We start from the raw sequence: 115,343 nt of genomic DNA on the forward strand, positions 1-115,343 counted from the left end.
CAGGCCCAGGGGGGCGGTGAGTTGGTGCTCGCCGTGCGGGGTGGTGACCGTGATCCGGCCCAGGGCGGCGTAGAGGAACTGGTGGAAGTCGTGTACGTGGGTGGAGTGCCCCGTCGCCGTGATGGCGCCCTCGTCCGTCACCCGTCTCGTGCCGTCGGCCATGAAGGCCACCCCCGTGGTCCCGGGCCGGGTGGACCCCGGCCCCTCGATGTGATCGGTCGGCCTCCGGGTTGGATCACCGAAGGTTAGGCAAGGGTAACCTAACTTGCCGTACGAGCCGTGAGAACAAGGACAACAGATGACACAACCGCCCCCGTCGGTGGTGAAACCCCCGGTGCCGGAACGGAAACCGGGTGTTCCCCCGGTCCGCACCCGGGCCTCCCGGGGCACGGCCGTCGCCGTACTCGCCGTCGCGGCGGTGGTGGTGACCCTCGTCGCGGGCATCGGGCTCGGCGCCCGGGACATCTCGCCCACGGAGGTCGTCCGGATCCTGCTCAACCCCGGTGACCAGGCGTTCGACACCCACGTCCTGTGGACCGAGCGCATCCCCCGGACCTTCCTCGGCCTCGCGGTGGGCGCCGCGCTCGGCGCCGCCGGTCTCGTCATGCAGGCACTCACCGCCAACCCCCTCGCGGACCCGGGCGTCCTCGGCGTCGAGCAGGGCGCCTCGATGTTCGTCGTCCTCGGCATCATGTTCCTCGGCGTCACCGACGCCGGCGGCTACTTCTGGCTCGCCCTCCTCGGCTCCTCCGTGGCCGCCACCCTTGTCCACCTCATCGGGACCCGTACCGACGCCGGGAGTTCGGCCGTCGGACTCGTCCTCGCCGGCGTCGCCATGGCCGCCGTGATGTCCTCCCTCGTCACCCTCCTCGTCGTCCGCGACAAGGAGGCCTTCGCCCACCTCCGCTTCTGGTCGGTCGGCCAGCTCACCGGCCGAGCCGAGGTCCTCGGCCAGGTCATGCCCTTCGTGATCGTCGGTCTGCTCCTCGCCCTGCCGCTGGGCCGCACCCTCGACATCCTCGGCCTCGGCGACGAGACCGCCCGCGCCCTCGGCGTCCGGGTCGAACGCGCCCGCCTCACCGCCGCGGCCGTCGCCGTCCTGCTCTGCGCCGCCGCCACCGCCGCCGTCGGCCCCGTCGCCTTCGTCGGCCTGGTCGCCGCGCACTGCGCACGGCTCCTCGTCGGACCGGACCACCGCTGGTCCCTGCCGGTCTCCATGGCCGTCGGCGCCGTCCTCCTCACCGGAGCCGACACGGCCGGCCGGCTGGTCCTCGACCACGGCGAGGTCCAGGTGGGCCTCATGACGGCCGTCGTCGGCACCCCCTTCTTCGTCTGGCTGGCCCGCCGCCGCGACCTGGTGCGGATGTGATGACCGCACGCGACACCCGGTCCCCGCGGCCGGACTCCCCGACCACGCCCGCCGTCGTCGCGCACCTGCGCTCCGACCGCCGCGTCCGCAACCGCCGCGCCGCCGTGACCGCCGCCGTGCTCACCGTCGCGCTGCTCGGACTCACCGCCGCCTCCGTGCTCCTCGGCGGCACCGGCCGGCTCGACCCCGCCGACGTCCTGCCCGCCGCCTTCGGCCTCCGGGACGGCCTCGCCGACTACATGATCTTCCAGCTCCGGATGCCGAGGGCGCTCTCCGCGCTCCTCGCCGGAGCCCTCTTCGGCCTGGCCGGCTCGCTCTACCAGCGGCTGATCCGCAACCCGCTCGCCACCCCCGACATCGTCGGCATCTCCGCCGGCGCGGGCGCCGGTGCCGCGACCGCCCTGCTCCACGCGCCCGCCGCCTTCACCCTCGGCGTCCCGGTCGCCGCCGTCACCGGCTCCTTCGTCCTCGTCGCCGCCGTCCAGGCGCTGAGCTGGCGCGGCGGGGTCGACACGTACCGCCTCGTCCTCGTCGGCATCGGGCTCAGCGCGGTCTGCACCGCCTACACCAACTACCTGTTCACCGTGGCGGACCAGCAGAGCATCGCCATCGCCATGCGCTGGACGGTCGGCAGCACCAGCGCCGCCGACTGGGACGGCGTCACCACCCTCGCCGTCGGCTTCGGCGCCTGCGCGCTCGCCGCGCTCCTCCTCGCCCGGCCCCTCGCCACCCTCACCCTGGGCGACGACTTCGCCTCCGGCCTCGGCACCCGGGTGACCGCCTCCCGCGTCGGCGTCCTGCTCCTCGGCGCCGCCGCCGCGGCCCTCGCCACCAGCGTCGTCGGCCCCATCGGCTTCGTCTCCCTCATCAGCGGCCCCATCGCCGTGCGCCTGGTGGGCACCGAACGCTCCACCCTCCTCGCCCCGCTCATCGGCGCCGTCGTCGTCATCGGCGCCGACGTCCTCGCCCAGCACGCACCCCTGATCAGCCCGGTGCCCACCGGCGTCCTCACCGCGCTGCTCGGCGCCCCCTACTTCGTCTGGCTGATCCTTCGACGCAGGCAGGGAGCCTCGTGACACACACCGTGACCCCGCAGACCGAGAGCCCCGGGACCACCGCGGCCCACCAGCTCGAAGCCCGCGGCATCAGCGCCGGGTACGGCAGGACGCCCGTCATCGAGGACCTGTCCCTGCGGATCGAGAAGGGCCGGATCACCGCCCTCGTCGGCCCCAACGCCTGCGGCAAGTCCACCCTCCTCAAGTCCATCGCCCGGCTGCTGCCCCTCGCCGCCGGATCGGTCCTGCTCGAAGGCGCCGACATCCACCGCCTGCCCACCCGCGAGGTGGCGCGCAGACTCGGCGTCCTGCCGCAGTCCCCGGTCGCCCCCGAGAGCATCACCGTCGGCGACCTGGTCTGGCGCGGCCGCCACCCGCACCGCCAGTTCGGCCGCCGCCGCGACGAGCGCGAGGACGTGATCATCGCCGAGGCGCTCCGGGCCACCGGCACCGCCGGACTCGTCGACCGCCCCGTCGACCAGCTCTCCGGCGGCCAGCGCCAGCGCGTGTGGATCGCCCTCGCCCTCGCCCAGGACACCCCCACCCTGCTGCTCGACGAACCCACCACCTACCTGGACGTCGCGCACCAGATCGAGGTCATGGACCTCCTCGCGGACCTCAACGAACAGACGGGCAAGACCATCGTGCTCGTCTCCCACGACCTCAACCAGGCGGCCCTGTACGCCTCGACGATCGTCGCCATGCGCGACGGACGCGTCATCCGGCAGGGCCCGCCCGACGAGGTCCTCGACGAACGGACCGTGGCCGAGGTCTTCGGCCTCAAGTGCGTCGTCGTACCCCACCCCCACAACGCCAGGCCGCAGATCTTCCCCCTCGGCCGCCGTCACCACTCGCAGGAGAACTGACCATGAACCGCCCCGCCAGACCGTTCGCACGGCGCTCCACCGCCCGCACCCTCCTCGCCGCCGTCGCGTGCGCCGCCCTCCTCGCCGGCTGCGGCGGCAAGGACGACGAGGGAGCGGAGACGGATGGCGGGAAGCCGTCCGCCGGCGCGAGCACCGGCGCCGCCGAGGCCGCCTTCCCGGTCACCCTCCCCAACGCCTGGGGCAAGACGGAGGTCGCGAAGAAGCCGCTCAAGGTCGCCACCGTCTCCGACGGCGACACCGACATCGCCCTCGCCCTCGGCATCGTCCCGGTCATCACCCCGGACGCCGAGGACGGCGGCCCCGTCCCCGAGTACAAGCAGCGCGCCCTCACCAAGCTCGGCGCCGGCGAGCTCAAGAAGTACGACGACACCGACGGCACCGACTACGAGGCCATCGCCGCCGAGGCGCCGGACGTCATCCTCGGCATGAACACCTGGTCGATGGACACCGACTACGCCAAGCTCGCGCCGATCGCCCCGGTCGTCACCTTCACCGACAAGGCGCACTCCGACACCCTCACCTGGCAGGAGCGCCTGAAGACCGCCGCCAAGGCGCTCGGCCTGAGCGCCGAAGCCGAGAAGGTCGTCGCCGCCAACGAGAAGGCCACCGCCGACGCGGCCGCCGCGCACCCCGGGTTCAAGGGCAAGACGTACACCTACGCGGTCGTCCACCCCGAGCAGATCACCTTCATGTCCTACGCCGACCAGGACCCGGGCGTCTTCGAGCAGCTCGGCTTCAAGAAGACGGACAAGGCCAAGAACCACAAGGCCGACAAGAACGCCGTCAGCCTGGAGAACCTGGACGAGCTGGAGGCCGACGTCCTCCTCATGACGTACCCCTTCGGCGACAACGGCCTGCTCAGCGCCAAGGAGCTGGAGAGCAACAAGCTGTTCCAGTCCCTCCAGGTCGTCAAGGGCAAGCACTACGCGGTCATCCCCTCGGAGAACACCCTCTCCTCCGCCGTCGCCTACCCGGACGCCCTCAGCGCCCCCTGGATCGTCGAGAAGCTGACGCCGATCCTCGCCGGGGCCGTCGCCGGCAAGTGACCCCCGCTCCCGCAGGGGAGCACCTCACCACCCGCACGGGCCGGTGGGCCGGGCGCACCGCGCCACCGGCCCGCCCGGCCCACCGGTCCGTCCCGCGGCGCCCGCCCGGCGCCGCGCACGAAGGAGCAGCACCCATGCCCACCCGCAGCCCCCGCTCGGTCGTCACCTTCCCCATCGTGCTGCGCGAGCTGACCGTGCTGCGCGCCGAGAACCTCACCCCCGGGATGCGCCGCCTCACCCTCGGCGGACCCCAGCTCGACGCCTTCGTCAAGGACGGCCTGGAACTCCCCGCCCTGCGCACCGAGGGCTTCGACGACCACGTGAAGTTCTTCTTCGCCGACGAGACCGGGCGCCTCGTCCTGCCCCGGCAGCAGGTGAGCAGCCTCGACTGGTCGGACGGACGGCCCGTCGCCAAGGACTACACCCCGGTCAGCCACGACCCCGACAAGGGCGAGATCGTCTTCGACTTCGTCCGCCACGACGGCGGCGTCGCCTCCACCTGGGCCGAGAGCGCCGCCCCGGGCGACAGCGCCTGGATCGCCGGACCGAAGATGTCCCACAGCCACCCCGAGGGCGCCGACTGGATCCTCGTCGTCGGCGACGAGACCGCCCTGCCGGCCATCGGCCGCTGGCTCGCCGAGATGCCCGGGGGCACCAAGGCCCGCGTCTTCGTCGAGGTCGGCGAGGACAGCCACCGCCAGGAGCTGCCCACCGAGGCCGACGCCGAGATCGTCTGGCTCTCCCGGAACGGCGCCCCGGCCGGCACCACCGACCTCCTGGAGCAGGCCGTCCGCGCCGCCGACTGGCTGCCCGGCACCGTCTTCGCCTGGGTCGCCGGCGAGGCCGTCACTCTGAAGGGCATCCGCCGCCACCTGGCGACGGAGCGTCGGGTCCCGCGCGAGCAGACGCACATCACGGGGTACTGGCGCCGGACCGCACCCGCCGTCCCCGCCCCGGCCGGGGAACTGCCCGAATCGGCCGTGGTGACGGAGGAGGACGAGGACGACGCGCACGAGCGCCTCCACGAACTCACCGACCTGGCGCCGCCCTACGCCATCCGCACCGCCGTCACCCTCGGCGTCTTCGACCTCGTCGACCGGGGCGTGCGCGGCGCCGCCGAGATCGCCCGGAGCGCCGGGGCCCACCCGGCCACCCTCGGGGCACTCCTCGACTACCTCGTGGGGATCGAGCTGCTCGCCACCGACGGCGAGGGCGACTACAGCCTCACCCCGATCAGCGAGGAGCTGGTCGAGGACGACCACTCGGCGGAGGAGTACCACCTGGAGGGCGCCGAGGCCGCGTTCGACGCCTCCCTCTCCGGCCTGCTGCACACCGTCCGCACCGGGAAGGCGGGCTACCGCACCCTCGCCGGGCGCACCCTGACCGAGGAGATGGCCCGGGAGTCGCGGATCGCCGACACCGCCCGCGCCGCCGTCGAGGACGAGGCCCGCTGGATCGCCCCCGGCGTGCTGCGCGCCCACGACTGGTCGGCCGTCACCGAGCTGACCGCCACCGGCCACGGCGTCGCGACCGTCGTCGAGACCCTGGTCAAGGAGTTCCCGGAGCTGCGCGCGCGGATCGTCGCCATGCCCTCGGTGCTCCGGGTGCTGCGCGAGGCGATCATCGACGAGGACCTGCTGCCCCGGATCGACCTGGTCGCCGGCTCCGGCGCCGGACCGGCCGGCGCGCGCACCCTGCTGATGTCGCGCCAGCTGGAGTGGCAGGACGACGAGGACGCGGTGCACACCCTGTCCGGGGCCGCCGCCTCGCTCGCGGAGGACGGCACCCTGCTCCTGGTCGAGCAGGTGGCGACCGGCGACCCCGAGGACATGGAGGCGGTCCTGCACCACCTGCGCCTCAAGTGCGCCTTCGGTTCCGGGGTGCGCGGCGCCGAGGAGGTCGCGGCGCTCGCCGAGCGGGCGGGCCTCGCCGTGCGCTCCCGCGCCGACGTCGGCTGGGACCACCGCCTCTGGACCCTGGAGCGCGCGGCCTCCTAGGAGGCCCGGCGGGTGGCGCCACCCGCTTCACGCGTCGCGCCGGTTCCTGCCGAGGAGCAGGCCGCGCAGCAGGTCGTCGGTCGTACGGACCACGCCGCCGCGCGCGGCCCGGCGCAGGGCCGTCTCGTGCTCCTCGGCGGAGTGGTCGGCCACGGCGTCGGCGACGACGAAGGGCTGTATGTCGTTCATGAAGGCGTCGGCGGCGGTCGGCAGCACCCCGAAGTGGGCGTAGACCCCGCAGATGACGAGCTGGTCGCGCCCCTCCTCGCGCAGCGGCCGGCCGAGGTGGCTGCGGAGGAAGGCGTTCTGCCGGGCGTCGGGGAGCAGGCGCTCGCCGGGACGCGGGGTGAGGGGTTCGATGATCGCGGCGTCCCCGGGGCCGTCGCCGATCGCCGGTCCCCGCACGTCGGCGGCGAGCCCGCGCTGCACGGTCGGCCCGGCGCTGAAGACCACGGGCAGGCCGAGGGCCCCGGCCGGTTCGCGCAGCGTCACGATGTTGCCGACGAGGTCCACGACGGGCGGCTGCCGGGCCGGGAAGCGCCCGACGAAGTGGTTCTGCACGTCGTGGACGAGCAGGGCGGCGCGCTCCGGGTCGACGCGCCAGGGGGCGCTGGAGCGGGGGAGGGCCGACCGGTCGGGCATGGCGTGGGAATCGATGGCGGCAGTCCCACGGCTGTTCCCCCCCCGCCGCGGCGGCCACGGGCCGGACGCGCGAAATTCAGTCAGCTAACCTAACTACCTGTTGTTCGGGGCGAGGGAGAAGAACTCGACTTCCTTCCGGGCCTCGCCTGTTACCCGCGGGTACGCGATGATGGCGGCCAACCAACCACACGCGGGGACTTGGGGCAGCGGTGACGACTTTCGACGAACGGACCACGGTGCACGCCTTCCGGGACGACGCCCTGGGGGAGCACGACGCGGTGGGTCTCGCGGCGGCGATCCGGCGGGGCGAGGTGAGCGCCGCCGAGGCGGCCCGGGACGCGGCCGAGCGCGTACGGGCCGTGGAGGGGCGGCTGCACGCCGTCCAGGCGCACGCCGAACACCCGCTGCCCGGACCGGGAGCGGGCCTCCTCGCCGGAGTGCCGACCTTCGTCAAGGACAACACCGACTACCGGGGACTGCCCACCGGCCACGGCAGCGCCGCCTTCACGCCGCGGCCCGCCCGCCGGCACGCGGCCTTCACCCGGCAGTTCCTCAGCAGCGGCGTCACCGTCCTCGGCAAGACCAGGCTCCCCGAGTTCGGCTTCAGCCCGTCCACGGAGTACGAGGACGCCGAGCCCGTCCGCAACCCCTGGAACACCGACCGCTCGGCGGGCGGCTCCTCGGGCGGCAGCGCGGCGCTCGTGGCCGCCGGAGCGGTGCCGATCGCGCACGCCAACGACGGCGGCGGCTCCATCCGGATCCCGGCCGCCTGCTGCGGCCTCGTCGGGCTCAAGCCGAGTCGGGGCCGGGTCGTGCCCAGCGCCCAGGGCCGCCAACTCCCGCTCGACATCGTCTCCGACGGGATCGTCAGCCGTTCCGTACGGGACTCCGCCGTCTTCCTCGCCGCCGCCGAGCGGCACTGGCGCAACCCGAAGATGCCGCCCCTCGGCCTGGTGGAGGGCCCCTCGGAGCGCCGGCTGCGCGTCGGCTTCCTCCTCGACTCGCCGACCGGCGTCACCTCCGACGACGCGACCCGGGCCGCCGTCGCGGAGACCGCGGCGCGGCTCGAACGGCTCGGCCACGCGGTGGAGCCGGTGGAGATCGCCGTCGACCCCCGCTTCACCGGCGACTTCCTCACCTACTGGGGCTTCCTGTCGTTCCTCCTCGGCACCACGGGCCGCACCCTCGGCGCCGACTTCGACCGGCACCGGATGGACGGCCTCAGCCGGGGCCTGCGCGCGGCCTACCTGGAGAGCTGGCGGAGCACCCCGGGCGTGCTGCGGCGGCTGAGGCGCACGAAGGAGGCGTACGCGGCGGCCTTCCGCGGCCTCGACCTGGTCCTCTCCCCGGTCCTCGCCCACCCCGCGCCCCGGCTCGGCCACCTCGCCCCGGGCGTCCCGTACCCGACGCTGATCGAGCGAATCCTCGCGTACGTCGCGTTCACCCCGATCGACAACGTCGTGGGCACGCCGTCGCTGTCCCTGCCCGTGGGCGCGACGGAGGACGGGCTGCCCGTCGGCGTCATGTTCGCGGGGCGGCCCGGCGCCGAACGGACCCTTCTGGAGCTCGCGTTCGAGCTGGAGGCGGACCGGCCGTTCCGGCGCGTCCAGGACCTCTGAGGCCGGTCACCCCGGCGCGGGGGGCTCCACCGGGAGGCCGGCCGCGCGGGCGGCCTCCGCGAGCACCTCGCGCAGCATCTCCCGCGTGAGCCGGCCGGTGAACACGTTGCGCTGGCTCACGTGGTAGCTGCCGAACACCGTGAGCGCGGGGTCCGCGGGGGAGGCCGGGGCCAGGACCGTCCGCACGCCGTGCCCGAACTTCGGGCGCGGCCGGGGCACGAGCCAGCCGGCCTCCGCCAGGGCGGGCAGCGCCGCCTGCCAGCCGAAGCCGCCCAGGACGACGACGGACCGCAGCGTCGGGCGCAGCAGCCGCACCTCGCGGGCCAGCCAGGGGCGGCAGGTGTCCCGCTCGCCGGGCGTGGGGCGGTTGTCGGGCGGGGCGCAGTGCACCGGCGCCGTGACCCTCACCCCGTACAGTTCGAGGCCGTCGTCGAGGCCCGTGACCGTCTCCCGCGAGGCCAGACCGAGTTCGTACAGCGTCGCGTACAGCAGGTCGCCGGCCCGGTCGCCGGTGAACATCCGGCCGGTCCGGTTCCCGCCGTGGGCGGCGGGCGCCAGGCCGCTGATCAGGAGGGCGGCGTCCGGCGGGCCGAAGCCGGGCACCGGCCGCCCCCAGTACTCCTGGCCCCGGAAGGCTGCGCGCCCGGTGCGGGCGACCTCCTCCCGCCAGGCCACCAGGCGCGGGCAGGCCCGGCACCGCACGAGCCGCGCGTCGAGGCCGACGGGGGTGTGCGCCCGGGCGGCGGCCCGTACGGGATGGTCCTCGGCAGTGCACACGGTCGGTTCGCTCCGTCCGGAAGGGGAAGTCCTCTCCGGCCCCTACCCGCCGTGCGCCGATGGCCGACGAATTGGCGGGTTTTCCTCTTGCTCGCACAGACGCAACCCCCGTTTCGCCTAACACTTAGGTTAGGCTAACCTACGGCTGTGCGAGCTGGAGAAGAGAGATCCGCGGTCGCTGGTCCCCGCGGCCACGAACTGGCGGCCACGGGAGTCACCGTGGCCTACGAGGGCGTCGACGTCGTCCACGACGCTGCGCTGACGCTGCGCCCCGGCGAGGTCACCGTCCTCGTCGGCCCGAACGGCAGCGGGAAGTCGACGCTCCTGCGGACGATCTCGCGGCTCCAGAAGCCGCGGACCGCCACGCTCGTCATCGACGACGCCACCGACGGCCTCGCCCTGTCCCCCCGCGACTTCTCGCGCCACGTCGCGCTGCTCACCCAGGGGCGCCCCACGCCCGGCGGCCTGACCGTGCGCGACGTGGTCGAGTTCGGCCGCTACCCCCACCGGGGCCGCTGGGGGAAGGCCGACCCGGACGGCCGCGCCGCCGTGGACCGCGCCCTCGCCCTGACGGGCGTCGCCGAGTTCGCCGACCGGGGCGTCGAGCACCTCTCCGGCGGACAGCTCCAGCGCGTCTGGCTCGCGAGCTGCCTCGCCCAGGAGACCGGCGTCCTGCTCCTGGACGAACCCACCACCTACCTCGACCTGCGCTACCAGGTCGAACTCCTCGACCTCGTCCGCGACCTGGCGGACGACCACGGCATCGCCGTCGGGGCCGTCCTGCACGACCTCGACCAGGCGGCCGCCGTCGCCGACCGGGTCGTGCTCCTCCACACGGGACGGGTCGTCGCCGACGGCTCCCCGCAGGACGTCCTGACGGCGGAACGGCTGACCGACACGTACGGCATCCGCATCGAAGTCGACACCGACCCCCTGACCGGCCGGCTGCGCACGCGCGCCGTCGGACGGCACCACACGCGAAGCGAAAGGCTCACCACCCCGTCATGAGACGCCTCCTCCTCACCACGGCCACCGCCACCGCCGCGGCCCTCGCCCTGACCGCCTGCGGCACCACCGAGCCCGCCGCGGACAAGAAGGCGGAGAAGACCGCCGAGAGCATCACCCTCACCGACTCCACCGGCGCGAAGGTCGTCCTCGACGGTCCCGCCGAGAAGGTCGTCGGCACCGAGTGGAACGTCGTCGAGAGCCTGATCTCCCTCGGCGTCGCCCCCGTCGGCGTCGCGGACGTCAAGGGCTACAAGGCGTGGGACACCGCCGTCCCGCTGAAGAACGACGCCAAGGACATCGGCACCCGCGGCGAGCCGAGCGTGGAGACCGTCGCCGCCCTCGCGCCCGACCTCATCGTCGCCACCAACGACCTGAAGCCGGCCGTCGTGAAGCAGCTCCGCAAGGTCGCGCCCGTCCTGGAGCTCAAGGCCGCCGACGGGGCCGACCCGATCGGGCAGATGACGAAGAACCTCGACCTCATCGCCCGGGCCACCGGCACCACCGCCGAGGCCGACCGGCTCAAGAAGGACTTCGACACCAAGATCGAGGACGGCAGGAAGAAGCTCGCCGCCGCCGGTCTCGTCGGCGCCCGGTACGCCTTCGCCGACGGCTACCTCGTCTCCAACCAGGTCTCCGTCCGGCCCTACACCGGCGGCTCGCTCATCGGCGCCGTCAACGAGCGGCTCGGCCTGAAGAACGCCTGGACCGTCGAGGGCGACCCGGCCTACGGCCTCGGCAGCACCGACGTCGAGGGCCTCACCAAGCTCGGCGACGTGCACTTCGCCTACATCGCCAACGAGCAGGACCCGAGCAGCACCCCGTTCAGCGGCGTCCTCACCAAGGACAAGGTCTGGACCTCCCTGCCGTTCGTCAAGAAGGGCAACGTCCACCGCCTGCCCGACGGCATCTGGATGTTCGGCGGACCCGGGTCGATGGGCAAGTACATCGACTCCGCCGTCGGGGAGCTGACGAAGTAACACCATGGCCGTCACCGCAACCACCCCCTCCACCCGTCCGACGACGGTCACGTCCCGGAGGAGCGCGGCCGCGGTGACGGCCGCACTGGCCCTCCTCGTGGCGGGCCTCGCCCTCGTCGACGTCACCCAGGGCACCGCCGCCGTCGGCGGCGCCGAGGTCTGGAAGGCCCTCACCGGCCGGGCCGACCCCACCGACGCGTCCGTCGTCGTCTCCTCCCGGCTGCCCCGGGCCGTCGCCGGACTCCTCGTCGGGGCCGCCCTCGGCATGGCGGGCTCCGCCCTCCAGGCCGTCAGCCGCAACGTCATCGCCTCGCCGGACACCCTCGCGGTCAACGCCGGCTCCTACCTGGCGCTCGGCCTCGCCGCCGTCACCGGCGTCTCGCTGCCGCTCTTCGCCACCTCCGGGGTCGCCTTCGCCGGCGGCCTGGCCGCGGCCGCCGTCGTCCTCGGCCTCTCCGGCCTCGGCGCGGGCACCGTCCGGCTCGTCCTCGCCGGAAGCGCCCTCACCCTCGGCCTCACCGCCGTCACCGAGGGCCTGCTCCTGCTCTTCCCCGAGGAGACCGAGGGCCTCTACCAGTGGAACCAGGGCAGCATCTCGCAGAACGGCTTCGACGCCGTCCTGCAGATGGCGCCCGTCGCCCTCGCCGCCCTCGCCGGACTGATCCTGCTCGCCCGCCGGGTCGACGCCCTGGCCCTCGGCGACGACGCGGCCCGCGGCCTCGGCGTCCCCGTCCGCTCCACCCGGGTCACGGCCGTCGTCCTCGCCGCGCTCCTCTCGGCCGCCGCGGTCACGCTCGCCGGACCGATCGGCTTCGTCGGCCTGTGCGCCCCCGCGCTCGTCCGCGGCCTGGCCCGCCGGGCCCAGCGGCTCCACCGCTCCCGCGCGGGCCTGCCGGTCGCGGGCCTCACCGGCGCCGCCCTCGTCCTCGGCTCGGACGTGCTGCTGCGGGCCGTCATCCCCGCGGACGTCGCCGTCGCCGTGCCGACCGGCATCGTCACCAGCCTCGTCGGCGCCGTCTTCCTGATCGCGATGGCCGTCAGGGTGAAGGACACCGCCGGAACCACGCCGGTGGAGAAGCTGCGCATCAGGAGCCGGACCGTCTTCCTCGTCACCACCGGCGCGCTCGTCGCGCTGGTCGTCGGCGTGCTCGTCGCGAGCGTGCTGCTCGGCGACTCCAAGCTGCTCCTGGGCGACGTCGTGAACTGGGCCCAGGGCCGGGCGGGCCGGACCGTCACCTTCGTGCTCGACACCCGGGTGCCCCGGGTCGTCGCGGCGCTCCTCGCGGGCGCGGCCCTCGCCCTGTCCGGCACGCTCGTCCAGGCCGTGACCCGCAACCCGCTCGCGGAGCCCGGCATCCTCGGCGTCTCCCACGGCGCCGCGCTCGGCGCCGTCCTCCTCGTCACCACGGTGCCGCTGGCCGGCTCGTGGAGCGTGGCCGGCGCCGCGTTCGCGGGCGCCGCCGTCAGCTCGGTCCTGGTCTTCGGCCTCGCCGCGCGCGGCGGGTTCCAGCAGAACCGGCTCGTGCTCGTCGGCTTCGGCGCGGCCACCGCGAGCGCCGCCCTCATCAGCCTGCTCATCGTCCTCACCGACCCGTTCAACGCGGCGAAGGCGCTCACCTGGCTGTCGGGCTCCACCTACGGGCGGACCTTCCCCGACTCGGTGCCCCTCGCCGTGGTCCTGACGGCGGGTCTGGTCGTCGCCGTCCTGCGGCGCGCGGAGCTCGACCTCGTCTCGCTCGACGAGGACACCCCCCGGCTCCTCGGGCTCGACCTCGGCCGCGGGCGCCTGGGCTTCCTCCTGCTGAGCGTCCTGCTCAGCGCCACCGCCGTGGCCGCCGCCGGCACGATCGGCTTCGTCGGGCTCGTCGCCCCGCACGCCGCCCGCGCCCTGGTGGGCCGCCGGCACGCGCGCGTGGTCCCGGTGGCGGTGCTCCTCGGCGCGGTGCTCGTCTGCACCGCGGACCTGGTGGGCCGGACGGTGATCGCACCGGCCCAGCTCGGCGCCGGCATGATGACGGCCGTCATCGGCACGCCGTACTTCCTCCACCTGCTCGTCCGCAGCCGCCGCTGAGGACCGCCGGATCCTTCCGGGTCTTCCGGGTCTTCCCGGGGCCTTCCGGGTGAGGACGGCCGCGCGCCCCGCGTCAGGGGCGGGCGGCCGTTCTCGCTCCCGCCTCCAGATGGGTGTGCACGCGGCGCAGCAGCGAGGAGAGGAGCCGGCGCTCCTCCGCGTCGAGGGGGGCGAGGACCTCGTCGTCCGCCGAGACGATGTCCGCGCCGAGCTGGGCCAGGGCGGACCCGCCCTCGGGGGTCAGCCGCACCACGACCCGGCGCCGGTCCTCCGGGTCCCGGGCGCAGTCCACGTACCCCGTCTTGACCAGGTCGTTGACGATCCGCACCAGGTCGCTGGCGTTCATGTCGAGCCGCGCCGCGAGGACGGTCTTCATCTGGGGGCCGAGGTCGGAGAGGAGGGCGAGCACGGTGAGGTGCCAGAGCCTTAACCCCCGTGCGGTCAGGCGGTCCTGGAGCCTGCGCCGCGCCGCCTTGCCGAGCGCGTACATCAGGTACGCGTTGAGGCCGAGCACGCTGGGCGGCGTCATGCTCATGGACGGGGGCCCGGCGGCCGGGCGGTCCGCGCCGGTCGCCGGGCCCGAGGCCCCGGCGACGGCGGCGCCGGCCACGGCGGTGGCGGGCGGGGAGCCGAGGAGCGCCAGGTCGGCGCCCGCCAGGCCCTTGAGCACCTGCGCCCAGTCGGTCGGCATGTTCGATACGCCGACGACGGCGAACCGCGCGCCGCTCGGGTCGTGTGCGGTGCCGGAGAAGACCCGTTGCTCCATCGCTGTTCCTCGCTGTCCACGTGCCGCATGCGACGGCCCGAACCACCGCACGGGCCACCCTGGTTAGGTGAGCCTAACCTAATTTTCACCCACGATGCCGGTCCGCCCCGGGACCGTCCGGGGCGGACCGGCGCTCTCGGTGACCGCCCGTCAGGGGCGGGCGGTCAGATAGCCGCCCATGGAGGTGAAGTACTCCGTGGCGGGCAGTTCCCGGCCGTCCGCGGTGCGGACGCGGGTGATCGCGAGCCCGTGGTTGCGGCCGGTGCGGGCGTCGGCGCCGGCGACGATCACCACGCCCTCGCCCTCCCGGTAGAAGATCCGCCCGGGGGTGCCGCCGTAGCGGCCCTCGGAGACGACGGCGGAGACGACTTCGAGGCGCTCGCCCCGGTGGAAGGTGAACGCGCTGGGATACGGCGCGGACTGGGCGCGGACCAGCCGCTCCAGGACCTCGGCGGGCCAGGTCCAGTCGATCCGGACGTCCTCCTCGGCCCGCTTGTGGAAGAAGGTGGCCTGCGACCGGTCCTGCGGGGTGAAGTCCGTGCGCCCCGAGGCGATCAGGTCGAGCGCGCCGACGGTGACCGGCCCGATGAGGTCGACGGTCTTGTGGAAGAGGTCGGTGGCCGTGTCCCCCGGCCCGACCGCGACCGCGCGCTGAAGGACGATGTCGCCGGCGTCGAGCACCTCGTCCATCAGGTGGGCGGTGACGCCCACCTCGGTCTCGCCGTTGATGAGCGCCCAGATCAGGGGCGAGAAGCCGGCGTACTTGGGCAGCAGCGAGTCGTGGACGTTCAGCGTGCCGTGCCGGGGCAGCGCGTAGACGCGCGGCGGGATCCAGGTGCGCCAGTTGTTGGCCACGATGATGTCCGGATCGGCCTCCTTGAGGAGCTGGAACAGCTCCTCGTCGTCGGGCCGATTGCGGATGACCACGGGGACGCCGTGCTCCTCGGCGAGATCGGCGACGGAGTCGCTCCAGATCTTCTCGTAGGCGTGCTCGCTCTTCGGATGGGTCACCACCGTCACCACGTCGTGCTCGGAGTCCAGGAGCGCCTGCAGGGTGCGATGGCCCCAGGTCTGATAACCGAACATGACGACCCGCATGGGCAAGTTCCTCCTCGGGAGAGCAGTAGATCAGCCGAAAGTAAAGCAAGGCTAACCTAAGGATGCAACAGGGCGTGTTTATCGGCCAGTTGACCGGCTCGACGTGGCTCATGTCCGATTCATCCCGTCGACAGCCCAGGCGGATCAGGTTAGCTTTACCTAAGTTCGAATCGGTGATGCCCTGTCACCGGTGCGCCCGGACCCCGCCCTTCCCCACGCCTGACAGTGCGCCTGACAGGCGGCTGTCCCGCACGATGGGAGTGACATGTCTCAGGCTCTTCCTGATGACGCACCGCTGATCCACGACCTCATAGGAATAGGCTTCGGGCCGTCCAACGTGGCCATGGCGATCGCGCTCAGCGAGCACAACGCGAGCGTCGGAAGAGAAAACACGGTCACCGCCCACTTCTTCGAGCGGCAGCCCCGCTTCGGCTGGCACCGCGGCATGCTCATCGACGACGCGACCATGCAGGTCTCCTTCCTCAAGGACCTGGTGACCCTGCGGAACCCGAGCAGCGAGTACACCTTCCTGCGCTACCTCCAGAGCAAGGGGCGGTTGATCGACTTCGTCAACCACAAGAACCTCTTCCCGCTGCGCGTCGAGTTCCACGACTACTTCGAGTGGGCGGCGGCCAAGGTCGACGACATGGTCTCCTACAGCCACGAGGTCGTCTCCGTGGAGCCCGTCGTCCGCGACGGCGTGATCGAGTACCTGGACGTGACCGCCCGCTCCGGCACCGAGACCGTGGTCCACCGGGCCCGCAACCTCGTCGTCGGCACCGGCCTGCGCCCGCTCATGCCCGAGGGCGTCGAGCGCGGCGAGCGCGTCTGGCACAACTCCGAACTCCTCGCCAGGGTCGACGGCCTCGAAGGCGCCGACCCCGCCCGCTTCGTCGTCGTCGGCGCCGGCCAGAGCGCCGCCGAGAACGTCGCCTACCTCCACCGCCGCTTCCCGGGCGCGGAGGTCTGCGCCGTCTTCTCGCGCTACGGCTACAGCCCCGCCGACGACAGCGGCTTCGCCAACCGGATCTTCGACCCCGCGGCGGTCGACGAGTACTACACGGCGCCCGACGACATCAAGCGCAAGCTGATGGAGTACCACGGCAACACCAACTACTCCGTGGTGGACATCGACCTCATCGACGACCTCTACCGCCAGGCGTACCAGGAGAAGGTCCTCGGCAACGAGCGGCTGCGCTTCATCAACGTGTCCCGCCTGACCGGGGTCGAGGAGGGGCCGGACGGCGTCCGCGCCACCGTCGCCAACCTCGTCACCGGCGAGGACAGCGTCATCGAGGCCGACGTCGTGGTCTTCGCCACCGGCTACCGGCAGGCCGACGGCCTCGGCCTCCTCGGCGAGGTCGCGGACCGCTGCCGCCGCGACGAACTCGGCCGCGTCCGCGTCGAACGCGACTACCGCGTCGCCGCCGACCCCGAACTGCGCTGCGGCATCTACCTCCAGGGCGGCACCGAGCACACCCACGGCATCACGTCGTCCCTGCTCTCCAACACCGCGATCAGGGTCGGCGAGATCCTTGAGTCGATCCTCGAACGGGGACCGGGAGACTCCTCCGACCCGGTCGGCCCGGTCGCCGGCGGCATCGGCACGCGCCGCTAGACCGCCGGACCGCACGGCCGCCGGGCCCCTCGCACGGACCAGGGGCGGCCTCCTCGCTCCACCCCCCACACCGCCGCGCACCACCGGCAGCTCCTCGTGCCGGGCGTGCGCGGCAGCACCGTGAAGTCCCCGTGAAAGGAACACACGTGTCCACTGGTACACGCCCCGCTCTGGCGCGGTTCGCCGGAAACGTCCCCCGCGCGGCCGTCGCCGCCGTCGCCGCGCTCGCTCTGGCCGCCTGTGGGAGCGGCACGGAGGAGACCGGGGGCGCCAAGCCGTCGGGCGAGCCGGGCGCGAGCACGTCGTCGGCCGGAGCCTTCCCGGTGACCGTCGAGCACAAGTACGGCAGCACGACGATCGACGCCGAACCGAAGAAGGTCGTCACGCTCGGCCTCTCCGACCAGGACGCGGTGCTCGCCCTGGGCGTCAAGCCGGTGGGCTCGGTGGACTGGTTCAAGGAGCAGCCGTACGGCAAGTGGCCGTGGACCAAGGACAAGTGGGGCTCGACCCCGCCCCGGATCGTCGGCGAGCGCGACGAGTACAACATCGAGAAGATCGCGGCGCTCGAGCCCGACCTGATCGTCGCGCAGTACTCGGGCATGAAGAAGGAGCAGTACGACACCCTCTCCAAGATCGCCAAGGTCGTCGCCCAGCCCAAGGAGCACCCCGACTACGGCGCCCCCTGGCAGGTCATGACCCGCCAGATCGGCAAGGCGCTCGGCAAGGGCCCCGAGACCGAGAAGCTGATCACCGACGTCGACGCCCGCTTCAGGGCCGTCCGCGAGAAGCACCCCGAGTGGGCCGGCAAGACCCTGACCGTCGCCGACAGCTTCGAGGCCGGCAAGTACTCGGCCTTCACCAGGACCGACCCCAAGGCGATCTTCTTCTCCGAGCTCGGCTTCACGCCGAAGCCCGAGATCGACACCCTCGCCAAGCCCGGCTGGAACGTCGCCGAGCTCAGCGCGGAGAAGCTGAACGTGCTCGACGCCGACCTCCTCGTCTGGGTCACCTCCAGCACCGAGGCCAACGACCGCATCAAGGCCGAGCCCCTCTACAAGAAGCTGAAGGTCAACCAGGAGAAGCGCGACCTGTTCGTGCCCTACCAGGACCCGGACATCGGCGCCGCCTTCTCCTTCAACACGGTCCTCTCGATCCCCTACGCGATCGACGAGATCGAGCCGCTCCTGACGGCCGTCAAGTAGCCGTCGACGGCCCCTCCGCGCCCCCCCGCCCGTCCGCCGCCGGCCCCACGGCCGGCCGGCGGACGGGCGGAGTGCGGACGGGCGGCCGCACCCCGCTCCACCCACCGACGCACCCCAGGGAAAGGCACCCTCGAACGATGTTTGACGTCGAGTCGGACCGGACGACCGCCGCCGGACTCCCCCTCACGGGCGGACAGTCCGGAATCTGGCTGGCCCAGCAGATCGAGCCGGACGGCTCGGCCTACAACATCGCCTTCGTCCTGAGACTCCGCGGAGACATCGACCCCGACCGCCTCGCGACCGCCGTCCGGCGGACCGTGGAGGAGGCGGAGAGCCTGCACGTCCGGATCACCGACGCCGACGGCGCCCCGCGCCAGGTCCCCACCCGCTTCCCCGTCGACGTGGCCCGCGTCGACCTGCGGGGCGAGGCCGACCCCGAAGGGGCCGCCCACCGCTGGATGGAGGCCGACCGCGACCGCCCCGCCGACCCGGCCGGCGGCCCGCTCTTCGCCCAGGCCCTCCTCCGGATCGCCGACGACCGGATCTGGTGGTACCAGCGCTACCACCACCTCCTCGTCGACGGCGCCGGCGCCGCCCTGATCACCCGCCGCGCCGGCGACCTCCACACCCTCGGCGACGCGGCCCCGGCCCCCGACTGGTCCCTCGCCCGGCTCGTCGCCGCCGACACCGCGTACACCTCCTCCGAGCAGCACGCGGCGGACCGCGCCTACTGGCGGGAGCGGACGGCCGACCGGCCCGAACCGGTCCGCCTCCTGCCGCGCGCCACCGCCCCCATGCGCCGCCGCGTCCGCGACACCACCCTCCTCGCCCCCGCGGCCGTCGCCCGGCTGCGCGCCAGCGCGGACGCCGCCGGCGTGCCGCTGTCCCGGCTCCTGCTCGCCGCCGTCGCCGCCCACCTGCACCGCGCCACCGGCGAACAGGACCTCGTCCTCGGCCTCCCCGTCACCGCCCGCCGCGACCCCGCCGTGCGGAACGTCCCCGGCATGGTCTCCAACATCCTGCCGCTGCGCGTCACCGTCCGCCCCGACACCACCGCCGCCCGGCTCCTGGACGACGTCGCCACGGGCGTCTCCGCCCTCCTCGCCCACAGCCGCTACCGCGCCGAGGACCTCGCCAGGGACCTCGGCCTGACCGACGGCGTGCGGGAACTCGTCGGCCCCACCGTCAACGTCCTGCCCCAGCCCGACGGGGTCCGCTTCGACGGGGCCGAGGCCGAGTTCGTCCCGCACTGGCTCGGCCCGATCGGCGACCTCACCCTCACCTTCGGGGACCCCGGCGCGAGCGGCGGCCTCCGGCTCCACCTCGACGCGGACGCCGACGTCTGCGACGAAGCGGCCCTCGCCGGGCACCGGCGGCACTTCCTCGCCGTCCTGGACGCCCTCGCCGGGGACCCCGGCCGGCCCGTCGGACACATCGAGCTGACCTCCGGCGAGGAACGCGCCCGGCTGCTCGGCGAGTTCGGCACGGCGCCCCGGCCCGCACCCGAGACCACCTGGCCCGCCGCCTTCGCGGAGCGGGTCCGCCTCGCCCCCGACGCCGTCGCCCTCGTCTGCGAGGACGAGGAGCTGACGTACGCCGGGCTGGACGCCGCCGCGAACCGCCTCGCCCGGCTCCTCGCCGCCCGGGGCGCGGGCCCCGAGGACGTCGTCGCCGTCGCCCTGCCCCGCTCCCCGGACCTGGTGATCGCGCTCCTCGCCGTCATGAAGGCCGGCGCCGCCTACCTGCCCCTGGACGCCGACCACCCCCAGGACCGCATCGCCTACATGCTGGAGGACGCCGACGCCCGCACGGTCGTCACCACCCGCGAACTGTCCGACGCGCTGCCCGACGCTCCCGGCGTCGCCCGCGTCCTGCTCGACGACCCGGCCACGGCCGCCGCACGCGACTCCCTCGACCCCTCGGACCCCGCCGTCCCCGTGACGCTCGACGGGGCCGCGTACGTCATCTACACCTCGGGCTCCACCGGCCGCCCCAAGGGCGTCGTGGTCTCCCACGACGGCGTCGGCAGCCTGATCGCCACCGCCACCGACCGCATCGGCGTCACCGCCGACAGCCGGATCGTGCAGTTCGCCTCCGCCGGCTTCGACGTCACCGTCTGGGACCTCGTCATGTCGCTGTGCGTCGGCGGCCGGGTGATCCTCGTCCCCGCCGAGCGCCGCGTCGCCGGACCGGCCCTCACGGACTACATCGCCCACCACCGCGCCACCCACATGATCCTGCCGCCCTCCCTCGTCTCCGCGCTGCCGCCGGAGTGCGACCTGCCCGACGGCTCCGTCCTCGTCGTCGGCACGGAGGCCGTGCCCGGCGAACTCATCGCCCGCTGGGCCGGGCGCGTCCGGGTCGTCGTCGCCTACGGCCTCACCGAGGCCACCGTCAACTCCACCCTCTGGCTCGCCGACGCCGACCGGCCCGGCCCCGCCCCCATCGGCCGCCCCGACCCCAACACCCGCGCCTACGTCCTCGACTCGGCCCTGCGGCCCGCCCCCGCCGGCGCCGAGGGCGAGCTGTACGTCGGCGGGCGCGGCCTCGCCCGCGGATACCTGGGCCAGCCCGGACTCACCTCGGAGCGCTTCGTCGCCGACCCGTACGCCGACGAGCCCGGCGCCCGCATGTACCGCACCGGCGACCGGGTCCGCTGGAGCGCCGACGGCAACCTGGAGTTCCTCGGCCGCGCCGACGGCCAGATCAAGATCCGCGGCCACCGCGTCGAACCCGGCGAGGTCGAGAGCGCCTTCATGGCCTGCCCCGGCATCGCCCAGGCCGCCGTCCTCGCCCGCGACGACCACCGCGGCGTCAAGCGCCTCGTCGGCTACCTCGTGGCCGGGACCGGCACGGACGCCGAAGCGGCCGACGCCGCCGTCGCCGCGGCCCGCGCCCGGATCGCCGCGACCCTCCCCGCCCCCATGGTCCCCTCCGCCCTCGTCCGCCTCGACGGGCCCCTGCCGCTCACCCCGAACGGCAAGCTCGACCGCCGCGCCCTGCCCGAGCCCCGCTGGACCGCGATGGCCGGCGACGACGCGCCCACCACCCCCGACGAGACCGCGCTCGCCGCGCTCTTCGCCGAGGTCCTCGGCCTGCCGTCGGTCGGCGTCCACGACAGCTTCTTCGAGCTGGGCGGCGACAGCATCGTCGCGATCCAGCTCGTCAACCGCGCCCGCGCCGCCGGCCTCGCGCTCACCCCGCGCGACGTCTTCCGGCTGCGCACGGTCGCGGCCCTCGCCGCGCACGCCGCCCCGGTCACCCCCGGACCCGCGCCGCTCCCGGCGAGCGCCCTCGACGAGGACGCCCTGCCCGTCTCGCCGCTCCAGGAGGGGTTCTTCTTCCACGCGGTGTACGACGAGGACGCCGACGACCTGTACGTGGTCCAGGAACTCCTCGACCTCGCGGACCCCGTCGACCCGGACCGGCTGCGCGCCGCCCTCCAACTGCTCCTCGACCGGCACCCGCTGCTGCGCGCCTCCTTCCGGCAGCTCCCCGGCGGCGAGGTCGTCCAGCGGCTCGCGGACCGCGCGGCCCTCCCGTGGCACGAGGCCGACACGGCCCGCACCGGCCTGGACGAGATCCTGCGGCAGGACCGCGCCCGGGGCTTCGACCCGGCCGAACCGCCGCTGCTGCGCGCCACCCTGGTCCGCGACGGACACCGCCACCGGCTCCTGCTCACCCTGCACCACATCGTCGCCGACGCCTGGTCCGTCACCGTCCTGCTGCGCGAACTGACCGCCGCGTACGCGGGGGAGGCCCTGCCCGGGCCCGCCGACCCGCGCCCCTACCTGGCCTGGCTGGCCACGCGCGACCGCGACGCCGCCCGTGACGCCTGGCGCGAAGCGCTGACCGGCCTGGAGGGCCCGACCCGGCTGCCCGACCTCTCCGGGACCCCCACCGGGGACGACAGGGCCGCCGGACACGGGACCGACGCCACCACCGGCGGCGCCGACGCGCCCCGCACCCGCACCGAGCGCGTCGACGTGCGCCTGCCCGAGGCGCTGACCGCCGAACTGACCGCCCGCGCCCGGCGCGAGGGCCTCACCCCGAGCACCGTCCTCAACGGCGCCTGGGCCCTCCTCCTCGGCGGCCTGACCGGCGCCCGGGACGTCGTCTTCGGCAGCACCGTCTCCGGCCGCACCACCGAGGTCGAGGGCCTGGACGCGGCCGTGGGCCTCTTCATCAACACCGTCCCCGTCCGGGTCCGGCTGCGCGCCGACGAACCCCTCGCCGCGCTGCTGCGGCGCGTCCAGGACGACCACGCGGCCCTCCTCGACCACCAGCACCTCGGCCTCGCCGACATCCAGCGGCTCGCGGGCGGCGGCGAACTCTTCGACACCCTCGTGGTGTTCGAGAACCACCCGGCAGGTCCGCCCGCCGCCACCCCGCTGGTCACCGGCACCGAGGTGCTCGACGCCGTCCACTACCCGCTCGCGCTCGTCGCCGAGCTCCGCGAGGGACACCTGTCGCTCCGCTTCACCCACGACCCGGACCGCCTCGACCGGCTGACCGTCGCCGTCGTCGCGCACCGCTTCGAGGCGCTGCTGCGCGCCTTCGCCACCGACCCCGGCCGCCCGACCGCCCGCGTCGCCCTCCTTTCCGACCGGGAGGAGGAGCGCCTCGCCGCGCTGAACGCCACCGACCACCCGCTCCCCGACCCGGACGCCACCCTCGCGTCCCTCTTCGCCGCGCGGGCCGCCCTGACCCCCGACGCGCCCGCCGTCGTGTACGGGGGCGCCACCCTCACGTACGCGGAACTCGACCGCCGCGCCGAGGCCCTCGCCCGGCGGCTGCGGGCCCGGGGCGCGGGCCCCGAGGAGTTCGTCGCCGTCGCGGTGCCCCGCTCGGCCGAGCTGATGGTCGCCCTCCTCGGCGTCCACAGGGCGGGCGCCGCCTACCTGCCCGTCGACCTCGACTACCCCGCCGACCGGGTCGCGTTCGTGCTCGCCGACTCCGGCGCGCGCACGGTCGTCACCACCGCCGAAGCCGCCGGCCGGCTGCCCGGCGTCCCGGGCCTCGACACCGTCCTCGTGGACCGGGAGGAGGAGGCCCCCGACGCGCCCCGCGCGGACGCGGGCCCCGACCACCCGGCCTACCTCATCTACACCTCCGGCTCCACCGGCCGCCCCAAGGGCGTCGCCGTCACCCACCGGGCGATCGTCAACCGCCTCGCCTGGATGCAGGGGGAGTACGGGCTGACCGCCGACGACCGGGTCCTCCAGAAGACCCCGGCCGGCTTCGACGTGTCCGTGTGGGAGTTCTTCTGGGCCCTGACCGAGGGCGCCGCCGTCGTCCTCGCCCGCCCCGACGGCCACCGCGACCCCGGCTACCTGGCCGAACTGATCCGCGCCGAGCGGATCACCACCCTGCACTTCGTCCCCTCGATGCTGGCCGCCTTCGTCCAGGCCCTGGAGGCCGCGCCCGCCGGCCCCGCCTGGGCGGCGCCCCTGCGCAGGGCGTTCTGCAGCGGCGAGGCGCTCAGCGGCCCCGACGCCCGCCGCTGGGCGGAGCTGACCTCCCGGCCCGGCCGGGGACCCGTACCGCTGCACAACCTGTACGGGCCCACCGAGGCCGCCGTCGACGTCACGCACTTCCCGTACGAGGGCGCCGACGAGCCCGCCGTCCCGATCGGCCGGCCCGTCTGGAACACCCGCCTGCACGTGCTCGACTCCTTCCTGCGGCCCGTCCCGGACGGCGTGCCCGGCGAGCTGTACCTCGCCGGGGTCCAGCTGGCGCGCGGCTACCACGGGCGGCACGCCCTGACCGCCGAGCGGTTCGTCGCCGACCCCTTCGGGGCGCCCGGCAGCCGCATGTACCGCACCGGCGACCTCGTCCGCCGCCGGGCCGACGGCGCCGTCGAGTACCTCGGCCGCACCGACCGGCAGGTCAAGATCCGGGGCAACCGCGTCGAACCCGGCGAGATCGAGACCGTCCTCGCCGGACTGCCCGGCGTGGCCCGCGCCGCCGTGGTCGTCCGCGACGGCGCCCTCGTCGGCTACGCGGTGCCCGCCCCCGGCGCGCCCGCGCCGGACGCCGACGCCCTGCGCGACGCCCTCGCCGAAGCCCTGCCCGCCCCCCTGGTGCCGAGCGCCGTCGTCGTCCTCGACGCGCTGCCCCTGACGCCCAGCGGCAAGCTCGACCAGAACGCCCTGCCCGCGCCGTCCACCGCCCCCCGGGCCGGCGGACGCGCGCCCCGCGACGCCCGCGAACGCGCCCTGTGCGAGGTCTTCACCACCGTCCTCGGCGTTCCCGGCATCGCCGCCGACGACGACTTCTTCGTCCTCGGCGGCGACAGCCTCACCTCGATCGCCGTCGCGACCGGGGCCCGCGAGAGGGGACTGACGATCAGCCCGCGCGACGTGTTCCGGCACCGCACGCCCGCCGCGCTCGCGGCGGCGGCACCGGCCGAGCCCGCGCCCGGACCCCGCGAGAGCACCGGGGCCCCCGCCGTCACGGTCTCCGCCACCGACGCCGGACAGGCCGCCGCCGCGCTCCAGGCCGTTCTGGCCCAGCAGGGACTGGCGGGCGCGGCCGTCGACCCCGCCCTCAAGGCCCTCCTCGACCAGCTCACCGCCGCCGCGCCCCCTGAGGAGCCGCAGGCACCGGCCGCCCCCCTCGGCGGCCTGGAGCTGACCGACGAGGAGACCGCCCGCGTCGCCGAGGCCGCAGCGGGACTGCCGGTCGCCGACGTCTGGCCGCTCTCCCCGCTCCAGGAGGGCATGTACTTCCACGCCACCTACGACGCCGGGGACGCCCTCGACGTCTACCTGTCGCAGGAGACCCTGGACCTCGACCACCGCCTCGACGCCGACCGGCTGCGCGCCGCCTGCCGGACGCTCCTCGACCGCAACGAGGGACTGCGCGCCGGGTTCACCGGCGACGGCCTGCCCCGGCCCGTCCAGTTCGTCGTCGACGGCGCCGAGATCCCGCTGACCGAGACCGACCTGAGCGCGCTGCCCGCCGACGAGCGGCACGCACGCGTGGAGGAGATCCTCGCGGCCGACCGCCGGCGGCGCTTCGGCCTGTCGGCCCCGCCGCTCTGCCGCCTCCACCTGATCCGCCTCCCCGAAGGCCGCGACCGGCTCGTCGTCACCCACCACCTCATCCTGTGGGACGGCTGGTCCGCCTGGCTCTTCCTGGAGGAGCTGTTCACCCTGTACGAGAACGGCGGCGACCCCACCGGGCTGCCCGCCCCCGGCTCGTACCGCGACTACCTCGCCTGGCTGGACGGCCAGGACACCGCCGAGGCCGTCGACGCCTGGCGCGACGCCCTCGCCGGCTTCGACGAACCGACCCTGGTCGCCCCGACCGGCCGCGACGCCGGCCCGGTCATCCCGGCCGACTTCGACGCGGTCCTGACGGAGCGCACGAGCGACCGGCTGCGCGCCGCCGCCCGCCGCCACGGCCTCACCCCGAACACGGTCCTCAACGCCGCCTGGGGCCTGGTCCTCTCCGCCGCCACCGGCCGCGGCGACGTCGCCTTCGGCACGGCGGTCGCCGGCCGCCCCGCCGACCTGCCGAACGCCGCCGGGATCATCGGCATGTTCCTCAACACCGTCCCGGCCCGGACCGCGTTCGCCCCCGACGAGCCGCTGCTCGACCTGCTGCGCCGCCTCCAGACCGAGCGGGCCGCCGTCATGCCGTACGAGCACGTCGGCCTCGGCGCCCTCCAGCGGGAGACCGGCCACCGCCGCCTCTTCGACACCCTCTTCGTGCTGCGCTCCGCCGACGGCGAGGACCGGGCCGCCGAACTCCGGCGCCGGCACGGCATCACCGGCGTGTCCAACGTCGACGGCACCCACTTCCCGCTGACCCTGATCGTCACCCCCGGCACCCGGATCCGGGTCACCCTCGCGGCCCGCCCCGACCTGTTCGACGCCGAGGCCGCCACCACGGTCCTCGACCGGTTCACGACCGTCCTGGAACGGCTCGCGGACCTCCTCGACGGACCCGGCGCCGCCACCGTCCGCACCGCCGCCGTCGACCTGCTGCTCCCGGCCGAGCGCGCCGCCCTGACGGCCGGGCACGCCGCCGGACGCGACCCCGTGCCCGACGAGACCGTCGCCGACCTGCTCGCGGCCCAGGTCGCCCGCACCCCCGACGACACCGCCCTGGTCTTCGGCGAGAGCTCCCTCACCTACGCCGAACTCGACGCCCGCGTCAACCGGACGGCCCGGCTGCTGCTGGCCGCCGGTGCCGGCCCGGAGCGCACGGTGGCCCTGGCGCTGCCCCGCTCCCTCGACATGGTCGTCGCCCTCTTCGCCGTCCTGCGCACCGGCGCCGCCTACCTGCCGCTCGACCTGGACCACCCGGCCGACCGGCTGCGCCTGATGGTCGAGGACACCGGGCCGCTGTGCCTGCTCACCACCCTCGCCGTGGCCCCGACGCTGCGCGGCGAGACGGGCCCGCTCGCCCCCGAGATCGCCTTGGACGACCCGGACGTCGCCTTCGAGCTGAGCGCCCTGTCCGGCGCAGGGATCACCGACGCCGAACGCCCCGCCTTCGCGCGCGGGACCCCCGGCCGCCTGGAGCACCCGGCGTACGTCATCTACACCTCCGGCTCCACCGGCCGCCCCAAGGGCGTCGTCACCCCCTACCGGGGCCTGACGAACATGCAGCTCAACCACCAGGAGGAGATCTTCGCCCCGGCCGTCGCCTCGGCCGGCGGACGGCGCCTGCGCATCGCGCACACCGTCTCCTTCGCCTTCGACATGTCCTGGGAGGAGCTGCTCTGGCTCGTCGAGGGCCACGAGGTCCACGTCTGCGACGAGGAGCTGCGCCGCGACGCCGAGGCCCTGGTCGCCTACTGCGACCGGCACCGGGTCGACGTCGTCAACGTGACCCCCACCTACGCCCAGCTCCTCGTCGAGGAGGGCCTGCTCGACCACGACGAGGCGGCCGGGAAGCACCGGCCCGCGCTGGTCCTGCTCGGCGGCGAGGCCGTCTCCGACACGGTGTGGAACCGGCTGCGGGACACCGACGGCTGCTACGGCTACAACCTGTACGGGCCGACCGAGTACACCATCAACACCCTCGGCGGCTCGACGGCCGACAGCGCGACCCCGACGGTCGGCCGGCCCATCCGCAACACCCGCGCCCACGTCCTCGACGCCATGCTCCGCCCCGTCCCGCCGGGCTGCCCCGGCGAGCTGTACATCGCGGGCACCGGACTGGCCCGCGGCTACCACGACCGCCCCGGCCTCACCGCCGAGCGCTTCGTCGCGGACCCCTTCGGGGAGCCCGGCGAGCGGATGTACCGCACCGGCGACCTCGTGCGGCAGCGGCCCGACGGCCTCCTCGACTTCCTCGGCCGCACCGACGACCAGGTCAAGATCCGCGGCTACCGCGTCGAACTCGGCGAGATCGCCACGGCCCTGTCCGAACACCCCGGGGTCGCCCACGCGGCGGTCGTCGTCAACACCGACACCGGCACGAAGCGCCTGGTCGGCTACTACGCGCCGGAGGAGGACGCCCCCGACCCGCAGGCGCTCCGCGCCCACCTTAAGACCGCCCTGCCCGACTACATGGTCCCAGCCGCGCTCGTCGCCGTGGACACCCTGCCGCTGACCGTCAACGGCAAGCTCGACGTCCGCGCCCTGCCCGCCCCCGACCTCGCCCGCGCCGGCGGAACCGGCCGCGCCCCGCGCACCCCGCGCGAGGAGACCCTCCGGGACCTCTTCGCGGACGCCCTCGGACTGCCCGGGGAGGCCGTCGGCATCGACGACGACTTCTTCGACCTCGGCGGCCACTCGCTCCTCGCCACCCGCCTGGTCAGCCGCGCCCGCACCGCGCTCGCCGCCGAACTCGCCATCCGCGACCTGTTCGAGGCCCCCACGGTCGCCGAGCTGATCGAGCGCGTCGACCGCGCCGAGGGCCCCGCCCGGCCCGCCCTCACTGCGGTCGAGCGCCCCGACGAGCTGCCGCTCTCCCACGCCCAGCAGCGCCTCTGGGTCGTCCAGCGGATCGATTCCGGCTCCGCCGCCTACAACTTCCCGCTGGTCCTGCGGCTGCGCGGCCCCCTCGACGCCGACGCCTGGGAGGCCGCCCTGGCCGACGTCACGGCCCGGCACGAGGCCCTGCGCACCGTGTTCGCGGAGCGCGACGGCCGGGTGTTCCAGCGGGTGCTGCCCGCCGGGGAGGCGCGGCCCGCCGTCGAGCGGCTCACCGCCACCGAGGACGCGCTGCCCGGCCTGGTCGACACGGCCGTCAACCGGCCCTTCGACCTCGCCGCCGAACTCCCGCTGCGCGCCGCGCTCGTGGAGCTCGGCCCCGAGGACCACGCCGCGATCCTGCTGCTCCACCACATCACCACCGACGAGTGGTCCGACCGCCCCTTCCTCCGCGACCTCGCCACCGCCTACGCGGCCCGGACCGCCGGCACGGCACCGGAGTGGGAGCCGCTGCCCGTCCAGTACGCCGACTACGCCCTGTGGCAGCAGCGCCTCCTCGGCGACCCCGCCGACCCGGACAGCCGGGCCGCCCGGCAGCTGGAGCACTGGCGCACTGCCCTGGACGGCGCCCCCGAGGAACTGGAACTGCCCACGGACCGGCCGCGCCCGGCCCGCCCCGCCTTCACCGGCGCCGAAGTCGACGTCGTCTTCGACGCCGACGTCCACGAGGGCCTGAGGCGGCTCGCCCGGGAGACCGGCGCCACCATGTTCATGGTGGTGCACGCCGCCGTGGCCGCCCTCCTCCACCGCTTGGGCGCCGGCACCGACATCCCCCTCGGCGCGCCCATCGCGGGCCGGGGCGACGAGGCCCTGGACGACCTCGTGGGCTTCTTCGTCAACACCCTGGTGCTCCGCACCGACCTGAGCGGCGACCCGAGCTTCACCGAGCTCCTCGCCCGGGTCAGGGAGACCGACCTCGCCGCGTTCTCGCACGCGGACGTGCCCTTCGAGGCGGTGGTGGAGAAGCTCAACCCGACCCGGTCGCTCTCCCGCAACCCCCTCTTCCAGGTGATGGTCGGCCACCACGCCCGCACCGGGGACGCCCTCGCACTGCCCGGCCTGACCGCCGCGTACCTGCCCTTCCGCATCCGCTCGGCCAAGTTCGACCTGGTGTTCTCCTTCACCGAGCACACCCCAGCCGACGGCGGCCCCGGCTCCCTCGGCTGCCGCCTGGAGTTCGCCGCGGAGCTCTTCGACCGGGAGACCGCCGAGCGGATCGGGGAGCGCCTGCGGACCCTCGTCGCGGCCCTGGTCGCCGCGCCCGAACGGCCCGTCTCCCGGGCCGAGATCCTGGACGGCGCCGAACGGCACCTGGTCCTGGAGGAGTTCAACGCCACGGCCCGCGCGGTCGACGAGGAGACCTTCCCGGCCCTCTTCGCCCGGCGGCGCGCCGAGCGTCCCGACGCGGTCGCCGTCGTGGAGCGCTCCCGCTCCGTGACGTACGCCGAACTCGACGCCCGCGCCGACCGCGTCGCCGCCCTCCTGGCCGCCCGGGGCGTCGGACCCGAGAGCGTCGTCGGCGTGGCCGTGCCCCGCTCGGTCGACACGGTCGCCACGGTCCTCGCCGCCATGAAGCTGGGCGCCGCGTTCCTGCCGCTCGACCCGGTCCACCCGGCCGACCGCCTCGCGTACATGATCGAGGACTCCCGCGCGGCCCTGATCGTCGGCACCGAACCGGTCGCGGGCAAGATCCCCGAGGTGCCCGGCGTACCGGTGCTGCTGCTCGACGGACCGTCGGCCGCCGCCCCGCGCGACCTGCCGGACGCCCCGCTCGGCAGCGGACCCGCCGTCCTGGACACGGCCGCGTACGTCATCTACACCTCCGGCTCCACCGGCCGCCCCAAGGGCGTCGTCGTCCCCCACGAGGGGATCGCCAGCCTGGTCGCCACCGCCGTCGACCGGATGGGCCTGGAACGCGACAGCCGCGTCCTGCAGTTCGCCTCCGTCGGCTTCGACGTCTTCGTCTTCGAACTGGCCATGGCCCTCTGCCACGGCGGCCGGCTCGTCCTGATCACCGACGAGGCCCGGGTCGCGGGCCCCGCCCTCACCGACTTCCTCGCCGACCAGCGGATCACCCACATGATCCTGCCGCCGTCCCTCGTCTCCGCGCTGCCGCCCGGCTGCGCCCTGCCCGAGGGGTCGACCGTCCTCGTCGGCACCGAGACCGTGCCGCCGGACCTCTTCGAGCGCTTCGGCACCACCGCCCACCTGATCTGCGCGTACGGGCTGACCGAGGCGACCGTCAACTCCACCCTGTGGCCCGCCCGCGAGCACCCGGGCCGCCCGTCCGGCCGGGTCCCCATCGGCCGGCCCGACCCCAACACCCGCTGCTACGTCCTCGACGAGCGCCTCGCGCCGGTCCCGCCCGGCGTCGCGGGCGAGCTGTACGTCTCCGGACGCGGCCTCGCGCGCGGCTACCTCGGCAAGCCCGGACTGACCTCGGAGCGGTTCGTGGCCGACCCGTACGGCCCGCCCGGCAGCCGCATGTACCGGACCGGAGACCGCGCCCGCTGGCGCGCCGACGGCAACGTCGACTTCCTCGGCCGCGTCGACACCCAGGTGAAGGTGCGGGGCTTCCGCATCGAACTCGGCGAGATCGAGGCGGCGCTCGCCTCCCACCCGTCGGTGTCCCAGGCCGCCGTGGTGCCCGACCGCGACGGCGACATCGTGCGCCTGGTCGGCTACGCCGTGCCGGAGGCGGGGGAGCGGGAGCCCGACCCGCAGGAGCTGCGCGCCCACACGGCCGGCCTCCTGCCGGAGTACATGGTCCCGGCGCTCGTCGTCGCGCTCGACGGACCGCTGCCCCTCACGCCCAACGGCAAGCTCGACCGGAAGGCGCTGCCCGCGCCGGACTGGGCCGCCATGACCGGCGACACCCGCCCGGCGAACGAGACGCAGGAGAGGCTCGCCGGACTGTTCCGCGAGATCCTCCGCCTCGACCGGGTCGGCGTCCACGACAACTTCTTCGCGCTCGGCGGCCACTCCATGGCCTCGATGCGGCTCCTGGGCCGCATCCGCGCCGAGTTCGGGGTGGAGCTCAGCATCCGCGACGTCTTCGACGCCCTCACGGTCGCCGGCCTGGAGGCCAAGCTGAAGGGCGCCGCCGCGGCCCGCCCGGCGCTCCTGCCCGCCGCGGCCCCCGGGAGGCCCCGGCCCGCCGCGCCCGTCCAGCGCCTCCAGTGGGACGCGTCCCGCCGCGTCCCCGCCTTCGACCACGCCCTGGTCCTCCGCTCGCCCGGCGGACTGGACGCGGACGCCCTGGCGGCCGCGCTCGCCGACGTGGCGGCCCGCCACGAGCCGCTGCGCACCGCCTTCGCCGAACGCGACGGCGTCCTGCACCTCGTCGACGCCGCACCGCCCGCCCTGGTGCGGGAGGAGAGCGCCGACCCGGAGGCCCGCCTGCGGGAACTGGCCGGGGGAGCCCCCGCGCCGGACCGCGGGGCACCGCTGCGGGCCCACCTCCTGACCGGCCCCGACGGACGGCAGTCGCTGCTCCTGACCCTGCACTACCTGGCCGTCGACGAATGGTCGGTCGTCCCGCTCTTCCGCGACCTGACGTCCGCCTACACGGCCCGCACGCAGGGCCGGGCGCCCGACTGGGAGCCGCTGCCCGTCTCGTACACGGACTACGCCCGCTGGGCCCGCGAGGTCCTCGGCGACCCCGGCGACCCGGACAGCAGGGCGGCCCGCCAGCTCGCGTACTGGCGGCAGGCCCTGAAGGACGCGCCGGCCGCGCTCGCCCTCCCCGCCGACGGCCCGCGCGCCTCCGGGCCCGGCGCGGACCACATCGGCTTCGTCCTGGACGAGAAGCTGCACGCGTCCGTCGACGAGCTGGCCCGGGCGACCGGCACCAGCATGTTCATGGTCCTGCACTCCGCCCTGGCCGCCCTGCTCACCGCCCACGGCGCGGGCACCGACCTGCCGCTCGGCACGATGGTCGCGGGGCGCACGGACGACCGGCTCGCGGACCTCGTGGGCTGCTTCTTCAACACGCTCGTCCTGCGCACCGACACGGCCGGGGACCCCACCTTCGCCGAACTGCTCTCCCGGGTCCGGGAGACCACCCTGAGCGCCCTCGACCGCCAGGAGGTCCCCTTCGAGGAGGTGGCCCGCGCGGCCGGGCTGCCCCCGGAGGGCCCGCAGGTCATGGTGATCCACCACGAACAGGCGGACCTCGACCGCCTGGAGGGCGGCGTCGGCTCCCTCGACGCCGTGCCGACCGGCTCCACGCGGGCCCGGCTGACCCTCAGCTTCTACGAGCCGCTGGGCGAGGGCCCGGTCCACTGCGGCCTCATCCACGCGACCGACCTGTTCGGCGCCGCCAAGGCGCGGCGGCTCGCCGACGAACTCCAGTGCCTGCTGCGCGCCGTGGTCACCGACCCGGAGCAGCCGCTCTCGGAGCTGTTCACCGCCATGTCCACGAGGAGTGACGACGCATGACCACCAACCCGTTCGAGGACCCGCCGGGCCGTTTCCTGGTCCTGGTCGACGAGGAGGGCCGGCACTCGCTGTGGCCGTCCTTCGCGGAGGCGCCGGCCTGCTGGCGCACCGTCTTCGGCGAGGACACCCGGGACGCCTGCGTGGAGTACGTGGAGACCCACTGGACCGACCTGCGCCCGGCGAGCCTGGCGGCCGGGCGGGGCTGAGCCCCGGAAACGGGTGAAGGGCCCCTCCCGTCCGGGAGGGGCCCTTCACCCTGTCGTACCGGTGAGGGGGTGTCCTGTCGATCAGGCCCGACCGGCAGGACACCCCCTAGCTAGTCGAGCACGGCGGCCGGTTCGCGACGGCTGTCGGACCACGCCGACCACAGCTCGGCGTAGTGCCCGCCCGCCGCGACCAGGTCCTCGTGGGTGCCGGTCTCGACGACCCGGCCCCCGTCGAGGACGACGATCCGGTCCGCGGCGGCGGCCTGCGGGAGCCGGTGGGCCACCATCAGGCCCGTGCGGCCCTCCAGGGCGCGCAGGGCGGCGGTCTCCAGGGTCCGGGCGCCCGCGCTGCCCGCGTCGGCGGTCGCCTCGTCGAGGATGGCGACGGGCGCGTCCGTGAGGACGAGCCGGGCCAGGGCCAGGTGCTGGGCCTGGGTCACCGTGAGCCGGTGGCCGCCCTCGCCCACGACCGTCGCCAGGCCCTCGGGGAGCGCGTCGGCCCACTCCAGGGCGCCGACGTGGTCCAGGGCCGCGCGCAGCTCCCCGTCCGTCGCCCCGGGCCGGGCGAGGCGCAGGTCCTCGGCGAGCGGGCCGGAGAAGACGTGGACCTCCTGGCTGATCAGGGTGACGGCCCGCCGGACCCCGGCGGGACCCAGCTCGCGGGTGTCCACGCCGCCCAGGGAGATCGCGCCGGCCGCCGGCTCGTGGACGCCCGCGATCAGCTTGGCGAGCGTGGTCTTGCCCGCGCCGCTGGCGCCGACCAGGGCCACGCGCTCGCCGCACCGCACGTCGAGGTCGACCTCGTGGAGCACCGGGTGCCCGTCCACGTAGGCGTGGCCGAGACCCGTCACCTTGACCGAGCCGTCCACCGGCGCGGCGGACCGCTCCTCGGGCTCCCGCTCCGCCGGGAGGCTCGACACGCCGACGAGGCGGGCGAGGCTCGCCCCGGCGGACTGGGCGTCGTCGATGAGGAAGAGCGCGGCGTTGATCGGGTTGAACAGGCCGTGGAAGTAGAGCGCCGCCGCCGTGGCCGTGCCGATGCTGACCGATCCGGCGTCGACCAGCAGGAAGCCGGTGACCAGGATCGAGGCCATGCCGAGGAACTCGGCGGCGTTCAGGCGGGAGAAGAAGCCGGAGACCAGGCGCATGCCGCTCGCCGCCAGGTCGACGGCCGCGCCCGACCGCCCTTCGAGCAGGTCCGCGTGACGGCCGGTGAGCCGGAACGCCCGTACGGTGCGGACGCCCCCGACGCTGTCGAGCAGCTGGTGCTGGAGGGCGCCGGTCGCGATCCGGTGCTCGGCGTAGATCCTCGCGGCGCGCGGGATGTACCAGCGCACGGTGAGGACGTGCACCGGGACGGCGACGAGGACGGCGAGCAGGAAGCGCCAGTCCAGGACGGTGAGGCCCACCAGGGTCAGGACGATGGTGAGGAAGGCGTTCGCGAACTCGGGCAGGGCCTGCCGGACCGCCCGCGCGATCAGCGTGACGTCGCCCGTCACCCGGGCGGTCAGGTCGCCCGAGCCGGCCTTCTCGACCCGTTCGAGCGGCAGCCGCAGCGCCCGGGCGATGAACCGCTCCCGCAGGTCCGCGAGGACCGTCTCGCCGAGCCGGGCGACCAGCGACTTGCCGACGGCGGTCGCCGCGCCCCGCGCCACGGCCACCACGAGGAGCAGCACCATCGGCACGGTCAGGGCGGCCGTGCCGCTGCGCTCCACGACCAGGTCCACGATCCGGCCGAGCAGCGGGGCGGTCAGCAGCCCGACGCCGGTGCCGGCGACCAGGACGGTCAGCGATCCGGCGGCGAGCAGCCGGTGGCGGCGCAGCAGCCCGCGCACGACGGCGAGGGTCTGCGCGCCGGTCGCGGTGGGCAGGAGGGCGCGCCCGGGCGTGCCGGTCGCGGTGGGCAGGGGCGCGCTCCCGGGCGTGCCGGATCCGCTCATCGTGCGTCCTTCGTCCTTCGCTCCGGTGTCCTGCGCGGTCGTGTCGCGGCCGGCCGTCACGCCAGGACCGCCGAGCGGTACGTCTCGTGGGAGGCGACGAGCTCCGGGTGGCTGCCCTCGGCGGCCACCGTCCCCTCGTCGAGCATCACCACGACGTCGGTCCCGGCGAGCAGGGCCGGGCTGGTGGTGACCAGGAGGGTGGTGCGGCCCCGCCGCAGCTCCCGCAGCCGGGCGGCGATGCGGGCCTCGGTGACGGTGTCGACGGCCGTGGTCGGGTCGTGGACGACCAGGACCGGCGGGTCGGCGGCCAGGGCGCGGGCGAGCGCGACCCGCTGGCGCTGGCCGCCGGAGAGGGAGCGGCCCCGCTCGGCGAGGACGGTGTGCACGCCGTCGGGCAGGGCGTCGGCGACGTCGTCCGCCGCGGCGGCGGCGAGCGCGGGACCGACGTCCGGCGCTCCGTCGCCCGCCCCGGCCCGTACGTTGGCGAGGAGACTGTCCTCGAACAGGTCGGCGTCGTGGTGGGCGACCAGGATCGCCCGGCGGGCGTCGCCGGGGTCGAGGTCGGCCAGCGGGACGCCGTCGAGCTCCACGGTCCCCCCGGCGGGCTCCCGTTCGCGGCCCAGGCAGAGCAGCAGGTCGTTCGCGGCGGCCGGGTCCCGGGAGACCACGCCGACGACGCTGCCGGGCGCCACGTCGAGGTCGAGGCCGCGCAGCGCGCCGTGGGTCAGGCCCCGCAGCCGCAGCCGCCCGGTGACGGGGGAGGGGAGCGGGACCGTCCCGGCGGCGACGGCCGGGGGCGAGGCGAGGACCTCGGCGATCCGGTCGGCCGAGGCGCGGGCCTGGGCGAACTCGCCGTTGACGTAGGTGAGGAGCTGGAAGGGCCCCAGGAGGTACTGGGCGAGGCCGACGGCCGCCACCAGGTCGCCCACGCTGATCGTGCCGCGCATCGCCAGATGGGCGCCGACCAGGCCGATCACCGCGATGAAGACGCCGGTCAGGGCGAGGATGGCGCCGTCGTGCCAGGCCCGGCTGCTGGCCGCCCGCAGCGCCGAGGCGAGCGAACCGCGGCTGGTCTCCCGGTAGCGGGAGACCGCCGCGCTCTCGGCGCCCATGCCCTTCAGGACGCGCAGCCCCGCCACCAGGTCGGCGGCGACGCCGGAGGCGTGGGCGGCGTGCTCCTGCTCGGCCTCGCTGCGCCGCTCCAGCGGCCGGCTGATGAGGTGGCCGATCCACAGCAGGGGCGGCACGCCGAGGAGGACGAGCAGACCGAGCGGGACGGAGACGCGGAGCAGGGCCACGGCGCTGACGGCGAGTCCGGTGAGCGCGGACAGCGCGTACGGCAGGGCGGAGGCGACCGAGCCGACCCGGCGGGCGTCGCCGGTCGCGACGGCGGTCAGCGCGCCCGGGAGCCGGCCGGTGTCGGCGCCGCCCCTCGGGTCGAGCACCCGGGCGGCGAGGTCCTGCCTGATCCGGTGCGCGGCGCTCTCGCCCGCGCCCTCGGCGAACCGGGCCGAGATCCGGTAGCAGGTGGAGAGGACGAGGAAGAGCCCGGCCAGGACGAGCAGCCAGCGCAGCAGCGCCCCGGCGGACCCGGTCCCCACCGCCTCGTCGATGGTCAGGCCGATGACGACCGGCACGAGCGCCTCGCACGCCTGGTGGGCCATGGCGAGGAGCGACGCCCCGCCGACCCGGCGGCGTTGGTCGCCGAGCGCTCTCCGGAGGACGTGGCCCCCCGTTGGTCCTCCAGCGGGCATGCGGAGCCTCCACGAAGAGAGAGATGGTTAGGTAAGGCTACCTTGAGGAGGGGTGTCGCCAAGAGGCGTCAACAAGACATCGCAGGGTACCGGGGGCGGGCGCGCGACCGGCGGTCCGGAGGCCGCGTTGACCCGCCGGGGGTATCCGGTTAGGCTCGCCTAAGTTGACCTGTTCGGCACGTCAAGTCGCGTGCGGCGCACCCGGCTTGGGCGCCACGGCCGGACGGGAGCGCGAACCGCCGTCAGGGGAGTGGCCGTTGTCCGTCGAAATCCAGACGGCGTCCGGGGGAAGGACCGGCGGCCCCGACGGGCCCGCCGCGCCCCCCGTGCGCCCGGCCACCGTCGCCCTGCGCGGCGCGGGGCTCCTCGTGACGCTCGGAGCGCTGCTCCTCGTCTCCCTGCTGAGCGTCTGGGTGGGGACCCGGGGCATCCCCCTCGCCTCCACCTGGGAACTGCTGTGGCACCCCGACGGGTCCGAGGCCTCCGTCATCGTCCACGACTACCGCGTCCCCCGCACCCTCCTCGGCCTCCTCGTCGGAGTGGCGCTCGGCCTCTCGGGCGCCCTCATGCAGGCCCTGACGCGCAATCCGCTCGCCGACCCCGGACTGCTCGGCGTGAACCTGGGCGCCTCCGCCGGCGTCGTCGTCGCCATCGCCTTCCTCGGCGTGGCCTCGCCCCTCGGCTACGTCTGGTTCGCCCTCGCCGGAGCCGCCGCCGCCTCGGTCGGCGTCTACCTCCTCGGCTCCTCCGGCCGCAAACTCGCCACCCCCGACCGGCTCGTCGTCGCCGGAGCGGCCGTCACCGCCGTCCTGTACGCCTTCAACTGGGGCGTGCTGCTGTTCGACCCGGAGGCCTTCGACCAGTTCCGCTTCTGGACCGTGGGCTCCCTCGCGGGCCGCTACCACGACATCGTCCTCCTGATCCTGCCGTTCGTCGCGATCGGCCTGGTCGTCGCGCTCCTCCTCGCCCCCTCCCTCAACGCCCTCGCCATGGGCGACCAGGTGGGCCGCGCCCTCGGCGTGAACGTCGGCCGCACCCGGCTCCTCGCCGCCCTCGCCGTGATGCTGCTGTGCGGGGCCGCCACCGCCGCCGCCGGACCGATCGGCTTCGTGGGCCTGGCCGTCCCGCACATCGCCCGCTTCGTCGTCGGCCCCGACCAGCGCTGGGTCCTCACGTACTCGATGCTCCTCGCACCCGTCCTGCTCGTCGGGTCGGACGTCCTCGGCCGCGTCCTCGGCGCCCCCGGCGAGGTGCAGGTCGGCATCGTCACCGCCTTCATCGGCGCCCCCCTGTTCATCGCGCTCTGCCGCCGACGGAAGCTGGTCATGCTGTGAGCGTCCTCGCACGAGAGGCCGGGGCACGAGAGGCCGGGGCCCCGGCGCCCCGCGTCGTCGGCGGCCGGGTCCTGCGCGTCGGCCGCGGCGCCGTCTCCCTGCGCGTGCGGGGCCGCACCGTCGCCGTCACCGTCCTGCTGCTCGCCGCCCTGGTGCTCGTCGTCGGCACCACCCTCACCACCGGGGACTTCCCGCTCACCGTCGGAGAGGTCCTCCGCGCCCTCACCGGCAACGACACCGGGGCCGCCGACTTCGTCGTCAACACCCTGCGCATGCCCCGCGTCCTGACCGCGGTGTTCGTCGGCGCCTCCCTCGCCGTGAGCGGGGCGATCCTGCAGAGCCTCACCCGCAACCCCCTCGGCAGCCCCGACATCATCGGCTTCACCAACGGCTCCGCCGTGGGCGCCCTCGTCGTCATCGTCCTCCTGCACGGCAGCATGACCCAGATCGCCCTCGGCGCCCTGGCCGGCGGCCTCGCCACCGCCCTCGCCGTCCACCTCCTGATGATCGGCCGCGGCCTCCAGGGCTTCCGCCTCGTCGTCATCGGCGTCGGCGTCAGCGCCCTGCTCCTCGCCGTCAACTCGTACCTGATCACCCGGGCCACCTTCCAGGAGGCCCTGGAGGCCCAGGCGTGGCTCATCGGCAGCCTCGGCAACCGGACGTGGATCCACGCCGACGCCGTCGGCCTCGCCCTCGCCGTCCTGCTCCCCCCGGCCCTCCTGCTCTCCCGCCGCCTCGCCATGGTGGAGATGGGCGACCTCACCGCCACCGCGCTCGGCGTGAACGTCCGCCGCACCCGCACGGCGCTCCTGATCATCGGCGTCGCCCTCGCCGCGTTCGCCACCGCCGTCACCGGCCCCATCTGGTTCATCGCCCTGGCCGCCCCCCAGGTGGTGCGCCGGCTCACCGGCTCGCCCGCCCCCGCCCTGCTGTCCTCCGCCCTCATGGGCGCCGTCCTGCTCGCCCTGAGCGACCTCGTCGTCCAGCGGGCCTTCGCGCCCGCGCTCCTCCCCGTCGGCACGGCGACCGGCGCCCTCGGCGGGACCTACCTCATCTGGCTGCTGATCACCGAGTCGCGAAAGAGCCGCGCATGACCGCCAAGAACCCCTCCGGGCCCCGGCTGCGCGCCGAGGACCTCACCCTCTCCTACGACCGCCGGACGGTCGCCACCTCCCTCAGCGTCGACATTCCCGACCACTCCTTCACGGTGATCATCGGGCCCAACGCCTGCGGCAAGTCCACCCTCCTCTCGGCGCTCGCCCGGATGCTCACGCCCAGGGCCGGGCAGGTCTACCTCGACGGCGCGGCCATCTCCTCGTACCGCTCCCGCGAGGTCGCCCGCCGCCTCGGCCTGCTCCCGCAGTCCTCCAGCGCGCCCGGCGGCATCACCGTCGGCGACCTCGTCGCCCGCGGCCGCTACCCGCACCAGCGGCTCCTGAAGCAGTGGTCCGCGGAGGACGAGACGGCCGTCGCCGAGGCCATGCGCCAGACCGGCGTCCTCGACCTCGCCGACCGGCCCGTCGACGACCTCAGCGGCGGCCAGCGCCAGCGCGTCTGGCTCTCCATGGTCCTGGCGCAGCAGACCTCCGTCCTGCTCCTCGACGAGCCGACCACCTTCCTCGACATCGCCCACCAGGTCGAGGTCCTCGACCTGTGCGCCGGACTCCACGCCCGCAAGGGTCACACCGTCGTGGCCGTCCTGCACGACCTCAACCAGGCCTGCCGCTACGCCACCCACCTCATCGTCATGCGCCCCGGCGGCGTCATCGCCGCCCAGGGCGATCCGGCCTCCGTCATGACCGCCGAACTGGTCGAGGACGTCTTCGGACTGCCCTGCCGGATCATCGACGACCCCGAGACCGGCACCCCGCTCATGGTGCCGGCGGCGCCCAGGCGGTACGACACGGCGGAGGGCACCGGCGGCACGACGCTCGCGAAGACCCCCTGAGGCCCCCCGCGGCTCCTCGGCCCTCGAACGGCCCCCCGAGTCCTCGGCGCCCTCGACGGCCTCCGAGCCCCCGGCGCCTTCCGGCCCTCGCACACCCCTGACGAGGCCCCCTCGACCCCCTAGGGACGGACCCGCCCATGATGCTGTGCACCAGGTTCACCAACGCGCGCGTCCTCACCATGGACCCCGACCACCCGGTCGCCCACGACATCGGCGTCTGGCACGGCCGGATCGCCGGCCTGGACGAGGCCGTGAGCGGCCTGCCCGCGCGCCAGGTCGTCGACCTCCAGGGCGCCACCGTGCTGCCCGGCTTCATCGACAGCCACGTCCACCTGGCGTGGACGGGCCTCAAGGCGAGCTCGCCGAGCCTCGCCGGCGTCGAGCGGACCGAGGACGCCCTCGCCGTCGTCGCGGACGCGGTCGCCCGCACGAACACGCCCGGCGCGTGGATCCACGTCGGGAGCTACGACCAGCGCGCCCTCGGCCGACACCTGACCGCCGCCGACCTCGACCGGGTCGCCGCGGGCCACCGGATCTTCCTCATGCACACCTCCGGCCACGCCTGCGTCGTCAACAGCGCCGTCCTCGACCTGCTCCCCGCCGACGTCCCCCACGACGACGGCCTCCTCGTGGAGAGCGCGATGGGCGCCGTGCGCCGGCTCCGCCTCCCGTACGCGCAGGAGGAACTCGCCGACGCCATCGAGCACGCCGGGCGCGTCTGCCTCGCCGAGGGCGTCACCGCCTGCGCCGAGGCCGGCATCGGCGGCGGCCTGCTCGGCCACAGCCCCGCCGAGCTCGGCGCCTACCAACTCCTGCGCGACCGGGGGCGGCTGCCCCTGCGCGTCCAGCTCATGCCGGGCGCCGACACCCTCAAGCCGCTCGGCGCCCACGAACGGGACGGCATCCCCCGCGGCCTCGACCTCGGCCTGCGCACCGGCTTCGGTGACGACTGGCTGTCCGTCGGCGCCCTCAAGATCTACACCGACGGCGGCATGATGGCCCGCACGGCCGCGCTCACCGAGCCGTACGAGGGCACGGACGGCACCGGCCGGCTCCAGGACGACCCCGAGCGCCTCGCCTCCCTCATCGTGGACGGGCACCTCGCCGGCTGGCAGCTCGCCGTCCACGCCATCGGGGACCGCGCCGCCGACCTCGCCCTGGACGCCCTGGAACGGGCCCAGGAGCTGCGGCCCCGCCCCGACGCCCGCCACCGCGTCGAACACGCCGGCCTGATCCGCCCCGACCAGCTCCCGCGCTTCGCCCGGCTCGGCCTCAGCGCCGTCGTCCAGCCCAACTTCCTGCGGTACTTCGGCGACGACTACGCCACGGTCATGGGCCCGCACCGGGCGCCCTGGATGTACCGGGGCCGCGGCTTCCTCGACCACGGCGTCACGCTGGTCGGCAGCTCCGACCGGCCCGTCGCCGACGGATCGCCGCTGCGGGCCGTCCAGTTCATGGTCGAGCGCACCTCCCTCTCCGGCCTCCCGATCGGCCCGGACGAAGCGGTCACCGTCGACGAGGCCCTGCGCGCGTACACGGTCGCCGGCGCCCACGCCTGCCGGTGGGACGACAGCGCGGGCACCCTGAGCCCGGGCAAGCGGGCCGACCTCGTCGTCCTCGGCGACGACCCGCACGCCGTCGACACCTCCCGGATCGGGGACATCGAGGTCGTGGCGACCTTCGTGGACGGCCGCGAGGCGACGGAGGGGAAGAAGCTGTGAGCGCGACCCCCGGGGGCGACGACGCCCCCTGACGCCGGTACGCCACGGCAGGAGGGCGGGCCCGGAGCAGCCGTTACGGCTCCGGGCCCGCCCTCCTGCCGTGCTCAGGCGTCGAGGATCCCCGGCAGCGCCTCCACCAGGGCGTCGATCTGCTCCTCCGTCACCGTCAGGGCGGGAGCGAGCCGCACGGTGGCCGGGCCCGCCGCGTTGACCAGGAAACCGGCGTCCTGGGCCGCCCGCCGGACCAGGGCGGCCCGCGGTTCGGTGAGCACGACCCCCAGGAGCAGGCCGGCGCCCCGCACCCCGGCGACGCCGGGGTGCTTCAGCTCCTCGATCCCCCGGCGCAGCCGCTCGCCCGACCGCACGGTCCGGGCGAGCAGCCCCTCGGCCTCGACGGTCCGCAGGACGGCGAGCCCGGCCGCGCACGCGATCGGGTTGCCGCCGAACGTGGAGCCGTGCTGACCGGGCCCGAGGAGCCCGGCCGCCGATCCGAAGGCCACCACGGCGCCGATCGGCAGCCCGCCGCCCAGGCCCTTGGCGAGGGCGACCACGTCGGGGTCCACGTCCCGGTCCGCCTGGTGGGCGAACCAGTGGCCGGTCCGGCCGATGCCGGTCTGCACCTCGTCCAGGACGAGCAGCGTTCCGGTCGCCCGGGTGATCTCCCGCGCGGCCCGCAGGTATCCCCCGGGCGCGGGCACGACCCCGCCCTCGCCCTGGACCGGTTCGAGGACGACCGCCGCGGTCTCCTCCGTGACGGCCGCGCGCAGCGCCCCGACGTCCCCGAACGGGACGTGCGTGACCTCTCCGGGCAGCGGCAGGAAGGGTTCGCGCTTCGCCGGCCGGCCGGTGAGCGCCAGGGCCCCCATGGTGCGCCCGTGGAACCCGCCCTCGGCGGCGACCACGCGCGGACGTCCCGTCCGGCGGGCGATCTTGAAGGCCGCTTCGAGCGCCTCCGCGCCCGAGTTCGCGAAGAAGACCCTGCCCCGCCGGCCGGAGAGCCGGAGCAGCTCCTCGGCCAGGGCGACGGGCGGCCCGGCGGCGAACAGGTTCGACACGTGGCCGAGCCGTTCGGCCTGCTCCCGGACGGCCGCGACGACGGCCGGGTGGGCGTGGCCCAGGGTGTTGACCGCGATCCCGCCGGTGAAGTCGGTGTACGTGCGGCCCGACTCGTCCTCCACGGTGCTGCCCTCGCCCCGGACCAGGGCCAGCGGGGGAGTGCCGTACGTGTCCATCATGACCGCGCGCCAGCGCTCCGTGAGGGTCCTCGTGCTGTCGGCGGCGGTCACGCGTCGTCCTCCTCGGACGGGGAAACGGACACGGGGGCGGGGGAGGCCTCCGGTTCGGGGTCCGGGACCACGGTGGTGCCCGGCCCGGCCTCGGCGAAGACGCCGCCGAGGAGCGCGTGCGGCACCCGGCCGTCGACGACCCGGGCCGCGCGGACTCCCGCCCGGACCGCCCGCAGGCAGCCCTCCATCTTCGGGAGCATGCCGCTCGCCAGGCCCGGGAGCAGCGCGTCCAGCTCACCGGCCGTCAGCCGGCTCACCACCTCGGTGCTGCGCGGCCAGTCCGCGTACAGCCCCTCGACGTCGGTCAGGACCACCAGGCGGTCCGCGCCGAGGGCCACGGCGAGCGCGGAGGCGGCGAGGTCGGCGTTGACGTTGTAGACCTCCCCGTCCCCGCCCCGCGCGACGGGCGAGACGACCGGGATGCGGCCCGCCTCCAGGAGGGCGCGCACGGCGGCGGTCTCCACGGCCACGACCTCGCCGACCAGACCGATGTCCACGGACCGGCCGTCCACCCACGCGGGGCGCCGCACGGCGGTCATGGTGTGCGCGTCCTCGCCCGACAGGCCCACGGCGAACGGACCGTGGGCGTTGAGGGCGCCGACCAGCTCCCGCTGCACCTGCCCGGTCAGCACCATGCGGACCACGTCCATGGTCTCGGGCGTGGTCACCCGCAGGCCCGCCTCGAAGCGGACCTCCAGGTCGAGGCGGTCGAGCATGGCGCTGATCTGCGGTCCGCCGCCGTGCACCACGACCGGCCGCAGGCCCGCGTGCCACAGCTCCACGACGTCCTGCGCGAAGGTCCGGTGCAGCGCCGGGTCCACCATGGCGTTGCCGCCGAACTTGACGACGACCGTCCGGCCCCGGAGCTCCTCGGCCCAGGGCAGGCCGGCGGCGGTGACCGCGTCGGCGGCCGGGGTGGCGGAGGCGGCCCTTCCGGCCGGGGCCCCGCCGGATCGCGCGTGGGGGAGCGTCCCCGTCCGTGTCGTCCCGGGGCCGCTCATGAGCTGTACGCGCTGTTCTCGTGGACGTACCCGGCCGTCAGGTCGTTCGTCCAGAGGACCGCCGACGCGTCGCCGGAGCGCAGGTCGGCGGTGATGGTGATCCGCCGGTCCGAGAGGTCGACCTCGTCCCGGGACTCGCCCGCCGCGCCGTCCCGGCACACCCAGACGCCGTTGATCGCCACGTCGAGCCGGTCCGGGTCGAAGACGGCCGCCGTGGTGCCGATGGCGGAGAGCACCCGGCCCCAGTTGGGGTCCTCGCCGTGCAGGGCGCACTTGAGGAGGTTGTTGCGCGCGATGGAGCGGCCCACCTCGACGGCGTCCTCCTCGGAGGCCGCGCCGACGACGTTCACCTCGATCTCCTTGGAGGCGCCCTCGGCGTCCGCCACGAGCTGCCCGGCCAGGTCCAGGCACACCGCGTGCACGGCCCCGGCGAACGCCGCCGGGTCGGGGACGGTCCCGGACGCGCCCGAGGCGAGCAGCAGGACCGTGTCGTTGGTGGACATGCAGCCGTCCGAGTCCACCCGGTCGAAGGTGGTGCGCACCGCCGCGCGGAGCGCCTCGTCGAGGGCCTCCGCGTCCACGTCGGCGTCGGTGGTGAGGACGACCAGCATGGTCGCGAGCCCGGGGGCGAGCATGCCCGCGCCCTTCGCCATGCCGCCGACCGTCCAGCCGTCCCGGGTCACCGAGGCGGTCTTGTGGACCGAGTCCGTCGTCCTGATCGCGACGGCCGCGTCCTCGCCGCCGTCCGGCGAGAGCAGTTTCCCGGCCGCGTCGACGCCCGCGAGGAGGCGGTCCATCGGCAGTCGCACGCCGATCAGGCCGGTGGAGCAGACCGCGACCTCGTGCGGGTCCACGCCCACCGCGTCCGCCGTCCGCTCGGCCGTCAGACGCGTGTCGACGGCTCCGGCCTGTCCCGTACAGGCGTTGGCGCCGCCGGAGTTGAGGACGACGGCGGATGTCCGGCCGTCGGCCAGGACGCGCCGGGACCAGCGCACCGGCGCGGCCTGGACGCGGTTGGAGGTGAAGACGCCGGCGGCGGCGCGCGACGGTCCCCGGTTCACCACCAGGGCCAGATCGCGGTCACCGGACTCCTTGATGCCGGCGGCGATGCCGCAGGCGAGGAATCCCTGTGCAGCGGTCACACTCACGGAGTGACTCCATTCGTGGGCAGGCCCAGCCGTTCCGGCAGGCCGAGGGCGACGTTCATGCTCTGCACCGCGCCACCCGCGGTGCCCTTCGTCAGGTTGTCGACGGCGCTCACGCAGACGAGCCGGCCGGCGTCCGGGTCCACGGCGATCTGCACCTGGACCGTGTTGGACCCGAGGACGGCGGCGGTCGAGGGCCACTGCCCGGGCGGCAGCAGCCGGACGAACGGCTCGTCGGCGTAGGCGGACGCGTAGGCCTCGCGCACCGCCCCGGGGCCCGCGGCCAGCGCCTCGGGGCGGAGCCGTGCCGAGCAGGTGGCGAGGATGCCCCGGGGCATCGGGGCGAGCGTCGGGGTGAAGGAGACGGTGACGTGCTCGCCGGCCGCCAGGGAGAGGTTCTGGACGAGTTCGGGGGTGTGCCGGTGGCCGCCGCCGACCCCGTACGGGCTCATGGAGCCCATCACCTCGGCGCCGAGGAGGTGCGGTGTGAGGGCCCGTCCGGCGCCCGAGGTCCCGCTGGCCGCGACGACCACGACCTCCGGCTCCACGAGCCGGGCCGCGTGCGCGGGGAACAGCGCGAGCGTGACCGCCGTGGGGTAGCAGCCCGGCACGGCGATTCGGGTGGCGCCCTTCAACTCCTCCCGGGCGCCGGGGAGTTCCGGGAGGCCGTACGGCCAGGTCCCGGCGTGTTCGGAGCCGTAGAAGCGTTCCCAGGCCGCCGGGTCGCGCAGGCGGAAGTCCGCCCCGCAGTCCACGATCAGCGTGCCGGGGCCCAACTCCCTGGCGTACGCGGCGGACTGGCCGTGCGGCAGGGCCAGGAAGACCACGTCGTGACCGCGCAGGGCGGTCGCCGAGGTCTCGCCGAGGACCCGGTCCGCGAGCTCCGCCAGCTGCGGCTGCACGGAGCCGAGGGTGCGGCCCGCGCTGCTGTGCGCGGTCACCGCGCCGATCTCCACGCCGGGATGCGACAGCAGCAGGCGGAGGAGTTCCCCGCCCGCGTAGCCGCTCGCACCGGCCACCGCGACCCTTACGGTCATGTTCTTCCGTCTCTCTCCGTACGTGTGGGGGCCGCCGCCCCGGGAGGGGGCCGCGGAACGCCGTTCCAGGGTGGGGGCGCGGGGTTGCCGGCACGGGCCCTCGGCGGTGCGTCCCGGCGAACGCCTCGCGGCGTCCCGCCGGGCGGGGGCCGCGCGACGGGACCCGGCCCCGCGCGCCTCCGGCCTCGTGGACGGGGTCCGTCGCGGGACCGTTCGCCGTGCGCGCCCTCGGCCGTGTCCCCGCCGGGGCCGCCGTTTCGTGCCGTCGTCCGTGGAATCGTTCGCGACCCTCCGGAAGGAACACGAAAAGCGGATGTGCCCGCACCCCCTCACCCTTCGATCGGGACTTAGCTGAGCCTAACCTAAGTTGGGCTTCCCTGGGGCTCGCCCGGCGCGGTCCACCGATGGGCCGGTCCTGTCGAGCGTTCCGGACGGGCCCGGCGTAGGGTCCGGATATGGGAGAGCCGGCGGACGCGGACGCCGATGACGTCTTCGGCGCGGGACGGTTGGAGGCCGTCCTCGCCGACGTGATGCGCGACACCGGGGCCTCGGTCGGCCTGATGTACCTCCGGGTGCCGGGCGAGGACATGCTGCGCCTGGCGCTGGTGTCGGGCGTCTCCCAGGAGATCGCGGCCCCCTGGGTCCGCATCCCGGCCGACGCCCCGATCCCGGTGGTCGACGCCATGCGCGACCGCGAACTCGTGTGGCTGGGGGGACAGCAGGAGATCGCCCGCCGCTACCCGCGCCTGGGCATCGTGCTGCCGTACGACTTCCTCCTCGCCGCCGCCCCGGTCGCCGACGACGATGCCGTGCGGGGCGGGATCGTCCTGCTGTGGCCGGTCTGGCATCCGCCCCACCTCGACGGGCACGAGCGCGCGGCGCTCGACGACTGCGGCCGCCGGGCGGCCCGCCTGCTGCGCCGGGCGGCCGAGCGGGAACCGGCGACCTACCCCTCCGAACCGCGCGTCGTGCACCCGGACCGGCCCCCGGAGGCCGACCCCGTCCTGTCCCGGTCCGCCCTCCGCTTCGCCGAACGGCTGCCCGTCGGCTGCTGCGCCATGGACCTCGACGGACGCCTCACCTTCCTCAACACCGCCGCCGCGGAGCTGCTCCAGGCGGGCGCGGCGGCGCTGCTCGGCAAGCGCCCGTGGGAGGCGCTGCTCTGGCTGAACGACCCCGTCTTCGAGGACCGCTACCGCGCGGCGGTGGTCAGCCGCCGGCCGATGTCCTTCACCGTCGTACGGAGGCCTGCGACGCGGCTGCTGTTCGAGCTGTACCCGGACGGCACCGGCATCAGCGTCCACGTCACCCGGGTGGCGGGACCCGGTGCGACGGGCGGGGAGGAAGGCGGAGAAGGGGGAGGGGGAGGGGAAGCTGCCGGAAGCGGGCCAGGAGCGGACGCGACAGCCCCGCCCGGAACCCCGGCCCCGCCCGGAACCCCCGCCCCGCACGGGACTTCGGCCCCGTCCGGAACCCCCGCCCCGCACGGCGTCTCCGCCGCGTACGGAACCCCGGCCTCGCCCGGAGCCTTCGGGGCGTCCGTCGCCCCCGGGGGACCGGCCCCGGCCCCCCGGCAGGCCGAGCCCGTGGGTGCCGGGGCCGTGTACCACCTCATGCACATGGCGGCGACCCTGGCGGAGGCGGCCGGGGTCCACGACGTCGTCGAGCTCGTCGCCGACCAGATCGTGCCCGCCTTCGGACCGCAGGGCCTCGTCCTGATGAGCGCGGACGAGGGGCGGCTGCGCATCATCGGCCACCGCGGCTACCGCCAGGAGTTCGTGGACCGGTACGACGGCACGCCCCTGACGGCCGAGGTCGCCGACGCCCAGGTCCTCGCCACCGGCGTCCCCGTCTTCTTCACCAGCCCCGAGGACCTGTACCGCGCCCACCCCCACGCCCCGCGCTACGAGGACCGCTCCGCCTGGGCGTTCCTGCCGCTGATCGCCTCGGGCCGCCCGGTGGGCTCCCTGATCCTCTCCTACGCCCGGCCGCGCCCCTTCCCGGCGGCCGAGCGGGCCATGCTCACCTCCCTGGCGGGCCTCATCGCCCAGGCGCTCGCCCGGGCCCGGCTCTACGACGCCAAGCACTCCCTCGCGCACAGCCTCCAGACCAGCCTGCTCCCGCACGGCCTGCTCCCGCTCCCGGGCGTCGGGGTCGCCGCCCGCTACCTGCCGGCGGGCCACGGCATGGACGTCGGCGGCGACTTCTACGACCTCATCCGCGCCGCGCCCGACACCGTCATCGCCGTCATCGGCGACGTCCAGGGGCACGATCCGAACGCCGCCGCGCTCATGGGGCAGGTGCGCACCGCCGTCCACGCGCACGCGACGGCCGGCGCGTCGCCCGGCGACATCCTCGCCCGCACCAACCGGCTCCTGAACGACCTGGACCCGGACCGCTTCACCAGCTGCCTGATCGTCGAACTCGACCTGGTCCGCCACCGCCTGAGGCTCGCCACGGCGGGTCACCCGCCGCCGCTCCTGCGCGCGCCCGACGGCCGGACCCGCCTCCTGGAGGCCCCGCCGGGCCTCCTCCTCGGGATCGCCCCGGACGTCGAGTACGCCACGGCGGAGGTGCCCTGGGAGGCCGGTTCCGTCCTCGTGCTCTACACCGACGGGCTCGTCGAGGCGCCCGGTGTCGACATCGGCACGGCCACGGCGGAGCTGTCCGGCCGCCTGGCGCGGTCCCGGCCCGGGGACCTGGACGCGCTCGCGGACGGCCTGATCCGGCACGTGAAGAACCCCGCGCACCGCACCGACGACGTCGCGCTCCTGCTCCTCCGCCGCGACCCCTGACTCCCGCCCCCTTCGCCCGCACGGGCCCCGTCTTGCCGTACCTATCGAATATCGATAGCTTGTTATCGGTTTTCGATCGAAGGGGATGTCATGGGAAAGCTGACGGTGCTCGCCCTGCGGGCCGTGCTCGCGGTACTGCTCGCGGGTTCGGTCTTCGTGGAAGCGGTGATGGTGCCGCTCCTGGCCGCCGACCTGGACGGGCTCAGGCCGGAGTACGCCCACCTCCGCACACCGCTGCTCGTGCTCGTCGTCCTGGGCGCGCTGACCGCGCAGACCGTGCTCGTCTGCGTGTGGCGGCTGGTGACGATGGTGCGGCGCGGCACGGTGTTCTCGCACGGCGCCTTCCGGTACGTGGACGTGATCACCGGCGCCTTCGCCGCGGGCGCCGGCCTGGTGTTCGCGTTCGCCGTCCTCCTGGCGCCCGGCGAGGCCGCCGCCCCGGGCGTGGTGCTCCTGGTCTGCGGAGCGAGCCTGGCGGTCCTGGGCGTGGCCCTGATCGTGCTCGTGCTGCGGACGCTCCTCGCCCAGGCCGTCGAGCGCGAGGCCGAGGCGAGGCGGATGCGGGCCGAACTCGCCGAGGTGATCTGATGCCGATCGTCGTGGACGTCGACGTGATGCTGGCCCGGCGCAAGATGTCCGCGGGCGAACTCGCGGAACGCGTGGGCATCACCCCGGCCAACCTCGCCGTGCTGAAGAACGGCCGCGCCAAGGCGGTGCGCTTCACCACCCTGGGCGCCCTCTGCGAGGTCCTCGACTGCCAGCCGGGCGACCTGCTCCGCTGGGAGCCGGAGCCGGAGCCCGGTGCGGCGGAGAGCGCGGCGGACCCCGTGACGGCGGCGGGGAAGCACGGCTGAGGGAGGGCGGGGCCCGGTCGGGCCCCGCCGGGCGGACGGCGCTACCTCCCGGACACGATCCGGTCGCGGTCCTCGGAGCCCTCGTGCTCCTCGCGGTCCTCGCGGTCCTCGGAGCCGAGCGGGGCCCGCAGCGCGCTCCGGCCCTCCTCCCAGGAGCCGAGGACGCGGGCGCCGAGCCGGTCCTCCAGGAAGCCGGTCGCCGCGATGCCGAGGGCCACGTCGGGCGCGAGGTCCGGCTCGTCCTCCAGGAGGCCGCCCACGACCTCCCGGCGCACGAGCTGCTCGTGGACGGCGTCGGCCTCCACGTGCTCGTCGTAGTACCGCTCCGCCGCCGGGCCCGCGCCCGTCCGCCGCATCGCCTCGACGAGCCGGGCGGCGGCCGGCGGCGAGGTCACCTCGACGACGGCGAAGTGCCCCACCAGCGCGCCGCGCAGCCGCCGGTGCAGGGCGAGGAAGGTCGACAGGTTCACCGCCGCCAGCGTCTCGGCCCCCACCGCGTCCACGTACCGCCCGTACGCGGGATCGAGCCCCAGGTCCACCATGAGGTCGGCGTAGAGCCGCTCGTGCATGCGCTCGGCGCGCCCGCAGCCGAACTCGTCGTACTCGATCGCCACCATCGCCGCCTTGGCCCGGCCGCGCAGCCGGGGGACCACCCAGAGGTACGGGTCGGCCTCCCGGAGCTGCGACACGGAGCGGAGCGCCGCGTACTCCCGCACCTGCCACCGCTCTCCCCGCGACGCGAGGAACGCGGAGACGCCGGTGGGCTCGGCGGGCTCCACGAGCAGGGCGCCCAGCTCCTCGTCCACGTCCCCGCGGCGCCGGCAGTCGTGGCGCAGCGCGCTCTCGAAGCGGTGCTCCAGGAGGGCGCGGGTCCTCAGCAGGTGCGGGTCCCATTCCAGGGTCTCGGGGACCCCGTCGTACCCCCGGTAGTGCAGGGCGTAGCAGAGGTGCAGGGCGAGCTGGAGGTCCTCCCCGTACGGGTCGCAGCGCGCGATCTCCGGGCCGTCGGGCAGCGCCCCGGGGTCGCCGAGCAGCCGTCGCCGGACCGCCCGCGACACCTCGCCGCGGGCCTCGGGGACCCCGGGCGCGACGGAGGCCGTAGGGAGGATCTGCGGGGCGGCGGTCATGAGGTCGGGTCCTCCGGGGAGTCGGCCGCCGGGCGGGGGCGCCGCTGCCGGTGGCGGTGGCTGGTGTCGCAGAACGGGGCCCGCCCGCTCCGCCGGCACGTGCACAGGGCGACCACGGGCCGCTCGCAGTGCCGCACCGATCCGTCGGGCATGACGACGTCCACCGGCCCCTCGACGAGCATCGGCCCGTCGTCCAGGGGCCGGACCAGGGTCGGCGCGCTCCGCGCGGGACCTTCCGTCCGCACCGGGGGCACGGCCCCGGGCCGTACGTCCGGGGAAGGGGACATCACACACCACCCATCGGCTGTCTCGTTTCCTCTGCTGCGCGGCTGCCCCGCCGGACCGCGCCCATGCGCGGGCGGCGCGGCGGGGGAGGGGCCGGGGTCACGCGCGGGACGCGCGGATCACGACCAGTTCCTCCGCGCGCGTCCCGGGCGGGACGAGCCCCCGGGCGGCGAACCACTCCTCGCGGGAGGCCATCACCGGGCCGTAGGGCTGGGCGCGGCGGTCGGCCACCCGGGCGCGCAGCCCGGCCCGGCGCAGACCGTCCAGGGTGGCGGTGACGCCGGAGAGCGACGACTGCACGACGAGCAGCGTCCCGGCGGAGGTGAGCAGACGGGGCACCCGGGCGCAGACCCGGTCGAGGAGGAGGCGCCCGTCCGTGCCCGCGTCCCAGGCCCGCCGGGGGCCGCGCGCGGGCAGCGCGGGGTCCTCGCAGGGCACGTACGGCGGGTTCACGGTGATCAGGTCGAAGCGCTCGTGCGCCACCGGGGCCTCCAGGTCGCCCCGGAACAGCCGCACCCGGCAGCGGTGCCGCAGCGCGTTGAGGCGGGCCGTGGTGACGGCCGCGCGCGAGATGTCCACGGCGGTGGCCCGCGTGCCCCGCAGGGCGGCGGCGACCGCGACGACACCGGTCCCGGTGCACAGGTCGAGCGACCGCGCGCCGTGCCGGAACTCCTCGCGCGCCAGGTTCGCGAGCAGCAGCGCGGTGTCCCCCTGGGGCGCGTACACCCCGGGGAGCCGGTAGACGCGCGGCACGCCCGCCCGCCCGTCCCCGGGCGGTGCGGCGAAGTCCTCGCCGACGGGAGGGGTCATCTGAGTCACAGTGACCGGCCTCCCGCCCGGGACGGGGCGCCCGGCGCCGGCGGCACGCGGTCCACCGGCGCGGACGTCTCCTCGGAGCTTCGTATCGGGATTCCCATGGCCCGCGCCTCAGCGCTCCTGGTTCCGCTCGGACTGCTCCGGCGGCTGCCAGGACTCCCGCCTCGCCTCCGCCGCCGGGGGCTGTGCCACCCCGGCGGTCTGCTTCCGCCGGGCCACCCGCCGGGAGCCCCACCAGAACGCGCCGAGCAGCAGGGCGGCCACCACCACCCCGACCGCGATCAGCAGGAGCGAGGAGGAGCCCCCGGCGGCCAGCGGGGAGGCCGGTGCGGCGGCGGAGAGAGGGGAGAGAAGCATGATCGCCCTTCCTGTCGGAGACGGGGCACTGTGGTTCGGACCGGCGGGTACCCCCGGCGGGGGGAAGCATTCGTCCGCGCCCGCCGCCCGCCGCCGAAGGAGTGATCCGCCCTCAGAGCCGGTCGCGCAGGGCCGGGAGCAGCTCCTTCTCCGCCCAGCGGAAGAACGGCTCCTGGTGCCCGCCGCCGATCTGGACGAGGGCCAGCTCGGTGAACCCGGCCTCGGCGTACGGGCGGGCGGCCTCCACGAACGCGTCGATGTCGTCGCCGCACGGGATGTTCTCTGCCACGTCCTCGGGCCGCACGGTCTCGGTGGCCTGGGCGAACCCGGAGGGCAGCGGAAGCTCGGAGTTGACGCCCCAGCCGTTCAGCGACCAGCGGAACTGGTCGTGGGCGCGCGCCACCGCCGCGTCCCGGTCGGGGTCGTAGCAGACCGGCATCTGGCCGACCCGCGGCTTGCCCGCGCCGCCGTGCTCGTCGAAGGCGTCGAGCAGCTCCCCCTTCGGCTCGGTGGCGATCACCAGGTCCGCCCGCTGCCCGGCGACCTTGCAGGAGTGCGGGCCCGACACGGCGATCCCGATGGGCGGGGGAGTGTCGGGGACGTCCCACAGCTTGGCGTTCTCGACCTGGAAGTGGGTCCCGCGGTGGGTCACGTACGCGCCGGAGAACAGGTCGCGGATGATCCCGGCGGCCTCGTCCAGCATCTCCAGGCGGACGCCGGCCGAGGGCCAGCCCTCGCCGACGACGTGCTCGTTCAGGATCTCGCCCGAGCCGAGGCCCAGCCGGAACCGGCCCTCCGACAGCAGCTGCACGGTCGCCGCCTTCTGCGCCACGACCGCCGGGTGGTAGCGGAAGGTCGGACAGGTCACGTACGTCATCAGCGGGATGCGGGAGGTGGCCTGCGCCGCCGCCCCCAGGACGCTCCACGCGTACGGGGCGTGGCCCTGGGAGTCCAGCCACGGGAAGGAGTGGTCGGAGATCACGGAGAAGTCGAACCCGACGCGCTCCGCCTCGACCACGTGCCCCACCAGCTCACGGGGCCCGGCCTGCTCGGTCATCATCGTGTAGCCGATCTGCATCATGCCGGGCGACTTGCCGCGAACGCGCCCCTTGAAACGGGCATGACGGACACTTCTGGCGACGGCGGCCGGAACCGCGTGCGGCGGGCGAAAATGGGTGCCGGCCCCGATGCGGACGGATGGTGCCCCGGGGGACGGTGGGGTGGAGGATCGCCCGGCGACCCGGTCGCCGCGCCGGTGCACGGGGCGGGACGCACGGAGTGCGGGCCCGGCCGGTGGCACCGGTCTTCCGGGCCGTGGCACGAACGGAGTCCGCGCCCATGACACGTCCCCCCCGGAGACCACGGAGCCCCCGCACCGCTCCGGAGAACCCGCCCGAACCCGGCCGCCGTCCCCACCGGGCGGGTCCGCCGTGAGCGTGACCACGTGGGCGACCGTCGCGGTGTTCGCCGCCGTCTACGTGCTGATCGCCACGGAACGGGTCCACCGGGTCGCCGCGGCCCTCGGCGGCGCGGTCGCGATGCTGCTCATCGGGGCGACCACCCCGGAGGACGCCTTCTTCTCCGAGCACACGGGCATCGACTGGAACGTCCTCCTCCTGCTCCTCGGCATGATGCTGATCGTCTCCGTGCTCAAACGCACCGGCGTGTTCGAGTTCGTCGCCATCCGGGCGGCGAAACGCTCGCGGGGACGCCCGTACCGCCTCATGGTGCTCCTCATCCTCACCACCGCCGTCCTGTCGGCGTGGCTGGACAACGTCACCACCGTCCTCCTGATCGCCCCGGTCACGATCGCGGTCTGCGGCAAGCTCGGCCTCCCGGTCGTGCCGTACCTGATCGCCGAGGTCATGGCCTGCAACATCGGGGGCGCCGCCACCCTGATCGGCGACCCGCCCAACATCATGATCGGCTCGCGGGCCGGCCTCTCCTTCAACGACTTCCTGCTCCACATGGCTCCCATCACCACCTTCCTGATCCTGGTGTTCGCGGTGATGGCCCGCTGGATGTTCCGGGGCTCCTTCCCGTACGACCCCGAACGGGCCGAACGGGTCATGGCGATGAACGAACGGGAGGCGATCACCGACAAGCGGCTCCTCGTCGTCAGCGGCGTCGTCATCGGCCTGGTGATGGTCTGCTTCGTCCTGCACACCGTCCTGCACCTGGAACCCTCCGTCGTGGCCATCGGCGGAGGACTGATCCTGCTCGCCGTCTCCCGGCTGAAGCCGGACGAGGTGGTGGCGGACGTGGAGTGGCAGACGCTGGCGTTCTTCGCCGGACTCTTCGTCATGGTCGGCGCCATGGTGCGGACCGGGGTCATCACCGACATCGGGGAGGCGGCGGCCCGGGCCGCCGAGGGGAAGCTGTTCGGCACCTCGATGGCCCTGCTCTTCGGCTCGGTGGTGCCCTCCGCCGTCATCGACAACATCCCGTTCGTCGCCTCGGTCGGCCCGATCGTCTCCGAGATCGTCGGGTCCTCCGGCGGGACCGAGCGGGCCGGCATGCTCTGGTGGTCCTTCGCCCTGGGCGCGGACCTCGCCGGCAACGCCACGATCATCGCCTCCTCCGCCAACGTCGTCACCGTCGGCATCGCCGAACGCGCGGGCCACCCCCTCTCCTTCTGGCAGTTCAGCAAGTACGGCCTGGTCGTCACCGCCGTCACCACCGCCATCGCGGGCCTGTACGTCTGGCTGCGCTACTTCGTCCTGGCCTGACCGACGCCCCGCCGGGCCACCGAGAGGAGTGAGGACACCATGGGCGACTCCGACGAGGAGAGGCTCGCCGACCTGGAGGCCGTCGTGTGGCGCGACGACCCCCGCTTCGCCCGCGGCCTGGACGAGGGCCGCCCCCGGCGCCCCCGTGAGTACCGGCGCGGCCGGGCCTGGCCGGCCATGGCCCTGGCCCTCGCGGCCGTCGTCGTCGGAGGGGTCGTCCCGCACGGGCTGCTCCTGGCGGCGGGCCTCGTCATGGCGGCCCTGGCGGTGAACCTCTTCGACGGCCGGGAGCGGCGGCACCGGCACCGGCGGGGACACGAAGGGGGCTCCGGCGGCCGGTGGTGACGCCGGGGCGAACCCTCCTGCCCGGCCCGGCCGTTGAAGCCGTCCGCGCCGCCCTCCGTACCGCCGTCCCACTCCGTGGAACGGCGGCCGGTGCGCCTTGACCCCGCCGACGGGCACCTGGTTCGATCATGTGCGTGAAGAGCAGCCGGACGACCCTCACGCGACGACGCCACGTCGACCTCGCGCGGACGTCCGGCGCCCTCTGTAGCGTGCGCTGACCCCGGCCGCGGCGCCGCGCGCCCGCTGACGCCGACCGCAGCCGCCGCCCCCGGAAACCCCGCTCGGCCGTAGCCCCGGTCGGCGGGTGCCCGTCCCGGTCGCCGCCCGTCGCCCCCGGCGCGCCTCCGGCCGCCGGAGCCGGACCCCGGTCGCGTGACGCCCGGCCGGCCCCGCGGGGCTCATCGGCCTCACCGAAGGCCCCCTGATCCCCTCGGCCCCATCAGCCCCGTCCATCCCACCGGCCCCACCGGTCCCTGCCCTCCCGGCGATCCCGGGAGCACCGGCCGAGGGGTCCGCCCGCCCGTGCCCGCCGCCCCGCCCGTACGCACCACTCCGCCCGTACGGGCCTCCTCTGCGCCCGCGTGCGCCCCCGCCCCGCACCCCCTTCCGGAAGGATCCCGTCCCCGTCATGCCCCTCCCGTCCGTACGCTCCCGTGCCCGCCGCAGGCCCCTGGTCGCCGCGCTGTTCTCCGCCCTCGCCCTCGCGGCCACCGCCGTCCCCGCCGGAGCCGCGCCCACGGCCGGCTTCGCCCCCGTACCGCCGCACAACCCGTACGCGGGTCCCGACGGGACCGCCACCATGCACGGGGACACCGGCTCCTCGGACACCACCCCGCTGGCGGGCCCCGGCGCGGGCCCCCTCGCGTCGAAGCGGGTGGCCCTCGCCTCCGCCTGCCCCACCGTCCTCGTCGGCTCCGACGGCCACCCGGTCGTCCTGTGCACCCCGATCTTCGGCCAGGTCCCGACCGTCCACCTCCTCGACCCGGCCGACGGCTCCTCCCTCACCACCCTCCGGCTCACCAAGGGCTCGCTCCTCGGCGGCGTCTACGCCTACCTGGACGACGAGGACCGGCTCGTCGTCGTGGACGGCAGCCGCCACCTCCTGCGGGTCGCCCACCGCAAGGACGCCTCGGGGAAGTGGCACCTCTCCCTCGACCGGAGCCTCTCCCTCGCCTCCGCCGTCCCCGCCGACGACGCGGTCACCGGCCTCTCGCCGGACTGGCAGGGGCGCGTCTGGTTCGCCACCGGCAACGGCGTGGTCGGCCTCGCCGACGACCGGACCGGACGGGTCACCACCCTGCGCCTGCCCGCCGGGGAACGCGTCGCCAACAGCATCTCCACCGCCCCCGAGGGCACCGCCGTCACCAGCACCCACGCCACTTACCTGCTCACCGCGGACGCCGACGGCACCCCGGCGATCGCCTGGCGGCAGGCGTACGACCGGGGCCGGGCCCGCAAGCCCGGCCTGCTGAGCTGGGGCAGCGGCTCCACCCCGACCTTCCTCGGCCCGAAGACCGGCACCGACTACGTCGCGATCGTCGACAACGCCGACACCACCGTCCGCCTCAAGGTGTACCGCACCGACGGCGGCGCGGAGATCTGCTCGATCCCCGTCCTCCAGGCCTCCGGCGGCCCCGGCAGCGAGAACTCGCCCGTCGGCGCGGGCAACAGCGTCTTCGTCGCCGGCACCTACGGCTACCCGTACCCGGCCCTCCCCGACGGCGCGGGCCCGTCCGTCCCCTCCTCGGCCGACTTCGCCGGCGGACTGACCCGGGTCGACATCCGCCCCGACGGCACCGGCTGCGCCACGGTCTGGGACAACACCCTGCGCTCGGCGGCCGTCCCGAAGCTGTCCACCGCCACGAACACCCTGCACACCGTCCTGCGCGACCCGCTCGTTCCCGGGACCGGGGGGACGGGCGTCCTCGACCCGTACCGCTACGTCCAGATCGACCCGGAGACCGGCCGCGTCACCCGCTCCCAGCAGGTCGGCGTCGGATCCCTGTACGACACGCTCCAGATGGCCGGCACCGTCGCCCAGGACGGCGCCTACCTCCAGGGCACGGTGACCGGCGTCCTGCGGATCACCGCGGGCTGAACCCCGGCCTCCGTCAGTACACGTCCCGGACGTACCGCCGGTCCGCCGCCATCCGCTCCACGTAGGCCGCCGCCTCCTCGTCGCCCATCCCGCCGTGGCGGGCGACGAGTTCGCGCAGGGTGTGGTCGACGTCCCTGGCCATGCGGGCGGCGTCGCCGCAGACGTGGAAGTGGGCGCCGTCCCGCAGCCAGGACCAGAGGACGGAGCCGTGCTCGCGCATCCGGTCCTGGACGTAGACCTTGTTGCGCCGGTCGCGGGAGAAGGCGGTGTCGAGCCGGTGGAGGTGGCCGGAGGCGAGGTGGGCCTCCAGCTCCTCGCGGTAGTAGAAGTCGGTGGCCTCGCGCTGTTCGCCGAAGAACAGCCAGTTGCGTCCGGTGTGGCCCCGGGCCAGGCGGTCCTCCAGGAAGCCGACGAAGGGGGCCACGCCCGTCCCGGGACCGACCATGATCAGGGGTGCGGCCGGGTCGGCCGGCGGCCGGAAGTGCGGGGAGCGCCGCACGAAGACCTGGACGGGGCCGTCGTCGGCGTGGTCGGCGAGGTACGCCGAGCACACGCCCGTGCGGTCCCGGCCGCGGCCGTTGGCGTAGCGCACCACGGAGACGGTGAGCCGGACCTCGCCCGGGTGGGCCAGCGGGCTGGAGGAGATCGAGTACAGGCGCGGCTGGAGGCGCTTGAGGACCCCGGTCCACTCGGCGGCGGAGGCGCGGACGGAGAAGCCCCCGATCACGTCGGCCGTCTGGAGCCCCCACCCCCACTTCGCCAGCTCGTCCTTGTTGCCGGGGCGCAGCAGCCGCCTGAGGTCGTGGCTCCCGGAGCGCTCGGCCACGAACCTCAGCAGGTCCGGGGTGACGCGCGTGATGTCGAGGCGGGTCTGCAGGGCCTCGGCCAGCGGGAGGGGCCCGGCACCGCCCGCATCGACCGGCTCGCCGGGGTCGAGGCCGGTGAGCGCCAGCCACTCGGCGACCGGACCGGCGCCGTTCACCGGCCACACGCCGAGCGCGTCGCCCGCCTCGTACGCGAGCTCGCCGCCCCGGGTGTCGAAGGCGAACCGCCGCACCTCCTTCTGTGAACCGGGCAGGCTCAGCAGCCGGTTGCCGACGAGGAGCGTGGCGAACGGGGAGGCCTTCGTGTACGCCGGGGGCCCGGCGACCCGCCCGGCGGGGGCGGGCGCATGGACCGGGGAGGGGGACGGCGCCGGGGCCGGCCCGGAGGCCGGGGCGGCGAGCAGCGGCAGGAGCGCCGCGAGCCACGCCCCGGACCCCTCCTCGTGGTCGGGTTCGCAGTCGGTACGGGGGTGGAGGCGGGTGGCGCCGAGCGCGGCGAGCCGCTCGTCGACGCGCCGGCCGTGGCCGCAGAAGTCGGCGTAGCCGGAGTCGCCGAAGGCCAGGACGGCGAAGCGGACGCCGTCGAGGCGCGGGGCGTCGGCGGAGGCCAGCGCCTGCCAGAAGGCCGTTCCGTTGTCCGGGGCGTCGCCGTCCCCGAACGTACTGGTCACCACCAGCAGGTCCGTGTCGGGACCGATCTCCCCGAGGTCCGCGCCCTCCATCGGGAGGAGGGCCGGGGCGTGCCCGGCCTCGGCCAGCCGGCCGGCGGCGGTGGCGGCGAACTCCTCGGCCGTCCCGGTCTGGGAGGCCCACAGGACCAGCAGGCGGCGCGCGGGGGCGGCCCGCCGCCCGTCGTCCGGCCCTCCCTCCCGCGCCGGGCCGCCGGACGGGGCCGGCGCGGCGGTGCGCGAGAACGCCCCGGCGAGCACCCCGTCGACCCAGAGGCCGTGCTCCGGCGCGAAGGGTGCGGACGCCGGGAGGACGGGCACGCGGCCGTCGACGGGCCCGGCGGGCCCGGAGATCCCGGGGGGTCCGGCGAGCCCGACGAGGAAGCCCGCGAGGTAGTGGCGCTCCGGCTCGGTGAACGGGGGAGGGGCGAGGTCCGCGACGCCGAACAGGGCGGCGAGCGCGGGCACGGCCCCTCCGCCCGGCTCCCGTCCCGCCTCCGTCTCCCGTTCCGCCCCCGCCTCCCGTGCCCGCTCCTCCTCCGGGCGGACGACGGGCACGGGAGCGGCCGTCTTCGCGAGGGTCACCGCGCACACCTTGAACTCGGGCTGGAAGGAGACCGGATCGACGGCGTCGTTGGTGACGGCGTTGATGCCGAGGTACTCCCCGGACAGGTCGTTCCAGTGGAACGGCGCGAAGCAGTTCCCGGGCAGGACCCGGTCGGTGACCACGGCGGGCAGGACGGCGCGCCCGCGCCGCGAGGCGATCTCCACGCCGTCGCCCTCGGCGATGCCGAGCGCCGCCGCGTCCTCGGGATGGACCTCGACGAAGGGGCCGGGGTTCAGCTTCGCGAGCCTGGCGACCTTGCCGGTCTTGGTCAGGGTGTGCCACTGGTGCTGGAGGCGCCCGGTGTTGAGGACGAACGGGTAGGAGTCGTCGGGTGGTTCCGCCGCCGGGAGGTGCGCGCGCGCGAAGAACCGGGCGCGCCCGCTCGGCGTCGGGAAGGCCAGCCGGGGGCGGGTGCCGTCCTCGCGCTCCAGGAGCGTCTGGCTGACGCCGTCGTTCAGGTACCGGACCGGGTTGCGGTCGGGGCCGTCGGGGGTCGGGGCCGGCCACTGGACGGGGGTGGCGCGCAGCCTCTCGTACGTCACGCCGCGCAGGTCCCAGCCGGTCTGCGGGTTCCACGCCCGCTTGAGCTCCTCGAACACCTCCTCGGCGGAGGCGTGCGCGAAGCCCTCGGCGAAGCCCATCGCGCGGGCGACCCGGGCGATGAGCAGCCAGTCGGGCAGCGCCTGCCCGGGCGGGTCGACGACCCCCTGGACGAGGGTGAGGTTCCGCTCGGAGTTGACCATGACGCCGTCGGACTCCGCCCACAGCGTGGCCGGCAGCACCACGTCCGCGTAGGCGTTGGTCTCGGTGTCGGCGAACACGTCCTGGGTGACGACGAGTTCGGCGGCCTCCAGCGCGTCGATGACGGTCCTGCGGTGGGCGACCGAGGCGACCGGGTTGGTGCAGATGATCCAGCAGGCCTTGATGTCGCCGGCCGCCATCCGCTCGAACATGTCGACCGTGCCGCGCCCCGCCTCGGCCCGCAGCGTTCCCTCGGGGACGTTCCACAGCTCCTCGACGAAGGCGCGGTCGGCGTCGACGAGCACCGACCGCTGGCCGGGCAGCCCCGGCCCCATGTAGCCCATCTCCCGGCCGCCCATGGCGTTGGGCTGACCGGTGAGCGAGAAGGGTCCGGCGCCCGGACGGCAGATCGCGCCGGTCGCGAGGTGCAGGTTGACGAGCGCGTTGGTGTTCCAGGTGCCGTGCGTGGACTGGTTGAGCCCCATGGTCCAGCAGCTGGTCCACGCCCCGGCCTCGCCGATCCACCGCGCGGCCCGCCGGATGTCGGCCTCGGGGAGGCCGGTGATCCCGGCGACCTCGGCGGGCGGGTAGTCGGCGAGCAGGGCGGGCATCTCCTCCCAGCCCTCCGTGAACTCCGCGACGAACTCCTCGTCGACGTGCCCGTTCTCGACGAGGAGGTGCAGCAGGCCGTTGAGCAGGGCGAGGTCGGTGCCCGGCCGGATGGGCAGGAAGAGGTCCGCCTTGTCGGCGGTGGCGTTGCGCCGGGGGTCGACGACGATCAGCTTCGCCCCGGCCGACTTCACCCGGTCCATCATCCGCAGGAAGAGGACCGGGTGGCAGTCCGCCATGTTGGAGCCGATCACGAGGAACACGTCCGCGTGGTCGAGGTCCCGGTACGAGCCGGGCGGCCCGTCCGCGCCGAGCGACAGCTTGTAGCCGGAGCAGGCCGAGGCCATGCACAGCCGGGAGTTCGACTCGATCCGGTGGGTGCGGACGAAGCCCTTGGCGAGCTTGTTCGCCAGGTACTGCGCCTCCAGGGACATCTGCCCGGAGACGTAGAAGGACAACGCGTCGGGCCCGTGCTCGTCCAGGATCGCGCGCAGCCGCCCCGCGACCGCTTCGACGGCGGCGTCCACGTCCGTCTCGACCGGCTCGCCGCCGCGCTCCGCCCGGACCAGCGCCTTCCCGAGCCGGCCCGGGGCCGCCGCCATGTCGGCGCTCGTGGCCCCCTTCGTGCACAGCCGCCCGGAGTTGGCCGGATGCGCCTTGTCGCCGGACGCCCGCACGACCCTCCGCAGCCCGGTCGCCGGGTCGCGCGCGACGTCGAGGACGATGCCGCAGCCGACCCCGCAGTACGAGCAGACCGTTCGCGAAGTCCCGCCCTCCGGCTCCATCGGCACCCCTCGTCGTCGTCCTCCCGGGTGGGAGGTCTCCCACCCCCACGACCGTAGGAAGCCCCGGTTTCCGGACGATCACGCCCCCCGGGCGCGGGACGTTACACCGGACGCACGACGGGAGGCGGAGCGCCGTGAGCACCCGCCGCCGGCCGGTGGAGGACGCCGGGGGCGCGGCCCCGATCCGCCGGACACCCCCTGGAGTGCGGGGATGCCGTCGTACAGCATGGGGCAGGCCGCGCGGCTGCTCGGAGTGAGGTCCGGAGACCGTCCGCCGGTGGGCGGACGGGGGCAGACCGGCCGTGGAGCGCGACGGGGCCGGCCGTCGGGTGATCGAGGGCGCGGCCCTGGCCGCCTTCGCCCGGGAGCGCGGGGCCGGGCTGCACGCCGTCCCGGAGGACGACGCGTCGACCTCCGTGCGGAACTCCTTCGTGGGGATCGTGACCGCGGTGCGGGTCGACGACGTGGCCGCCCAGGTGGAGGTGCAGTCGGGCCCGCACCGGCTGGTGTCCCTCGTGACCCGCGAGGCCGTCGAGGAGCCGGGCCTTGGGGTCGGGGTCACGGTCACCGCCCGGGTGAAGTCGACCGACGTCCACGTCGACCTGCGCTGAACGGCCGCGGACGGGCCCGCGGCTCGTCGTCCCGTCCGACCGCTGCGGAGCCCGCTGCGCCAGCGCCGTCACGGGCATCTGGACCGGCCCTCCGCGGCTCGCCGGAGGTCTTCCGTCCGAGGCGTGGGACCGGAGGGCGACCCCGCTCGTCGGTTCCTACCACCCTCCTCTCATCCGCGATGGAGAGTCCGACGACTTTCTTGCAGATGAGAGCGAGCACGGCCTACGGTGTCGCATATGCAGTCCTACACCATCGGACAGGCCGCGCGTCTGCTGGGCGTCAGCCCCGACACCGCGCGTCGCTGGGCGGACGCGGGCCGGGTCGCCACCCACCGCGACGAGAGCGGGCGGCGCGTCATCGACGGGAAGTCGCTCGCGGCGTTCTCCGTGGAGATCGCGCAGGACGACGAAGAGGACGCGTCGTACACGTCGGCGCGCAACGCCTTCCCGGGCATCGTCACGGCGATCGAGCTCGGCGACGTCGCGGCCCAGGTCGAGATCCAGGCCGGTCCGCACCGGCTCGTCTCCCTCCTGACCCGGGAGGCCGTGGAGGAACCGGGACTGGAAGTCGGCGTGCAGGCCACCGCCCGCGTGAAGTCGACCAGCGTGCACATCGACCGCACCTGACCACCCCTCACGCACCACCGCAGCACCTCGGCCGTCGGCGCGGCCGGCCTCTTCCCCGCACTTCCGATCCGTCTCCAAGGAGTCCAGACCCTCATGTCCCTCACCCTCACCGGGCGCCGTGCCGCCGCCTGCGCCCTCACCGCCGCCCTGCTCGTCCCGCTCGCGGCCTGTGCGAGCGACGACGGCAGGAAGGGCACCGGCGGCTCCACGGCCACCGCCTCCGGCTCGCCGAGCGGCGCCCCCGCGGCGAACCTCACCGTGCTCGCCGCCGCGTCCCTGACCGACGTGTTCAAGACGGCCGGCGCCGCGTACGAGAGGTCCCACCCCGGTACGAAGCTCACCTTCTCCTTCGCGGGGTCGCAGGAGCTCGTCGCCCAGGTCTCCCAGGGCTCGCCCGCCGACGTCCTGGTGACGGCCGACACCAAGAGCATGGACAAGGCGAGGGCCGACACCGGCGCCCCGGTGGTCATCGCCGAGAACCGCCTCGTCATCGCCACCGGCGAGGGCAACCCGCACGGGATCGACGACCTGAAGGACCTCGCGGACACCAAGCTCAAGGTCGTCCTCGCGGCCCCCGAGGTCCCGGCCGGCAAGTACAGCGAGCAGATCCTCGACAAGCAGAAGATCGCGGTGAAGCCGGTCTCCCAGGAGCCCAACGTGCGCGCCGTGCTCAGCAAGGTCGAGCTGGGCGAGGCCGACGCCGGCCTCGTCTACAGGACCGACGCCGAGAGCGCGAAGGACAAGGTCGACGCCGTCGAGATCCCCGACGGCCAGAACGCCGTCGCGCAGTACCCGGCGGCCACGCTGAAGGAGTCGAAGAACGCCGGGGCCGCCGCCGCGTTCGTCGCCTGGCTGTCCTCGCCCGAGGGACAGAAGATCCTCCAGGACGCCGGCTTCCAGAAGCCGTGACGCGCGGGATCGACCACGATCGGGAGGGGCTGCCCCGCACCGGGGGACCGGGCGGCCCCTCCGCTCCACCCCCACCTCTCCGGGACGGACGATGAAACGATCAGACATGCGCGTCTCCGCGAGGCGCCCCGGGAGCTCCCGGCCGCCCCTCGCCCTCGCGCTGCCCGCGCTGGCGGCCGTGGCCTTCCTGGCGCTCCCCCTGGTCGGCATCCTCGTACGGACCGAGTGGGGCGAGCTCGCCGGCCACCTGACCGCGCCGGGGACCGTCGAGGCGCTCAAGCTGTCGCTCCTCGTCTCCTTCTGGGCGCTCGGCCTCTCGCTGCTCCTCGGCGTCCCCCTCGCCTGGCTGCTCGCCCGGGTCTCCTTCCCCGGCAAGGCGCTCGTCCGCTCGCTCGTGCTGCTGCCGATGGTGCTGCCGCCGACCGTCGGCGGCGTCGCGCTGCTCCTGGCCTTCGGCCGGCGCGGACTGCTCGGACCGTGGCTGGAGGGCACCTTCGGCATCACCCTGCCGTTCCACACCTCCGGTGCGGTGGTCGCGGCGACCTTCGTCGCCATGCCGTTCCTCGTCATCAGCCTGGAGGGCGCGCTCGGCGGCCTCCGGCCCCGGTACGAGGAGACGGCGGCGTCCCTCGGGGCCCCGCCGGTCCGCGTCTTCTTCACCGTCACGCTCCCGATGGTGGCGCCCGGGGTCCTGGCGGGCGCGGCGCTCACCTGGGCGCGGGCCCTCGGCGAGTTCGGTGCCACGATCACCTTCGCCGGGAACCTGCCCGGGACGACCCAGACCCTCCCGCTCCAGGTCTACCTGCTGCTCCAGGAGGAGCCCGAGGCCGCCACCTCCGTCTCGCTCCTGCTCCTCGCCATCGCCATGGGCGTCCTGATCGCCCTGCGCGGGCGCTGGACCGGCACCCCGACGGACGGGAGGCGCCACCCCGCCCCCACGGAGGAACCGGCGCCGGGGGAGCGGACCACGGGGGAGCCGGCTGCGGCGTCACCGACCGCCGGACAGCCGGCCGCGGCGGGACCGGCCGCGGCGGTACCGACCGCCCCGGAAGGCGTCCCGCCCGGCGGGCGCTGGGCCCTGCACGCCGACGTCACCGGCTTCACCCGGCTCACCCTGGACGCCGGACCCGGCACCACCATCGCCGTCGTCGGCCCCAACGGCGCCGGCAAGACCACCCTGCTCCGCGCCCTCCTGGGCCTCACCCCGCGCGCCCGCGCGGACCTCCGGCTCGGCGACGAGGACGTCACCGCCCTGCCCCCGCACCGCCGCCACGTCGCGTGGGTGCCGCAGGACGGCGCGCTCTTCCCGCACATGTCGGCCCTCGCCAACACCGCCTACGGCCTGCGCGCCCAGGGCGTCGCCCGGTCCGAGGCCCGCCGCGAGGCGCAGGCCTGGCTCGACCGCCTCGGCGTCGGCCCCCTGGGGCACCGGAAGCCCGCGCAGCTCTCCGGCGGACAGGCCCAGCGGGTCGCCCTCGCCCGGGCGCTCGCCGCCCGCCCCCGGCTCCTCGTCCTCGACGAACCCCTCGCCGCCCTCGACCAGACCACCCGCGCCCACGTCCGGCACACCCTGCGCACCCACCTCGCCGGCTTCGGCGGCGTCTGCCTCGTCGTCACCCACGACCCCGTCGAGGCCGTCTCGCTCGCGGACCGCGTCCTCGTCCTCCAGGACGGCCGGGCCCTCCAGGACGACACCCCGGCGGAGGTCACCCGCCACCCCCGGTCGCCCTGGGTCGCCCGGATGCTCGGCCGCAACGCCTGGCCCGGCACCGCCACCCCCGACGGCCTCGCCCTCGACGGCGGCGGCACCCTGGTCGCCGCCGAGCCCCCGCCGCCCGGCACCCCGGCGCTGGCGATCGTCGGGCCCGAGGCGGTGTCCCTCCACCGCGAGAAGCCCGCCGGCAGCCCCCGCAACGTCTGGCCCGGCACCGTGCGCGAGATCACCGCCAGCGGCAGCCGCCTCCGCGTCCTCGTCACCTCCGAGGGGGCGCCCGACCTCGTCGCCGAGATCACCCCTCGGGCCGCCGCCGAACTCGGCCTCGCCGACGGCGTGTCAGTCTGGACCGGCATCAAGGCGACCGAGGCGACGATCGTCACCCTCTGACTGACTGACTGACCGCCCCGGGTCGACCGGAGCCCCCGCGCACCGCTCGCGGTGTTCGGTGGGCGGGGCCCGCACCGCCCCGGGCCGTCGCGCCGTCAGAAGCGTTCCCCCGGGGACGGCGCCGCGCCGGCCAGGCCGTCGCGGGCCAGGGCGCACTCGTGGGGGTGGTCGTCCGCCCCGGGCAGGGCGAGGGCGGCCTCGAACTCCCGGCGGGCCTCGGCGTGCCGGCCCGCGGCCGCGTAGGTGCCGCCGAGCCGGACGCGGACCTGCATCTCCAGCCACGTACTGGTGTGCCGGGTCAGCGCCGACAGGGCCTCGTGGTGGGTGTCGACGGCCGGACCCAGCCGGCCCCGGACGTGTTCGGCGGCGGCGAGCCGCGAGAGGGTCACGGCCCGCAGCGGCGGGTCCTCGACCTCGCGGGCCAGGCCGGCCGCCCGCCGCAGCAGCCCGACGGCCTCCGCGGTCCGGCCGAGGGCCAGCTGGGCCTCGGCGACGAAGCACAGGCTCCCGGCGATCGTCCGGGGCCGCCCACCCTTCTCGGCGAACGCCAGGGCGGTGACGTAGAACTCCAGGGCCTCCTCGTACCGCCCCTGCCGGTGGCGGATCGCGCCGAGGTTGCAGGTCACGATCCCGGCCAGCCAGTCGTCGCCGAGCCCGACCGCCCGCTCCACCGCCTCCTCCAGCCGGGCGGTGCCCTCCTCGACCCGGCCCAGCATCCACTCCGAGACCCCCATGCCGGCGACGGCCCGCACGCGGTCCCGGGGGTCGCCGTGACGGGTGCCGTGCCGCAGCGCCTCCTCGAACCAGGAGTACGCCTCCCGGAACCGCCCCCGGTGCACGTCCAGGAACCCCATGCAGTTGCGCAGCGCGGCGGGCATCCGCCGGTCGGAGGCCCGGTCCGCGCAGGAAAGGGCGAGCTCCAGGGCGGCCCGGCACTCGTGGTGGTGCCCCTGCCCGAGCAGGGGGTCGGCCAGGGCCTCGGCGATCCAGCAGGCGTGGTCGAACTCCCCGGCGGCGACCGCGTGGGCCACCACGTCCACCAGCTCCCCGCCCGCCGCGCCCAGCCACGCGGACGCCTCCCGCCAGTCGGCGAACGGAGCGCCGCCGACGCCCTCGGGCCCGGTGGGGAACGCGTCCGGGCCCCAGTCGGCGGCGAGCCGCCCGGCGGCCGTGTAGAGCCGCAGCACGGCGTCCCGGTCCGCGGCGGCCTCCTCGGGCGCCTCCGCGGCGAGCTGCCGCGCGTGCGCCCGTACGAGATCGTGCAGCCGGTAGCGGCCGGGATGCGGCTGCTGCACCAGGCTCGCGTCGACCAGGTCCTCCAGGACCCCTTCGGCGTACTCCCGGGAACGCCCGAGGGCGACGGCGAGCACGAGGCCGTCGAAGCGCGCCGTCGGGGCCAGGCCCACCGCCCGGAACCCGCGCCGCAGTCCGGGCGCCAGCTGGTCGTACGACATCCGGAAGGCGGCCTCCACGCTGCGGTCCTCGGCCCGCAGCTCGCCCAGGCCGCGCGCGTCGTCGGACAGCCGCCCGGCCAGGAAGGCCAGGGTCCACGACGGGCGGTTCTGCAGCCGGGCGCTCGCGATGCGCAGCGCCAGGGGAAGCCCGCCGCAGCGGCGGGCGAGTGCGCGGGCCGCCCCGGGCTCGCGGTCCGCCCGGTCCGTGCCGAGGAGCTCGCGGAGCAGTCCGACCGCGACCCCCGTGTCCAGCGGCTCCACGGTGAGCCGTGCGTCGGCGTCCAGGCCGGGCAGCCGCTGCCGTCCCGCGACGAGGACCCGGCTCCCGGGCCCGGCGGGCAGCAGCGGGCGCACCTGCTCGGCGCTGCGGGCGTCGTCCACGACGAGCAGCAGCCTCAGCCCGCTCGTGGCGGCCCGCCAGGCCGTGACCAGCTCCGTCAGGTCGTCCGGCTCGTTCCCGTCCTCGGCGCCGTGCCCCTGGTCGCGGACCGCCCGCAGCAGCCGGCGCAGGGCCCGCCGCGGGTCGACGGTCTCGTGGGCGGCGCCGTGCGCGTGCAGGTCCACGAACAGGCAGCCGTCGGGGTGGTCGTCGGCCAGCGCCCAGGCGGCCCGCACCACCAGGGCCGTCTTGCCGACCCCCGCCGTGCCGTCGACGGTCACCACGGACACCGCTCCCGGGGACACCGGAGCGGTGAGCAGGGCGAGTTCGGCCTCACGTCCGATCAGACAGGCCGTGTCGCCGGGGAGTTCGTTGCGGTGCCGCCGGGCACGGCGGGTCCGGTCGGACGCGCCGGTCCGGTCCGGGAGCCCGGGACGCTCGTCGTGCCGGGGCCGGGGGAGGCCCGGGGGAGCGGAGCCGTCGGCGAGGTGGTGCTCGACGTCGGCGCCGCCGGAGGGACGGGAAGCGCCGTCGCCGCCGGCGACGACCGCGACAGCGGGGAGGCGCCCGGCAACGGCCCCCGTGCCGCCACCGGAAGCAGGACCGGCCCCCGCACCGGCCCCCGCACCGGCCGTCGCCCGGCCGAGCAGCAGCCGGTCGTCCCGCCGCAGGACGGCCTGGTGCACCCGGCGCAGCTCCTCGCCGGGCTCCACGCCCAGGTCGTCGAGGAGCAGGCGCCGCGTCTCCCCGTAGACGGCGAGCGCCTCGGCCTGCCGGCCGCTGCCGTACAGCGCGCGCATCCGCAGGGCGGCGAGCGGCTCGTCGTGCGGCGGGGCCGGTGCCGCCGCCATCAGGCCGTCCAGGGCCTCCGTGTGACGCCCGAGCAGGACGAGGCACTCCGCCCGGTCCTGGAGCAGCGCGCGCCGCTGCCGGGCCAGGCGCTGCCGCTCGCTCCCGGCGAGGGGCCCCGGCAGCCCCGGCAGGGGCTCCCCGTGGAGCAGCTCCAGGGCCCGGCCGCCGTGGTCGAGCGCCGCCCCGAGATCGCCGGAGGCCTTCGCCCGCCGGGCGTGGGAGGCCCGTTCGGCCAGTTCGGCGAGATCGGTCCCGGTCCCCTCGGGCACGAAGCGGTAGCCGCCGCGCCCGCCGAGGATCACCGACCCGCCGGGACCGGCGTCCGGTCCGTCGAGCGCCTTGCGCAGCGCGTAGACGTAGCTCGGCAGGACCCGGTGGCCGGTGCCGGGGGGCTCGGCGCCCCAGACGTCGTCGAGGAGGCGCTCGTACGTCACGAAGGCCGGCGCGCGCAGGACCAGGGCGGCGAGGACCGCCTGTCTGCGCACCGGCCCGAGGGCGATCCGCCGGTCGCCGCGCCGGGCCCGGACGGACCCGAGCAGCTCGATCCGCAGGTGCTCCCCCGCACCGGCCGGAACTCCGCCCGGCCCCGCTGCCCGCTCGTCCACTTCGCCGTCCCCGTGTTCTCCGTGCGCCCCGTGCCCGCGCAGTTCTCCAAGAGCCTTTCTTCAACAGGATTTCATCGCCCTTGCAACGCGGGGCGGCAGGGTTGGCCGAGTTGTGTCGGGCACCCACGCATCGACGGGGGGCGGAGGTGCCGGGTGACGACGCACAGGGCGGGGCGGCAGTGTCGGCTGCCGCCCCGCGGCCGTCGGGGCGCCGGGCCGCCGTCTCGCCCGCCGGGCCCGATCCGGCCGGAACGGTCCGCGGGGCGCGCCCGTCCGCTCCCTCGCGCGTCCGGACCGCGGCCGCCGGACCGTCCGGCGAACGCGCCGCGCCCCGGGGGGCGTTCGGCGACCCCGGACCCGGTGAGCGCCGGCCCGGCCGGCGCGAAGAACGTGCAGCGCGAAGAACGCGAAGAAGGGTAAGGACCGATGGAGCGCCCGCCGCAGCCCTGGTACGGGCAACGCCCGCCGCAGCAGACGGTTCCCGGCAACCCGTACGCCCCGGAGGGGTACACCCCGGCACCGCCCCCGACGCCCCCGGCGCCCGCCCGCCGCCGGCGCCTCGGCGGGGGACCGGTGATCGCCGGGATCGTCGCCCTCCTGCTCCTGGCGGGCGTCGGCGCGTACGCCGTCCGGAGCGACCGGCAGGGCGGAGCGGACGCACCGCCCGTGGCGACGGGAACGGCGCCCCCCTCCGGGACGCCGACCGCCTCCCGTACCCCGGCCGTCCGCACCCCCGTGCCCGAGAGGATCCCCACGACCGGGGAGATCAACGCCGGGCGCGGGCCGGGGGACGCCACGGGGTGGATCGTCGACGACCGCACCGACCTGCCCCGCCGGAACGTCTGGCTCCACGACCTGTGGATCGTCGGCGACACCGTCGTCCAGGCCATGTACCGGAAGGTCGTCGCCCACCGCCTCTCCGACGGCGCCGAGGTGTGGAGCCTGCCGCTGCCCGCCCCCGTCTGCGAGACGCCGGTCCATCCGACCCCCGACGGCAAGGTCGTCGTGGTCTACAAGAGCAGCCGGGCCCGGAACGGCAACCGCTGCAACCAGCTCCGGATGATCGACCTGCGGACGGGGAAGGCCGGCTGGGACAAGGAGCTGACCGAGACGGGCTCGGGGGACGACACGATCATCGTCCACACCGCCATCAGCGGCGGCGTCCTCGCGATCGCCCGGAGCCTGAAGGCCACCGCGTACCGCGTGGCGGACGGGGCCGAGCTCTACGACATCCCCGTGGAGAACCCCGGCGGGTGCTATCCGGGCGACGTGGCGGGCGGCGCCCGGCTCCTGGTCGTCTCCGACTGCGCGGTCGGCGCGGACCGGAGCAGGACGTACGGGCAGATCAGGGAGATCGACCCGGGCACCGGCAAGGTGCTCTGGCGCCACCGGACCCAGCAGGGCTGGCGGGTCGGCAAGGTGCTCTCCACCGACCCGGCCGTCCTCACCACCTTCCACGCCGAGGAGCACACCAAGAACTGGCGTGTCGTCTCCCTCGGGCCCGGCGGAGCGCCGCGCACCACCATCGACGCCAGGGAGAAGGGCTTCGCGTACTGCGCCGACTCGGGGGACGCGGGCGAGGGCGTCCAGAACTGCCCGGGCACCCTGGTCGACCGGCGGGCCGTGTACCTGGGCGGGACCGACCGGGTCGGCGCCTACGACCTCGGCACCGGGAAGCTCCTCTGGGGCGTGAAGGCCGGCGAGGGCGACATCCTCCACCCGATCGCCGCGGAGGGGGGCACGCGGGCGCTCGTCTACGAGGTGCCCCGGTCGGGCAGCCCCGGCGGGATCACCCGCTTCGGCCCGGGCGGCGTGGACACCAGGGAGCAGGTGCTGCGCCATCCCGCCCCGGCCCGCTCCGCGGAGTCCGGCATGCTGGCGGGAAAGCTGGCCTACGCGCGCGGCCGCATCGTCATCACGCCGTCCCACGTCGACGGCGACGACGCCCGGCACGAGGCCCGCATGCTGTCCTTCGCCCCGGAGGGCTCGTGAGGGGCCCGGCCCGGGAACGCGCGGTCCCCCGGGCCGGGCGGAGCCCCGTCCGCTCAGCCCCGGAAGGCGGCGGGACGCTCGGGAGACGCCTCGGCGAGGGCCTTCGCCACGGCGTCGGCACCCGCGCGGAGCCCGTACACCGGGGTGTCGGGCTGCTGCCGCCAGGAGTCGTCGATGCCGCCGGCGTCGACCGTGTCGAAGCCGAGCTCGTCGACGAGGGCGCGGACGGCGTCCTTGGCGGCCTCGTCGTCACCGGCGATCGGCAGGGCGATCCGCTCGGGGTCGCCGGCCGGACGCGGACGGTCGAGGATGTCCTGGGCGTAGGTGCCGTTGAACGCCTTGACGACCGGGTGGCCCAACTGCCTCTCCGTCCACCGGCTCTCGGTCAGGCCCTCGTCCTCGATGGCGGCGATCCGCCCGTCGCGCTCCCGGGGGTAGTAGTTGTTGGTGTCGACGAGGACGAAGCCCTCGGCGGCACCGGCGAGCACGTCGTCGGGGAGGTCGGGGACGTTCTTCAAGGGGATGGTCACGACGACCAGTTCGGCGCCGCGGGCGGCCTCGGCGACGGGGACCGGGGTGGCCCCGGTCTCCTCGGCGAGCGCCGTGAGCGTCTCGGGGCCGCGGGAGTTGGCCACGGACACGGTGTGACCGAGGGCCGTGAGACGACGGGTGAGGTTGCCGCCGATGTTGCCGGCGCCGATGATACCGATCTTCATGGGACGTCCTTCGTGAGCGCGGTCGCGGGGCGGAACCGGTGCGGTCCGGGAGCGCGTCCCGGGTCCGTCCGGCGCGGCGCCGGTGGGCGCCGCGAACCCTCGTCGGTGAGGAAGAACGTCACGACCCGGAGGTTTCTTCCGTGGAACAGCTGATGCCCGAGGACCCGGTCGCCATCGGCCCGTACCCGTCGTCGCCCGGGACTTCGGGCCGCTGCCCGAGCACTCGGTCCGCACCCTCGCCAACCGCCTCGCGCTCGCCCTGCGGGCCGTGCACGGCGCGGGCCTGATCCACCGCGACCTCAAGCCGTCCAACGTCCTGATCACCGTGGACGGCCCCCGCGTCATCGACTCCGGCATCGCGCGGGCGATGGACAGCCTCACCGGGGACAGCCCGCACACCCGCACCGGGATGCTGATCGGCTCGCCGGGCCTCATGCCGCCGGAGCAGGTGCGCGGCCTCGAACTCACCCCGGCGTCCGACGTGTTCTGCCCGGGCGCGCTCCTCGTCTACGCCGCGACCGGTCGCCTGCTCTTCGGCGCGACGGACGCCGGTCTGAACGCCCACCTCCTCCGGGTCGCCGAGGAGGAGGCGGACCCGGCCGGCGTGCCGGACCCGCTCGCCGGCCTCGTACGCGCCTGCCCGGAGAAGCATCCGGCCGAGCGGCCCGCTCCCCAGGAGGTGGCCTCGCGCACGGAGCCCGACCGGGCCGGGGAGTGGCTGCCGGGATCGGTCCCGGCCCAACTCGGCCGCCGCGCCGCCCACCTCCTCGACCACGCCCCCCGCGCGCCTCGGGCCTCGGGGCCGTTCAGCCGCCCCTGCGGACCTTCGCCGCCCGCCGGGCCTCGGCGGTCTTCCGGGCCTCGGCGGCGCGTCGGGACTCGTTCTTGGCGCGGCCCGGACGGCCCGGGACCGTGCCGATGCCGCGGAAGGCCGCGCCGCCGCGCTTGGCGCCCTCCTGGGTCGGGGCGCTGCCGTCGACCGGGACGCCCGAGGGCTTCCGGGCGCCGGTGATGCGGGTCAGCTCGGCCTCGCCGGAGCGGACCCGGGCGACCCGGGGCCGGATGCCCGCGTCCGCCATGACGCGGGCCACGTCCCGGCGCTCCTCGGGAGTGACCAGGGTGACGACGACGCCGGACTCGCCGGCCCGCGCGGTGCGCCCGCCGCGGTGCAGGTAGTCCTTGCCGTCGGCCGGCGGATCGACGTTGACGACGAGGTCGAGCGCGTCGACGTGGATGCCGCGCGCCGCCACGTTGGTGGCGACCAGGACCGGCACCTCGCCGCTCCTGAAGCGCTCCAGGGTGCGGTTCCGCAGCGGCTGGGACTTGCCGCCGTGCAGCGCCGCGGCCCGCACGCCGCTGCCGAGGAGGTGCCTGGTGAAGCGGTCCACGGCGTGCTTGGTGTCCAGGAACATGATCACGCGCCCGTCGCGGGCCGCGATCTCGGTGGCGGTGGCGAACTTGTCGGGGCCGTGCACGTGGAGCACGTGGTGCTCCATGGTGGAGACGGCGGCGGCCGACGGGTCGACCGAGTGCACGACCGGGTCGGTGAGGTAGCGCTCGACGAGCAGGTCGACGTTCCGGTCGAGCGTGGCCGAGAACAGCATCCGCTGGCCCCCGGCGCGCACCTGGTCGAGGAGTTCGGTGACCTGCGGCATGAAGCCCAGGTCGGCCATCTGGTCGGCCTCGTCGAGGACGGTGACCGCCACCTGGTCGAGCCGGCAGTCCTTGCGCTCCACGAGGTCCATGAGACGGCCCGGCGTCGCGACCAGGACCTCGGCCCCGTCGCGCAGCGCGCCCGCCTGCCGGCCGATCGACACGCCGCCGACCACGGTCGCCAGGCGAAGGCCCAGCGCGGTGGCGTACGGGGCGAGCGCGTCGGCGACCTGCTGGGCCAGCTCCCGCGTGGGCACCAGGACCAGGGCGAGCGGCCTGCGCGCCTCGGCGCGGCGCCCGGCGGTCCGCGCGAGCAGCGGCAGCCCGAAGGCGAGCGTCTTGCCGGACCCGGTCCGCCCGCGCCCGAGGACGTCGCGGCCCGCGAGGGCGTCGGGCACGGTGGCGGCCTGGATCGGGAACGGTTCGTCGACGCCCAGACGGCCGAGCACCCGGAGCACCTCGGCGGGCAGGCCGAGTTCGGCGAAGCCGGTGGCCGGTATCGGGGCCGGCGCGCATTCGGCCTTCCGCGTGTCGTCCGTACGGGGCGTGTCGTTCATGTGACCTTCCTGGAAACGGTGCGTTCCGAGGAATTCACGACGGGCGGTTGACCCGTGAATTGCCGCGACGTACCGAAATGCCGTGCGATGTCGTGTGAGGGGTGATGCGTGCGGATCCGGACGTGCCGCGGGAGCGGGAGGAAACGGCCTCCGGGCCGTGGGGAATCCGGAAAACGCGACGGGCCGGTGTCCTCACCACACGGGTGAGGACACCGGCCGCGTCGGACGTGTCAACGTCAGGCGGGGAGGATGTTCTCCGCCTGCGGGCCCTTCTGGCCCTGCGTGACGTCGAAGGTCACCTTCTGGCCTTCCTGGAGCTCACGGAAGCCGGAGGTGGCGATGTTGGAGTAGTGGGCGAACACGTCCGGGCCGCCACCCTCCTGCTCGATGAAGCCGAAGCCCTTTTCCGAGTTGAACCACTTCACGGTGCCAGTAGCCATGTCATATCTCCTTTTCGGGGCGTAGCCCTGGGAGCCGCACTGTGCGGATCCCGGAGTCGCCGTGATGATTGCCCCGTCCGGAAACTGCACCGAAAACAAATCAAGTGCCTGACGATGTCGAATCGTCGAAGGCACTTGTAAGTATTTGGGAACCACAACTGCAACTGACATCGACTGTAGCACGTCGTCGGCGCCCGTGCGGGAAACCCGCGAATTTCTCACCCGGAGCCGCCGAGAACAAATTTCCGGCCACCGCCCCGATCGCCGCCTCGGCCGCCGCTCCCGCCGTCCTCCCGGCCGCCGCCCCGGCCGCCGGCGGCCACCAGGACGAAGGTGACGCTGATGAGCAGCGCCCACGCGCCGAACTTGGAGAGGGGCACGGGCTGCCAGCCGCCCAGCTGGTGCGGGTAGCTCCAGGCCCCGACGTACGTGGCCGCGTTCTCCGCCACCCACAGGAAGAAGCCGATCAGGACGAACGACAGGGCCAGCGGCATCCGGTGGTCCCGGGCCCCCACCCGGAACCGCACCCACGTGCCCGCCGTGGCGGCGAGCAGCAGGGCGGCCAGCGCCCAGCGGGCGTCGGGCAGCCAGTGGTGGCTGAAGAAGTTCACGTACACGGCGCCGGCGAGGACCGCCGTGACCCGGGGCCGGTAGCCCGTGAGCCGCAGGTCGAACAGGTGCCAGGCCCGGCACACGTAACTGCCCACGGCCGCGTACAGGAACCCGCCGTACAGGGGGACGCCGCCGAACTTCGTCAGCGCCTCCTCCGGGTAGCTCCACGACCCCATCCGCACCTTGACCAGCTCGAAGAGCAGGCCTATGGCGTGGCAGCCCGCGATCACGGCGACGTCCCGGCCGGTGTCCCAGCCGACCCGCCACGCCAGGAGCGTGAGCCCGGCGCCGTACAGGAGGAGCAGGTCGTAGCGGGCGACCGGCAGTTCCGGCAGCAGCGTCGAGGCGGCGATCCCGCCGACGAGCGCGACGGCGAAGGCGCAGCAGCGCACCTCCAGGACCGCGAAGCGCAGCAGCTGGCGTGTTCCGTGGACGAACGTCTCCATGGCGGGAGGGACGCCCGCGACCGCGCGTCCGGTTCGCCGCCCCGGGAACGGCGGCGCGCCGCGCCCTCCGGGAAGGGCGCGGCGCGGCGTCGGGCGTCGCGGGGGTCAGACCGCCGGCGACGGGAAGGTCGGGTACTCCACGCCGGAGACGTGCTGGACGACCCGGATGACCTGGCACGAGTAGCCGAACTCGTTGTCGTACCACAGGTACAGGATCGCGTTGTCGCCGTCGACCTTGGTCGCGCCGGCGTCGACGATCGACGCGTGGCGCGAGCCCACGAAGTCCATCGAGACGGCGTCGGGGGCCGTGGTGAAGTCGATCTGGCGCTTCAGCGGCGAGTGCAGCGAGACGTCGCGCAGGTACTCCAGGACCTCGTCGCGGGTGGTCTCGCGGCCCAGGCGCAGGCTCAGGATCGCGATCGAGACGTCCGGGACGGGGACGCGGATCGAGCTGCCGGTGATCGGGGCCTTCAGCTCCGGCAGCGCCTTGGCGACGGCCGAGGCGGCACCGGTCTCGGTGATCACCATGTTGAGCGGCGCGGAACGGCCGCGGCGGTCGGCCTTGTGGTAGTTGTCCAGGAGGTTCTGGTCGTTGGTGAACGAGTGGACGGTCTCCACGTGGCCGCGCAGCACGCCGTACTCGTCGTCCATCGCCTTCAGCGGCGGGACGATCGCGTTGGTGGTGCAGGAGGCGCAGGACAGGATCCGCTCGTCCGGCTTGACGGTGTCGTGGTTGACGCCGTGCACGATGTTCGGCACGTCGCCCTTGCCGGGCGCGGTCAGGACGACCTTGTCGATGCCGGGGCGCAGGTGCTTGGAGAGGCCCGCGCGGTCGCGCCACTTGCCCGTGTTGTCGATCAGGATGGCGTTCTCGATGCCGTACGCCGTGTAGTCGACCTCGGAGGGGTCGTTGGCGTAGATCACCTTGATGGTGTTGCCGTTGGCGACGATGGAGCTGTTCTCCTCGTCGACCGTGATCGTGCCCTGGAACTGGCCGTGGATGGAGTCGCGGCGCAGCAGCGAGGCGCGCTTCACGATGTCCTCGGCGGCCCGCTCGCCGCCGCCGCGCACCACGATCGCGCGCAGTCGCAGACCGTTGCCCGAACCGGCCTTCTCGATGAGGAGGCGGGCGACGAGGCGGCCGATGCGGCCGAAGCCGTAGAGGACGACGTCGCGTCCGTCGCGGCGCTCGATCTTGTTCTCGCCGAGGGCGCCGGCGACGGCCTCGGCGGTGAACTCCGCCACCGAGAGGCCGCGGTCGTCGGTCTTGTGGTCGGCGGCCAGCATGCCGATGTCGATCTGGGACGGGCCCAGGTCGAGGGTGGTGAGCGCCTGGAGGAAGGGGAGCGTCTCGGTGACCGACAGCTCCTCGCCGGCTATCTGCCGGGCGAAGCGGTGGGTCTTGAGGATGCTGACCACCGACTTGTTCACCAGGGAGCGGCTGTGGAGGAGGACGGTGACGTCCTGCTCCCGGTGCAGCTTCCCGATGATCGGGATCATCGACTCCGCGATTTCCTCGCGGTTCTTCCAGCTGGTGAACGAGTCGTCATTGACAGTCACAAGTTTATCTTTCGAGCTAGGCGGCGCTCATATGGTAACCCGCGGCCCGTTCGATCGATCAAGGGGTTCCGGGTGTGACGAGGGCCCCTTGCGGCCCCCTTGCGCCCCGGGGGCTCCGTCCCGTTCCGCGCGCCGGGCGGTCGGGGGGCGCGGACGGGGTGGACGGAGGGCGCGGACGGGGCGGTCGGAGGGGGCGGCCCCTCAGGCGAGGGCCAAGGCCCGGAAGGCGTCCCTGACCCGGGCCAGCGGGCCGGGATCGCGGGTGAGGTAGAGCCGGTTGGTCAGCAGCACGGCCCAGCGGCCCCGCGCGGGCGAGACCCAGAGGGCCGTGCCGGTGAAGCCGAAGTGCGCCCAGACGTCGTCCGCCGGGCCCGTGCCCGGCGCCGGGTGCCAGAAGAGCCCGCGCGGCGGGTCGAGGCGGCCGGTGCGCACGCGCAGCGAGGCGGCGGTCCACGCGGCGGAGAAGGTGCCGGGCACCGGGTCGAGGAGGTGGCGCAGGAAGCGGCCGGTGTCGGCGGCGGTGGTGAAGACGCCCGCGATGCCGCAGGCGCCGCCGAGGAGCCGGGTCGAGAAGTCGTGGACGGTGCCCCTGAGTCGGACGCCGCTCTCCTCGTCGTGCTCCGTCGGCGCGCACCGCTCCCTCAGGGCGGCGGGCAGCGGTCCGTACCGGGTCTCCGCCATGCCGAGGGGCGTCCAGACCCGCTCCCCGGCGAGCCGGGGGAGGGGCAGCCCGGTGAGGTGCTCGGCGAGGTAGCCGAGGACCAGGGCCGCCCGGTCGGTGTACGCGACGGCCTCCCCGGGCCGGTGCCGCAGCGGCTCGGACAGGACCCCGTCCCGCACGTCCCGCGGGTCGGAGCCGTACAGGTGCCGCAGGTTGGCGCGCAGCGGCAGGCCCGCCGTGTGGGTGAGGAGGTGGTGGGCCGTGGCCCCGGCGAGCGGCCGGCCGGCCGCCTCCGGCCAGTACGAGCCGAGCGGGGCGGCCGGGTCGAGCTCGCCGGCGTCGACGAGCGTGCCGGTCACGGCCCAGACGGCGAGGACCTTGGTGAGGCTCGCGACGTCGAAGAGCGTGTCGGGGCGCGTCGGCCCGGCGGGGTCCGCCGGGTCGAGGAGGCCGACGGCCCCGGCCGACAGGGTGGTGCGGGCGTCGCCCGCGGCCCAGGCGGCGCCGGGGACGACGCCCGCGCGCACCGCGTCGCCGAGCAGCCGCTCGCAGGGGTCGGTGCGCTGTGCCAAGGCGGGCCTCCGACGGATCGGGCGGCCCGTCGGGGATCGGGCGCCCGTCCGGAAGGCCGCGCCCGGCCCGCGGTGCTCCGGGGCGCTTCCGGCGGGCCCCTGCGGGCCGCGCTCCGAAGTGATGCCCCGGCCGGACGGGAAGACACCCTTCCGGAGGCGCGCGTCAGCGCCCGTCGGCGATCTCCTGCGGAGTCTTCGCCGGGGCCTTCTCGGGGGCCTCCCCGCCGTCCACCGTGCAGGTCACCTCGTCGCGCGGGGTGTAGTGGGTCTTGAAGGTCTCCCGCTTGACCTCGGCGCCGCCGTTCTTGAACACCCGGTCCACCGAGATGTCGAAGCCCTCGAGGGGAGGCTGCGGCACACAGGCCTTGCCCGTGCCCTCGCGCTTCGCGGGCTGCGTGAGGTTGGTGCGCGGACCGGCGACCGCCTCCACCGAGTCGTACTTCTTCGTCCCGAGGAAGCTCACGGTGACCGAGGAGTCCGTCGCGCTCGCCTTGATGTAGATCGGCTTGCCCGTGTCGTTGCGGAACTTCAGGTCCAGGCTGCCCCAGGCGACGGTCGCCTCGCGGCCGGCCGGGTAGCGCTCGATGTAGAAGGAGTGGGCGCCGTACTCGACGGGCTTCACCCCGGCGAAGAACATGGCGTTGAAGACGGTGGTGGCCATGGCGGACACGCCGCCGCCGGGCGCGGACCGGTACTGGCCGTCGAGGATCATCGTGCCGTCGACGAAGCCGTTGTCCGGGGTGCGCTCGCCGACCGTCTTGTTGAAGCTCCACACCGCGCCGGGCTGCACGAGCGAGCCGTTGATCAGCTCGGCGGCCCGGCCGATGTTCGTCGTCCGGTACGGGGCCGAGGGGAAGTTCACCGTGAACGACGACATCTGCTCGGTGATGCCGAGGCGGGCCAGCGAGTCGGAGGTCAGGTCGGGCTGCGTGACCTCGGTGGCCACCGGGGCCGTGCGGGCCGCGTCGCCGGTCTTGGTGAGCAGCGGGCGGACGGCGTCGCCGAGGGCCTTCGCGGTCACCTCGTGGCCCGGCCGCCCCTCCGACTCCACGACGACCTTGCCGTTCCGCACGCCGAGGGTGGACTGCGTCGGCGCGTTCGTCAGGGAGGCGAGCGGCCGCGCCACGTCCGGGTCGCGCAGCAGCGCGTTCGCGTCGAGGACCCCGCTGAGGTGCCCGTCGTCGTTCTTCACGGTGAGGTGGTCGCTCAGCGTGGCCGGGGAGATCCGCAGGCGCTCGCTCCCCGCCGTGAGCGTCACGGGGCCGGAGAGGGCGGGCTTCGCGTACGTGTCGAGGAAGCGGTTCACCTCGGCGGCGGGCAGCTTCGGTTGGGTCAGGGCGACGGGGAGGGCGACCGGCGACGCGCCCGTGGCGGCCGGGTAGGCCGAGCGGAGGGACTCGACGGACCGGTCGGTGTCCAGCTTCCGGCCGGTGACCGGCTGGGTCGCGACGGCCTTCCCGCCGCGGAAGGCGACGGAGCCCTCGCGGACCGCGCGGTCGTTCCGCTTCGCCAGGTCGGCCACGGTGGCCTTCGCCTTGGCCTCGTCGTACGCGAAGACGGGCCGGATGTCGCGCTCGCCGGACGAGAAGAGGCGCCGGACGACGGTGACGGGGTCGCGGGAGGGGTCGGCCGCCAGCTCGGCGGTCTTCGCCACGTCCACGCTCAGCCCGGCGGCGGCCGGGTCCACGGTCGACGCGAGGTCGCCGACCCGCACGGGGATCGGCGCCTTCCACTCGGCCGGGGCCTCGGCGGCGAGTCTCGCCTCGGCCTGGGAGCGGCTCATGCCGCCGATGTCTATGCCGGAGACCCGGGTGCCGGTGGATATGTCGTCCCCGGTGGCGAGCAGGCCCGCACCGTACAGGCCGCCGGCGGCCACCGCGACCACGCCTGTCGCGATCGCGGCCGTCCGGAGACGCGGACGGCGCCCCTCGCGGGGCGTCGGGGCATGGTCGGTCCTGGAGCGGGGCACGCGCTCTCCCGGGGCGTCGAGGAGGAAGGGGAACCCCACGACGGTACGCCGAAAGAGTGTCTTATGCACATAAGGTCGGTTTGACCTGCGGCAATACGCGGGGTCGCCGAGGCGGTGCGGAGAGTGTCGTCCGGGCCGTCCCGGACTCCGTGCGAGGAGCCGGGGCTCCGTCGTGCCCCGGGAACGTCCCGCCCCGCCTGATAGGTTCGCGGGCGACGCGGGCGGGGCGGCGCCCCGGCGGGGAGGAGCGGCACATGGCGGTGAGCGGGCGGCAGACCGGCAGACCCACCCTGGAGGAGGTCGCCGCGCGGGCCGGAGTCGGCCGCGGCACGGTCTCCCGGGTCATCAACGGCTCCCCGAAGGTCAGCGAACAGGCCAAGGCCGCCGTCGAACGGGCCGTCGCCGAACTCGGCTACGTCCCCAACCGGGCCGCCCGCGCCCTCGCCGGCAGCCGCACCGACGCCGTCGCCCTGGTCGTCCCCGAGACCGAGGCGCGGCTCTTCGCCGAGCCGTACTTCCTCGACATCATCCGCGGCGTCAGTGCCGAACTCGCCGATGCCGACAAGCAGTTGCTCCTCACCCTGATCCGCAGCGAACAGGAGCGGCAGCGCTTCGAGCAGTACCTCGCCGCCCAGCGCGTCGACGGCGTCCTCCTCGTCTCCGTGCACGGGGACGACCCGCTGCCCGACCAGGTCCGCGCCCTCGGCCTGCCCGCCGTCCTCAACGGCCGCCGCTCGCAGGACGAGGCCGTCGCCTTCGTCGACTCCGACAACACCGGCGCCGGCCGGGCCGCCGTCGCCCACCTCGCCGCGCGCGGCCGGCGCGCCGTCGCCACCGTCACCGGCCCCCTCGACATGTACGTCGCCCGCTGCCGTCTCGACGGCTACCGCGAGGGCCTCGCCGAGGCGGGGCTCGCGGCCGACGAAAGCCTCGTCGCGAACGGCGACTTCACCGAGGAGGGGGGCCGCCGGGCCATGCGGGAGCTCCTGGACCGGCGGCCCGACCTGGACGCCGTCTTCGCCGCCTCCGACGTGATGGCGGCGGGCGCGCGGGCCGTCCTGCGCGAGGCGGGCCGCCGGGTCCCCGAGGACGTCGCCCTCGTCGGCGTCGACGACTCCGCCGTCGCCCGGCACATGGACCCGCCGCTCACCAGCGTGCGCCAGCCCATCGAGGAGATGGGCCGCGCCATGGCCCGTCTGCTCCTCCAGGAGATCGCCTCGCCCAGCGCCCCCGGCGACCAGCCCCGCCGGATGCTCCCCACCGAACTGGTGGTCCGCGCCTCCTCCTGACCGGCCGCGCACCCCCTGTGGCATGATCGCGCCGACCCCGGCACGGTGCCGGAACCACAGGGGGCGGACCGTGTCCCGGCATTCCGCGTACCTCGCGCTTCCCCCCTCGGGATCCTCGCCCTGCTGCTCGCCGCCGGCGGCACGGCCGCCCTCCGCACCGGCCGGCCGCTTCCGACGCGGCGCCGGCACGTCCACCGGGTCGGCCCCTTCGGCCGGGCCCGGCCGGTGAGGGCGGGCGCGTTCGCGGCCCTGGCGTCCTCGGCGTTCCCCGACGACCCCGCCCCGCGGAACGGGATCGGCGTCCTCGCCGTCCCCGGCTTCCTCTGCGCCCTGGTCCTCGTGGTCCTCTCCCGGCGCCCGCACCGGGAGCGCCGAGACGGTCCCCCCGCCCGTCAGGAGCGGGGACCCCTGTCCTCGTCGTGGACGATCCAGCGGCCGTCCCCGCCCCGGCCGGGCCGGAACCGGCGTCCGTCGGGGCGGTGGGAGCGGTGCGACTCGCTCATCGCCTCGAAGGCCACGAACCCCGCGATCACCAGGGCGACCACGACCGCGCCCAGGACGTACCAGCCGTTCGGCGCCAGGAACCCGAACGCGATCAGGACCAGCAGCCCGATTCCGATTCTGCGCGGCATCGACATGTGAGACGTCCCCCCGGAGCGTACGTACGGTCTCCGGGGCAGACGCGAGGGCCGCCCGCCCGGTTCCCGCTCCCGGCGCACCGTCCGGCGTGTCGTTCGGACGAGCCCAGCGGGCGGGGCGGCCGGGCGTGGGTTCGAATCGGGGCATGGCTTCCTACGACAGGCCCCGCACCGGCGGCTCCCCGAGGCCGCTCAGGGCCGGCGACACCTGGTGGTACGCCGCCGTGGCGGGCGAGGCCGCCGGCTCGTTCACCACCCGCGTCCGCACCCGGGCCCGGCGCGGCTGCCTCGGGGCCGTCCTCCTGCTCACGGTCGTCTACGCGGGGCTCGTCCTCACCGCGACCGGCCGCCGCTGGGGCGACGCCGCCACGACCGGCCGGCGCGCCGACACCGCCGCCGTCACCCTGCTCCGCGACCACCCCTCCCTCGCCGGGCTCACCACCCTCTCCCTCGTCCTCGGCTGCGTCCTCCTCCTCGCCGTCGGGCTCATAGGCAGGCGGTACGTCCTCACCGGCCTCGCGGCCGGCGGAGTCGTCACCGCCCTCGCCCTCACCGGACTGCTCCGGCTCCACGCCCCGCGCCCCCGCGCCACCGGCGCCGCCGCCCTCCTGCCCAGCGGCTTCCCCAGCGCCCAGACCGCCCTCGCCCTGGGCGTCGCCCTCGGCCTGGCCCTCGTCGTCCCCCGCAGGCTGCGCGCCCCCGCCGTCGGCGCCGCCACCCTCTGGGCCGCCGCCGTCGGCGCGTACACCGTCGCCGACGGCCGGCACCGGCCCGGCGACGTCATCGCCGCCGCCCTCCTCGTCCTCGCCGTCTTCTGCGGGATCCTCGCCCTCCGCGCCCGCAAGGGTGAGGTGCGCCCCGCGCCCCGGCGGCTGCCCGCCCCGGCGGCCCTCCTGGTGCTCGTCCCGCTCGTCCTCGTCGCGGCCGGCGGCCTCGCCGCCGGGATCTGGCTCCTCGGCGACACCCTCGCCCTGCCCGCCACCGCCCCCTACGACCCGGCCGACCTCCGGCTCGCCCACCGCTGCGGACAGGCCCTCGCCGCCGGCGCGACCGCCGCCGCCGGAGTCGTCCTGCTCCTCCTGCTCCGCCACGTCGACGTGGACGGCCCCCCGCCCCCGTACCGGCTCGGCGGTCCCTTCGCCGAGGCCGCCGGGGCCCCGGAGGACGAGGAGCTCGTGGGGCCCTTTACCGAGGACCGCGATCACGAGATATCTTGATGTCGAGCAATCTCGCATACGCAGACGTGGAGCGGAGCACCCTGGTGACTGACTCGACCATCATCTACACCCACACCGACGAGGCGCCTGCCCTGGCGACGTACTCGTTCCTGCCCGTGGTCCAGGCGTACGCCTCGCAGGCCGGAGTCACGGTCGAGACGCGGGACATCTCCCTCGCGGGCCGCATCATCGCCGTCTTCCCGGAGTACCTGGAGGAGGGCCAGCGCATCGCCGACGCCCTCTCGGAGCTGGGCGAGCTGGCCAAGACGCCCGGGGCCAACATCATCAAGCTGCCGAACGTCTCGGCGTCCATCCCGCAGCTCAAGGCGGCCGTCGCCGAGCTCCAGGCCCAGGGCTACGCCCTCCCGGCCTACCCGGACGACCCGAAGACCGACGAGGAGCGCGAGATCCGCGCCCGCTACGACAAGATCAAGGGCTCGGCCGTCAACCCGGTCCTGCGCGAGGGCAACTCCGACCGCCGCGCGCCGGCCTCGGTGAAGAACTACGCCAAGGCCCACCCGCACCGCATGGGCGCCTGGACCCCCGAGTCCAGGACCAACGTCGCCACCATGGGCGAGAACGACTTCGCCTCCACGGAGAAGTCCGTCGTCATCGCCGCGGACGACACCCTCCGCTTCGAGTTCACCGCCGCCGACGGCACCGTCAGCGAGCTCCGCGAGCCGCTGAAGGTCGTCGCCGGCGAGGTCGTCGACGCCGCCGTCATGCGCGCCGCCGCCCTGCGCACCTTCCTGAGCGAGCAGGTCGCCCGCGCCAAGGCCGAGGGCGTGCTCTTCTCCGTGCACCTCAAGGCCACCATGATGAAGGTCTCCGACCCCATCGTCTTCGGCCACGTCGTGCGCGCCTTCTTCCCGGCCACCTTCGCCAAGTACGGCGAGGCCCTCGCCGCCGCCGGCCTCTCCCCGAACGACGGCCTCGGCACCATCCTCAACGGCCTGGACGGCGTCCCGCACCTGGGCGCCGAGATCAAGGCCTCCTTCGAGGCCGAGCTCGCCGAGGGCCCCGCCCTCGCGATGGTCGACTCCGACAAGGGCATCACCAACCTGCACGTGCCGTCCGACGTCATCGTCGACGCCTCGATGCCGGCCATGATCCGCACCTCCGGCCACATGTGGGGCCCGGACGGCCAGGAGGCCGACACCCTCGCCGTCCTGCCGGACCACAGCTACTCCGGCGTCTACCAGGCCGTCATCGAGGACTGCCGCGCCCACGGCGCCTTCGACCCGTCGACCATGGGCTCCGTACCGAACGTCGGCCTCATGGCGCAGAAGGCCGAGGAGTACGGCTCCCACGACAAGACCTTCGAGATCGCCGGGGCCGGCACCGTCCGCCTGGTGAACTCCGCGGGCGACACCGTCCTGGAGCAGGAGGTCGCCGAGGGCGACATCTTCCGCGCCTGCCAGACCAAGGACCTGCCCATCCAGGACTGGGTCAAGCTCGCCGTCACCCGCGCCCGCGCCACCGGCGACCCGGCCGTCTTCTGGCTGGACGCCGAGCGCGCCCACGACGCGCGGCTCATCGCCAAGGTCGAGGAGTACCTGCCGCAGCACGACACCGAGGGCCTGGACATCCGCGTCCTGTCCCCGGTCGAGGCCACGAAGTTCTCCCTGGAGCGCATCCGCCGCGGCGAGAACACCATCTCGGTCACTGGCAACGTCCTGCGCGACTACCTGACCGACCTCTTCCCCATCCTGGAGCTGGGCACCAGCGCCAAGATGCTGTCGGTCGTCCCGCTGATGGCGGGCGGCGGCCTCTTCGAGACCGGCGCCGGCGGCTCCGCCCCGAAGCACGTCCAGCAGCTCGTCAAGGAGAACTACCTCCGCTGGGACAGCCTCGGCGAGTTCTTCGCCCTGGCCGCCTCCTTCGAGCACCTCGCGTCCACCACGGGCAACACCCGCGCCCAGGTCCTCGCCGACACCCTCGACCGCGCCACCGGCACCTTCCTCAACGAGGACAAGTCGCCGACCCGTCGCCTCGGCGGCATCGACAACCGCGGCAGCCACTTCTACCTGGCCCTGTACTGGGCCCAGGAGCTGGCCGCCCAGACCGAGGACGCGGAGCTCGCCAAGGTCTTCGCCCCGTTCGCCGAGAAGCTCGCGGCCGACGAGGGGAAGATCGTCGACGAGCTGATCGCCGTCCAGGGCTCCCCGGCCGAGATCGGCGGCTACTACCAGCCCGACCCGGCCAAGGCCGCGGCCGTGATGCGCCCGTCCGCCACCCTCAACGAGGCCCTCGCGTCCCTCGCCTGATCCGGCGCGCGGCCCCGTACCGCCCCGGCCGGAGGAGTTTCCGGCCGGGGCGGTCCCGTCGGTGGCGCATACGGCATCCGGGTGTGAACCTGGATGGATGAGTTGGGCATCTTGGACGACCACCGGTGTCTACACCGGGCGAGGTGGGGTGCTGACCGACGAGGCCGGGAACGTCACGGGCGATCTGACCGTGCACACCACCTGGACCGAGCGCGAAGCACGTGTGGCCGTGCAGTACAGCGGCGCGTCCGACTGGTTCACCATGTCGGGCAGTCCCGTCCCCTGCGCAACGGAGGAGGAGAGCCGGGATCTCCACGACGCCGTCGTGGAGGCCGTCCGGGAGGGAAACGGGGCCACGGTCCCGAGACTGCCCGGGCCCCTGGTGTAGGACCGGCCGCCCGGGCACCGGCCCCCGAGCACCACCGGCACCCGAGCACCGTCCGCACCCGGACGAACGCCACCCGTGTCCGAGCACCACGAACGACCCGAGCACCACGAACACCCGATCACGACACGCGTCCGTCACCGCGAGAAGTGTTATCCCTCCCGCGCCCACGGGTCTCCGAAAGACGGGGAACACGGACCCGGGACGAGGGAGCACACCCATGCACAGCGACGAGCGCCGCACCACCGCCCTCGTGGAGGCGGCCAGGGCCGGTGACGTCCACGCCAGGGACGAACTGGTCCGCGCCTACCTGCCGCTCGTCCACAACGTCGTCGGCCGCGCCCTCGACGGCCACGCCGACACGGACGACATCGTCCAGGAGACGATGGTCCGCGCCCTCGACGGCCTGCCCGGCCTCCGCGACCCCGCCAGGTTCCGGTCCTGGATCGTCGCCATAGCGATGAACGGGATACGCCGCCGCTGGCACGAACGCCGGCGGGCCCCCGTCCCGGGCCTCGACCAAGCCGCCGACCTCGCCGACCCGGCCGGGGACTTCACCGAGCTGACCATCCTCCGCCTCGGCCTCTCCGGGCAGCGCCGCGACGTCGCCCGCGCCACCCGCTGGCTCGACGGCGACGACCGCGACCTCCTCTCCCTGTGGTGGCTGGAGGCCGCCGGCGAGCTGACCCGCGCCGAACTCGCCGAGGGCCTCGGCGTCCCCCCGCAGCACGCCGCCGTGCGGGTCCAGCGCATGAAGGAGCGACTGGAGACCGGCCGGGCGGTGGTCCGCGCCCTGGACGCCCTGCCGCCGTGCCCGGAGCTGACGGAGATCCTCGGCCCCTGGGACGGCCGGCCGTCCCCGCTCTGGCGCAAGCGGATCGCCCGCCACCTGCGCGCCTGCGACGCCTGTACGCGCCGGGTGACGGGCCGCCGGGGCCTCGCCCCCGTCGAGGGCCTGCTCGTCGGGATCGGGCTCGTGCCCCCGCTCGGCCTCGCCGCGACGACGGCGGACGGGTGGCCGGACGCGGAACTCGCGGGGCACGGGGAGCCCGTCGCTTCCGGACGCGGCCCGGACGCGGAGGCCGCCGCGCCCGGTCCCGCCCCGGACGGAGGGCCCGCCGCGCCCGTGGACGGTTCCGCCGTACGGCCCGGTGGCGGGGCAGAGCCCGCCGGCCGGTGGGCACCCGGGCGCGGGACGGTCGTCGCCGGGGTCGCCGCCGTCGCCGTCCTCGGCGCCGTCGCCCTCCTCGTACCCTCCGAGCCGGAGGCGCGCGTACGGCCCGCGCGGCCCCTCGCCGCGCCCCCGGCGGCACCCGCCCCGACCACCACGGCCCCGGCGCCGGCTCCGACGACCACCACGCCCGCCCCCGTACCGACGACGACCACCCCGGCGCCCCGCCGCACCACCCCGCCCCCGCCGCCGCCCACCACCGGGGAGCGGGTGACCGGTCTCGTCAACCGGCTGCGGGCGGAGGCGGGTTGCGCCCCGCTGCGCACCGACCCCCGGCTCGTCGCGGCGGCCCGCGCCTACGCCCGCGACATGGTCGCGCGGGGCTACTACGGGCACAGCAGCCCGGAGGGCGACTTCGCGGACGCGCGGATCAGCGCCGCGGGCTACTCCTGGAGCGCCTGGGCCGAGAACCTGGCCAGGGGCGCGACCGGCCCGGAGGAGGTCGTCGAGGACTGGCGCGACGGCTCGATGCACGAGGAGAACATGCTCGACTGCCGCTACCGGGACACCGGAGTGGCGTCGGTGCCCGGCCCCCGGGGCACGATCTGGGTGCAGAAGCTGGCCGCGCCCGCCCCCGGAGGGGAGTGACGGCGGGACGTCCGGCAGCCGGACGTCACGGCGCCCGACCGTACGCCCGACCGGACGGCCGGACGGCCGGGCAGCGCGACACCCGACCGTACGCCCGACCGGACGGCCGGATCAGCGCCTGGCGCCGAAGTTCTGCACCCACCAGGGGCCGTCGGCGCCGAGGGACACCCCGACGCCGATGTCCTTGAAGGCGCAGTTCAGGATGTTCGCCCGGTGGCCGGGGCTCTCCATCCACTCCGCCACGGTCCGCGCCGGGGTCGCCGGCCCGCGGTGGATGTTCTCCGCCCAGGTCGACCAGGCGTAGCCCGCGCTCCTCATCCGGTCGCCCCCGTCCCGGCCCTCCGGGCTGCTGTGCGCGTAGTAGGCGCGGGCCGCCATGTCGTCGGCGTGCCCCTGGGCCGCCGCCCGCAGCCGCCTCTCGGAGCGGAGCGACCGGCAACCGGCCTCCGCGCGCTCGGCGTTGACGAGGGCGACGACCTCCCCGGCGTACCGCTCGGCCCTCCCGGTGCCCGCCGCGCCGCCCCCGGGGACCAGGAGGGGCAGCCGCTCCCGCAACTGCGCCCGCGCCTGCCCGGGCCCGGCCTCCGGGCCGGTCCGTACGGGAACGGGGACGGCGGCGGGCGTGGACGCGGGTGCCGGGGAGGCCGCGGCCGCCGGACCGCCGGGCGCCGTCGAGGCCAGGTACGTCCCCGTCGCCACCGTGAGCGCGACGGCCGCCGCCCCCGCGACGGCGACGACCGTGCGGAGACCCGGGCGCCGCCGCGCTCCGCCTCTCCCGCGGTGCCGGCCGTCCGCCCGCGCGGACCGGTCGGAGGGTCGGGGACGGACGTGGTACCGCATGGTGCTCCGCTCTCTCGCCGGGGTCGCCGGACGGCCGGCCCCGGCGAGAGCCGCCGGGGCGACGGTGACGACCCTTTCCGGCCCCGGCCGTCCCGACACCCCTCGTCAACCCGGCGCGTCAGCTCACGTCGAAGCCTTTCAGCCCTGCGGAACGACCGCCACCGGGCAGGGCGCCAGATGGAGTGCCGCGTGCGCCACGGAGCCGATCCGCGGCCCGACGGCCCCGCGCTTGGCCCGCCGCCCGACCACGAGGAGCTGCGCGGCCCCCGACCGGGAGAGCAGCACCTGTCCCGCGCTGCCCAGTTCGACGTGCTCCTCGACCCGTACCTCCGGGTACTTCTCCCGCCAGGGGTCGAGCGCCTCGCGCAGCGCCTTCTCCTCGTACGGCACGAGCCCGCCGGCCTCGTCGGCGAGCCGCATCGAGGCCGGGCTGTACGCGTAGAGGGCCGGCAGGCTCCACGCACGTACGGCCCGCACGGACGCCCCGCGCGCGGCGGCGGTCGCGAAGGCGAAGCCGAGCGCGGCGGCGCTGTCCTCCGGGCCGCCGAGCTGGCCGACCAGCACGGGCCCGGCGGGCGGCTCGGCCCCTTCGCCGCCGCGGGACCGGACGGCCACCACGGGGCGGGTGGCGGCGGCGATGATCTGCTGTCCGTACGAGCCGAGCAGGAACCCGGCGACGGGGCCGTGGCCGCGCGAGCCGATGACGAGCATCTCGGCCCGCTCCTCGGTGCCGAGCAGCGCGGCGACCGGGGTGTCGGGCAGCACCTCGGCCGAGAGCTCCAGGTCCGGGTGGCGGCGGGCGATCTCCGCCTCGGCCTCGCGCAGGACCGCGTGCGCGGCCCGTCCCTGGGCCTCGGGGTCCTGGACCAGGGGGAGATCGAGGGGCTCCCAGCGCCAGGCGTGCGCGAGCCGTAGCGGGAGGCCCCGGTGCAGGGCCTCGCGGGCGGCCCAGTCCGCCGCGGCGAGACTCTCCGGGGAACCGTCCACTCCTGCGACGATCTCACGACTCATCCGGCTGCCTCCGTCTGTTGCGGTGCGGGGCCCGCCCGGCCGGCGGACCCTCTCCCCCCCCAGCTTGGGCCCAACGGCCGCCCGACGGCAGGGCCGTACGTCCCGACATGCTGTTTTCCGTCGTGACGGGGGCTCAGGAGCGGTCCGGATCAGGCCAGCAGGGTGAGCCGCGCGTGGGTGCCGTTGAGGTAGTGGTCCCCGATGTCCCGGAGCCGGTGGTCCGCCCGCGTCGGGGCGGTGAGCGCCCGGGCGTTGCGCCAGAAGCGGTCGAACCCCGGTCCGCCGCCCCGCGAGTCGGCGCCCGCCGTGCCGTCGACGAGTTCCAGGATCCGGGTGGTGATGTGGACGGCCGCCCGGCCCGTGACGGTCTCGGCCGCCGCGACGAGGACGGAGATGTCGGCGCGCTCCTCCAGGGTCAGCGACCACTCGGCGTGCAGGCCCCGGGCGAGGGCGTCCGTGGCCCGCTCCGCCACGGCGGCGGCGGCGTGCGCGGCGGTCGCCAGCTCCCCGTAGGCGAGGAGGAGGTACGGGTCGTCCCCGGACCCGGCCGGGGCGGTGCTGTCCGCCGCCACCGGGCCGCCCGCGCCGCCGGCCGGGACCGGACCGGCCTGGTCGGCGCGGCTGATGTCCCGGGCCTCGGCCAGCGCCCCCTCGGCGACGCCCAGTCCGACCTGGGTGAGGAGCAGCCGCAGGGCGAGCGGGGCGAGGGCGGTGAACGGGGCGACGGCGTGCTCGTCGTGCGGGAGGACGCCGAGGACGTGCTCGGGCGGTACGGGGACGTGGTCGAAGGTGACGGTGCCCGCGCCGGCCAGGCGCTGCCCGACCCGGTCCGTGCCCGCGTCGGTGAACACCCCCGGGTGCGCCGGGTCCACCAGGACGACCAGGAGGTCGCCGGTGCCGCCGGGGCGGGCGCCGACGACGAGCCGGTCGGCCACCGTGACGCCGGACGCGAAGGCGCGGCGCCCGTCGAGGATCCAGCCGCCGCCGCTGCCCTCGGCGGGGGTGAGCGCGAGGCCGGGGTCGGTCGCGGTGCGCGGCGGTTCGACGCCGCCGGCGAGCAGCCAGCGCTCCTCGGCCGTCCACACGTCGAGGGAGGGCGGGCGGCGGTGGGCGGCGTCCGGCCGGTGGGCGGCTTCCGTCTCCGTGGCGGGGCCGGGGCTCTCCGCCGCCGGGTCCCGGTCCTCCGTCGCGGACGCGGTGCGGGGGGCGTGCGCCTCGTGCGCCGGGCCGAAGAAGCGGCTGCTCCAGGACAGCGCGTAGTGGTGGGCGAGGAGTTCGCCCACGGAGCTGTCGGCGGCGGAGATCTCCCGCACGACCGCGCACGCGGCCCGCAGGTCGGCGCCCCGCCGGGACGGGCCCGGTGCCGTGAGGAGGGCGGGCAGGCCCGCCTCCTGGAGCCGGGCGACCTCGTCGAAGGGAGCCTTGCCGGCCCGGTCCCTGGCCAGGGCGTCCACGGCGAGGTCGTCGGCGAGCTCCCGGGTGACGCGGGGCCAGATCTCGTCGTCGGCGGGCCGGTCGACGGCCCGTCCGGCCGCTGCGGAGGCGGTGCGTACAGCTGATCTCTTCGGCGATTTCCTCGGCGTACTCACGTCACCTCACATGATCCCTAGTATCCCCACTGGAATAGTAGGGATAGTGGCAGAGGTGGCCGCCGCTCCCCAAGGGGCGTCCGCAGGGCGGACAAGGTCGTCTTGATCCGTGAGATGAGGCCAAGTGGGCGCGGGTCGCGCCGGGTTGGCCCGGCGGGACGGGCGGGGCGGGGGAGGGTCAGGGGTTGGTCCAGGCCTCCGGGTCGTCGGCGAGCGCGACGATCCCGGCCGGCAGCTCCGCCGCCGCCACCTCCGCGAGCGAGACCCCGAGCACCTCGCGGACCCCCGCCCGCAGCGCGATCCACAGCGTCAGGAGCGACTCGGCCGGACCCGTGTACGACAGCTCCGGCGGCCGCTCCCCGCGCACGGAGACCAGCGGGCCGTCCACGCAGCGGATGACCTCCGCGACCGAGATCGTCTCGGCGGGCCTGGCCAGCCAGTACCCGCCGTTGCCGCCGCGCTGGCTCTGCACCAGACCGCCCTTGCGCATGTCCCCGAGGATGCCCTCCAGGAACTTGTGCGAGATGCCCTGGTCCTCCGCGATGGCCTCGGCCTTCAGCGGGCCCGCGTCCCGGGCGGCGGCGAGCTGGAGGGCGGCACGCACCGCGTAGTCGGCCCTGGCTGAAATGCGCATGCGCGCATTATTCCGTACGGTCGGGACGGATCCGCGCGCCCGTGGGACGCGCCGTTCCGCCGGCCGCGCCGCTCGTCGTGGGACGCACCGTACCGCCCTCCGAGACGGGTCGTGCCGCACCCTTGACGCGGCCCGTGACCGGCCGGACACTCAGGGACGGGAAAACCGAGCGAACGGGTAGGAAACCATGGGACGCACCGGCCGGAGGGACACCGCGTCCGCCGCGCCCCTCCCGCGCTCCCTGCCCCTGACGTCCCGCCGTCACATCGACCTGCTGCGGGTCTGCAGCGCCGCGTAGTCGCCGCCTCCTCCCGGCCGGGCCCGCGCCGCCCCCGCCCGCCGGGCCCCTCCGCCGCGGTCCGCCCGTCTCCTCCTGCACGTATCCCCGCCGTTCCGGGCCCCGTCCGGCCGGCGCCGCCGTCGTCGTGCCGTCGACCGCCGCCGTGCGCCGCCCCGACCCGGCACCGAGCACCCTCAAGGGAGAAGCATGTCCGTCGTCCCGTCCTCGCTGCTGCCCGCCTCCGCCGTGCCCGCCTTCCGCGGCCGCATCGGCCGCGACGTGCGCAGCGGCCACTACGCCGTGCCGCACCGCTACCGCCTCCACGTCGCACCGTCCAGTCCCGGCTGTCTGAGCATCGCCCTCACCCACGGCCTGCTCGGACTCGACGGCACCCTCCCGCTCACGGTCCTGCCCGACACCCCCGACGCGCCCGACGGCGGGTACGCGGTCCTCCGCCCGCTGTACGAGGCCAGCGCCCACCTCTACGACGGCCCCGCCTCCGCGCCCGTCCTCAGCGACGGCTGGACCGGCCGGATCGTCACCACCCACGTCCCCGACATCCTCCGGGACCTCGCCCTGCGCTTCCGCGGCGACGGCCCCGACCTGCTGCCCGAGGAGCACCGCGCCGAGATCGACGCCGTGGCCGAGCTGTGCGAGCGGAGCGTCAACCGGGCCGCCCAGCGGGCCGGCGAACTCGGACTCGACGACGAGGCCGCCCACCACGAGCCCCTCGGCGTCCTCTTCGCCGCGCTCGGCTCCCTGGAGGAACGCCTCGCCCGCCACCCGTACGTCCTCGGCGACGCGCCGACCCTCGCCGACGTCCACGTCTGGGTCGCCCTCGTCCAGCTCGACACCGTCCACCGCTGGCACCTGGACGCCGCCGCCATGGACCGGGTCGCCGCCCACCCGGCCCTCTGGGCCTACGCCCAACGCCTCGCCGCGCTCCCCGGGTTCGCCCGCCACCTCGACATCGACGCCGTCCTGCGCCGCCACCGCTCCCACTGCCGGGGCCGCGAGGCGGCGGGCGCGGGGATCCGCATCGTCGACTGGTCGGCCGCCCCGCGCTGACGGCCCGGGAACGGGTCCGGGGAGCACGTTCTCCGGACCCCGGCACCCCCGCACCCTCCTCCTCCGTCACGCACCGTGTCCGCGCGGGTCGCGGGCGTGGCCGACGGCCGCCACTATGGAGCGACCCAGGAACAGGAGGACGCCATGCTGCTGCCCGACAGGAACACGGTCGACCGGTTGCTCCGGCACTACCGCGCCCAGGAGCGGACCGTGCTCGCCCGGCCGTGCGACCTGTCGGCCCGCCGGCGCTTCGAGGACACGGCGTACACCCTCTGCGTCCTGATGGGGGAGCGCAGCGCCCGCGCGGCGGCCCGCGCCGCCGAGCGGTACGTGACCGGGAGCCGCGCCCCGGCCCGGCCGGCCCTGGAGGGCCTGCCCGGGGCCTGATCCCTCGCGTACCGCTGGAAGAGATCAGGAATAGAGAAGCGTCACCACCGTGCCGCCGTTAGCGTGACGGCCATGGACGTCGCGACGCCCGCCGAAGGCGGGCCGGGCGCGACGGACCACCCTTTCGGCCCCGCGCGACAGCTGGAGACACGATGAGCAAGGCCCCCAGGCCGGACGAGCAGACGTCCGTGCCGCACGCCGCCGACCGGCACGACCTGATCCGTGTGCACGGCGCGCGCGAGAACAACCTCAAGGACGTCAGCATCGAGATCCCGAAGCGCCGCCTCACGGTCTTCACCGGCGTCTCGGGCTCGGGCAAGAGCTCCCTCGTCTTCGACACCGTCGCCGCCGAGTCGCAGCGGCTGATCAACGAGACCTACAGCTCCTTCGTCCAGGGCTTCATGCCGACCCTCGCCCGGCCCGAGGTCGACGTCCTCGAAGGCCTCACCACCGCGATCATCGTCGACCAGCAGCGCCTCGGCGCCGACCCGCGCTCCACCGTCGGCACCGCCACCGACGCCAACGCGATGCTCCGCATCCTCTTCAGCCGCCTCGGCAAGCCCCACATCGGCCCGCCGAGCGCGTACTCCTTCAACGTCCCCTCCGTGCGGGCGAGCGGCGCGATCACCGTCGAGAAGGGCGCCAAGAAGGCCGTCAAGGCCACCTTCGAGCGCACCGGCGGCATGTGTACGCGCTGCGAGGGCCGGGGCACCGTCTCCGACATCGACCTCACCCAGCTCTACGACGACTCCAAGTCCCTGGACGAGGGCGCGCTCACCATCCCCGGCTACACCGTCGGCGGCTGGAACTACCGCCTCTACACCGAGTCCGGCCTGGTCGACCCGGCCAAGCCGATCCGCTCGTACACCAAGAAGGAGCAGGAGGCCTTCCTCCACCAGGAGCCGACCCGGATGAAGATCGCGGGCATCAACATGACCTACGAAGGTCTGATCCCCCGCATCCAGAAGTCCTTCCTGGCCAAGGACAAGGAGGGGATGCAGCCCCACATCCGGGCGTTCGTGGAGCGGGCCGTCACCTTCACCACCTGCCCCGGGTGCGACGGAACCCGGCTCGCGGAGGGCGCCCGCGCCTCGAAGATCGGGAAGGTCGGCATCGCCGACGCCTGCGCGATGCAGATCAGCGACCTGGCCGCCTGGGTCCGCGGCCTCGACGAGCCCTCGGTGGCCCCGCTGCTCACCGCGCTCCAGCTGACCCTCGACTCGTTCGTGGAGATCGGCCTCGGCTACCTCTCCCTCGACCGCCCCGCGGGCACCCTCTCGGGCGGCGAGGCGCAGCGCGTCAAGATGATCCGCCACCTCGGCTCCTCGCTCACCGACGTCACCTACGTCTTCGACGAGCCCACCGTCGGCCTGCACCCGCACGACATCCGGCGGATGAACGACCTCCTGCTCCAGCTGCGCGACAAGGGCAACACGGTCCTCGTCGTCGAGCACAAGCCGGAGGCCATCGCCATCGCCGACCACGTCGTGGACCTCGGCCCCGGCGCAGGGACGGCCGGCGGCACCGTCTGCTTCGAGGGCACCGTCGAGGGCCTGCGGGCCTCCGGCACCGTCACCGGCCGCCACCTCGACGACCGCGCCTCCCTCAAGGACGCGGTGCGCGAGCCCACCGGCGCCCTGGAGATCCGCGGCGCGTCCGCGCACAACCTGCGCGACGTCGACGTCGACGTCCCGCTCGGCGTCCTCACCGTCGTCACCGGCGTCGCGGGCTCCGGCAAGAGCTCCCTCGTGCACGGCTCGCTCCCCGCCGGAGAGGACGTGATCTCCGTCGACCAGAGCCCGATCCGCGGCTCCCGGCGCAGCAACCCCGCCACGTACACCGGCCTGCTCGACCCGATCCGCAAGGCCTTCGCCAAGGCCAACGGCGTCAAGCCGGCCCTCTTCAGCGCCAACTCCGAGGGCGCCTGCCCCACCTGCAACGGCGCCGGCGTCCTCTACACCGACCTCGGCATGATGGCCGGCACCTCCTCCACCTGCGAGGACTGCGAGGGCAAGCGGTTCCAGGCCTCCGTGCTCGAACACCTCCTCGGCGGCCGGGACATCAGCGAGGTCCTCGCGATGTCCGTGACCGAGGCCGGGGAGTTCTTCGCCTCCGGCGAGGCCGCCACCCCGGCCGCGCAGCGGATCCTGGCCCGGCTCGCCGACGTCGGCCTCGGCTACCTGACCCTCGGCCAGCCGCTCACCACGCTCTCCGGCGGCGAGCGGCAGCGGCTGAAGCTGGCCACCCACATGGGCGAGAAGGGCGGGATCTACGTCCTCGACGAGCCGACCACCGGCCTCCACCTCGCCGACGTCGAGCAGCTCCTCGGCCTGCTCGACCGCCTCGTGGACTCCGGCAAGTCCGTCATCGTCGTGGAGCACCACCAGGCGGTCATGGCGCACGCCGACTGGATCATCGACCTCGGCCCCGGCGCCGGTCACGACGGCGGCCGGATCGTCTTCGAGGGCACGCCCGCCGACCTGGTCGCCGCCCGCTCCACCCTCACGGGGGAGCACCTCGCGGAGTACGTCGGCGCCTGACCGGCGGCGGGGCGCCGACCGGGCCGGGCGTACGGACCGGTCGGCGCCGCACCCCCTCTCCTCACTCCTGCGCGGAGCCGCCGGTGCCCGCGCCCGCCCGGCGCCGCCACAGCCACAGCGCGAGCGCCGCCGCGCAGGCCGTGCCGATCAGGCCCAGCGGCGGACCGGCCGACGCGTCCGAGGCCGCCGAGGCCCTGTCGGGGCCGTCCCCGGCCCGGCCGTCCTCCACCGGTGAGCCCTGCGCGGGACCGCCCTCCGCCGACGCGCCCCGCACCGGGGCCTCCTTCGCGGAGGAGCCCGACGCCGGAGCGCTCTGCGCGGAGGTGTCCTTCGGTCCCGCGCCCTTCGTCCCGGAGGCCCCGGCGGACGCGGTTCCCGCCTCCGCCCCCGCCCGGGGCACCCTCTCCGGCCCGGCGCCGTCCCGTCCGTCCCGGGCCGCCGCCACGGCCCGCGCGTCCGCCTCGGCCCTCGGGCGCTCCGGCAGCAGCGAGCCCACCGGCCGCACGCGCCCCGCCGCCTCGAAGCCCCAGTCGAGCAGCGACCGCGCCTCCTCGTACACGGCGTACCCGCCGCCCTCCTGCGGGTTCATCACCGACACGACGAGCGTCCGGTCGCCCCGCTCGGCCGCGGAGACCAGCGTGTTGCCCGCGTTGCTCGTGTAGCCGTTCTTGATGCCGATGAGCCCGGGATAGCGGTCCACCCCGTTCTCCCCGGTCAGGAGCCGGTTGGTGTTGGCGATCCCGTACGACCACGAGCCCGCCGGGAAGTCCGCGTACCGCGTCGAGCAGTAGCGGGTGAACGCGGGGTCCTGGAGCCCGGCCCGCCCGAAGACCGCCAGGTCGTACGCGGAGGACACCTGCCCCGGGGCGTCGTAGCCGTCCGGAGAGACCACGTGGGTGTCGTTCGCGCCCAGGGAGCGGGCCTTCTCCTGCATCTTCCGGGCCATCGAGTCCCAGCCGCCGTTCATCGCGGCGAGCACGTGCACCGCGTCGTTCCCGGAGCTGAGGAAGACGCCGTTCCACAGGTCGGAGACCTTGTACGTGTACCCCTCCTTGATCCCGACCAGGCTGCTGCCCGCCCCGATGCCGGTCAGCTCGGAATCGGCCACGGTGTGCTGCTCGGAGGGATCGTGGCGCGGGAGCGCGGTGAGGGCGAACAGCGTCTTGAGCGTGCTGGCCGGCGGCAGCTTCCGGTGCGCGTCCCGCGCGGCGAGCACCTCGCCCGTGGACGCGTCCGCGATCACCCACGACAGCGCGGAGGCCGCGGGCAGCCGGGGCGCGCCCGCCAGCGGCTGCACCTGCACGCCCCGCCGGTCGAGCCGGGCCGGGTCGACGCGCCGCCCCACCGGCGGGGTGGGCTCTCCGACGGCGGAGGCCCGGAAGACGGAAGGAGCGGAGGAGACGGACGGGGCCGTGGGGGCGGGGGAGGCGACGGCCGCCGGAACGGGCAGCACGAACAGCAGGGCCGCGGAACCGGCGGCAGCGTGACGGACAGCTGACGTGACGATCATTCGGCCACCGTAGGGAGGAGGTGACGAACCCGCAGATCGAAGTGCGCCGACCGGGGGAGGGGGTGTGGCGTACGGCGGCGAGTCGTGGGCCGACCGGGTGGTCGGGGCCCGCCGCCGGGCGCCCGGGGACGGTGGGTGACGCCCCCTCACCCCCGCACCGGAGCACCGCCGTTCCGTACGGGAACCCCGGGGCCCCGGCCCGCCGCCCCGTCCGGCCGACCGCTCCGCCGGACGCCCCGCCGCGCCGGACAACTCCCGGCGGAATCCGCGCGGTTGACCGTAGGATCTGACCGCTCGCGCGCCGCACCGGCCCGTCTCCGCAGACAGGAGCCCCCTCGTGAACGTGAACACCCCGCACCCCGCCGCCTCCGGCCGCCCGCCGCACCGCATGGACCCGGCGGGCGGCTGCCCGCACGCGGACAACGCGCGCCTGCTCGCCGGGGGCGCCGTGGTCCCTGTGGTCCTGCCCGGCGAGGTCGAGGGCATGGCGGTGCTGGGCCACGACGCGCTGCGCGAGTTCCTCTCCCACCCCGACGTCGCCAAGGGCGCCCGGCACTTCACCGCCCTCGCCGAGGGCCGCATACCCGAGGGCTGGCCGCTGCGCACCTTCGCCACCGTGCCCGGCATGACCACCGCGGACGGCGCCGACCACCGCCGGCTGCGCGCCCTGGTCAGCAGCGCCTTCACCGCCCGCCGGGTCGAGGAGCTCCGTCCGCGCGTCGAAGCGGTCACCGCCGGACTCCTCGACGGACTCGCCGAGGCCGCCGCGGCCGGGGACGGCGTCGCCGACCTGCGCCGGCACTACGCGCTGCCGCTGCCGCTCGGCGTCATCTGCGAACTCTTCGGCGTCGACCCGGCCCACCAGGACCGGCTGCACCACCTCTCCAGCCTGGTCGTCGCCACCGACACCGAGCCCGCGCGGGCCGTCACCGCCAACCGGGAGCTCGTCGAACTCCTGGGCTCCGTCGTCACCGCCAAGGCCGCCGCCCCCGGCGACGACCTCACCAGCGCCCTCCTCGCCGCCCACGGCGAGGAGGGCGACCGGCTCAGCGGGCCCGAGCTCATCGGCACGCTGCTCCTGATGATCGTCGCGGGCCACGAGACCACCCTGAACCTGATCACCAACGCGGTCCGCGCGCTCTGCGCCCACCGCGACCAGCTCGCCCTGGTCCTCGCGGGCCGCGCGACCTGGGCGGACGTGGTGGAGGAGACCCTCCGCTGGGACAGCCCGGTCAGCTACTTCCCGTTCCGCTACCCGACCCGCGACCTCACCGTCGACGGCACCCTCGTCCCCCGGGGCACCCCCGTCCTCGCCGGGTACTCGGCGGCGGGCCGCGACACGAAGGCCCACGGCCCGGACGCCGACCGCTTCGACGTCACCCGCACCCCGACGGCCAAGCACCTCTCCCTCGGCCACGGCCCCCACTACTGCCTGGGCGCCCCGCTCGCCCGCCTGGAGGCCACGACCGCCCTGGAGGCGCTCTTCACCCGCTTCCCCGACCTGGACCTGGCCGTCCCGGAGGACGGCCTGCCCCGGCACGCCGGCTTCGTCGGCAACAGCGTCCGGACGCTCCCGGTCCGCCCGACCCGCTGACCGCCCGGCGGAAGCCTCAGCCCGCCCGGCCCCACGCCGTCGGGGAGAAGGACCGCAGCGCGGAGACGACGCGCAGCAGCCGGTCCTCGTTCCCGGCGAGGCCGGCGGTGCGGAGCGCCTCGTCGGCCTCCGCCATCGGACGGGTGAGCATCGCCCCCGCGTACGGGGCGAGGCGCGGGTCCGTCAGCACGGCCCGGGTGGATTCGAGCAGCCGCAGATACGCCTGGGCCGCCGCGCGCTCGTCGGCGGTGATCGTGGTCATGTCGGGCTCCCTCTCGACAGTTCGGCTCCCACCACCTTCTCGCACGCCTCCGACAATCCGGCTCAGCCCCGCCCGCCGAGCCGGGCGGCCAGCCGTTCCAGGAAGGCCTGCTGCCCCACGACGAGCAGCGGAGCCGCCGCCTCCGGGGCGAACCAGCCGACCCGGTCGATCTCCGGGAACGCCTCAAGGCGGCCGGACCGGGGCGGCCACTCCAGGGTGAAGGTGCCCGGCACGATCCGCTCCGGATCCAGGTCGCCCTCGACGGCCCAGGCGGTGACGAGCTTCCCGTTGCGCTGCCGGCTCTCCCCGAGGTCGATCCAGTCGCCCTCGGGGGCGGCGAGGCCCAGCTCCTCCCGGAACTCCCGGCGGGCCGCCGCGTCGGGCGCCTCGTCGGGCCCGTACTCCCCCTTGGGGATCGACCAGGCGCCCTCCTCGCGGGACGCCCAGAGGGGCCCGCCCATGTGGCCGATGAGGACTTCGACGCCACCGTCCGCCGTCCGGCGGAAGACCAGGAGACCCGCGCTGCGTTTGACCGGCATGGGGCCCAGTGTCTCCGAAGTCCCCCGCCCGCGCAGCCCGTCGGAACACCCGCGACGGTGTGCCCCGGCGCGTGTCCGCCGGAGCCCCGCGCCCCCCGTCGCTCTCCTCGTTCCTCCGCGCCTCCGCCTTCCGTTCCTCCTACTCCTCCGCTTCGACCGTCACGGGTCCGCCCGCCGGATCCGCTCCGCGCGTCCAGTCGGGGCCGAGCCGTACGGAACGCCACGGCACCAGCGTTCCGCGCAGCCGCTCCCGCCGCAGCCGCTCGCCGTCCTGCGAGACGGTCAGGACCGGCCGTACGAGACGCCGCTCGGACCGTACGAGCAGGGGCGTGGCCTCCGGGCCGAGGAGACCGGGGGTCACCCGGCCCAGCGGCCCCGCCACCACGACCGGAACCGCACCCGTGGCCCGGGGAAGGCCGCCGAGGCGGTCGAGCACCGCGTCGGCCGCGGTCCGGCCCTCGGCGGCGGCCACCGAGGCCGTTTCCCCGCCGTGCAGGAGGTCGCCGGCCGCGAAGACCCCGGGAGCGGCGGTGCGCAGGGCGCCGTCCGTCACCGGGCCCCGCGTGCCCGGCGCGAGCGGCAGCCCGCGGGCGCGGGCGAGTTCGTGGTCGGGGATCCAGTCGCCGGTGAGGACCACCGTGTCGCACCGCAGGACGTGCGTCCGGCCGTCCCGCCCCCGGACCGCGACCCCCGTCAGCCGGCCGCGCCCGAGCAGCTCCGTCACGACCGCGCCGGTGAGCACCGGAACGGCTCCGAAAGCGGCTCCGGGAAGCGGGAGTTCGGCGACGACCGCCGCCACCTCCACGCCCGCCGAGCGCAGCGTCCGCACCGCGCTCCGGGCCACCGGACCGCCGCCCACGACCACCGCCCGCCGGCCCACGTACTCCCGGCCCGCGTCGTCGCGCCCCGGGTGCTTCCGCCCCGCGCACCCCCTCCGGGCTCCGAACCGCGCGACCGTCCGCTGGAGTTCGCCCGTGGTCAGGACCCCGGCGGGCCGCGTCCCGGGGAGGAGCCGGGCGCTGCGGGGCCGTTCGCGCGCCCCGGTGGCGAGGACCACCGCGCGCGCCCCGATCCGTTCGAGCCCGGCGGGAGAGGTGACGTCCAGGGCGAGCGGGCCGGCCCAGCCCGTGGCCGAGACGCCGGTCCGGACGACGGCCCCGGCCCGCAGCGCCTCCCGCACCGCGCGCCGCGCGTAGCCGGGACCGTCCAGGGGCCGTCCCCGCGCGTCCGCGCCGAACCCCGGGCGCGCGCAGTGGCGCGGGACCCCGCCCGCGACCGGCTCCCGCTCCAGGACCTCGACGCGGCCCGCGCCCGCCGCCGCGAGCCGGGCCGCGGCGGCGAGCCCGGCGGGTCCCGCGCCCACGACGAGCACGTCGACCGTACGGTTCACCGGCCGTCCCCTCCGTCCTTCTTCCGCGAGGACCGCGCCCCCTCGAACAGCGCCCGCACCTCCGCGCCGCAGAAGGTGCCCTGGCAGCGGCCGCCCCGGGCCCGGGTCCTGCGCCGCAGCCCGTCGAGGCCGCCCGGCGGGATCGTCGAGGCGAGCGCGGCCCGGATCTCGCCCCGGGTGACCCGCTCGCAGTGGCAGACGATCGCCCCGAAGTCGGGCTCCCGGGCGATGAGTCCGGCGTCCCGGTACGGCCGGGGGAAGGCCTCGCCGAGGTTCGGCACGCGGACCGGGGCGAGCGGCCGCTCCGGTCCCGGGTCGAGTCCGCAGTCGGCCAGGAGGCCGAGCACGTGCTCGGCGATCGCCAGGGAGGCGCTGAGCCCCGTGGAGCGGATGCCGCCCACCGTCACGTACCGCAGGGAGGGGTGCGCGGCGATCCGGTAGTCCTCCCGGCCGGTGGCGGCCCGCAGCCCCGCGTAGACGGCCGTGACCTCCTCGTCGAGGAGCGCGGGGAGCACCCGGCCGCCCTGTTCGAGCAGGCCGGCGATCCCCTCGGCGGTCGTGCCGGTCGCGGTCTTGTCGTCGAGGTCCTCGGCGGTGGGCCCGAGCATGACGTTCCCGTACACGGTGGGGGAGACGAGGACGCCCTTGCCGAGCGGGCCGGGCACGGGGAGCAGGATGTGCCGGACCAGGCCGCGGGCGAACTTGTCGAAGACGATCAGCTGGCCCCGGCGCGGGGTGACGGTGAAGTCCTCGCGTCCGACCAGGGCGTCGAAGGCGTCGGCGTGCAGTCCGCAGGCGTTGACGAGGTGACGGGTCCGGAGCGTGCCGCGCCGGGTGACGAGCCGGTGGTGCGGGGCGCCCGGACGCACCTCCTCCACCCGGCAGTCCAGGTGCAGGTCCGCTCCGGAGCGGACGGCCTGCGTGGCGTACGCGAGGACGGTCGTCCACGGGCAGACGATCGACTCGCCCGGCACGTCGAGCGCGGCGAGCGCGCCGGGGCCCAGGTGGGGCTCGCGCGCGGCCAGTTCGGCGACGCCGACGATCCGGGTGCCGTGGTGGCCGTTGCGCCCGGCCTTCTCGGCGAGGCCGGGGAGCGCGGCGCGCTGCTGCTCGTCCCGGGCGACGAGCAGGGCGCCGAGCGGTTCCACGGGGATGCCGGTCTCCCGCGCGTACGCGGTGAGCAGCCGGTGCCCCTCGCGGACGAGCCGCGCCTCCAGGGTGCCGGGCACGGCGTCGAAACCGGTGTGCAGAATGGCCGTGTTGGCCTTGGACGTGCCGTCGCCCACGTCGTTCGCGGCCTCCACGAGGGCGACCCGCAGGGGGTGGCGGGCGAGCGCGCGGGCGATCGCGGCCCCGACGACCCCGGCCCCGACGACCACGACGTCGTACACGGCGTCCCCGCCGGTGGGAAGCCGGCCCGACCGGGTGACCTTCCCGGAGACCGCCTGCTCCGTCGGGCCCCTCATCCGGCCCCGGCCCCGTCGCCGTCCGCCGCCCCCGGCCGTTCCAGCAGCGCCGCCACCTCCGTGCGGAACCGCGCGAGGCGCTCCTCCGCCTCGGCGGCGCAGATCCGGGGCTCGTACACCGCCGACGGCTTCCACTCCGGTACGGCCTCCCGGAGCGCGAGCCCCGGGTAGCGGCCCAGGCGGGCGACCGCGCCGACCCCGACGGCCGTGGCGTCGGGCAGGGCGGAGACCTCGACGGGCCGTTGCAGCAGGTCCGCCTGGGTCTGCATGAGGAGCGCGCTGCGGGTGAGGCCGCCGTCGGCGCGCAGCGCGGTCAGCGGCGCGCCCCGGTCCGCCGCCGCGGCCGAGGCGAGCTCCACGACCTGGGCGGCGATCCCCTCGCACAGGGCCCGGACCAGATGGCCGGGGCCCGTGTCCAGGCCGAGGCCGGTGAGCGAACCGCGCACGTCCCCCCGCCACCAGGGCGCGGCGAGCCCCGCGAACGCCGGGACGAACGTGACGCCGCCGCTGTCCGGGACGGCGCCGCCGACCGCGTCGAGGTCGCCGGCCCCGGCGATCACACCGAGGTCGGTGAGCCAGCGGACGGCCGACGCCACCGTGTACACCTGGCCGTCCAGACAGTGGGTGACCCGGCCGCCCAGTCGCCAGGCGACGCAGCCCACCAGGCCCGAGGCGGTCCGCGGCGGCTCGGGACCGGTCTGCGCGAGCAGGAAGGCCCCCGTGCCGTACGTGCACTTGGCGGCGGCCGGGTCGTCGGCGCTCTGCGCGAGCAGCGCCGCCTGCTGGTCCACCAGGAGGCCGGTGAGGGGGAGCGGCGGGCCGAAGGCGGTCGTGGTGCCCACGGGCGCGTCGCAGTCCACCACCCGGGGCAGCGGCTCGCCGCCGAGTCCGTACAGGTCGAGGGCGGTCCGCGACCAGGAGACCGTGCCGGGGTCGAGGAGCCCGGTGCGCCCGGCGGTCGCCGCGTCGGTGACGAAGGCACCGGTGAGCCGGTGGACGAGCCAGGCGTCGCTGGTGGTGACGACGCCCGCGCCGGTGGCGTGGCGGCGGATCCAGGCCATCTTCGGCGCGGCGAAGTAGGGGTCCACCGGAAGGCCGGTCAGACGGCGCAGCTCCTCCGCGCGCGGAGCGAGTTCCGCGCAGATCCCGGCGGCCCTGCGGTCCTGCCAGACGAGCGCGTCGGTGAGCGGTTCACCGGTGGCGGGGTCCCAGGCGAGCACGGTCTCGCCCTGGTTGGCGAGGCCCACGGCGACGACCGGCACGCCCGCCCCGGCGAGCGCCGCCCGTCCCGCGGCGACCACGGAGCCGTACAGCTCGCGCGGGTCGACCTCGACCAGGCCGCCCGGCAGGTACCGGGGCCGGACCGGTGCCGCACCGCTGCCGAGGACACCGCGTTCCGGACACAGGACGAGGGCCTTCGTGCCCGACGTGCCCTGGTCGACGGCGAGTACCGGGCCGCCCGTCATCCTGCCGCTCCCGTCGGTGGTTCCGTTCGGTGACCGTCCGCTCACCGAAAAGGGTCAGGGTGCCGCCGCCGGAAGGCTCCGTCAAGCGTCGCCGGGCGACCCCGTCAGGTCCGCCGCCGTACCTGACAGTAAGTCAAATTCAGTCGTTGTCTTAATAGTTGCCGTAGAAAAAGAAAGTGGACCGGGCGAGTCCAGAGCACTCTATAGTGATCGCCGATCAACGGCCGGGACACCGTCCACGGGGCTGACCACCCCTCCCCATCCACCGAGGAACCATGCCGCCCACACCACGCCCCGCCCCCTGATGGCCGGCCAAGGCTTCCGGCCCGTCTACCACCCGGCGGGCCACGACCACGCCCTGCGCCAGGCACTCCAGGACTTACGCACCGGCCGCTGGGTGGCCATGGCCCGGCTCCTGGAGGAGACCTCCGACTGGGGCGCCTGGACCCGGCGCACCCAGGTCCTCGCCGCCGTCGCCGCCGGCACCGACGTCGTCCGCACCTGGCGCGACGAGCAGCCCGGGAGCCCCGCCGCGGCCGTGATGCACAGCCGCGTCACCGTCGAGCGGGCCGTCCGCGCCCACCGCTCCGGCCACGCCCGCGCCGGGCAGCTGTGGCAGGAGGCCAGGGCCGCCTGCCACGAGGCCGTCGACCGCTCGCCCGCCGACCCGGTGCCCTGGGTCGGGCTGCTCGCCCTCGCCGCCCTCGACGGCCCCCAGCGCCTGGCCGAGCACCGGGTCGCCCCGCCCGCCCCCATGCTGCCGCCCGGACCCTGGGGCCTGCTCGCCGAGTCGGAGAAGCGCCACCCGCACAACCGCGAGGCGCACCACCGCATGCTCCAGTTCGTCTACGCCCGGCGCTCCGGACCGCTCTCCGAAGCCGTCAACTACTCCCACTGGGCCGCCTCCTCCGCGCCCGTCGGGTCCGCCCTGCACGCCCTCCCGCTCTACGTGCGCGTCGAGCGCTACCGGCGCGAGCGCGGCCAGGAGCGCGCCCTCGACCTCCACTGGGTCGCCGAGGACGCCGTGCGCGACGCCCAGCGGGCCCTGGACACCTGGTTCTTCTTCTGCGCCGTCGAAGAGGCCTCCCTGCTCGACCTCAACCACCTGGCGCACGCCCTCTTCGGCGCCCTCCGCTTCACCGACGCGACCCGGGTCTTCGAGGCCCTCGGTCCGTACTACACGACGCTGCCGTGGGCCGACCGGACCGCCCGCCCGGACGACCGCGTCCTCGCCGAGGAGTTCTTCCTGCGGGCCCGCTCCCGCTGTCTCGGCGACTGACGCCCCGGCCCGCGCCCGTCCTTCCGCACGCACCTTCCGCTCGCCCCCGTCCCCGGAGGAACCATGGCCCGCACCGACGCCCCGACCGACGCGATACGCAAGCCACCGCCCGTCCAGGACGAGGAGGAGCGGCTGAGGGAGCTCGGCTACCAGCCCGTCCTCGCCCGCCGCATGGGCGGCTTCGGCAACTTCGCGATCAGCTTCTCGGTCATCTCGATCCTCTCCGGCTGCATGACCCTCTACGGCTTCGGCCTGGGGACCGGCGGCCCCGCCGTCATGCTGTGGGGCTGGGCGGGCGTCGGCCTCTTCGTCCTCTGTGTGGGCCTCGCCCTCGCCGAGGTCACCAGCGCCTACCCGACCTCCGGCGCCCTCTACTACATGGCCGACCGGCTCGGCGGACGCCGCTGGGGCTGGTACACCGGCTGGCTGAACCTCCTCGGCCTGCTCGGCGCCATCGCCGGCATCGACTACGGCGCCGCCCTCTTCACCGGCGCCTTCCTCAACCTCCAGTGGGGCTTCCAGCCCACGGCCGGCTCGACCTTCCTCATCTTCCTGGCCATCCTGCTGCTCCACGCCGTCCTGAACCTCTTCGGGGTCCGCCTGGTGAGCGTCCTGAACTCCGTCAGCGTCTGGTGGCACCTGGCCGGCGTCGCCGTCATCGTCGGCGCCCTCGCGATCGTCCCGGACCGCCACCAGTCCGCCGAGTTCGTCTTCACCGAGTTCGTCAACGACACCGGCTGGGCGAACCCCTTCTACGTCGCCGCGATCGGCCTGCTCCTCGCCCAGTACACCTTCAGCGGCTACGACGCCTCGGCCCACCTCTCCGAGGAGACCTCCAACGCCTCCGTCGCCGCCGCCAAGGGCATCGTGCGGGCCATCTGGGTCTCCTGGATCGCCGGTTTCGCCCTGCTCACCGGACTGACCTTCGCGATCCAGGACTACGCCGCCACGCAGAACAGCGCCACCGGCGTCCCGCCCGCCCAGATCCTCCTGGACGCGCTCGGCACCGGCGGGGCCACCGCCCTGCTGCTCGTCGTGATCGTCGCCCAGCTCTTCTGCGGCAACGCCGAGGTGGCCGCGGCGAGCCGGATGGTCTTCGCCTTCAGCCGGGACAACGCCCTTCCCGGCTCGGCGCTCTGGCGCAAGGTCAGCACCCGCACCCAGACCCCCGTCCCGGCCGTCTGGCTCTCGGTCGGGGTGGCCGCGCTCATCGCCGTGCCCTCGCTGTACTCGGCCACCGCCTACGGCGCGGTGACCGCCATCAACGTCATCGGCATCACGCCCGCCTACGCCATCCCGATCTACCTGCGGCTGCGCGCCGGGAAGCGGTTCACCCCCGGCCCGTGGAACCTGGGCCGCTGGAGCAGGCCGATCGGCTGGACCGCCGTCGTCTGGGTGGCCCTGGTGACCGTCCTCTTCTGCCTGCCGCAGAAGTCGCCGGTGACGGTCGACACGATGAACTACGCCGTCATCGCCCTCGCCGTCGTCCTCGTCCTGGCCAGCGTCTGGTGGTACGTCGCCCGCCGCTCGTACGGCACCCCGACCGCGTACGGCACGGCCCGCGAGGAGGCGGACATCGCGGAGGGGATCGTCTGAGGCCCCGCCGGTCCACCGGACGGGGCCCGGAGCCCCGTAGGGAACGCTTCGCACGGGGACGCCCGGGCCGGCCCGTCGCCGCCCGGGCGTTCCCGTGTCCGCGTCCTCAGGCGCTGAACTCGCAGGTCCAGGCGGCCGAGCGGGCCGCGACATCGATGTCCGTGATCTCCAGGGCGCGCCCGTGCTGGTCGCTGACCACCCGGTGGACCAGCAGCCGGGCCGTGCCGCCCGCCGCCGTCCCGGGGTCGGCGGGGACGCCCACCGACTCCCGGTGGACGACCCGCAGCCCCGCCTGGTGCATCCAGTGGTAGAGGAGCCGGAGGTCGGGCTGCTGCCGGTGGTCCCGGCCCCGCCGGTAGCGGGCCAGTTGGGGGATCTCGGCGAGCGCGGGCCGGGAGAACCACGACACCGCCCGCTGGAGCGCCGCCCCCCGCGGATCGAGCACCGCGTGCCGGTGGACGAGGGTCGGTTCGCCGGGGGCGAGCAGGAGGCGCGGGGCGAGCGGGACGGGCGGCGGCTCCCAGGCGAGCGAGGCCCGTACCAGCGTCCCCGCCGCGCGGGGCCCGCCGGGGAAGGTCGGCCGGTGGACCCTCGGGGCGGGCCCGGGCTCCTCGGCGCCGGCCTCCGCCCCCGGCCCCGCGGCGAAGGTGCCGCGCCGGTCGGTGACGACGAGCCCCTCATCGCGCAGGAGTTGGAGCGCGCTCCGCACGGTCTGCCGGTTGACGTGGTAGCGCTGGGACAGCGAACGCTCCGAAGGGAGTCTGCTGCCGGGTGAGATGCGCCGCCGGGCGAGATCCTCACGCAGGGCGGCGGCGACCCGGAGGTAGAGCGGCACTTCCGCCGCCGCCCCGGAATCGGGCTCGGCCATGATCAACCCTCTCTGTTGCTCAGCGTGACCGCATGGGCCGTACGGGTGATCAATTCCTATCATTGGTCTAAACCATTTTGCCAGTCCCGGCGGAAAGAGTGGCCGAAACGCGCGTTGCGCCTTGTAATGAGGTTCCAGGTGGCGGGGGCGAGTCCGCCCCGGCGGAAGAGGCGGGTGAGGCCGGATGACAACGTCGTCGGAGCGCGCCGCACGGGGCAGGGAGGCCCGCAAGCACGTCTCCCGATCCTCCCACGGCCGCTGGATACCCAGCTCCCAGCGGCCCGACCCGCTGGGCGTCCTGGAGCGCCAGGCCCGGGACCGGCTGCCCGACCTCGTCCCCCTCCGGTACGGCAGGATGGTGGCCTCCCCCTTCGCGTTCCTGCGCGGCGCCGCCGCCGTCATGGCCGCCGACCTCGGCGCCCAGCCCCACACCGGACTCACCGTCCAGCTCTGCGGCGACGCCCACCTCCTCAACTTCGGCGTCTACGCCTCACCCGAACGGACGCTCCTCTTCGACGTGAACGACTTCGACGAGACCCTCCCCGGGCCCTTCGAATGGGACGTGAAGCGGCTCGCCGCCAGCATCACCGTCGCCGCCCTCCAGAACGGCGGCAGCCGGCCCAAGGCCCGCCGCGCCGCCCTCGTCGCCGTCGAGTCGTACCGCACGTCCATGCGCCGCCTCGCCGGCCTCGGGGAGCTCGACGTCTGGTACGAGCGGATCGCCGCCGACGACCTCCTCCCCCTGGTCCGCCGGAGCGACCGCGCCCGCCTGGAGAACCGGCTCGCCCGCGCCCGCCGGCGCACCAGCCTCCAGGCCTTCGCCAAGCTCACCGAGGCGGACGCCACCGGGCACCGGCACCTCGTCGAGGACCCGCCGCTCCTCGAACGCACCACGGACATCGACCGGATCACCCTCGGCAAGGTCTTCAGCGACTACCGCAGCTCCCTCTCCGAGGAGCGGCGGCTCCTCCTCGACCGCTACCGCTTCCTCGACGCCGCCCGCAAGGTCGTCGGGGTCGGCAGCGTCGGCACCCGCTGCTTCGTCCTCCTCCTCGAAGGCCGGGACGAGGGCGACCCGCTCGTCCTCCAGATCAAGGAGGCCGGCCGCTCCGTCCTGGAGGAGTACCTGGCGCCGACCGCCTACCCCCACCAGGGGCAGCGGGTCGTCTGCGGTCAGCGGCTCGTCCAGGCCGCCGGCGACATCTTCCTCGGCTGGATGACCGGCCCCGAACAACGCCACTTCTACTGGCGCCAACTGCGCGACATGAAGGGCTCGGCCGAGGTGGAGACCATGTCCCCGGCCGTGCTGCGGGACTACGCGCGGCTCTGCGGCCGGGCCCTGGCCCGCGCCCACGCCCGCTCCGGCGACCGCGTCGCCATCGCCGCCTACCTCGGCGGCTCGGACGTCTTCGACCGCGCCGTCGCCGACTTCGCGCTCGCCTACGCCCACCAGAACGCCGACGACTACGCGGTGCTCGGCGCGGCCATCGCCGCCGGCGTGATCGCGGCGGCCCCGGGCGCCTGAACCGGACGGCGGCCACCACCGGCCGCCGCGGACCCGGGCCCCCGGGGCCTCGCCCGGAAGGGCTACGCGTCGCGCCACAGCGGCGGCTCGGCCGGCCTCTCGACGGGCGGCCCGAACAGCACCGCCCGCGCCACCGACGGGGCGAACAGGGCCGTCGTCGGGCCGGTCAGGGCGATCGCCGAACGGAACGGCGTCCCCACCACCGGGTCGCCCCCGACCCGGCCGAGCACCCGGCCCAGGTACCAGCCGACCGCCCGGTCCAGCACCCCGGAGCGCACCGCGTCACCGGTCGCGCCGGGCATCTTCCGGTCGGACCCCGCCGAGATGTCCCAGGCCTGCCGCGAGGCGTCCAGGAGCGCCCGCTGCACCACCCGGGTCGTCGGCGTCCGCCTCGGGTCGGCGAGCGCCCGGCGCAGCGCGACCGCGTCGAGCGCGGCGACCGCCATCCCCTGTCCGTAGATCGGGTTGAAGGCGCACAGCGCGTCGCCGGTGGCGAGGAAGCCCGCCGGGCGGCGCCCCGGACGGTCGTACCGGCGCCGGACGTTGGCGGTCTTCCGGAAGCCGTACACCGGCGACTCCGGCTCCGCCCGGGCCAGCCAGTCGCTGATCACCGGATGCGGCAGCCGCCCGGCGTACTCCTCGAACGCGCCCTCCTCGGTGGGCGGTCCGTCGCCGCGCAGCCCCGAGAGGGTGACCAGGTGCCGCCCGTCGCCGAGCGGCAGCACCACGCCGCCGTACGGCTGCGAGGGGTTCGGCACGACGTAGTAGCCGAGCGCGTCGGTGTCCTTGCCTCCGGACGGGGCGCGGTAGACCCGGGTGGCGTACGCCAGGCCCGTGTCGAGGGTCTCCTCGTGCGGCGCCTCCGCGCCGATGCCCGCCAGCCAGTCCGCTGCCTTCGTGGACCGTCCGGAGGCGTCCACCACGAGGTCGGCCGCCAGGACGCGGGTCTCCCCGCCGGGCCCCGCGCCGCGCTCCCGCAGCCGCACGCCCCGCACGCGCGAGGAGTCCCCGGCCAGGCCCACGGTCTCGACGCCCTCGACCAGTTCGACCCGCGGATCGGCGAGCACCCGCCGCCGCACCAGCCATTCCAGCTGGGCGCGGGGGCCGGAGTAGAAGTGCACGGCGGCGGGCGTGCGGCGGTACCACGCGCCGCTCTGCCACTGGACCATGTCCTCGGGCATGCCCACCTTCGGCGCTCCGAGTCCCCGCAGCTCGTCCGTGAAGCCGGGGAGCAGCTCGTCGAGCGCCCGCTGCCCGCCCTCGACGAGGACGTGGAGGTGCCGGCCCTGCGGGACGCCGGGCCTCGCCTCCGGCTCCTCGGGGAGGCGGTCGCGCTCGACGACCGTCACCTTCTCCGCGTGCTCGGCGAGGACCCGTGCCGCGAGCAGTCCGGCGAGACTTCCCCCGATGACCACCGCGTGTCGTGTCGTACGGGGCCCCAAGTCGTCGGCCATACCAGCCCTTTCGTGTCGTGGAACCGGCAGCCCCCAGTATCGCCCGGCACCGGCCCCCGACCGGTGGGATTACCCCTCCCGATCCAGTTCCACAAGGGCGTCGGTCAGCCATTCCACCCAGAAGCGCTCCAGGTCGATCCCGCCGCGCAGGACGAGATGGCGCAGCCGGTCGGGTCCGGCGCTCCGCCGCTCGTCCGGGAAGTCCTTGACCTCGATCGCGAGGTACTCCGCCAACTGCTCCCGGTGCAGGGCGAGGTGGCGCTCCAGCTCGGCCCTGAGCCCGGTCGCGCCGACCATCGCGGCCGCCCGCATCCGCAGCAGCAGGGACGACCGCATCGGCTTGGGGTCCTCGCGCCTGGCGACCCAGTCGCCCAACTCGGCGCGGCCCGCGGGCAGCACCTCGTACTCCTTCCGCTGCCCCCGGACGGGCACCGGGGCGGGCAGGGCGCGGATGTGCCCCGCCTGCTCCAGCCGCCCCAGCTCGCGGTAGATCTGCTGGTGCGTGGCCGACCAGAAGTATCCGATCGACTTGTCGAAGCGGCGCGTCAGTTCGAGGCCGGAGGACGGCTTCTCGAGCAGCGCGGTGAGGATCGCGTGCGGGAGGGACATGCTCGCATCCTAGGTTCGGGGGCCCGCCGCGATCGCCGTGACCGGGGCGATCGCGACGGGCGCGGCCGGTGCGGTCACCGCACGGCGGTCACAGGGCGGCGGCGAGACGGGTGCCCTGGTCGACGGCCCGCTTGGCGTCCAGCTCGGCGGCGACGTCCGCACCGCCGATGAGGTGCGCGGTGCGGCCCGCCGCCACCAGCTCCTCGTACAGGTCCCGGCGCGGCTCCTGGCCCGCGCAGAGCACGACCGTGTCGACCGGGAGCAGCCGCGCCTCGCCGCCGATCGTGACGTGCAGGCCCTCGTCGTCGATCCGGTCGTACGTCACGCCCGCCACCATGGCCACGCCGCGGTGCTTGAGCTCGGTGCGGTGGATCCACCCGGTCGTCTTGCCGAGCCCCGCGCCGACCTTGGTCTCCTTGCGCTGGAGCAGGTGCACCTGGCGCGGGGGAGCGGTCCGCTCGGGCGTCCGCAGCCCGCCCCGGTTCTCGTACGAGGTGTCCACGCCCCACTGGCGGAAGTACGTCTCGGGGTCCCGGCTCGCGCCCTCCCCGCCGTCCGTGAGGAACTCCGCGACGTCGAAGCCGATGCCGCCGGCGCCGATGACCGCGACCCGCTCGCCGACCGGCGCGCCGTCCCGCAGCACGTCCAGGTAGCTGACGACGCTCGGGTGGTCCACGCCCTCGATGGCGGGGGTGCGCGGGGAGACGCCGGTGGCGACCACGACCTCGTCGTAGCCGTCCAGGTCGGACGCCGCGACCGGGGTGTTCAGGCGCACCTCGACGCCGCGCTCGTCGAGCTGGACGCGGAAGTAGCGCAGGGTCTCGTCGAACTCCTCCTTGCCCGGCACCCGCTTGGCGACGTTGAGCTGGCCGCCGATCTCGGCGGCGGCGTCGAAGAGGGTGACGGAGTGGCCGCGCTCGGCCGCCGACACCGCGCAGGCGAGCCCGGCCGGACCCGCGCCGACGACCGCGATCCGCTTGGCGCGGCGGGTGGGGGAGAGGACGAGCTCGGTCTCGTGGCAGGCGCGCGGGTTGACCAGGCAGGAGGTGATCTTCAGGCTGAAGGTGTGGTCCAGGCAGGCCTGGTTGCAGCCGATGCAGGTGTTGATGGTGTCGGCGCGGCCGGCCGTGGCCTTGGCGACGAAGCCGGGGTCGGCCAGGAACGGACGGGCCAGGGAGACCAGGTCGGCGCGCCCGTCGGCGAGGATCTCCTCGGCGACCTCGGGGGTGTTGATGCGGTTGCTGGTGACGAGCGGCACGGAGACCTCGCCCATCAGCCTCTTGGTCACCCAGGTGTAGGCGCCGCGCGGCACGGAGGTGGCGATGGTGGGGATGCGCGCCTCGTGCCAGCCGATGCCGGTGTTGATGATGGTGGCGCCGGCGGCCTCGATCTCCTTGGCCAGCCGGACGACCTCCTCCAGGGTGGAGCCGCCGGGGACGAGGTCCAGCATCGAGAGGCGGTAGACGAGGATGAAGTCCTCGCCGACCCGCTCGCGGATCCGGCGGACGATCTCCAGCGGGAAGCGGACGCGGTTCTCGTACGGGCCGCCCCAGCGGTCGGTGCGGTGGTTGGTCGCGGCGGCGGTGAACTCGTTGATGAGGTAGCCCTCGGAGCCCATCACCTCGACACCGTCGTACCCGGCCTCCCGGGCGAGCTCGGCGCAGCGGACGTAGTCCTCGACGGTCTGCTCGACCTCGGCGTCGGTCAGCTCGTTCGGCGGGAAGGGGCTGATGGGGGCCTTGAGGGCGCTGGGCGCGACCAGGCCGGGGTGGTACGCGTACCGGCCGAAGTGCAGGATCTGCATCGCGATCCGGCCGCCCTCCCGGTGCACGGCGTCGGTGATGAGCCGGTGCTCGGCGACCTCCTCGGCGGTGGTGAGCTTGGCCCCGCCGTCCCAGGGGCGGCCGGCCTCGTTGGGCGCGATGCCGCCGGTGACGATCAGGCCCACGCCGCCGCGGGCGCGCTCGGCGTAGAAGGCGGCCATGCGCTCGAACCCGTGCTCGGCCTCCTCCAGGCCGACGTGCATCGAGCCCATGATCACCCGGTTGGGCAGGGTGGTGAAACCGAGGTCGAGCGGGCTCAGCAGGTGCGGGTACGGGGTCATGGGGGCGCCTCCTCGCGCAGGATCGTCACCTCCTGTTGTAGGGGACCTCCGCAGGTTCTGCAACTAGTTGCAGAAGAATCGGGGCGTGATGTCTACTACTCGGTAACGGGCGCGCGACGGCGCGGCGGGGACGGAGGCGCCCGGGCGGTGACGGGCCCGGCGGCCCGGGCGCGCGAGGGCCCGGGTGCGTGCGAGGCCCGGAGCCCCGCACCCTCGGGGGTCCGGGCCTCGCACGCGCGCCCGCCGCGCTCACGCCTTCCGGTAGGAGTACGCCTCCGAGGCCGCGGCCACCACCGCGTCGAGGTCCCCGCCCGCGCTCGCCGTCACCACCGCGGCGACCGCGCCCTCGACGAAGGGCGCGTCCACCAGGCGGGAGTCCCCGGGCAGCTCGTCGCCCTCGGCCAGCATCGCCTTCACGGTGAGCACGGCGCTGCCCAGGTCGGCCAGGAGCGCCACTCCCGCGCCCCGGTCGACGGCCCTCGCCGCCGCGCCGATCAGATCGGAACTCGTCCCCAGGCCACCGTCCGGGGTCCCGCCCGCCGGGAGCACCAGGGGCGGTCCTTCGCCGCCGCCCGCGAGCCCCAGGGCCAGCTCGGCCACCGCCGAGGCGACCGACGCGCTGTGCGAGACGAGCACGACGCCGACGGGCGCCGCGCCTCCCGCTCCCGGGGCGCTCACCCCTCCTCCCCTTCGGAGGGGTCTTCCGAGGCCCCTTCCGCGGCCGCCGTCTCGGCGAGCGCCGCGAACAGCAGGGCCGACGAGGCCGCCCCCGGGTCCTGGTGCCCGATCGACCGCTCGCCCAGGTAGCTCGCCCTGCCCTTGCGCGCCCGCAGGGGCACCGTCGCGACGGCGCCCTCGTCGGCGGCGGCGCGGGCCGCCGCGAACGACTCCCGCAGCGCCTCCACGGCCGGTACGAGCGCGTCCAGCATCGTCTTGTCGCCCACCCGGGCCCCGCCCAGCTGCGACACGGCCTCCACGCCGGCGCCGAGCGCCTCCGCGAGCCGCTCCCGGTCGACTCGGTCGTCGTCGCCGAGCGCCTTCCCCGCGCGCCGGAGGAGCGTCCCGTACAGCGGTCCGGACGCGCCGCCCACCGTGGAGATCAGCTGCCGTCCGGCGGTGGTGAGGACCGCGCCGGGCGTCCCGGGCGGTTCCTCCGCCAGGGTCCCGGCCACGGCGGCGAACCCCCGCTTCAGATTGGCGCCGTGGTCGGCGTCCCCGATCGCCGAGTCCAGCTCGGTGAGCCGGTCCGCCTCGCGGCCGACGCTCCCGGCCACCGCCGCCAGCCAGCGCGTCAGGAACTCCGCGCCGTAGGTCTCCGTCATGCCGCCTCCCACTCCCGTTCCGTCGTCCGTCGTCCCGCCCTCCGCCCCGCTCACAGTCCCCAGCGCAGGGCGGGGGTCCGCACGGGCGCGTCCCACAGGCGCAGCAGCTCCTCGTCCGCCTCGCACAGGGTCACCGAGC

The 115,343-nt window shown here is 75.2% G+C and carries 83 protein-coding genes and 2 pseudogenes (2 of these 85 only partly in view); 42 read left to right on the forward strand and 43 right to left on the reverse strand.

Annotated elements, in window-relative coordinates:
- On the reverse strand, positions 1–162 hold the beginning of the coding sequence (locus ACIQKA_RS04275) for an AraC family transcriptional regulator (RefSeq protein ID WP_402539910.1). Its footprint begins 585 nt before the window's first position; 162 of the gene's 747 nt are visible here — the first part of the coding sequence; its start codon is at positions 160–162; its stop codon lies beyond the left edge, outside the window.
- Between the two features lie 136 nt (positions 163–298).
- On the opposite strand from ACIQKA_RS04275, the gene ACIQKA_RS04280 reads away from it, so the two are divergent.
- From ACIQKA_RS04280 to ACIQKA_RS04300, 5 genes are all read left to right on the forward strand, one after another.
- Positions 299–1,369: a FecCD family ABC transporter permease gene (locus tag ACIQKA_RS04280; protein ID WP_383153152.1), complete on the forward strand. Its 1,071-nt coding sequence runs from the start codon at positions 299–301 to the stop codon at positions 1,367–1,369.
- Positions 1,369–2,445 carry a FecCD family ABC transporter permease gene (locus tag ACIQKA_RS04285; RefSeq protein ID WP_383153149.1) on the forward strand — a complete coding sequence of 359 codons (1,077 nt, stop codon included), beginning with the start codon at positions 1,369–1,371 and terminating at the stop codon, positions 2,443–2,445. The genes ACIQKA_RS04280 and ACIQKA_RS04285 overlap by 1 nt, the downstream gene beginning before the upstream one ends.
- A complete protein-coding gene (locus ACIQKA_RS04290) occupies positions 2,442–3,290 on the forward strand; it encodes an ABC transporter ATP-binding protein (RefSeq protein ID WP_383442249.1) in 849 nt (282 codons plus the stop codon). The genes ACIQKA_RS04285 and ACIQKA_RS04290 overlap by 4 nt, the downstream gene beginning before the upstream one ends.
- 2 nt (positions 3,291–3,292) lie before the next feature.
- The gene (locus ACIQKA_RS04295) at positions 3,293–4,357 is read left to right on the forward strand and encodes an ABC transporter substrate-binding protein (RefSeq protein WP_402539911.1); all 1,065 of its coding nucleotides are present in this window, start codon (positions 3,293–3,295) and stop codon (positions 4,355–4,357) included.
- A 134-nt stretch (positions 4,358–4,491) separates the two neighbouring features.
- On the forward strand, positions 4,492–6,354 hold the full coding sequence (locus ACIQKA_RS04300; protein WP_402539913.1) for an SIP domain-containing protein: 1,863 nt from the start codon (positions 4,492–4,494) through the stop codon (positions 6,352–6,354).
- Between the two features lie 27 nt (positions 6,355–6,381).
- Here ACIQKA_RS04300 and ACIQKA_RS04305 read toward each other — a convergent pair whose 3' ends face one another.
- The gene (locus ACIQKA_RS04305; RefSeq protein WP_402539915.1) at positions 6,382–6,996 is read right to left on the reverse strand and encodes an isochorismatase family protein; all 615 of its coding nucleotides are present in this window, start codon (positions 6,994–6,996) and stop codon (positions 6,382–6,384) included.
- A 209-nt stretch (positions 6,997–7,205) separates the two neighbouring features.
- Here ACIQKA_RS04305 and ACIQKA_RS04310 point away from each other — a divergent pair, with 209 nt between their 5' ends.
- Positions 7,206–8,615 (forward strand): amidase, encoded by a 1,410-nt coding sequence (locus ACIQKA_RS04310; RefSeq protein ID WP_383153142.1) that lies wholly within the window; start codon positions 7,206–7,208, stop codon positions 8,613–8,615.
- A gap of 6 nt (positions 8,616–8,621) precedes the next feature.
- Here ACIQKA_RS04310 and ACIQKA_RS04315 read toward each other — a convergent pair whose 3' ends face one another.
- Positions 8,622–9,392: a uracil-DNA glycosylase gene (locus ACIQKA_RS04315; protein WP_402539916.1), complete on the reverse strand. Its 771-nt coding sequence runs from the start codon at positions 9,390–9,392 to the stop codon at positions 8,622–8,624.
- Positions 9,393–9,539: 147 nt separating this feature from the next.
- Here ACIQKA_RS04315 and ACIQKA_RS04320 point away from each other — a divergent pair, with 147 nt between their 5' ends.
- From ACIQKA_RS04320 to ACIQKA_RS04330, 3 genes are read left to right on the forward strand one after another with little or no spacing between them, the layout of a single operon-like run.
- Entirely contained in the window at positions 9,540–10,400 is an 861-nt protein-coding gene (locus tag ACIQKA_RS04320) for an ABC transporter ATP-binding protein (protein WP_383153138.1), read from the forward strand.
- Entirely contained in the window at positions 10,397–11,377 is a 981-nt protein-coding gene (locus ACIQKA_RS04325; RefSeq protein ID WP_402539918.1) for an iron-siderophore ABC transporter substrate-binding protein, read from the forward strand. The genes ACIQKA_RS04320 and ACIQKA_RS04325 overlap by 4 nt, the downstream gene beginning before the upstream one ends.
- 4 nt (positions 11,378–11,381) lie before the next feature.
- Positions 11,382–13,448 carry an iron ABC transporter permease gene (locus tag ACIQKA_RS04330; RefSeq protein WP_402539920.1) on the forward strand — a complete coding sequence of 689 codons (2,067 nt, stop codon included), beginning with the start codon at positions 11,382–11,384 and terminating at the stop codon, positions 13,446–13,448.
- Positions 13,449–13,521: 73 nt separating this feature from the next.
- On the opposite strand, the gene ACIQKA_RS04335 is transcribed toward ACIQKA_RS04330, so the two are convergent.
- Together ACIQKA_RS04335 and ACIQKA_RS04340 are read right to left on the reverse strand one after the other, a co-directional pair.
- Positions 13,522–14,214 (reverse strand): winged helix DNA-binding protein, encoded by a 693-nt coding sequence (locus ACIQKA_RS04335; protein WP_402539922.1) that lies wholly within the window; start codon positions 14,212–14,214, stop codon positions 13,522–13,524.
- 150 nt (positions 14,215–14,364) lie between these two features.
- Positions 14,365–15,312 (reverse strand): methionyl-tRNA formyltransferase, encoded by a 948-nt coding sequence (locus ACIQKA_RS04340; protein ID WP_383150746.1) that lies wholly within the window; start codon positions 15,310–15,312, stop codon positions 14,365–14,367.
- Positions 15,313–15,577: 265 nt separating this feature from the next.
- On the opposite strand from ACIQKA_RS04340, the gene ACIQKA_RS04345 reads away from it, so the two are divergent.
- The 4 genes from ACIQKA_RS04345 to ACIQKA_RS04360 all read left to right on the forward strand — a co-directional run bounded on the left by ACIQKA_RS04345 (position 15,578) and on the right by ACIQKA_RS04360 (position 32,731).
- Positions 15,578–16,930, forward strand: a complete 1,353-nt coding sequence (locus ACIQKA_RS04345) for a lysine N(6)-hydroxylase/L-ornithine N(5)-oxygenase family protein (protein ID WP_402539924.1) — start codon at positions 15,578–15,580, stop codon at positions 16,928–16,930.
- 146 nt (positions 16,931–17,076) lie between these two features.
- Positions 17,077–18,132, forward strand: coding sequence for an iron-siderophore ABC transporter substrate-binding protein (locus ACIQKA_RS04350; RefSeq protein WP_402539926.1), 1,056 nt, complete (start codon positions 17,077–17,079; stop codon positions 18,130–18,132).
- Between the two features lie 137 nt (positions 18,133–18,269).
- Positions 18,270–32,525 carry an amino acid adenylation domain-containing protein gene (locus ACIQKA_RS04355; protein ID WP_402539928.1) on the forward strand — a complete coding sequence of 4,752 codons (14,256 nt, stop codon included), beginning with the start codon at positions 18,270–18,272 and terminating at the stop codon, positions 32,523–32,525.
- The gene (locus ACIQKA_RS04360) at positions 32,522–32,731 is read left to right on the forward strand and encodes an MbtH family protein (protein ID WP_402539930.1); all 210 of its coding nucleotides are present in this window, start codon (positions 32,522–32,524) and stop codon (positions 32,729–32,731) included. The genes ACIQKA_RS04355 and ACIQKA_RS04360 overlap by 4 nt, the downstream gene beginning before the upstream one ends.
- Before the next feature lie 110 nt (positions 32,732–32,841).
- On the opposite strand, the gene ACIQKA_RS04365 is transcribed toward ACIQKA_RS04360, so the two are convergent.
- Both ACIQKA_RS04365 and ACIQKA_RS04370 read right to left on the reverse strand, forming a co-directional pair.
- Positions 32,842–34,671: an ABC transporter ATP-binding protein gene (locus ACIQKA_RS04365; RefSeq protein ID WP_383150755.1), complete on the reverse strand. Its 1,830-nt coding sequence runs from the start codon at positions 34,669–34,671 to the stop codon at positions 32,842–32,844.
- Between the two features lie 56 nt (positions 34,672–34,727).
- Complete coding sequence (locus tag ACIQKA_RS04370) at positions 34,728–36,425, reverse strand: ABC transporter ATP-binding protein (protein ID WP_402539932.1); 1,698 nt, start codon at positions 36,423–36,425, stop codon at positions 34,728–34,730.
- A gap of 257 nt (positions 36,426–36,682) precedes the next feature.
- Between ACIQKA_RS04370 and ACIQKA_RS04375 the strand changes: the two genes are divergently transcribed.
- The 4 genes from ACIQKA_RS04375 (at position 36,683) to ACIQKA_RS04390 (ending at position 41,428) form a co-directional block, all read left to right on the forward strand.
- Positions 36,683–37,759, forward strand: coding sequence for a FecCD family ABC transporter permease (locus ACIQKA_RS04375; RefSeq protein ID WP_402539934.1), 1,077 nt, complete (start codon positions 36,683–36,685; stop codon positions 37,757–37,759).
- Positions 37,756–38,853: a FecCD family ABC transporter permease gene (locus tag ACIQKA_RS04380; RefSeq protein ID WP_402539936.1), complete on the forward strand. Its 1,098-nt coding sequence runs from the start codon at positions 37,756–37,758 to the stop codon at positions 38,851–38,853. The genes ACIQKA_RS04375 and ACIQKA_RS04380 overlap by 4 nt, the downstream gene beginning before the upstream one ends.
- Positions 38,850–39,707 (forward strand): ABC transporter ATP-binding protein, encoded by an 858-nt coding sequence (locus ACIQKA_RS04385; protein ID WP_386374280.1) that lies wholly within the window; start codon positions 38,850–38,852, stop codon positions 39,705–39,707. The genes ACIQKA_RS04380 and ACIQKA_RS04385 overlap by 4 nt, the downstream gene beginning before the upstream one ends.
- 140 nt (positions 39,708–39,847) lie before the next feature.
- The gene (locus ACIQKA_RS04390) at positions 39,848–41,428 is read left to right on the forward strand and encodes an amidohydrolase (RefSeq protein ID WP_383150916.1); all 1,581 of its coding nucleotides are present in this window, start codon (positions 39,848–39,850) and stop codon (positions 41,426–41,428) included.
- Between the two features lie 104 nt (positions 41,429–41,532).
- Here ACIQKA_RS04390 and ACIQKA_RS04395 read toward each other — a convergent pair whose 3' ends face one another.
- The 4 genes from ACIQKA_RS04395 to argC are packed head-to-tail and all read right to left on the reverse strand — an operon-like array spanning position 41,533 to position 45,897.
- The gene (locus ACIQKA_RS04395; RefSeq protein WP_402540247.1) at positions 41,533–42,663 is read right to left on the reverse strand and encodes an acetylornithine transaminase; all 1,131 of its coding nucleotides are present in this window, start codon (positions 42,661–42,663) and stop codon (positions 41,533–41,535) included.
- 47 nt (positions 42,664–42,710) lie between these two features.
- Entirely contained in the window at positions 42,711–43,715 is a 1,005-nt protein-coding gene (argB, locus tag ACIQKA_RS04400; protein WP_402539937.1) for an acetylglutamate kinase, read from the reverse strand.
- A complete protein-coding gene (gene argJ / locus ACIQKA_RS04405) occupies positions 43,712–44,863 on the reverse strand; it encodes a bifunctional glutamate N-acetyltransferase/amino-acid acetyltransferase ArgJ (RefSeq protein ID WP_391093679.1) in 1,152 nt (383 codons plus the stop codon). Before argJ ends, argB begins: the two co-directional genes overlap by 4 nt.
- Positions 44,860–45,897 carry an N-acetyl-gamma-glutamyl-phosphate reductase gene (argC, locus tag ACIQKA_RS04410; protein WP_391093677.1) on the reverse strand — a complete coding sequence of 346 codons (1,038 nt, stop codon included), beginning with the start codon at positions 45,895–45,897 and terminating at the stop codon, positions 44,860–44,862. Before argC ends, argJ begins: the two co-directional genes overlap by 4 nt.
- A 455-nt stretch (positions 45,898–46,352) precedes the next feature.
- On the opposite strand from argC, the gene ACIQKA_RS04415 reads away from it, so the two are divergent.
- The 3 genes from ACIQKA_RS04415 to ACIQKA_RS04425 all read left to right on the forward strand — a co-directional run bounded on the left by ACIQKA_RS04415 (position 46,353) and on the right by ACIQKA_RS04425 (position 49,546).
- Complete coding sequence (locus tag ACIQKA_RS04415) at positions 46,353–48,692, forward strand: PP2C family protein-serine/threonine phosphatase (RefSeq protein WP_402539940.1); 2,340 nt, start codon at positions 46,353–46,355, stop codon at positions 48,690–48,692.
- A 90-nt stretch (positions 48,693–48,782) separates the two neighbouring features.
- Positions 48,783–49,280, forward strand: coding sequence for a DUF2975 domain-containing protein (locus ACIQKA_RS04420; RefSeq protein ID WP_402539941.1), 498 nt, complete (start codon positions 48,783–48,785; stop codon positions 49,278–49,280).
- Positions 49,280–49,546 (forward strand): helix-turn-helix domain-containing protein, encoded by a 267-nt coding sequence (locus ACIQKA_RS04425; protein ID WP_402539942.1) that lies wholly within the window; start codon positions 49,280–49,282, stop codon positions 49,544–49,546. Before ACIQKA_RS04420 ends, ACIQKA_RS04425 begins: the two co-directional genes overlap by 1 nt.
- A 41-nt stretch (positions 49,547–49,587) precedes the next feature.
- Here ACIQKA_RS04425 and ACIQKA_RS04430 read toward each other — a convergent pair whose 3' ends face one another.
- The 5 genes from ACIQKA_RS04430 to ACIQKA_RS04450 form a co-directional block, all read right to left on the reverse strand.
- Positions 49,588–50,673 carry an iron-containing redox enzyme family protein gene (locus tag ACIQKA_RS04430; RefSeq protein WP_402539944.1) on the reverse strand — a complete coding sequence of 362 codons (1,086 nt, stop codon included), beginning with the start codon at positions 50,671–50,673 and terminating at the stop codon, positions 49,588–49,590.
- Positions 50,670–50,960 carry a CDGSH iron-sulfur domain-containing protein gene (locus tag ACIQKA_RS04435; RefSeq protein WP_383150777.1) on the reverse strand — a complete coding sequence of 97 codons (291 nt, stop codon included), beginning with the start codon at positions 50,958–50,960 and terminating at the stop codon, positions 50,670–50,672. Before ACIQKA_RS04435 ends, ACIQKA_RS04430 begins: the two co-directional genes overlap by 4 nt.
- A 97-nt stretch (positions 50,961–51,057) precedes the next feature.
- Positions 51,058–51,768: a HemK2/MTQ2 family protein methyltransferase gene (locus ACIQKA_RS04440; RefSeq protein ID WP_402539945.1), complete on the reverse strand. Its 711-nt coding sequence runs from the start codon at positions 51,766–51,768 to the stop codon at positions 51,058–51,060.
- 117 nt (positions 51,769–51,885) lie between these two features.
- Positions 51,886–52,131 carry a DUF6479 family protein gene (locus tag ACIQKA_RS04445; RefSeq protein WP_383150778.1) on the reverse strand — a complete coding sequence of 82 codons (246 nt, stop codon included), beginning with the start codon at positions 52,129–52,131 and terminating at the stop codon, positions 51,886–51,888.
- Between the two features lie 112 nt (positions 52,132–52,243).
- Complete coding sequence (locus ACIQKA_RS04450; protein ID WP_402539946.1) at positions 52,244–53,212, reverse strand: LLM class F420-dependent oxidoreductase; 969 nt, start codon at positions 53,210–53,212, stop codon at positions 52,244–52,246.
- Positions 53,213–53,561: 349 nt separating this feature from the next.
- Here ACIQKA_RS04450 and ACIQKA_RS04455 point away from each other — a divergent pair, with 349 nt between their 5' ends.
- The 4 genes from ACIQKA_RS04455 (at position 53,562) to ACIQKA_RS04470 (ending at position 57,303) form a co-directional block, all read left to right on the forward strand.
- The gene (locus ACIQKA_RS04455; RefSeq protein WP_402539947.1) at positions 53,562–54,860 is read left to right on the forward strand and encodes an SLC13 family permease; all 1,299 of its coding nucleotides are present in this window, start codon (positions 53,562–53,564) and stop codon (positions 54,858–54,860) included.
- 39 nt (positions 54,861–54,899) lie between these two features.
- Complete coding sequence (locus ACIQKA_RS04460; RefSeq protein ID WP_383429089.1) at positions 54,900–55,205, forward strand: DUF3040 domain-containing protein; 306 nt, start codon at positions 54,900–54,902, stop codon at positions 55,203–55,205.
- Positions 55,206–55,333: 128 nt separating this feature from the next.
- Positions 55,334–55,423: a putative leader peptide gene (locus ACIQKA_RS04465; RefSeq protein ID WP_383150783.1), complete on the forward strand. Its 90-nt coding sequence runs from the start codon at positions 55,334–55,336 to the stop codon at positions 55,421–55,423.
- 410 nt (positions 55,424–55,833) lie between these two features.
- Positions 55,834–57,303: a hypothetical protein gene (locus ACIQKA_RS04470; protein WP_402539948.1), complete on the forward strand. Its 1,470-nt coding sequence runs from the start codon at positions 55,834–55,836 to the stop codon at positions 57,301–57,303.
- A gap of 13 nt (positions 57,304–57,316) precedes the next feature.
- Here the strand turns inward: ACIQKA_RS04470 and ACIQKA_RS04475 are convergent, their stop codons facing one another.
- Entirely contained in the window at positions 57,317–61,537 is a 4,221-nt protein-coding gene (locus ACIQKA_RS04475; RefSeq protein ID WP_402540249.1) for a molybdopterin-dependent oxidoreductase, read from the reverse strand.
- Between the two features lie 211 nt (positions 61,538–61,748).
- On the opposite strand from ACIQKA_RS04475, the pseudogene ACIQKA_RS04480 reads away from it, so the two are divergent.
- From ACIQKA_RS04480 to ACIQKA_RS04495, 4 genes and pseudogenes are all read left to right on the forward strand, one after another.
- A pseudogene (locus tag ACIQKA_RS04480) lies at positions 61,749–62,148 on the forward strand (molybdopterin-binding protein).
- 237 nt (positions 62,149–62,385) lie between these two features.
- Positions 62,386–62,775 (forward strand): molybdopterin-binding protein, encoded by a 390-nt coding sequence (locus ACIQKA_RS04485; RefSeq protein WP_402539949.1) that lies wholly within the window; start codon positions 62,386–62,388, stop codon positions 62,773–62,775.
- A gap of 93 nt (positions 62,776–62,868) precedes the next feature.
- Positions 62,869–63,684 (forward strand): molybdate ABC transporter substrate-binding protein, encoded by an 816-nt coding sequence (gene modA / locus ACIQKA_RS04490; protein WP_402539951.1) that lies wholly within the window; start codon positions 62,869–62,871, stop codon positions 63,682–63,684.
- Positions 63,685–63,775: 91 nt separating this feature from the next.
- Complete coding sequence (locus tag ACIQKA_RS04495; protein ID WP_402539953.1) at positions 63,776–65,788, forward strand: ABC transporter permease; 2,013 nt, start codon at positions 63,776–63,778, stop codon at positions 65,786–65,788.
- 95 nt (positions 65,789–65,883) lie between these two features.
- On the opposite strand, the gene ACIQKA_RS04500 is transcribed toward ACIQKA_RS04495, so the two are convergent.
- Positions 65,884–69,078 (reverse strand): AfsR/SARP family transcriptional regulator, encoded by a 3,195-nt coding sequence (locus ACIQKA_RS04500; protein WP_402539955.1) that lies wholly within the window; start codon positions 69,076–69,078, stop codon positions 65,884–65,886.
- 426 nt (positions 69,079–69,504) lie between these two features.
- On the opposite strand from ACIQKA_RS04500, the gene ACIQKA_RS04505 reads away from it, so the two are divergent.
- The gene (locus tag ACIQKA_RS04505; RefSeq protein ID WP_383442315.1) at positions 69,505–71,070 is read left to right on the forward strand and encodes a PQQ-binding-like beta-propeller repeat protein; all 1,566 of its coding nucleotides are present in this window, start codon (positions 69,505–69,507) and stop codon (positions 71,068–71,070) included.
- Between the two features lie 53 nt (positions 71,071–71,123).
- On the opposite strand, the gene ACIQKA_RS04510 is transcribed toward ACIQKA_RS04505, so the two are convergent.
- Entirely contained in the window at positions 71,124–72,143 is a 1,020-nt protein-coding gene (locus tag ACIQKA_RS04510) for an NADPH-dependent F420 reductase (RefSeq protein ID WP_383150921.1), read from the reverse strand.
- Between ACIQKA_RS04510 and ACIQKA_RS04515 the strand changes: the two are divergent.
- A pseudogene (locus ACIQKA_RS04515) lies at positions 72,046–72,411 on the forward strand (protein kinase); the annotation flags it as partial. The gene ACIQKA_RS04510 and the pseudogene ACIQKA_RS04515 sit on opposite strands and share 98 nt — an antisense overlap.
- A gap of 181 nt (positions 72,412–72,592) precedes the next feature.
- On the opposite strand, the gene ACIQKA_RS04520 reads toward ACIQKA_RS04515, so the two are convergent.
- The 6 genes from ACIQKA_RS04520 to ACIQKA_RS04545 form a co-directional block, all read right to left on the reverse strand.
- On the reverse strand, positions 72,593–73,996 hold the full coding sequence (locus tag ACIQKA_RS04520) for a DEAD/DEAH box helicase (protein ID WP_402539956.1): 1,404 nt from the start codon (positions 73,994–73,996) through the stop codon (positions 72,593–72,595).
- 236 nt (positions 73,997–74,232) lie between these two features.
- Positions 74,233–74,436: a cold-shock protein gene (locus ACIQKA_RS04525; protein WP_033201600.1), complete on the reverse strand. Its 204-nt coding sequence runs from the start codon at positions 74,434–74,436 to the stop codon at positions 74,233–74,235.
- Positions 74,437–74,654: 218 nt separating this feature from the next.
- A complete protein-coding gene (locus ACIQKA_RS04530) occupies positions 74,655–75,494 on the reverse strand; it encodes a DUF817 domain-containing protein (protein ID WP_402539957.1) in 840 nt (279 codons plus the stop codon).
- Between the two features lie 105 nt (positions 75,495–75,599).
- Positions 75,600–77,054 carry a glyceraldehyde-3-phosphate dehydrogenase gene (locus ACIQKA_RS04535; RefSeq protein ID WP_383150801.1) on the reverse strand — a complete coding sequence of 485 codons (1,455 nt, stop codon included), beginning with the start codon at positions 77,052–77,054 and terminating at the stop codon, positions 75,600–75,602.
- A gap of 201 nt (positions 77,055–77,255) precedes the next feature.
- A complete protein-coding gene (locus ACIQKA_RS04540; RefSeq protein WP_383429114.1) occupies positions 77,256–78,287 on the reverse strand; it encodes a serine hydrolase domain-containing protein in 1,032 nt (343 codons plus the stop codon).
- A gap of 163 nt (positions 78,288–78,450) precedes the next feature.
- Positions 78,451–80,256 (reverse strand): VanW family protein, encoded by a 1,806-nt coding sequence (locus tag ACIQKA_RS04545; protein ID WP_402539958.1) that lies wholly within the window; start codon positions 80,254–80,256, stop codon positions 78,451–78,453.
- 254 nt (positions 80,257–80,510) lie between these two features.
- Here ACIQKA_RS04545 and ACIQKA_RS04550 point away from each other — a divergent pair, with 254 nt between their 5' ends.
- A complete protein-coding gene (locus ACIQKA_RS04550) occupies positions 80,511–81,545 on the forward strand; it encodes a LacI family DNA-binding transcriptional regulator (protein WP_383150807.1) in 1,035 nt (344 codons plus the stop codon).
- Between the two features lie 392 nt (positions 81,546–81,937).
- Here the strand turns inward: ACIQKA_RS04550 and ACIQKA_RS04555 are convergent, their stop codons facing one another.
- A complete protein-coding gene (locus tag ACIQKA_RS04555; protein WP_383429120.1) occupies positions 81,938–82,177 on the reverse strand; it encodes a hypothetical protein in 240 nt (79 codons plus the stop codon).
- Positions 82,178–82,329: 152 nt separating this feature from the next.
- Between ACIQKA_RS04555 and ACIQKA_RS04560 the strand changes: the two genes are divergently transcribed.
- The 4 genes from ACIQKA_RS04560 to ACIQKA_RS04575 all read left to right on the forward strand — a co-directional run bounded on the left by ACIQKA_RS04560 (position 82,330) and on the right by ACIQKA_RS04575 (position 87,871).
- Positions 82,330–83,400, forward strand: a complete 1,071-nt coding sequence (locus ACIQKA_RS04560; RefSeq protein ID WP_383442322.1) for a phosphatase PAP2 family protein — start codon at positions 82,330–82,332, stop codon at positions 83,398–83,400.
- 44 nt (positions 83,401–83,444) lie between these two features.
- Complete coding sequence (locus ACIQKA_RS04565) at positions 83,445–85,667, forward strand: NADP-dependent isocitrate dehydrogenase (protein ID WP_383150814.1); 2,223 nt, start codon at positions 83,445–83,447, stop codon at positions 85,665–85,667.
- A 97-nt stretch (positions 85,668–85,764) separates the two neighbouring features.
- Complete coding sequence (locus ACIQKA_RS04570; RefSeq protein WP_383150816.1) at positions 85,765–86,055, forward strand: hypothetical protein; 291 nt, start codon at positions 85,765–85,767, stop codon at positions 86,053–86,055.
- 217 nt (positions 86,056–86,272) lie between these two features.
- On the forward strand, positions 86,273–87,871 hold the full coding sequence (locus ACIQKA_RS04575) for a sigma-70 family RNA polymerase sigma factor (RefSeq protein ID WP_402539959.1): 1,599 nt from the start codon (positions 86,273–86,275) through the stop codon (positions 87,869–87,871).
- Between the two features lie 111 nt (positions 87,872–87,982).
- Here the strand turns inward: ACIQKA_RS04575 and ACIQKA_RS04580 are convergent, their stop codons facing one another.
- From ACIQKA_RS04580 to ACIQKA_RS04595, 4 genes are all read right to left on the reverse strand, one after another.
- The gene (locus ACIQKA_RS04580; protein ID WP_391093652.1) at positions 87,983–88,711 is read right to left on the reverse strand and encodes a CAP domain-containing protein; all 729 of its coding nucleotides are present in this window, start codon (positions 88,709–88,711) and stop codon (positions 87,983–87,985) included.
- A gap of 138 nt (positions 88,712–88,849) precedes the next feature.
- Positions 88,850–89,722, reverse strand: a complete 873-nt coding sequence (locus ACIQKA_RS04585; RefSeq protein ID WP_383150823.1) for a universal stress protein — start codon at positions 89,720–89,722, stop codon at positions 88,850–88,852.
- A 149-nt stretch (positions 89,723–89,871) separates the two neighbouring features.
- Positions 89,872–91,311 (reverse strand): acyl-CoA dehydrogenase, encoded by a 1,440-nt coding sequence (locus ACIQKA_RS04590; protein ID WP_402539960.1) that lies wholly within the window; start codon positions 91,309–91,311, stop codon positions 89,872–89,874.
- 178 nt (positions 91,312–91,489) lie between these two features.
- Entirely contained in the window at positions 91,490–91,945 is a 456-nt protein-coding gene (locus ACIQKA_RS04595; RefSeq protein ID WP_030213461.1) for an Rrf2 family transcriptional regulator, read from the reverse strand.
- Between the two features lie 487 nt (positions 91,946–92,432).
- Here ACIQKA_RS04595 and ACIQKA_RS04600 point away from each other — a divergent pair, with 487 nt between their 5' ends.
- The 3 genes from ACIQKA_RS04600 to ACIQKA_RS04610 all read left to right on the forward strand — a co-directional run bounded on the left by ACIQKA_RS04600 (position 92,433) and on the right by ACIQKA_RS04610 (position 96,220).
- The gene (locus ACIQKA_RS04600; RefSeq protein ID WP_402539961.1) at positions 92,433–93,293 is read left to right on the forward strand and encodes a glutathione S-transferase C-terminal domain-containing protein; all 861 of its coding nucleotides are present in this window, start codon (positions 92,433–92,435) and stop codon (positions 93,291–93,293) included.
- A 144-nt stretch (positions 93,294–93,437) separates the two neighbouring features.
- Positions 93,438–93,680, forward strand: a complete 243-nt coding sequence (locus ACIQKA_RS04605; RefSeq protein ID WP_383150922.1) for a DUF5133 domain-containing protein — start codon at positions 93,438–93,440, stop codon at positions 93,678–93,680.
- A gap of 152 nt (positions 93,681–93,832) precedes the next feature.
- Entirely contained in the window at positions 93,833–96,220 is a 2,388-nt protein-coding gene (locus ACIQKA_RS04610) for an ATP-binding cassette domain-containing protein (RefSeq protein WP_383442333.1), read from the forward strand.
- Between the two features lie 61 nt (positions 96,221–96,281).
- On the opposite strand, the gene ACIQKA_RS04615 is transcribed toward ACIQKA_RS04610, so the two are convergent.
- Entirely contained in the window at positions 96,282–97,730 is a 1,449-nt protein-coding gene (locus ACIQKA_RS04615; RefSeq protein ID WP_402539962.1) for a D-alanyl-D-alanine carboxypeptidase family protein, read from the reverse strand.
- A 388-nt stretch (positions 97,731–98,118) separates the two neighbouring features.
- Here ACIQKA_RS04615 and ACIQKA_RS04620 point away from each other — a divergent pair, with 388 nt between their 5' ends.
- Positions 98,119–99,324: a cytochrome P450 gene (locus tag ACIQKA_RS04620; protein WP_383442441.1), complete on the forward strand. Its 1,206-nt coding sequence runs from the start codon at positions 98,119–98,121 to the stop codon at positions 99,322–99,324.
- 16 nt (positions 99,325–99,340) lie between these two features.
- Here ACIQKA_RS04620 and ACIQKA_RS04625 read toward each other — a convergent pair whose 3' ends face one another.
- From ACIQKA_RS04625 to ACIQKA_RS04645, 5 genes are all read right to left on the reverse strand, one after another.
- Positions 99,341–99,586: a hypothetical protein gene (locus tag ACIQKA_RS04625; RefSeq protein ID WP_383150832.1), complete on the reverse strand. Its 246-nt coding sequence runs from the start codon at positions 99,584–99,586 to the stop codon at positions 99,341–99,343.
- A 62-nt stretch (positions 99,587–99,648) separates the two neighbouring features.
- Positions 99,649–100,125: an NUDIX domain-containing protein gene (locus ACIQKA_RS04630; protein WP_383150834.1), complete on the reverse strand. Its 477-nt coding sequence runs from the start codon at positions 100,123–100,125 to the stop codon at positions 99,649–99,651.
- Positions 100,126–100,264: 139 nt separating this feature from the next.
- Positions 100,265–101,515 carry an FAD-dependent oxidoreductase gene (locus ACIQKA_RS04635; RefSeq protein ID WP_391093645.1) on the reverse strand — a complete coding sequence of 417 codons (1,251 nt, stop codon included), beginning with the start codon at positions 101,513–101,515 and terminating at the stop codon, positions 100,265–100,267.
- The gene (locus tag ACIQKA_RS04640) at positions 101,512–102,981 is read right to left on the reverse strand and encodes an FAD-dependent oxidoreductase (protein ID WP_402539963.1); all 1,470 of its coding nucleotides are present in this window, start codon (positions 102,979–102,981) and stop codon (positions 101,512–101,514) included. Before ACIQKA_RS04640 ends, ACIQKA_RS04635 begins: the two co-directional genes overlap by 4 nt.
- Entirely contained in the window at positions 102,978–104,447 is a 1,470-nt protein-coding gene (locus tag ACIQKA_RS04645; RefSeq protein WP_390106633.1) for an FGGY family carbohydrate kinase, read from the reverse strand. Before ACIQKA_RS04645 ends, ACIQKA_RS04640 begins: the two co-directional genes overlap by 4 nt.
- A 304-nt stretch (positions 104,448–104,751) precedes the next feature.
- Here ACIQKA_RS04645 and ACIQKA_RS04650 point away from each other — a divergent pair, with 304 nt between their 5' ends.
- Both ACIQKA_RS04650 and ACIQKA_RS04655 read left to right on the forward strand, forming a co-directional pair.
- Positions 104,752–105,726: a hypothetical protein gene (locus ACIQKA_RS04650; RefSeq protein ID WP_383150841.1), complete on the forward strand. Its 975-nt coding sequence runs from the start codon at positions 104,752–104,754 to the stop codon at positions 105,724–105,726.
- 63 nt (positions 105,727–105,789) lie between these two features.
- Complete coding sequence (locus ACIQKA_RS04655) at positions 105,790–107,322, forward strand: amino acid permease (protein WP_383429150.1); 1,533 nt, start codon at positions 105,790–105,792, stop codon at positions 107,320–107,322.
- A 106-nt stretch (positions 107,323–107,428) separates the two neighbouring features.
- Here ACIQKA_RS04655 and ACIQKA_RS04660 read toward each other — a convergent pair whose 3' ends face one another.
- On the reverse strand, positions 107,429–108,190 hold the full coding sequence (locus tag ACIQKA_RS04660; RefSeq protein WP_383429153.1) for a GntR family transcriptional regulator: 762 nt from the start codon (positions 108,188–108,190) through the stop codon (positions 107,429–107,431).
- A 184-nt stretch (positions 108,191–108,374) separates the two neighbouring features.
- On the opposite strand from ACIQKA_RS04660, the gene ACIQKA_RS04665 reads away from it, so the two are divergent.
- Complete coding sequence (locus ACIQKA_RS04665; protein WP_383429156.1) at positions 108,375–109,715, forward strand: DUF2252 domain-containing protein; 1,341 nt, start codon at positions 108,375–108,377, stop codon at positions 109,713–109,715.
- A 62-nt stretch (positions 109,716–109,777) separates the two neighbouring features.
- Here the strand turns inward: ACIQKA_RS04665 and ACIQKA_RS04670 are convergent, their stop codons facing one another.
- The 6 genes from ACIQKA_RS04670 to dhaK all read right to left on the reverse strand — a co-directional run.
- The gene (locus ACIQKA_RS04670) at positions 109,778–111,169 is read right to left on the reverse strand and encodes an FAD-dependent oxidoreductase (RefSeq protein ID WP_383150846.1); all 1,392 of its coding nucleotides are present in this window, start codon (positions 111,167–111,169) and stop codon (positions 109,778–109,780) included.
- 69 nt (positions 111,170–111,238) lie between these two features.
- Positions 111,239–111,778: a PadR family transcriptional regulator gene (locus tag ACIQKA_RS04675; RefSeq protein WP_383429161.1), complete on the reverse strand. Its 540-nt coding sequence runs from the start codon at positions 111,776–111,778 to the stop codon at positions 111,239–111,241.
- 88 nt (positions 111,779–111,866) lie between these two features.
- Positions 111,867–113,882 carry an FAD-dependent oxidoreductase gene (locus ACIQKA_RS04680; protein ID WP_391093641.1) on the reverse strand — a complete coding sequence of 672 codons (2,016 nt, stop codon included), beginning with the start codon at positions 113,880–113,882 and terminating at the stop codon, positions 111,867–111,869.
- A 249-nt stretch (positions 113,883–114,131) separates the two neighbouring features.
- Positions 114,132–114,560 carry a PTS-dependent dihydroxyacetone kinase phosphotransferase subunit DhaM gene (locus ACIQKA_RS04685; protein ID WP_383150851.1) on the reverse strand — a complete coding sequence of 143 codons (429 nt, stop codon included), beginning with the start codon at positions 114,558–114,560 and terminating at the stop codon, positions 114,132–114,134.
- Positions 114,557–115,204 carry a dihydroxyacetone kinase subunit DhaL gene (dhaL, locus tag ACIQKA_RS04690; RefSeq protein WP_402539965.1) on the reverse strand — a complete coding sequence of 216 codons (648 nt, stop codon included), beginning with the start codon at positions 115,202–115,204 and terminating at the stop codon, positions 114,557–114,559. The genes ACIQKA_RS04685 and dhaL overlap by 4 nt, the downstream gene beginning before the upstream one ends.
- A 50-nt stretch (positions 115,205–115,254) precedes the next feature.
- Positions 115,255–115,343 carry the final stretch of a dihydroxyacetone kinase subunit DhaK gene (gene dhaK, locus ACIQKA_RS04695; RefSeq protein WP_402539966.1) on the reverse strand. Its footprint extends 904 nt past the window's final position, so only the last 89 of its 993 coding nucleotides appear in the window; its start codon lies off the right edge, out of view — the gene reads right to left on this strand; the stop codon is at positions 115,255–115,257.

The organism is Streptomyces sp. NPDC092045 (assembly GCF_044756005.1).
Classification (GTDB): domain Bacteria; phylum Actinomycetota; class Actinomycetes; order Streptomycetales; family Streptomycetaceae; genus Streptomyces.

Bases quoted from the DNA above. Each gene is read 5' to 3' on its own strand.
- ACIQKA_RS04280 (WP_383153152.1), top strand. From the start codon at position 299: ATGACACAACCGCCCCCGTCGGTGGTGAAACCCCCGGTGCCGGAACGG.
- ACIQKA_RS04285 (WP_383153149.1), top strand. From the start codon at position 1,369: ATGACCGCACGCGACACCCGGTCCCCGCGGCCGGACTCCCCGACCACG.
- ACIQKA_RS04295 (WP_402539911.1), top strand. From the start codon at position 3,293: ATGAACCGCCCCGCCAGACCGTTCGCACGGCGCTCCACCGCCCGCACC.
- ACIQKA_RS04300 (WP_402539913.1), top strand. From the start codon at position 4,492: ATGCCCACCCGCAGCCCCCGCTCGGTCGTCACCTTCCCCATCGTGCTG.
- ACIQKA_RS04305 (WP_402539915.1), bottom strand. From the start codon at position 6,996: ATGCCCGACCGGTCGGCCCTCCCCCGCTCCAGCGCCCCCTGGCGCGTC.
- ACIQKA_RS04325 (WP_402539918.1), top strand. From the start codon at position 10,397: ATGAGACGCCTCCTCCTCACCACGGCCACCGCCACCGCCGCGGCCCTC.
- ACIQKA_RS04330 (WP_402539920.1), top strand. From the start codon at position 11,382: ATGGCCGTCACCGCAACCACCCCCTCCACCCGTCCGACGACGGTCACG.
- ACIQKA_RS04335 (WP_402539922.1), bottom strand. From the start codon at position 14,214: ATGGAGCAACGGGTCTTCTCCGGCACCGCACACGACCCGAGCGGCGCG.
- ACIQKA_RS04340 (WP_383150746.1), bottom strand. From the start codon at position 15,312: ATGCGGGTCGTCATGTTCGGTTATCAGACCTGGGGCCATCGCACCCTG.
- ACIQKA_RS04345 (WP_402539924.1), top strand. From the start codon at position 15,578: ATGTCTCAGGCTCTTCCTGATGACGCACCGCTGATCCACGACCTCATA.
- ACIQKA_RS04355 (WP_402539928.1), top strand. From the start codon at position 18,270: ATGTTTGACGTCGAGTCGGACCGGACGACCGCCGCCGGACTCCCCCTC.
- ACIQKA_RS04360 (WP_402539930.1), top strand. From the start codon at position 32,522: ATGACCACCAACCCGTTCGAGGACCCGCCGGGCCGTTTCCTGGTCCTG.
- ACIQKA_RS04365 (WP_383150755.1), bottom strand. From the start codon at position 34,671: ATGAGCGGATCCGGCACGCCCGGGAGCGCGCCCCTGCCCACCGCGACC.
- ACIQKA_RS04370 (WP_402539932.1), bottom strand. From the start codon at position 36,425: ATGCCCGCTGGAGGACCAACGGGGGGCCACGTCCTCCGGAGAGCGCTC.
- ACIQKA_RS04385 (WP_386374280.1), top strand. From the start codon at position 38,850: ATGACCGCCAAGAACCCCTCCGGGCCCCGGCTGCGCGCCGAGGACCTC.
- ACIQKA_RS04390 (WP_383150916.1), top strand. From the start codon at position 39,848: ATGCTGTGCACCAGGTTCACCAACGCGCGCGTCCTCACCATGGACCCC.
- ACIQKA_RS04395 (WP_402540247.1), bottom strand. From the start codon at position 42,663: ATGATGGACACGTACGGCACTCCCCCGCTGGCCCTGGTCCGGGGCGAG.
- argB (WP_402539937.1), bottom strand. From the start codon at position 43,715: ATGAGCGGCCCCGGGACGACACGGACGGGGACGCTCCCCCACGCGCGA.
- argC (WP_391093677.1), bottom strand. From the start codon at position 45,897: ATGACCGTAAGGGTCGCGGTGGCCGGTGCGAGCGGCTACGCGGGCGGG.
- ACIQKA_RS04415 (WP_402539940.1), top strand. From the start codon at position 46,353: ATGGGAGAGCCGGCGGACGCGGACGCCGATGACGTCTTCGGCGCGGGA.
- ACIQKA_RS04420 (WP_402539941.1), top strand. From the start codon at position 48,783: ATGGGAAAGCTGACGGTGCTCGCCCTGCGGGCCGTGCTCGCGGTACTG.
- ACIQKA_RS04425 (WP_402539942.1), top strand. From the start codon at position 49,280: ATGCCGATCGTCGTGGACGTCGACGTGATGCTGGCCCGGCGCAAGATG.
- ACIQKA_RS04430 (WP_402539944.1), bottom strand. From the start codon at position 50,673: ATGACCGCCGCCCCGCAGATCCTCCCTACGGCCTCCGTCGCGCCCGGG.
- ACIQKA_RS04435 (WP_383150777.1), bottom strand. From the start codon at position 50,960: ATGTCCCCTTCCCCGGACGTACGGCCCGGGGCCGTGCCCCCGGTGCGG.
- ACIQKA_RS04440 (WP_402539945.1), bottom strand. From the start codon at position 51,768: ATGACCCCTCCCGTCGGCGAGGACTTCGCCGCACCGCCCGGGGACGGG.
- ACIQKA_RS04445 (WP_383150778.1), bottom strand. From the start codon at position 52,131: ATGCTTCTCTCCCCTCTCTCCGCCGCCGCACCGGCCTCCCCGCTGGCC.
- ACIQKA_RS04450 (WP_402539946.1), bottom strand. From the start codon at position 53,212: ATGATGCAGATCGGCTACACGATGATGACCGAGCAGGCCGGGCCCCGT.
- ACIQKA_RS04460 (WP_383429089.1), top strand. From the start codon at position 54,900: ATGGGCGACTCCGACGAGGAGAGGCTCGCCGACCTGGAGGCCGTCGTG.
- ACIQKA_RS04465 (WP_383150783.1), top strand. From the start codon at position 55,334: ATGTGCGTGAAGAGCAGCCGGACGACCCTCACGCGACGACGCCACGTC.
- ACIQKA_RS04470 (WP_402539948.1), top strand. From the start codon at position 55,834: ATGCCCCTCCCGTCCGTACGCTCCCGTGCCCGCCGCAGGCCCCTGGTC.
- ACIQKA_RS04475 (WP_402540249.1), bottom strand. From the start codon at position 61,537: ATGGAGCCGGAGGGCGGGACTTCGCGAACGGTCTGCTCGTACTGCGGG.
- ACIQKA_RS04485 (WP_402539949.1), top strand. From the start codon at position 62,386: ATGCAGTCCTACACCATCGGACAGGCCGCGCGTCTGCTGGGCGTCAGC.
- modA (WP_402539951.1), top strand. From the start codon at position 62,869: ATGTCCCTCACCCTCACCGGGCGCCGTGCCGCCGCCTGCGCCCTCACC.
- ACIQKA_RS04495 (WP_402539953.1), top strand. From the start codon at position 63,776: ATGAAACGATCAGACATGCGCGTCTCCGCGAGGCGCCCCGGGAGCTCC.
- ACIQKA_RS04505 (WP_383442315.1), top strand. From the start codon at position 69,505: ATGGAGCGCCCGCCGCAGCCCTGGTACGGGCAACGCCCGCCGCAGCAG.
- ACIQKA_RS04510 (WP_383150921.1), bottom strand. From the start codon at position 72,143: ATGCCGGAGTCGATGACGCGGGGGCCGTCCACGGTGATCAGGACGTTG.
- ACIQKA_RS04520 (WP_402539956.1), bottom strand. From the start codon at position 73,996: ATGAACGACACGCCCCGTACGGACGACACGCGGAAGGCCGAATGCGCG.
- ACIQKA_RS04525 (WP_033201600.1), bottom strand. From the start codon at position 74,436: ATGGCTACTGGCACCGTGAAGTGGTTCAACTCGGAAAAGGGCTTCGGC.
- ACIQKA_RS04530 (WP_402539957.1), bottom strand. From the start codon at position 75,494: ATGGAGACGTTCGTCCACGGAACACGCCAGCTGCTGCGCTTCGCGGTC.
- ACIQKA_RS04550 (WP_383150807.1), top strand. From the start codon at position 80,511: ATGGCGGTGAGCGGGCGGCAGACCGGCAGACCCACCCTGGAGGAGGTC.
- ACIQKA_RS04555 (WP_383429120.1), bottom strand. From the start codon at position 82,177: ATGCCGCGCAGAATCGGAATCGGGCTGCTGGTCCTGATCGCGTTCGGG.
- ACIQKA_RS04560 (WP_383442322.1), top strand. From the start codon at position 82,330: ATGGCTTCCTACGACAGGCCCCGCACCGGCGGCTCCCCGAGGCCGCTC.
- ACIQKA_RS04570 (WP_383150816.1), top strand. From the start codon at position 85,765: ATGAGTTGGGCATCTTGGACGACCACCGGTGTCTACACCGGGCGAGGT.
- ACIQKA_RS04575 (WP_402539959.1), top strand. From the start codon at position 86,273: ATGCACAGCGACGAGCGCCGCACCACCGCCCTCGTGGAGGCGGCCAGG.
- ACIQKA_RS04580 (WP_391093652.1), bottom strand. From the start codon at position 88,711: ATGCGGTACCACGTCCGTCCCCGACCCTCCGACCGGTCCGCGCGGGCG.
- ACIQKA_RS04585 (WP_383150823.1), bottom strand. From the start codon at position 89,722: ATGAGTCGTGAGATCGTCGCAGGAGTGGACGGTTCCCCGGAGAGTCTC.
- ACIQKA_RS04595 (WP_030213461.1), bottom strand. From the start codon at position 91,945: ATGCGCATTTCAGCCAGGGCCGACTACGCGGTGCGTGCCGCCCTCCAG.
- ACIQKA_RS04600 (WP_402539961.1), top strand. From the start codon at position 92,433: ATGTCCGTCGTCCCGTCCTCGCTGCTGCCCGCCTCCGCCGTGCCCGCC.
- ACIQKA_RS04605 (WP_383150922.1), top strand. From the start codon at position 93,438: ATGCTGCTGCCCGACAGGAACACGGTCGACCGGTTGCTCCGGCACTAC.
- ACIQKA_RS04610 (WP_383442333.1), top strand. From the start codon at position 93,833: ATGAGCAAGGCCCCCAGGCCGGACGAGCAGACGTCCGTGCCGCACGCC.
- ACIQKA_RS04615 (WP_402539962.1), bottom strand. From the start codon at position 97,730: ATGATCGTCACGTCAGCTGTCCGTCACGCTGCCGCCGGTTCCGCGGCC.
- ACIQKA_RS04620 (WP_383442441.1), top strand. From the start codon at position 98,119: ATGGACCCGGCGGGCGGCTGCCCGCACGCGGACAACGCGCGCCTGCTC.
- ACIQKA_RS04625 (WP_383150832.1), bottom strand. From the start codon at position 99,586: ATGACCACGATCACCGCCGACGAGCGCGCGGCGGCCCAGGCGTATCTG.
- ACIQKA_RS04630 (WP_383150834.1), bottom strand. From the start codon at position 100,125: ATGCCGGTCAAACGCAGCGCGGGTCTCCTGGTCTTCCGCCGGACGGCG.
- ACIQKA_RS04640 (WP_402539963.1), bottom strand. From the start codon at position 102,981: ATGAGGGGCCCGACGGAGCAGGCGGTCTCCGGGAAGGTCACCCGGTCG.
- ACIQKA_RS04645 (WP_390106633.1), bottom strand. From the start codon at position 104,447: ATGACGGGCGGCCCGGTACTCGCCGTCGACCAGGGCACGTCGGGCACG.
- ACIQKA_RS04650 (WP_383150841.1), top strand. From the start codon at position 104,752: ATGGCCGGCCAAGGCTTCCGGCCCGTCTACCACCCGGCGGGCCACGAC.
- ACIQKA_RS04655 (WP_383429150.1), top strand. From the start codon at position 105,790: ATGGCCCGCACCGACGCCCCGACCGACGCGATACGCAAGCCACCGCCC.
- ACIQKA_RS04660 (WP_383429153.1), bottom strand. From the start codon at position 108,190: ATGGCCGAGCCCGATTCCGGGGCGGCGGCGGAAGTGCCGCTCTACCTC.
- ACIQKA_RS04665 (WP_383429156.1), top strand. From the start codon at position 108,375: ATGACAACGTCGTCGGAGCGCGCCGCACGGGGCAGGGAGGCCCGCAAG.
- ACIQKA_RS04670 (WP_383150846.1), bottom strand. From the start codon at position 111,169: ATGGCCGACGACTTGGGGCCCCGTACGACACGACACGCGGTGGTCATC.
- ACIQKA_RS04675 (WP_383429161.1), bottom strand. From the start codon at position 111,778: ATGTCCCTCCCGCACGCGATCCTCACCGCGCTGCTCGAGAAGCCGTCC.
- ACIQKA_RS04680 (WP_391093641.1), bottom strand. From the start codon at position 113,882: ATGACCCCGTACCCGCACCTGCTGAGCCCGCTCGACCTCGGTTTCACC.
- dhaL (WP_402539965.1), bottom strand. From the start codon at position 115,204: ATGACGGAGACCTACGGCGCGGAGTTCCTGACGCGCTGGCTGGCGGCG.